The organism is Pseudomonas sp. 8(2025) (assembly GCF_052665325.1).
This window is the reverse complement of sequence record NZ_JBQOIE010000004.1, coordinates 112,715-228,057: the sequence shown is the minus strand read 5'-3', so window position 1 is coordinate 228,057 and position 115,343 is coordinate 112,715. Positions and strand designations below refer to the sequence as shown.

83 protein-coding genes and 1 pseudogene (1 of these 84 cut by a window edge) are annotated in these 115,343 nt (G+C 61.6%); 51 read left to right on the top strand and 33 right to left on the bottom strand.

Annotated elements, in window-relative coordinates:
• Positions 1–373 precede the first annotated feature (373 nt).
• The 6 genes from ACUXVH_RS10675 to ACUXVH_RS10650 all read left to right on the top strand — a co-directional run bounded on the left by ACUXVH_RS10675 (position 374) and on the right by ACUXVH_RS10650 (position 20,093).
• Positions 374–2,515, top strand: coding sequence for a type I secretion system permease/ATPase (locus ACUXVH_RS10675; protein WP_065364050.1), 2,142 nt, complete (start codon positions 374–376; stop codon positions 2,513–2,515).
• Entirely contained in the window at positions 2,512–3,900 is a 1,389-nt protein-coding gene (locus ACUXVH_RS10670) for an HlyD family type I secretion periplasmic adaptor subunit (protein ID WP_445494787.1), read from the top strand. Before ACUXVH_RS10675 ends, ACUXVH_RS10670 begins: the two co-directional genes overlap by 4 nt.
• A 2-nt stretch (positions 3,901–3,902) precedes the next feature.
• Positions 3,903–6,068, top strand: a complete 2,166-nt coding sequence (locus tag ACUXVH_RS10665) for a type I secretion system permease/ATPase (protein WP_065364051.1) — start codon at positions 3,903–3,905, stop codon at positions 6,066–6,068.
• A gap of 121 nt (positions 6,069–6,189) precedes the next feature.
• A complete protein-coding gene (locus ACUXVH_RS10660) occupies positions 6,190–15,201 on the top strand; it encodes a TcdA/TcdB pore-forming domain-containing protein (protein WP_065364052.1) in 9,012 nt (3,003 codons plus the stop codon).
• 78 nt (positions 15,202–15,279) lie between these two features.
• Positions 15,280–16,785, top strand: coding sequence for a TolC family outer membrane protein (locus ACUXVH_RS10655; protein WP_065364053.1), 1,506 nt, complete (start codon positions 15,280–15,282; stop codon positions 16,783–16,785).
• A 128-nt stretch (positions 16,786–16,913) separates the two neighbouring features.
• On the top strand, positions 16,914–20,093 hold the full coding sequence (locus tag ACUXVH_RS10650; protein WP_176707115.1) for an ATP-binding protein: 3,180 nt from the start codon (positions 16,914–16,916) through the stop codon (positions 20,091–20,093).
• On the opposite strand, the gene ACUXVH_RS10645 is transcribed toward ACUXVH_RS10650, so the two are convergent.
• The 9 genes from ACUXVH_RS10645 to ACUXVH_RS10605 all read right to left on the bottom strand — a co-directional run bounded on the left by ACUXVH_RS10645 (position 20,090) and on the right by ACUXVH_RS10605 (position 30,275).
• On the bottom strand, positions 20,090–21,007 hold the full coding sequence (locus tag ACUXVH_RS10645) for a LysR family transcriptional regulator (protein ID WP_065364055.1): 918 nt from the start codon (positions 21,005–21,007) through the stop codon (positions 20,090–20,092). The genes ACUXVH_RS10650 and ACUXVH_RS10645 overlap by 4 nt on opposite strands.
• Before the next feature lie 20 nt (positions 21,008–21,027).
• Complete coding sequence (locus ACUXVH_RS10640) at positions 21,028–22,008, bottom strand: response regulator (protein ID WP_065364056.1); 981 nt, start codon at positions 22,006–22,008, stop codon at positions 21,028–21,030.
• Positions 22,009–22,107: 99 nt separating this feature from the next.
• Positions 22,108–23,358 carry a TIGR02270 family protein gene (locus tag ACUXVH_RS10635; protein ID WP_065364057.1) on the bottom strand — a complete coding sequence of 417 codons (1,251 nt, stop codon included), beginning with the start codon at positions 23,356–23,358 and terminating at the stop codon, positions 22,108–22,110.
• Between the two features lie 24 nt (positions 23,359–23,382).
• Positions 23,383–24,264, bottom strand: coding sequence for a hypothetical protein (locus tag ACUXVH_RS10630; RefSeq protein ID WP_445494783.1), 882 nt, complete (start codon positions 24,262–24,264; stop codon positions 23,383–23,385).
• Between the two features lie 27 nt (positions 24,265–24,291).
• The gene (locus ACUXVH_RS10625; protein WP_445494781.1) at positions 24,292–25,404 is read right to left on the bottom strand and encodes a PAAR-like domain-containing protein; all 1,113 of its coding nucleotides are present in this window, start codon (positions 25,402–25,404) and stop codon (positions 24,292–24,294) included.
• Positions 25,404–26,444: a hypothetical protein gene (locus ACUXVH_RS10620; RefSeq protein ID WP_445494876.1), complete on the bottom strand. Its 1,041-nt coding sequence runs from the start codon at positions 26,442–26,444 to the stop codon at positions 25,404–25,406. The genes ACUXVH_RS10625 and ACUXVH_RS10620 overlap by 1 nt, the downstream gene beginning before the upstream one ends.
• The gene (locus ACUXVH_RS10615) at positions 26,441–27,553 is read right to left on the bottom strand and encodes a DUF2169 family type VI secretion system accessory protein (protein ID WP_011061290.1); all 1,113 of its coding nucleotides are present in this window, start codon (positions 27,551–27,553) and stop codon (positions 26,441–26,443) included. Before ACUXVH_RS10615 ends, ACUXVH_RS10620 begins: the two co-directional genes overlap by 4 nt.
• A gap of 14 nt (positions 27,554–27,567) precedes the next feature.
• Positions 27,568–28,014, bottom strand: a complete 447-nt coding sequence (locus tag ACUXVH_RS10610) for a DUF6484 domain-containing protein (protein ID WP_019095552.1) — start codon at positions 28,012–28,014, stop codon at positions 27,568–27,570.
• Positions 28,015–28,025: 11 nt separating this feature from the next.
• The gene (locus ACUXVH_RS10605) at positions 28,026–30,275 is read right to left on the bottom strand and encodes a type VI secretion system Vgr family protein (RefSeq protein WP_445494778.1); all 2,250 of its coding nucleotides are present in this window, start codon (positions 30,273–30,275) and stop codon (positions 28,026–28,028) included.
• A gap of 564 nt (positions 30,276–30,839) precedes the next feature.
• Here ACUXVH_RS10605 and ACUXVH_RS10600 point away from each other — a divergent pair.
• Positions 30,840–32,531 carry a SulP family inorganic anion transporter gene (locus ACUXVH_RS10600; protein WP_445494776.1) on the top strand — a complete coding sequence of 564 codons (1,692 nt, stop codon included), beginning with the start codon at positions 30,840–30,842 and terminating at the stop codon, positions 32,529–32,531.
• Between the two features lie 72 nt (positions 32,532–32,603).
• On the opposite strand, the gene ACUXVH_RS10595 is transcribed toward ACUXVH_RS10600, so the two are convergent.
• A complete protein-coding gene (locus tag ACUXVH_RS10595; protein WP_445494774.1) occupies positions 32,604–33,263 on the bottom strand; it encodes a hypothetical protein in 660 nt (219 codons plus the stop codon).
• 338 nt (positions 33,264–33,601) lie between these two features.
• Between ACUXVH_RS10595 and ACUXVH_RS10590 the strand changes: the two genes are divergently transcribed.
• From ACUXVH_RS10590 to ACUXVH_RS10575, 4 genes are all read left to right on the top strand, one after another.
• Positions 33,602–34,462, top strand: coding sequence for an RNA ligase family protein (locus ACUXVH_RS10590; RefSeq protein ID WP_015635611.1), 861 nt, complete (start codon positions 33,602–33,604; stop codon positions 34,460–34,462).
• A 14-nt stretch (positions 34,463–34,476) separates the two neighbouring features.
• Positions 34,477–35,622: an AAA family ATPase gene (locus tag ACUXVH_RS10585; protein WP_445494772.1), complete on the top strand. Its 1,146-nt coding sequence runs from the start codon at positions 34,477–34,479 to the stop codon at positions 35,620–35,622.
• A gap of 74 nt (positions 35,623–35,696) precedes the next feature.
• Positions 35,697–36,068 (top strand): hypothetical protein, encoded by a 372-nt coding sequence (locus tag ACUXVH_RS10580; protein WP_241774842.1) that lies wholly within the window; start codon positions 35,697–35,699, stop codon positions 36,066–36,068.
• Between the two features lie 507 nt (positions 36,069–36,575).
• Positions 36,576–37,088 carry an Imm15 family immunity protein gene (locus ACUXVH_RS10575; protein ID WP_445494770.1) on the top strand — a complete coding sequence of 171 codons (513 nt, stop codon included), beginning with the start codon at positions 36,576–36,578 and terminating at the stop codon, positions 37,086–37,088.
• Positions 37,089–37,218: 130 nt separating this feature from the next.
• On the opposite strand, the gene ACUXVH_RS10570 is transcribed toward ACUXVH_RS10575, so the two are convergent.
• The 4 genes and pseudogenes from ACUXVH_RS10570 to ACUXVH_RS10555 all read right to left on the bottom strand — a co-directional run bounded on the left by ACUXVH_RS10570 (position 37,219) and on the right by ACUXVH_RS10555 (position 42,997).
• Positions 37,219–40,335 carry an efflux RND transporter permease subunit gene (locus ACUXVH_RS10570; RefSeq protein WP_047286477.1) on the bottom strand — a complete coding sequence of 1,039 codons (3,117 nt, stop codon included), beginning with the start codon at positions 40,333–40,335 and terminating at the stop codon, positions 37,219–37,221.
• Positions 40,332–41,423 carry an efflux RND transporter periplasmic adaptor subunit gene (locus tag ACUXVH_RS10565; RefSeq protein ID WP_445494767.1) on the bottom strand — a complete coding sequence of 364 codons (1,092 nt, stop codon included), beginning with the start codon at positions 41,421–41,423 and terminating at the stop codon, positions 40,332–40,334. The genes ACUXVH_RS10570 and ACUXVH_RS10565 overlap by 4 nt, the downstream gene beginning before the upstream one ends.
• Positions 41,424–41,739: 316 nt before the next feature.
• Positions 41,740–42,375 (bottom strand): annotated as a pseudogene (locus ACUXVH_RS10560) (paraquat-inducible protein A); the annotation flags it as partial.
• Between the two features lie 25 nt (positions 42,376–42,400).
• Positions 42,401–42,997, bottom strand: coding sequence for a TetR/AcrR family transcriptional regulator (locus ACUXVH_RS10555; protein WP_047286479.1), 597 nt, complete (start codon positions 42,995–42,997; stop codon positions 42,401–42,403).
• A 123-nt stretch (positions 42,998–43,120) separates the two neighbouring features.
• On the opposite strand from ACUXVH_RS10555, the gene ACUXVH_RS10550 reads away from it, so the two are divergent.
• The 6 genes from ACUXVH_RS10550 to ACUXVH_RS10525 are packed head-to-tail and all read left to right on the top strand — an operon-like array spanning position 43,121 to position 52,402.
• Entirely contained in the window at positions 43,121–44,272 is a 1,152-nt protein-coding gene (locus tag ACUXVH_RS10550) for a MexC family multidrug efflux RND transporter periplasmic adaptor subunit (protein WP_047286480.1), read from the top strand.
• Positions 44,273–44,299: 27 nt separating this feature from the next.
• Complete coding sequence (locus tag ACUXVH_RS10545; protein WP_047286481.1) at positions 44,300–47,431, top strand: efflux RND transporter permease subunit; 3,132 nt, start codon at positions 44,300–44,302, stop codon at positions 47,429–47,431.
• Positions 47,428–48,867: an efflux transporter outer membrane subunit gene (locus tag ACUXVH_RS10540; protein WP_445494764.1), complete on the top strand. Its 1,440-nt coding sequence runs from the start codon at positions 47,428–47,430 to the stop codon at positions 48,865–48,867. The genes ACUXVH_RS10545 and ACUXVH_RS10540 overlap by 4 nt, the downstream gene beginning before the upstream one ends.
• 46 nt (positions 48,868–48,913) lie before the next feature.
• Positions 48,914–49,534, top strand: coding sequence for a paraquat-inducible protein A (locus ACUXVH_RS10535; protein WP_445494762.1), 621 nt, complete (start codon positions 48,914–48,916; stop codon positions 49,532–49,534).
• Entirely contained in the window at positions 49,527–51,839 is a 2,313-nt protein-coding gene (locus tag ACUXVH_RS10530) for a PqiB family protein (protein WP_047286484.1), read from the top strand. Before ACUXVH_RS10535 ends, ACUXVH_RS10530 begins: the two co-directional genes overlap by 8 nt.
• A 41-nt stretch (positions 51,840–51,880) precedes the next feature.
• Positions 51,881–52,402 (top strand): hypothetical protein, encoded by a 522-nt coding sequence (locus ACUXVH_RS10525; protein WP_047286485.1) that lies wholly within the window; start codon positions 51,881–51,883, stop codon positions 52,400–52,402.
• 307 nt (positions 52,403–52,709) lie between these two features.
• On the opposite strand, the gene ACUXVH_RS10520 is transcribed toward ACUXVH_RS10525, so the two are convergent.
• Together ACUXVH_RS10520 and ACUXVH_RS10515 are read right to left on the bottom strand one after the other, a co-directional pair.
• Positions 52,710–53,270 carry a TetR/AcrR family transcriptional regulator gene (locus ACUXVH_RS10520; RefSeq protein WP_047286486.1) on the bottom strand — a complete coding sequence of 187 codons (561 nt, stop codon included), beginning with the start codon at positions 53,268–53,270 and terminating at the stop codon, positions 52,710–52,712.
• 235 nt (positions 53,271–53,505) lie between these two features.
• Positions 53,506–55,458: a sigma-54-dependent Fis family transcriptional regulator gene (locus ACUXVH_RS10515; protein ID WP_047286513.1), complete on the bottom strand. Its 1,953-nt coding sequence runs from the start codon at positions 55,456–55,458 to the stop codon at positions 53,506–53,508.
• Positions 55,459–55,656: 198 nt separating this feature from the next.
• Here ACUXVH_RS10515 and ACUXVH_RS10510 point away from each other — a divergent pair, with 198 nt between their 5' ends.
• The 8 genes from ACUXVH_RS10510 (at position 55,657) to ACUXVH_RS10475 (ending at position 63,374) form a co-directional block, all read left to right on the top strand.
• Positions 55,657–56,715 (top strand): phosphotransferase family protein, encoded by a 1,059-nt coding sequence (locus ACUXVH_RS10510; protein ID WP_445494759.1) that lies wholly within the window; start codon positions 55,657–55,659, stop codon positions 56,713–56,715.
• Positions 56,712–57,068 (top strand): DUF6285 domain-containing protein, encoded by a 357-nt coding sequence (locus tag ACUXVH_RS10505; protein WP_445494757.1) that lies wholly within the window; start codon positions 56,712–56,714, stop codon positions 57,066–57,068. Before ACUXVH_RS10510 ends, ACUXVH_RS10505 begins: the two co-directional genes overlap by 4 nt.
• A gap of 54 nt (positions 57,069–57,122) precedes the next feature.
• On the top strand, positions 57,123–58,295 hold the full coding sequence (locus ACUXVH_RS10500) for an acyl-CoA dehydrogenase family protein (protein WP_445494755.1): 1,173 nt from the start codon (positions 57,123–57,125) through the stop codon (positions 58,293–58,295).
• Positions 58,295–59,062 (top strand): SDR family NAD(P)-dependent oxidoreductase, encoded by a 768-nt coding sequence (locus ACUXVH_RS10495; protein ID WP_047286490.1) that lies wholly within the window; start codon positions 58,295–58,297, stop codon positions 59,060–59,062. Before ACUXVH_RS10500 ends, ACUXVH_RS10495 begins: the two co-directional genes overlap by 1 nt.
• Before the next feature lie 50 nt (positions 59,063–59,112).
• Positions 59,113–60,798, top strand: a complete 1,686-nt coding sequence (locus ACUXVH_RS10490; RefSeq protein WP_241774845.1) for a long-chain-fatty-acid--CoA ligase — start codon at positions 59,113–59,115, stop codon at positions 60,796–60,798.
• 56 nt (positions 60,799–60,854) lie between these two features.
• Positions 60,855–61,178: a DUF485 domain-containing protein gene (locus ACUXVH_RS10485; protein WP_047286491.1), complete on the top strand. Its 324-nt coding sequence runs from the start codon at positions 60,855–60,857 to the stop codon at positions 61,176–61,178.
• Entirely contained in the window at positions 61,175–62,833 is a 1,659-nt protein-coding gene (locus tag ACUXVH_RS10480; protein ID WP_445494751.1) for a cation acetate symporter, read from the top strand. Before ACUXVH_RS10485 ends, ACUXVH_RS10480 begins: the two co-directional genes overlap by 4 nt.
• A 412-nt stretch (positions 62,834–63,245) precedes the next feature.
• Positions 63,246–63,374 carry a hypothetical protein gene (locus tag ACUXVH_RS10475; protein WP_445494749.1) on the top strand — a complete coding sequence of 43 codons (129 nt, stop codon included), beginning with the start codon at positions 63,246–63,248 and terminating at the stop codon, positions 63,372–63,374.
• A gap of 432 nt (positions 63,375–63,806) precedes the next feature.
• On the opposite strand, the gene ACUXVH_RS10470 is transcribed toward ACUXVH_RS10475, so the two are convergent.
• From ACUXVH_RS10470 to ACUXVH_RS10440, 7 genes are all read right to left on the bottom strand, one after another.
• Complete coding sequence (locus ACUXVH_RS10470) at positions 63,807–65,060, bottom strand: diaminobutyrate--2-oxoglutarate transaminase (protein ID WP_047286494.1); 1,254 nt, start codon at positions 65,058–65,060, stop codon at positions 63,807–63,809.
• Between the two features lie 72 nt (positions 65,061–65,132).
• Positions 65,133–66,557 carry a gamma-aminobutyraldehyde dehydrogenase gene (locus tag ACUXVH_RS10465; protein WP_445494747.1) on the bottom strand — a complete coding sequence of 475 codons (1,425 nt, stop codon included), beginning with the start codon at positions 66,555–66,557 and terminating at the stop codon, positions 65,133–65,135.
• 79 nt (positions 66,558–66,636) lie between these two features.
• The gene (locus ACUXVH_RS10460; protein WP_047286496.1) at positions 66,637–67,968 is read right to left on the bottom strand and encodes an APC family permease; all 1,332 of its coding nucleotides are present in this window, start codon (positions 67,966–67,968) and stop codon (positions 66,637–66,639) included.
• A gap of 12 nt (positions 67,969–67,980) precedes the next feature.
• On the bottom strand, positions 67,981–69,138 hold the full coding sequence (locus tag ACUXVH_RS10455; protein WP_047286497.1) for an iron-containing alcohol dehydrogenase: 1,158 nt from the start codon (positions 69,136–69,138) through the stop codon (positions 67,981–67,983).
• A gap of 244 nt (positions 69,139–69,382) precedes the next feature.
• On the bottom strand, positions 69,383–70,258 hold the full coding sequence (locus ACUXVH_RS10450; RefSeq protein WP_445494744.1) for an alpha/beta fold hydrolase: 876 nt from the start codon (positions 70,256–70,258) through the stop codon (positions 69,383–69,385).
• Positions 70,255–71,781 (bottom strand): flavin-containing monooxygenase, encoded by a 1,527-nt coding sequence (locus ACUXVH_RS10445; protein WP_047286501.1) that lies wholly within the window; start codon positions 71,779–71,781, stop codon positions 70,255–70,257. The genes ACUXVH_RS10450 and ACUXVH_RS10445 overlap by 4 nt, the downstream gene beginning before the upstream one ends.
• A 494-nt stretch (positions 71,782–72,275) precedes the next feature.
• Positions 72,276–72,857 carry a TetR/AcrR family transcriptional regulator gene (locus tag ACUXVH_RS10440; RefSeq protein WP_047286517.1) on the bottom strand — a complete coding sequence of 194 codons (582 nt, stop codon included), beginning with the start codon at positions 72,855–72,857 and terminating at the stop codon, positions 72,276–72,278.
• 1,043 nt (positions 72,858–73,900) lie between these two features.
• Between ACUXVH_RS10440 and ACUXVH_RS10435 the strand changes: the two genes are divergently transcribed.
• The 7 genes from ACUXVH_RS10435 to ACUXVH_RS10405 all read left to right on the top strand — a co-directional run bounded on the left by ACUXVH_RS10435 (position 73,901) and on the right by ACUXVH_RS10405 (position 83,915).
• Positions 73,901–75,268 (top strand): NAD(P)/FAD-dependent oxidoreductase, encoded by a 1,368-nt coding sequence (locus ACUXVH_RS10435; protein WP_047286503.1) that lies wholly within the window; start codon positions 73,901–73,903, stop codon positions 75,266–75,268.
• Positions 75,269–75,364: 96 nt separating this feature from the next.
• Positions 75,365–76,027, top strand: coding sequence for a hypothetical protein (locus ACUXVH_RS10430; RefSeq protein WP_445494741.1), 663 nt, complete (start codon positions 75,365–75,367; stop codon positions 76,025–76,027).
• 592 nt (positions 76,028–76,619) lie between these two features.
• On the top strand, positions 76,620–78,041 hold the full coding sequence (locus ACUXVH_RS10425) for a DUF1329 domain-containing protein (RefSeq protein WP_445494739.1): 1,422 nt from the start codon (positions 76,620–76,622) through the stop codon (positions 78,039–78,041).
• Positions 78,042–78,068: 27 nt separating this feature from the next.
• Entirely contained in the window at positions 78,069–79,715 is a 1,647-nt protein-coding gene (locus tag ACUXVH_RS10420; RefSeq protein WP_445494737.1) for a DUF1302 domain-containing protein, read from the top strand.
• Between the two features lie 50 nt (positions 79,716–79,765).
• Positions 79,766–82,138, top strand: a complete 2,373-nt coding sequence (locus ACUXVH_RS10415; protein WP_445494874.1) for an efflux RND transporter permease subunit — start codon at positions 79,766–79,768, stop codon at positions 82,136–82,138.
• Between the two features lie 10 nt (positions 82,139–82,148).
• Positions 82,149–83,111, top strand: coding sequence for a WD40/YVTN/BNR-like repeat-containing protein (locus ACUXVH_RS10410; RefSeq protein WP_445494735.1), 963 nt, complete (start codon positions 82,149–82,151; stop codon positions 83,109–83,111).
• 261 nt (positions 83,112–83,372) lie between these two features.
• On the top strand, positions 83,373–83,915 hold the full coding sequence (locus ACUXVH_RS10405; RefSeq protein ID WP_445494733.1) for a hypothetical protein: 543 nt from the start codon (positions 83,373–83,375) through the stop codon (positions 83,913–83,915).
• Positions 83,916–84,041: 126 nt separating this feature from the next.
• Here ACUXVH_RS10405 and ACUXVH_RS10400 read toward each other — a convergent pair whose 3' ends face one another.
• Positions 84,042–84,623, bottom strand: a complete 582-nt coding sequence (locus tag ACUXVH_RS10400) for a TetR/AcrR family transcriptional regulator (protein ID WP_445494731.1) — start codon at positions 84,621–84,623, stop codon at positions 84,042–84,044.
• Between the two features lie 365 nt (positions 84,624–84,988).
• On the opposite strand from ACUXVH_RS10400, the gene ACUXVH_RS10395 reads away from it, so the two are divergent.
• The 4 genes from ACUXVH_RS10395 to ACUXVH_RS10380 all read left to right on the top strand — a co-directional run bounded on the left by ACUXVH_RS10395 (position 84,989) and on the right by ACUXVH_RS10380 (position 89,496).
• Positions 84,989–85,876 (top strand): phytanoyl-CoA dioxygenase family protein, encoded by an 888-nt coding sequence (locus tag ACUXVH_RS10395; RefSeq protein ID WP_445494729.1) that lies wholly within the window; start codon positions 84,989–84,991, stop codon positions 85,874–85,876.
• 274 nt (positions 85,877–86,150) lie between these two features.
• A complete protein-coding gene (locus tag ACUXVH_RS10390; RefSeq protein ID WP_445494727.1) occupies positions 86,151–87,350 on the top strand; it encodes a PucR family transcriptional regulator in 1,200 nt (399 codons plus the stop codon).
• 601 nt (positions 87,351–87,951) lie between these two features.
• Complete coding sequence (locus tag ACUXVH_RS10385; RefSeq protein ID WP_445494725.1) at positions 87,952–88,167, top strand: hypothetical protein; 216 nt, start codon at positions 87,952–87,954, stop codon at positions 88,165–88,167.
• 474 nt (positions 88,168–88,641) lie between these two features.
• Positions 88,642–89,496, top strand: a complete 855-nt coding sequence (locus tag ACUXVH_RS10380; protein WP_445494723.1) for a class I SAM-dependent methyltransferase — start codon at positions 88,642–88,644, stop codon at positions 89,494–89,496.
• 12 nt (positions 89,497–89,508) lie between these two features.
• Here the strand turns inward: ACUXVH_RS10380 and ACUXVH_RS10375 are convergent, their stop codons facing one another.
• Positions 89,509–90,303 (bottom strand): response regulator transcription factor, encoded by a 795-nt coding sequence (locus tag ACUXVH_RS10375; protein ID WP_445494721.1) that lies wholly within the window; start codon positions 90,301–90,303, stop codon positions 89,509–89,511.
• A 128-nt stretch (positions 90,304–90,431) separates the two neighbouring features.
• On the opposite strand from ACUXVH_RS10375, the gene ACUXVH_RS10370 reads away from it, so the two are divergent.
• A complete protein-coding gene (locus ACUXVH_RS10370) occupies positions 90,432–91,247 on the top strand; it encodes a carbon-nitrogen hydrolase family protein (protein WP_445494720.1) in 816 nt (271 codons plus the stop codon).
• A 78-nt stretch (positions 91,248–91,325) separates the two neighbouring features.
• Entirely contained in the window at positions 91,326–92,426 is a 1,101-nt protein-coding gene (locus tag ACUXVH_RS10365; RefSeq protein ID WP_445494718.1) for a polyamine ABC transporter substrate-binding protein, read from the top strand.
• Between the two features lie 617 nt (positions 92,427–93,043).
• On the opposite strand, the gene ACUXVH_RS10360 is transcribed toward ACUXVH_RS10365, so the two are convergent.
• A complete protein-coding gene (locus tag ACUXVH_RS10360; protein ID WP_123397366.1) occupies positions 93,044–93,619 on the bottom strand; it encodes a hypothetical protein in 576 nt (191 codons plus the stop codon).
• Positions 93,620–93,861: 242 nt separating this feature from the next.
• Between ACUXVH_RS10360 and ACUXVH_RS10355 the strand changes: the two genes are divergently transcribed.
• Positions 93,862–94,461, top strand: a complete 600-nt coding sequence (locus tag ACUXVH_RS10355) for an MliC family protein (RefSeq protein WP_011061305.1) — start codon at positions 93,862–93,864, stop codon at positions 94,459–94,461.
• A gap of 48 nt (positions 94,462–94,509) precedes the next feature.
• On the opposite strand, the gene ACUXVH_RS10350 is transcribed toward ACUXVH_RS10355, so the two are convergent.
• Entirely contained in the window at positions 94,510–95,343 is an 834-nt protein-coding gene (locus ACUXVH_RS10350) for an enoyl-CoA hydratase/isomerase family protein (RefSeq protein WP_015635615.1), read from the bottom strand.
• 178 nt (positions 95,344–95,521) lie between these two features.
• On the opposite strand from ACUXVH_RS10350, the gene ACUXVH_RS10345 reads away from it, so the two are divergent.
• On the top strand, positions 95,522–96,604 hold the full coding sequence (locus tag ACUXVH_RS10345) for a linear amide C-N hydrolase (protein WP_445494714.1): 1,083 nt from the start codon (positions 95,522–95,524) through the stop codon (positions 96,602–96,604).
• A gap of 80 nt (positions 96,605–96,684) precedes the next feature.
• Here the strand turns inward: ACUXVH_RS10345 and praB are convergent, their stop codons facing one another.
• Complete coding sequence (praB, locus tag ACUXVH_RS10340; RefSeq protein ID WP_103290198.1) at positions 96,685–97,182, bottom strand: alkane oxidation protein activator PraB; 498 nt, start codon at positions 97,180–97,182, stop codon at positions 96,685–96,687.
• A 329-nt stretch (positions 97,183–97,511) separates the two neighbouring features.
• On the opposite strand from praB, the gene ACUXVH_RS10335 reads away from it, so the two are divergent.
• The 5 genes from ACUXVH_RS10335 (at position 97,512) to ACUXVH_RS10315 (ending at position 100,833) form a co-directional block, all read left to right on the top strand.
• Positions 97,512–98,318: an AraC family transcriptional regulator gene (locus ACUXVH_RS10335; protein WP_445494712.1), complete on the top strand. Its 807-nt coding sequence runs from the start codon at positions 97,512–97,514 to the stop codon at positions 98,316–98,318.
• Between the two features lie 84 nt (positions 98,319–98,402).
• Positions 98,403–99,038 carry a LysE family translocator gene (locus ACUXVH_RS10330; RefSeq protein WP_204840248.1) on the top strand — a complete coding sequence of 212 codons (636 nt, stop codon included), beginning with the start codon at positions 98,403–98,405 and terminating at the stop codon, positions 99,036–99,038.
• 158 nt (positions 99,039–99,196) lie between these two features.
• A complete protein-coding gene (locus ACUXVH_RS10325) occupies positions 99,197–99,613 on the top strand; it encodes an NUDIX hydrolase (RefSeq protein WP_011061311.1) in 417 nt (138 codons plus the stop codon).
• Positions 99,614–99,748: 135 nt separating this feature from the next.
• Positions 99,749–100,354, top strand: a complete 606-nt coding sequence (locus ACUXVH_RS10320) for an SCO family protein (RefSeq protein ID WP_011061312.1) — start codon at positions 99,749–99,751, stop codon at positions 100,352–100,354.
• Positions 100,354–100,833, top strand: a complete 480-nt coding sequence (locus ACUXVH_RS10315) for a copper chaperone PCu(A)C (RefSeq protein WP_011061313.1) — start codon at positions 100,354–100,356, stop codon at positions 100,831–100,833. Before ACUXVH_RS10320 ends, ACUXVH_RS10315 begins: the two co-directional genes overlap by 1 nt.
• Positions 100,834–100,874: 41 nt before the next feature.
• On the opposite strand, the gene ACUXVH_RS10310 is transcribed toward ACUXVH_RS10315, so the two are convergent.
• Together ACUXVH_RS10310 and ACUXVH_RS10305 are read right to left on the bottom strand one after the other, a co-directional pair.
• Positions 100,875–101,498: a class I SAM-dependent methyltransferase gene (locus ACUXVH_RS10310; RefSeq protein ID WP_445494709.1), complete on the bottom strand. Its 624-nt coding sequence runs from the start codon at positions 101,496–101,498 to the stop codon at positions 100,875–100,877.
• 71 nt (positions 101,499–101,569) lie between these two features.
• Complete coding sequence (locus ACUXVH_RS10305; RefSeq protein ID WP_011061315.1) at positions 101,570–102,487, bottom strand: LysR family transcriptional regulator; 918 nt, start codon at positions 102,485–102,487, stop codon at positions 101,570–101,572.
• A gap of 162 nt (positions 102,488–102,649) precedes the next feature.
• Between ACUXVH_RS10305 and ACUXVH_RS10300 the strand changes: the two genes are divergently transcribed.
• Positions 102,650–104,341 carry an AMP-binding protein gene (locus ACUXVH_RS10300; RefSeq protein WP_445494706.1) on the top strand — a complete coding sequence of 564 codons (1,692 nt, stop codon included), beginning with the start codon at positions 102,650–102,652 and terminating at the stop codon, positions 104,339–104,341.
• A 31-nt stretch (positions 104,342–104,372) separates the two neighbouring features.
• A complete protein-coding gene (locus ACUXVH_RS10295) occupies positions 104,373–107,645 on the top strand; it encodes a carboxyl transferase domain-containing protein (protein WP_445494704.1) in 3,273 nt (1,090 codons plus the stop codon).
• Between the two features lie 33 nt (positions 107,646–107,678).
• On the opposite strand, the gene ACUXVH_RS10290 is transcribed toward ACUXVH_RS10295, so the two are convergent.
• Entirely contained in the window at positions 107,679–108,995 is a 1,317-nt protein-coding gene (locus ACUXVH_RS10290) for a DUF6687 family protein (protein WP_065364071.1), read from the bottom strand.
• A gap of 48 nt (positions 108,996–109,043) precedes the next feature.
• Positions 109,044–110,459 carry an MFS transporter gene (locus tag ACUXVH_RS10285; RefSeq protein WP_011061319.1) on the bottom strand — a complete coding sequence of 472 codons (1,416 nt, stop codon included), beginning with the start codon at positions 110,457–110,459 and terminating at the stop codon, positions 109,044–109,046.
• Between the two features lie 108 nt (positions 110,460–110,567).
• Here ACUXVH_RS10285 and ACUXVH_RS10280 point away from each other — a divergent pair, with 108 nt between their 5' ends.
• The 4 genes from ACUXVH_RS10280 (at position 110,568) to ACUXVH_RS10265 (ending at position 115,056) form a co-directional block, all read left to right on the top strand.
• Positions 110,568–111,344 carry a helix-turn-helix transcriptional regulator gene (locus ACUXVH_RS10280; protein ID WP_065364072.1) on the top strand — a complete coding sequence of 259 codons (777 nt, stop codon included), beginning with the start codon at positions 110,568–110,570 and terminating at the stop codon, positions 111,342–111,344.
• Positions 111,344–112,816: an alpha/beta hydrolase gene (locus ACUXVH_RS10275; protein WP_202945056.1), complete on the top strand. Its 1,473-nt coding sequence runs from the start codon at positions 111,344–111,346 to the stop codon at positions 112,814–112,816. Before ACUXVH_RS10280 ends, ACUXVH_RS10275 begins: the two co-directional genes overlap by 1 nt.
• Positions 112,817–112,918: 102 nt before the next feature.
• Positions 112,919–113,428: a sn-glycerol-3-phosphate transporter gene (locus tag ACUXVH_RS10270; protein WP_227454061.1), complete on the top strand. Its 510-nt coding sequence runs from the start codon at positions 112,919–112,921 to the stop codon at positions 113,426–113,428.
• 137 nt (positions 113,429–113,565) lie between these two features.
• Positions 113,566–115,056: an aldehyde dehydrogenase family protein gene (locus ACUXVH_RS10265; protein ID WP_065364073.1), complete on the top strand. Its 1,491-nt coding sequence runs from the start codon at positions 113,566–113,568 to the stop codon at positions 115,054–115,056.
• Between the two features lie 44 nt (positions 115,057–115,100).
• On the opposite strand, the gene ACUXVH_RS10260 is transcribed toward ACUXVH_RS10265, so the two are convergent.
• Positions 115,101–115,343, bottom strand: partial view of a hypothetical protein gene (locus ACUXVH_RS10260; protein WP_011061324.1) — the 3' portion only. The gene runs 228 nt beyond the window's last position; only the last 243 of its 471 coding nucleotides appear in the window; its start codon lies beyond the right edge, outside the window; its stop codon occupies positions 115,101–115,103.

Sequence of the window (115,343 nt, the reverse complement as noted above, 5' to 3'; positions counted from 1 at the left end):
CTGCAAAACATGCCGCCAAGATTAGAGGGTTATGCGCAGAGACGGTTGGGTTTGACGGTTTTTTTTGACCGCTGAGATTGCTCTCGCGGTTCACGGCTGGGGCAACCGGTGGGGGCAGCGACTGGTACGCGCTGATACTCACGTTGAACAGCCTTGGGCAGCGCTCTCTGCATGCGCCGTATGAAAATGCGGGGCTTTTGCGGGACAGCCTTAAGTTTTAGTTAAAACGCTTCAATCAAACTGCTGATTATCATTCGTAATTGGCTGACTCAGACTGCGTTCGTGCCTCCATGCTCCCTGGAGCAAGCAACGAGCGGTCTATGCCAGTCAATACTGCAACAACCCGCAGCCTGTCCTCAGCGAATGTTCCGCTATGACAGCGCTGTCTGCCCCATCATCCGCGGCCGATACGGCCGTTCACTCAGCCTTGGCCTGCTGCCATCTGCTGCTGCAACTGACCCAGGAACGCGTATCGCAAGCCGCGGCCCCGCAACCCCTGGACCCTGACCCTGCGCGGGACCTGCGCCAGGCAGTCAGGGACTATGCACGCAACGCCGGTGTCGATCTGCGCCTGGAACGCCTGGCGCTGACCCGACTGACCCCGAAGATGCTGCCCCTTGCCTGGCGCAACCAGAGCGGCGAATTCATGTTGCTGGCGCGGCTCTCGGACACCCAGGCGCTGGTGCAGCGACCTTCAATGCCGACCCCGGACATGCTCGATCGCCTGCAGTTGGCCGAGCAGTGGAGCGGGGAGGTGATTCGCCTGCGCCAGAGCGGTTTGCGCTTCGATCTGTCCTGGTTCGTACCGGAGCTGCTGCGCCATCGGCGGATACTGGGCGAAGTGCTGCTGTGCTCGCTGTTGCTGCAGGTGCTGGCCCTGGCGACGCCGTTGTTCTTCCAGGCGGTGATGGACAAGGTCATGGTGCACCGGGCGCTGTCTACCCTCGACGTGCTGGTGATGACCCTGGTGGTGGTGGGCCTGTTCGAGGTGCTGCTCAAGGGCTTGCGCGAATACCTGGCGGCGCACACCGCCAATCGCATCGACATTGGCCTTGGGGTCAAGCTCTTGCGCCATCTGCTGGGCCTGCCGTTGCTGTACTTCAAGCAACGCCAGGTGGGGGCGATCATCACCCGGGTCCAGGAGCTGGACAGCATCCGCGAGTTCCTCACCGGCTCGCTGCTGACCCTGTGTGTCGACGTGGCCTTCACCCTGGTGTTTTTTGCGGTCATGGCCTGGATTTCCTGGCCGTTGACCCTGCTGGTGCTGCTGACCCTGCCCCTGTATGCGCTGCTGGCCTGGTTCAGCACCGGCCCGCTGGAGAAGCGCATCGAGCGCCAGTTCTACAGCGCGGCGCGCAACACCGCCTTTCTCAACGAAAGCGTCAGCAGCAGCGAAACCATCAAGAGCCTGGCGGTGGAGCCGCGCATGCAGCGTCGCTGGGAGTCGCAGACGGCACAGATGGTCGAGGCCGGGTTTGCCAGCCAGACCCTGGGCAGCGCCATCAGCCAGACCGTGATGCTGTTGCAGAAAGTCACCGCGGTGGCGGTGATCTGCTGGGGCGCTAGCCGGGTCATCGACCTGCAAATGAGCATCGGCCAGTTGATTGCCTTCAACATGATGCTGTCCCACGTCAGCCAGCCCGTAGCCAAGCTGATCGAGGTCTGGCAGCAGTTCGTCCGGGTGCGGGTGTCGGTGGACAAGCTGGGCGACATGCTCAACCTGCCGGTGGAGCAGGCCGAGGGGGATCTGCGCCCGGCACAGGCGTTGCGTGGCGAAGTGCGCATCGAACAGTTGGTGTTCCGCTACCGTCCGGAACTTGAGTGGGTGTTGCGCGGCCTGGACTTGCAGATCGCCGCGGGGCAGACCCTGGGCATCGTCGGGCCGTCCGGGTCCGGCAAGAGCACGCTGACCCGCTTGCTGCAGAAACTCTACACCCCCGATGGCGGGCGCATCCTGATCGACGGCTTGCCCCTGGAGCAGTTGCAGCCGGCCTGGTTGCGCAGCCAGATTGGCGTGGTGCTCCAGGAAAACTACCTGTTCAACCGCAGCGTGCGCCACAACATCGCCCTGCGCCATCCCACCGCCTCCCTGGAAAGCGTGATCGCCGCGGCGCGCCTGGCCGGTGCCCATGATTTCATCCTGCGCCTGCCCCTGGGCTACGACACGGTGCTGGCCGAAGCCGGCAGCTCGTTGTCCGGCGGCCAGCGGCAGCGCATCGCCATAGCCCGGGCACTGATGGGCGACCCGCGCATCCTGATTTTCGACGAAGCCACCAGCGCCCTGGATGACGAATCCCAGGCGCTGATCCAGGACAACATGGCGAGCATCGCCCAGGGACGCACGGTGATCATCATTGCCCATCGCCTGTCTGCGGTACGGCATTGCCAACGCATCATCGCCCTGGAACAGGGGCGCATCAGCGAATCCGGCAGCCATCAGCAACTCTTGGCCAACGGCGGTTGCTACTCGCGCCTGTGGGCGCTGCAACAGGCGCTGTGCAAGGAGGCGTCATGAGGTCCGGTGCACTGTTGTCTCGCTGGCGCCGCGCCTGGCAGCGCCTGGGTGACGCGCGGACGCTGCTCAAGCGCAGCCGCGACGAATACGAGTTCCAACCCGGCTACCTGGAAATTGTCGAGCGGCCACCCGCGCCCTGGGCACGTGGCACGGCACTGCTGCTGATCCTGGCGATCCTGCTGGCCCTGGGCTGGGCGATCCTCGGCTTTCTCGACATTTATGCCAGTGCCGCCGGGCGCCTCATGGTCTCCAGCTACACCAAGGTGATCCAGGCGCACGAGGCGGGTGAAGTTCGGGCCATCCATGTACGTGACGGGCAGCGGGTCAAGGCCGGCGAGGTGCTGGTGGCGCTGAACCCGATCGGCATCGACGCCGAGTTGAGCGAGTTGCGCACGCAACTGGACTTCAAGCGTCTGGAACTGGCCCGGGCCCGTGCACTGCTGACCCCGGACCCCTTGCACAGCTACCAGACGCCTGCTGGCCTGGATGCACAGCAGGTCGCGGCGGCCCGGGAGCAACTGCTCAGTACCTGGAAGGAAATCAGCGCCAACCTGGACAGCCTCAACGCCGAAATCGCCATCAACCAGGCCAATCAAAGGGCTCGGGGCAGCGAGATCAGCGCCCTGGGCAAGCTGGCCAGCAATGTGCGCAAACGGCTCCATGCACGCCGGGCGATGGCCGCCGAACAACTGATGCCCCTGGTGGAATTGCTTGAGCAGGAAAAGGAGCAACTGGACGTCGAGCGTTCGCTGGCCCAGCAGCAGGCCGAACTGCAGGTGCTCAAGGCCCAGGCGCAGAACCGTCGGGAGCAGCGCGACAGCTTCCTGGCCAGGACCCAGCGCGAACAGCATGAATTGCTCAACCGCAGCCAACAGGAGATCGCCGTGCTCGAGCAGCAACTGATCCGTGGCCGCGACCGGCAGCGCCTGCAAACCCTGCTGGCGCCGGTGGACGGCGTGGTCCAGCAACTGGCGGTGCATACCCTGGGCGGCGCCGTGCAAGCGGCGCAGCAGTTACTGGTGATCGTGCCCGAGGGGGCCGAGCTGGATGCCGAGGTCATGGTGCTGAACAAGGACGTCGGTTTCGTCAGGGCCGGCCAGCCCGTGGAGATCAAGGTGGATGCGTTTCCCTATACCCGCTACGGCACCTTGCGCGGCACCGTGGCCCATGTCTCCGGTGACGCCATCAAGGACGAACAGCTGGGGCTGGTGTTCCCCACGCGGATTCGCCTGGAGCGTGCGGCCATTGCCGCGGGGCAGGGCTGGATGCCCTTGCAGGCGGGGATGAGCGTGACCGGCGAGATTCGCACCGGCGAGCGGCGGGTGATCAATTACCTGCTGAGCCCGATTCGCGAGTATCAGTCCGAAGCGTTGCGGGAGCGTTGAGCATGACCCGCGCTTTCGATGCCGCTTCTGAACCCTCACCGACAATGCTCGACACCGGCCTGCACGCCCTGGCCTGGGCCGCCCGGCGCTTTGACCTGAGCATCAGCGTGGCGCAACTGACTCACCGCCTGGGGCGGGTTGAAGGTCCGGCCGACAGCCTTGACCTGCGGCGCTGCGCCGGCTGGATCGGCCTGCGCGCACGGGCAGTGCAGAGCCGAGTGCAGCGTTTGCATCACCTGCCGCTGCCGGCGCTGCTGGACACCACTCGGGGCTGGGCGGTGCTGGACGCGGTGGAGGGCGACCGGGTCCGGGTGTTCTGGCCGCTGCAGGGGCAATGCCAGACCCTGTCGCGCCAGGAGCTGGCGACGCTCTGGCAAGGCCATGATCAGGGACAGGGAGAGGGAGAGGTGTTGCTGCTGGCCGAGCGGCATGTGCAGCTGAAGACGGGTGGTTTCGGCGTCTCCTGGTTCCTGCCGTCGATCCTCAAGCATGGGCGCCAGTTTCGCAGCGTGCTGCTGGTGTCGCTGATGCTGCAAGGCGTAGCGCTGGTCACGCCGCTGCTGTTCGAGAACATCATCGACCGGGTCCTGGTCAGTCGCGGCCTGTCGAGCCTGCAAGTGCTGGGGATCGCCATGCTGGCCCTGGCGCTGTTCGAGCCCTTGTTCGGCCTGTTGCGGTCCTGGCTGTTCAGCAATGTGGCGAGCAAGATCAACGCCGAGCTGTCCGCGCGCCTGTACCAGCATCTGATCCAGTTGCCGCTGGGTTATTTCCAGCGGCGCCAGAGCGGCGAGATCATCGCCCGGGTCGGTGAGATGCAACAGATCCGCCAGTTTCTTACCGGCTCGGCCTTGACCCTGGTGCTGGACCTGGCGTTCTGCGGCTTGTTCATCGCCGTGATGTACAGCTACGCACCGCTGCTGACCTGGATGGTGGTGGGCTCCCTGGCCCTGTATTTCCTCTTCTGGCTGTGCGTGGGCCCCTTGCTGCGCAGCCGGGCCTTGCGCGAATACGAGTTGAATGCGGCCAACACGGCGTTTCTCACCGAGACCGTGACCGGCATCGAGACTATCAAGACCGGGGCCATCGAAAGCGCCTTCCAGCAGCAGTGGCAGCGCCAGCTGGCGGCTTATGTGCGTGCGGCGTTCCACACCCGCATCGTCGGGATCTGGGCCGGGCAGGGCATCGGCCTGATCCAGAAGCTGACCGCAGCGCTGTTGCTGTGGTGGGGCGTGATGCTGGTGCTGGATGGCCAGTTGAGCCCCGGCCAACTGGTGGCCTTCAACATGCTGGCCGGGCATGTGGTGGAGCCGATCCTGCGTCTGGCCCAGGTCTGGCAGGACTTCCAGCACACGCTGATTTCCCTGCGCCGCCTGGGGGACATTCTCGACAGCGACTGTGAAAGCGGCAGCGGCGGCCTGGCCTCGGTGCCAGCGTTGCAGGGCGGGGTGAGCTTCCAGGGGGTGCGTTTTCGCTACGAGGAAGACGGCCAGGAGGTGCTGCGCCAGCTGGATCTGGAGATCCAGCCGGGCGAGTTCGTCGGCATCACCGGGCCTTCCGGTTCCGGCAAATCGACCCTGACCCGCCTGCTGCAGCGCCTCTATGTGCCCCAGCACGGCCGAGTGCTGGTGGACGGCATCGACCTGGCCATCGCCGACCCGGTGGCCCTGCGTCGCAACATGAGCGTGGTGCTCCAGGAAAGCGTGTTGTTCGCCGGCAGCGTTGCCGAGAACATCCGCCTGTGCCGGCCTCAAGCCAGCGACGCCGAGGTGCGGCACGCCGCCAGTCTGGCCGGGGCGGCGTCCTTTATCGAGGCCCTGGCCCAGGGCTACGAGACCGAGGTGGGCGAGCGTGGCGGCCAGCTCTCCGGCGGCCAGCGTCAACGCATTGCCCTGGCCCGGGCCCTGTTGACCAACCCCGGCATCCTGTTGCTGGACGAAGCCACCAGTGCCCTGGACTACGAGTCGGAAGCGGCGGTGATGGCCAACCTGCAGGGCATCGTCCGCGGCCGCACGGTGATCAGCGTCGCCCATCGCCTCAATACCCTGCGCCATGCGGACCGGATTCTGGTCATCGATCAGGGCCGGGTGCTCGAACAAGGCACACACCAACAGCTGCTCGCCCTGAACGGGTTGTATGCCCGGCAGTGGGCGCTGCAGATGAAGGACTGACCCCACCGACGGCAGGAGGACTCGCCCACCCGTCATGTCTCCCCACCCCGCAGTTCCATACCCCTAGGCAGCCCTTCGCGAGACGCAGGGCTTGGCTCAAAACAGACAAAGGATCATTGCAATGGCTTTTATGTCCAAGGACTTCACGCGCCTGCTCAATACCCTGATCGACCAACAGATCAAGACGGCAGGGCGGCAAACCGAATGGTTCAACATGAGCGCCGACGAGCGTGCCGCGTACATCGGCCAGGTCGGCGAGCGCCTGCTGGAAATGCAGCAGAGCACCCTGAGCGTGCTGGCCGCCCAGCACTACCAGATGCAGGACAACCCGGTCTCGGTGGGCGACCAGTTGCAGGTGCTGCAACAACGCCGCAAAGAAATGAAGGCCATCGCCGACACGCCGGCCACCATTGCCTACAAGCAGCAACTGGACCGTGACATCCTGTTGTACAGCCGTCAGGACACGGCGATCAGCCACTATGACAGCACCTGGAACAAGGCCCTGCGGCTGCTCAGTCCCGGTGGCGCCAAGGCCGAGGTCCTGCAAGCCGATGCGCCGGCCAAGCAGAAAGAGCTCAAGGGCCGGATCAACCGCCTGGAGAAGCACCTGAGCCTGCAGGTGGCCGACTCCACCTTCAGCCAGACCTACGTGACCCTGTTCTCCGAGCTGCAGGCCTACAAGGAGGTGAGTACCCGCTACAACGCCTGGCTCAAGGCCGCCCCGCAGCAGCAGGCCGCGAGCCTGGCGGCACTGGCCAAGCCGCCCCGGGCCTCCGACGAGCTGCCGGTGAACCTTTCACTGCTGATGATGGAGGAGCGCCCGGGCTACATCCGCATGAACGTGGCGCTGGTCAATGCCAGCACCGATGGCCGCTTCAAGGACTTCTACCTGGAGCACGGCCGGCTGGTGGTGCCCACCGACGGCGTGCTGAATTTCTCCTTTGGCACCGCCGCCCGTTCCCTGGCCTGGCAGCAACAGTACCGGCTCAAGAGCGAGCCACCGTCCATGCGCTCGCCGACCTATGCACCGATTCGCTCGGTGCTGGTCAAGACCGGGTTCGTCGAGCAGTACTTCGCCAACCACCTGGTGTCGGAAAGCTCCCTGCGCGAAGGCTTCAAGGCCCAGGTGCTGAGCAATGGCCGCAAGCTGCTGTTGACCGGTGTCGATCGCAAAGTGCCCAACCAGGTCGGCATCCAGGTCTCGGGCCAGTCGCCCGGCACCAGCGTGACCCGCGAAGTGCCCCTGGCCGGCGCCTTGAGCGAACTGATCAACCAGAACGCGGACATCACCAGCTTCCAGACCCTGGGCGTCGAAGACTATCGGCAGAACAGCTACCACCCGGACCGCGACGGCCTGTTCGTCAATATTCATGAGCTGGAACGCTCGGTCGGCTTTGCCGAGCATCAGTACCTGCTGGAAATGCCCCAGGGTGACGCTTACCGTTCGGCGACACCTTTTGCCGTGATGACCGTCGAGGGCGACAAGGTCAGCAGCAGCCACCTGAGCAAGGCCCAGACCGAGACCCTGTATCAATACAACGCAGCGTTTTTCGAGCGCCTGGAACAATTGCGCGGCGAGGGCTTCAAGGCCAGCCGGCTGTTCGCAGGCAGCAGCGAGCGCGCCACCTTCGTGCAACAGCTGACGCGCCTGCTCGAACGCAACCACATCACCCCGGCCGGGGTGCTGCTGGCGCAACACAGCCGCCCGAGCCTGCGGGATATCAAGGGCAACAACCTGAACAAGGTGCTGTGGGAACAGGCCTTCGCCGCGTCGGTCTGGCAAAGCCACGACAATGATGAGCTGCTGTTCGGCCTGGGGCAGAACCTGGTGAAGAACCAGGCGCTGAGCAAAGTCCTGCAAGGCGGTTATCTGCAGAGCGACATTGCCCAGGCCAAATTGCTGCTGGCACCGCTGTATGAACAGTGGCGTGCCCAGTCGATCGAGATGGAAACACAGCGAGTGGCCAGCGCCAACGCCGGGCAGCATCCAGGCAACCCGAAGGTGCATGTTTTCGATCAGGTGGCGGTGGAGCGCGGCCTGGACAGCAAACTGCTGAACCTGTTGTTGAGCGGCCCCCAGGGCCTGGCGCCGGCCGACGTCGCGTTGCGGCCGACGGTCGAGGCGCTGCTGTCCGGCGACCAGGGCCGCAGCCTGCGCAAGCAGGCGTTGTTCCATGCCCTGCGCCCCGTGGCCGACAGTTTTTCCAAGGCCGCGGTGCCGGTCAATGCCCATGCCGCGCTGACGCCAAAAACCGGCGCCGACAAGGTCATGATCAACAACCGGCTGAACCAGCCCGACCCCTACCTGATCCTCAATACCCACCCGGAGCAGGCCCGGACCGATGCCGCGCTGCTGATCCAGGACGACAAGTACCGCAGCTACAGCCAGTTCCGCCCCGATCCGAACAATGAAGCCACACGCTACATGAGCGACCTGGACACCCCGTTCGTGGGGGGCATTTCCGGGACCACCCAGACCGTCAGCAATGCCTTGCCGGAGTTGTTCGGTAGCGCGCCGAGCATCAAGCAGTACTGGCAGTTCCAGATGGCCAACGCGGCCTTCATGATCCGCAACGGCTACCACTCGTTCTTCGAAACCCTGTATGTCGCCGCCCGTTATGAACCCCAGGGGCCGGACAGCATCGGCAAGGACCTGCTGCAGACCTTCGACCGCTACCGTGCCGAAGGGCGCCGGGAGGCTTTGCATGGGGAGCTGTACGACGCCGTGATGGCCCGGGTCCTGCCCATCGTCAATCAAGGCCTGGCGCCGAGCGAGGAGTTCCATCCACCGCGCTTCACCGACCTGGGGCCGCTGCCCGCGCTGTTGGGGCAGGCCGCCAAGGACCGGCAACTCAAGACGGGCCTGGCGTCGCTCGGAGCCGGCTTCGAACCGCGCCAGGGCAGCGCCGACATTCACCAGTTTGCCGCCGACCCGGTGCAGTTCGCCCAGACCCACACCCTCAGTGCCGAGGCCCTGGTCAAGGCGGGGCGCTTGCCGGCCCAGGGCAACGTGCAGTTGGTGGAAGTCGCGCCCAGGCTGTATGAGCTCGAATACACCGAGCACAGCGCCAACTCCGTGAGCGGGAGCCCGGACAGCGTGCCGGCGTATTTCCTCGGCTACAACGGGCCGAACCAGGCCAACGCCGCGCCGGCCTATGTGGACATTCCCAAGCAGGCGCGCGCGGGCAGCTTCCTCTTTACCGGCACCTTGTCGGGCTGCTCGCTGGTGGTGACCAGCCTGGACGCCACTACCTATCGGGTCTATCACGACGGTCGGGTCAACAGTTCGCTGCTGTACGACAACGTGGTGATGGCGGTCGACTACAAGGACTACCAGGTGGCCGGCACCGCCGAGGGCCTGGCTGCGGCGTACATGCAGGTCGTCGACGGCCAGTGGCAGTTGGTGTTCCAGCGCCAGGAGTACCAGCGCGAAGGGCAGATGGTCTGGCCGAAGTTGCGCGAGGGTGCAGAGCCGCTTGCCATCCAGACCGCCGACAGCCAGGTGCAGGAACGCAACCGGACCCAGTTCGCCGAGTACCGCGAACAGGTGCACCAGAACCTGAAGAAGGTGGCGACCCAGTTCGGCGTGTCCACTGAAGGGGTGGCCGATGGCGTCTACAGCGGCGGCGACTTTTCTCCCGAGCACCCGGCCATTGCCGCCTGGAATCGGCTGCGCGATGCGGTCCAGGCCAAGGTCAGCGCCGACATCGAACAGCTCGGCAACCAGCGTTATCAACTCCAGGAGCAGCGGCGCGGGGCCAGCGACAAGAGCCTGATCGACCAGCAGATCAAGCAGCTCAACCTCACGCAGGATTTCTACCGGGCGCAGTACGAACCAGTGTTGCGTGAGGCCGCTTCGGTGGAAAAGACCTGGCTCTGGCAGCAGATCCAGGCCAAGCAGGGCACTGCTGCGGTGGTGCGCACCGACGACACGGCGATCCAGGGTGGGGGCGATGAGCGCAGCACCAGCGTGGGCGAGCGCTACGCCATTGCCGAGGCCTATCAGCGCGGGGCCCGGGGCACGGCATTCAGTGATGGCGTGCGGGATTTTCGCGAGATCAAGATCCCCGGGCTGGACGACAAGAAGTCGGCCCTGGAGATGAAGCGCCTGTTTCTCGACGGCCAGCTCACGCCTGGGCAGCGTGGCGCCCTGAGTGCCCGCATCAGTGAGACCAGCCAGGCCGAATACATCGACAAGGTGCTGCGCCAGACCGCGACTCTCAGTGAAGACTTCCGGGGCGCCGGCAGTGTCTTCGGCCAGTTGGCGCCCCAGGACTTCTACCTGTCGCTGGTGGGTGACCGCTCCGGAGGCCGCTGCTACCCGCTGGTCAGGGCCATGGCCGTCGCCTTGGCCAGGGGCGGTGAGGCAGGGGTCAACAGCCTGGTGCAGAAGCTGTTCCTGGCCTCGGCCGATCCCCAGGCGGGCAGCTCGACCTTGCTCAAGAACAGCCTGATCCGGCTGCATTCCAATGTCGACGCGGTCCAGGCCTCCAAGGCGCTGGGGCAGTTCCAGTTGTCCGACGTGGTGGCACGGTTGGCCAACAGCAGCAGCGACTCGATGTTTGCCCTCAACACCCAGAACCACTCGATGATGGTGGGCAGTACCCAGGGCCCCGAAGGCCGTCGCTACTACTTCTATGACCCGAATGTGGGGATCTTCGCTTTCGACTCCAGCAAGGGCTTGGCCAAGGCCATGGAGCAGCACCTGGTGCGCCGAAAACTGGCGGCGCACTACGGCTCGTTCGGCAGCCAGTCGCAGCCGGCCTTCAACCTGATCGAGATCGACACCCACAAGATGGCCGAGGTGCCGGTGGGCAGCGGGCTGAACGTTGCCGATCTGTCCCGTCCCGAGGAGTTGGCCGGTGTCATCGGCCAACGCCGCCAGGTGGAGCAGGCGGTGGGTGCCCAGCAGCGCGTCAGCCAGGACCTGCGCCTGGGCGCAGCGCTGACCACGTTCGACGCCGAGCAATGGGGGGCGCGCTTCGACGCCGCCAGCACCCGGCTGGCCCGGGAGCACCAGTTGAGCAGCCAGTGGATACCGATCATCGCCAACACCGAGCCACAGCCGGAGGGCGGCTATCGGGTGCAGTTCATCAACCGTGACCAGCCCGATCAGACCCGCTGGCTGAGCACCGACGATGGCACCTTTGTCGAATTCCGTCGTTTCGTCGATGAGCACATGAGCGTGCTCAACGAGCACTTCACCCTGGAGCATGGGCAGATCCGGCCCCGCGGTGGGGTCGGCGAAGTGGCGCATGTGGACGGCCTGAACGCGGGCTTTGCGGTCCAGACGCTGATCCAGTGGTTTGCCGACAAGAATCGCAAGGATGCGGCCCAGGGCGTGATTTCACCGGACCTGGCCACCGCCCTGAAGATCCATAGCTACCTGGGCCTGGCGCAGATTGGCCATGGCACGGTGCAAGATGTGGCCAACATCACCAAACTGGTGCAAACCGCGTTGCGCGGCGAAGCCCTGGCCGCCGAGTCCTCGCTCAAGGACTTTGCCTCGACCCTGGGGCACACGGTCAACGAGGGCGCAGGCGTGCTGTTTGGCGGGGCCATGGTCGGCCTGGATGCCTATGAGCTGGCCCATGCCGAGAACGATGTGCAGAAAGCCGTATTCGGCACCCAGCTGGCGTTCGATTCGGCGAGTTTTGTCAGTGGCGCGGCGGGTATCGGTGCCGGGCTGATCGGCGCCTCGACAACGGCGGCGGTGCTGGGCGGCGCGGGGGTGATCCTCGGTGGCCTGGCGGTAGGCTTCACGGCACTGGCCCAGGCCTTTGGCGCGGTGGCCGAAGATGCCAAGGCGGTGGGACGTTACTTCGACACCCTGGACAAGGCCTACCAAGGCAACGGCTACCGTTATGACGAGAAACAGCAGGTGCTGGTGCCCCTGGCCGGGGCGGTGGTCAAGCGCCTCGACCTGCGCTCGAACGAGGTAGGTTTCGACAGCCAGTACATTTACCGCACTCACCACGGCTCCACCGGTTCCGGGGCGATCAACTACTTCTTCTGGGTCGGGGACTTTCCGCGGATGATCCACGACCGCGCCCAGGCGATCGAGGTGCGCAGCGGCATTGGCCACGGCGCCAAGCCGCCCAGACTCGACCACGGCGACAGCAGGACGGTGATCCTGCCGGGCACGCCCAAGTCCTACATCAGCTACGAGTACATGATCCTGCCGGGGGCCACCACCCGGCATGACACGGGTTTCGATGTGATTCGCAAGCTCGAGCAGGACCGGCGCTTCGACTACGACTTCTACATCTTCCCGAGCGAGGAGACGATCCGGCGGATTCACCAGGAGTACGTCGAGACGCCGGTAGAAGTGCTGTTAGATGGGCACAACCGGCAATTGGTGGTGCCGCAACTGCCCAAGGAGCTGTACGGCTACCTGCGCTACGACATCCAGGGCGCAGGCGGCGAATACCTGATTGGCCTCAACGAAGGCACCGAGGTCAGGCTCAGTAACGAGGCCGGCCGTCAGCCGTCACGCTGGATCATCGACAGCAGCCAGCTGGAGAGCGACAGCATCACCGTGGCGAAGGACCACTTGCTGGTGGGCGGGGTCAAGGTCAGGCTCGATCCGGCCCAGAACGGGCAGGTGCTGCTGGTCAACGCCAAGGGTGAAGTACGGGCAGCCGATTTTGCCGGCCAGACCACCTACGTGGTGAAGGAAGACGCCAGCCAATGGCAGGTGTCCGGGCAGCGCATCGAACAGCACCTCAAGGAGCTGGCCCAGGCCCATCAGTTGCACGGCCAATACGTGGTGGTGGAGAACTACAAGCACGGTGAGCGCAATGTCGGTCGGGCGTACTACGACGTTGCCAAGGACCGCATGCTATTCACCGACACCGATGTGCAACAGGCGCGCAACGCCCAGTTGGGGGCGGTCATCGGCGAGCATGCCTACTTCGTCGATGCCGAGAACGCCGCCGCGTGGCGGGTCGATATTGCCAGCGGCAAGGTCGATGCGCAGTTCGCCCCTGCGTTCAACCAGAGCGCCGGCCAGATCAGCCGGTTCTGGCAAGAGGGCGATGCGGTGTATCTGGCCCGTCGTTATCAGCTCAAGGAGCGGGAAGCCGAACTGAGCTTCCGTATCCTCGGTGACCGCATGGAGCTGGTGGGGGTGGTCGGCGATGAGTCGTTGCTGCAACTGTCGGCAAGCAACAGCCAGCATGGCAAGGACGCCAAGACCCTGCTCAATACCCTGCTCAAGGGCTACGAGACTCAGGCCACCCAGCGCGACACCCCGGTGTACAGCCTGGGCGCGCCCGTGCTGGAGCCGACTGCGGCAGAGCTGATCACGGTGTTTGGCCTGGACAACGCCAAAGTCGCGCACCGCTACTGGGTGCGCAGCAGCGACGGCATCGTGATCAAGCCGAACCTGGCACCACCGGCCGGGCAGGCGCCGCGCGCCGATGCCCCGGGGCAGGTGCAAAGCGCCTGGCAGATTCCGGCCGACCTGGTGTTGGCGGGCAGCCAGGCGCAGCCCGGTGGCCAGGAAGTGTTTTACTTCTACAGCAAGGCGCAGCAGGTGCTGTTCCGCCAGGAAGGGCCGGGGCAGAAGGTGCTCGATGCCGGCCAGCCAAGCGCCTTGCGGCTGAGCACGCCGCCCCTGGCCAATGTGCTCAATCTCAATGGCCATCTGCTGGCCGTGACCAACGACGGGCGCATGGCCCGGATCGAGGCGACGGGACGGCTGAGCTATGAGGCGGTCAACGAGCATTGGCTCAAGGCCCACAGTAACTGGTGGAAAAACCTCGCCGAGGTCGCCGGCAGCAATGCCACCCTGGCGGTATTCGGGGTCAAGGCCGCCGACGGCAAGAGTGCGCTGCCGGTGTGGTACCACAACGGTCAGGTGGTGGTGGCATCGTCCGCGCTGCAAGGCAAGCCGCTGCAGTTTCTCGGCTTCGACAGTGCCAGCGCCAGTGCCCGGCTGTTCGAGCCCGAGAGCGGCAAGCTCTATCTGCAGCCGCCGCTGACAGCGCAAGCACTGGCCACCGCGTTTGGCAGCGACGAGGTGCTTGAGGCCTCGGCGCAATTGCCGGCCGCCATTGACTGGATGCCCAAGCAGCCACTGCGTTCGGCAGTCCAGGTCGATGCCGGGTTGCGCCTGACCACGGTGCAAGGCGAAGTGCTGCTGCGCAGCAACAACGGCGATGTGCAACTGGTGGCCGTGGACAAGGGTTGGCAACAGGCACATCTGGGCAATCTGCCCCAGGCCCTGGCAACGGTGGCTGGCCAGTGGGGCGCCAAAGGCGTGTTGAGCTTGCAGGACGGCGACACCCGCGGCTGGTTCGATATTGCCAGTGGGCAGATGTTCGCCAGCAACGGCATCCCGGGTGGCAGCGACCTGCGCTTTATCGGCGTCGCTGCCGGGACGCCGAACTCGGCCTATGTCTACAGCCCGACGGCGCAGGCGCTGTATCAGGTCAAGGACGGCAAGGCGCTGCAGCTGGGCCATTACGCAAATGTCGAGCGCATCGGCTCCTCGCTGCTGCTTCAGGGAGCCAGCGGCAATGCTCGTCAGGATGACCTGGCGCCGCCGTTGATTGCCGGGGTCGACAGCGTGGTGCTGCACGGCGGCGCCGGGGATGACACCTATCGTTTCAGCCCGGCGATGTGGGCGCATTACCGCTCGGTGGTCATCGACAACGATGATCCGGGCCTGGCCCTGGATCGGGTGATCCTGCCGGTGGCCGATGGCAAGAATATCCTCGTCAGCCGTCGGGGCGAGGATGTGCAACTGACCGACACGGGCAATGGCACCGCCCTGGTGCTGCGCCAGGTGCTGGGCAGCCAGGCGGCCGCCCATGGGCATTTGCTGATCGAGCTCAAAGGCGACTCGTCGATGATCAGCGTCGAGCAACTGCTCAAGGGCTTTGGCCCGAGTGGATCGGCCGGGGACAGCGTGTTCGAACTGGCCTGGAGCCAGCGCGAGACGCTGCCGGCGGCGAACGCTCTGAGCTCGGCGGCGGATGTGCCGGACTCGGCGGCGGATGGTCGGGGCCCCAGCCTGGCAAAACTCAGCGGGGCCATGGCGGCCTTCGCTGACACCGGCGGCGCTCGCGAACAGCTGCCGAAAAACCATCAGGCCGCGCAGGCGGTGCTGGTGCCTTCACTGACCTGACCTCGCAGGAGAAACACGGGAGGGGCGCAAAGCCCCTCCTGTCTGCGGCGCCCTCTTTTCCCGGTGTTAGATCCAACCATGAGCAAACCCATGAATTCGCGGCAGCGAGCCCTTGCCGGCTGGCTGCTTGTCGTCCCACTGCTGGTGGCGCCCCTGGCGCAGGCGGCCCCATTGCATCGGCAAGACCTGCCACAAGACTCGGCACAGCATCCGCCAGCCCATGTGCCACAACAGCGGCCCCAGGCGCTGCCCAGTGACCTGTGGCGGGTGTACCTGGATGCCCGGCAGAACAACAGCGAGCTGGCGGCGGCCCAGGCCGATCAGGCGGCCCGCGCCGAGGCGGTGCCCCAGGCCAGGGCCGGCCTGCTGCCCACGCTGTCCGCCAGTGCCGATCTCAATGCCACCAGCACCTCCCTGCAGCAGCCGCGGCAGGACACCCGGCGCAGTGGCACCAGTTATCAGGCGGTGCTGAACCAGCCGATATTCCGCGCCGATCGCTGGTTCACCCTCAAGGCCGCGCAAGCTGAAGACCAGCAGGCCCAGCTGGAGCTGGCCGCCGCCGAGCAGAAACTCATGTTCGACAGCGCCCAGGCCTACTTCGGCCTGCTCAAGGCCCAGGACGCCCTGGCGGCGGCCAAGGCCGAAGAAGCGGCGCTCAAGCGCCAGCAGCAACTGGCCGAACGGGGCTTGCAGCTGGGCCTGTCGGACCGCACCGATGTGCTGCAGGCCCAGGCCGGCCATGACACGGCGCGGGCCAACCGCATCGTGGCGCAGAAGCAGACCGACGATGCCTTCGAAGCCCTGGACACTCTGACGCATCAGCAGTACCAGGCAGTCCAGGGGCTGCGCCACGACATGCCGGTGCTGTTGCCCGAACCCAACGACGCCCGGCGCTGGGTGGACACGGCGGTGCGCCAGAACCTGACCCTGCAGGCCAGCCAGTTCGCCCTGGAGGCGACGCAGCAGACCCTGAGCGCGCGCAAGGCCGGGCACGCGCCGACCCTGGACGCGGTGCTGCGCTACCAGACCGGGGACAACGACGCCCTGGGCTACGGCAACAGCGATATCCGTGGCAATGGCTACGGTGGCAATGTCGAGCAGCGCACCGTCGGTCTGCAGTTGAACATTCCGCTGTTCAGTGGCGGCCAGACCCGCTCCCAGGTGCGCGAAGCCCACCAGCGGATGAACCAGCGCGAGTACCTCAACGACGGCTTGCGGCGTCAAGTAGTGGAGCAGACCCGCAACCTGCATCGCGGTCTCAACAGTGGTGTCGATCAGGTGCAGGCGCGGCGCCAGTCGATCATCTCCAACCAGGGCGCCGTGCTGGCCTCGCAGATGGGCTTTCAGGTCGGAACCCGCAATATCGTCGATGTGCTGGAGGCGCAGCGTCAGCTCTATAACGTCGTGCGCCAGTACAACAACAGCCGCTATGACTACATTCTCGACACCCTGCGGCTCAAGCAGGCGGTGGGGACATTGTCGCCCCAGGACCTCAAGGCGCTTTGTGATTACCTCAAGGCCGACTACGATCCGGACCGCGATTTTCTGCCGCCGGAGTTTCCGCGCCGGCTGGCAAAACGCTGACAGGGCCAGGCAATGCCTCGGACAAGGGTTGGCGGGCACCGATTTTTTTCAGGTAAAGGGGGACAGGGTTGTACGGGTTATTGGACTTCTTCGACAGTCACAGGCGCTGCTGTTATGCCCTGGGCGTGATGATCGCGGGCGGCGCCGCAGGGGCGCTGGGCAACTACTACCGTGTGCAGGTCGAAGACGTCTACCGCGCCAGCATCCAGATGCAGACCCGGGAGCAGGCCCAGGACCTGGAACAATGGAAATCCAACGGTTTTGCCATTGGCGCACTGTCGATCCTCGGGCGTCACAACCCCTCGCTCAAGCGCATTGTCCTGGAGCCCGAACCCTCTGCGGACCTGATGGAGCGGGCCACCATTCCCCTCAAGACCCTGTCCCTGGTGGTGGAAGCCAACCATGCGTTTGTTCTCAACCGGGAAGGGGTGGTGGTAGCGGCCCATGACCAGCACGGGCAGACGCCCCTGGGGCTGAACGTGGCCTTCCGCCCCTACTTCAAGGTGGCTCTCGATGGCGGCAGCAGTGTCTACGGCGCCATCAGCGCCACCACCGGCACTCGCATGTTCTACATGGCGGTGCCGATCTTCGAGTCGCGTACGCGCCAGGACAAGGTGATCGGGGTGCTGGTGGCGCGTTTTGATGCCGATAGGCTCGATGCCAGCCTGAGCAAGCCGTACAGCGACGATCTGCAGATGATCCTGTCCCCCAGCGGCGTGGTGCTGGCCGCCAGTTCCCCGGCCTTTATCCTCAAGTCCGACCGCGCCTGGCCCTGGAACCGGTTCACGGGGGAGATCCGCCGCCAGTTCAGCGACTATCGGTTTGCCAACGGGGTGCCCGAACGCTTGCCCTTCGATGCCCATCAGTCGGTGATCCAGCTGGACGGCCGGCGCTATAGCCTGTCCCGGGTGGATTTCGACTGGAATGACCCGAGCGGTCCCTGGACCCTGATCACCCTGGGCGACCTGGATACGCTGTTGCCGGGGGAACAGGTGCTGCTGATCGAGGGGCTGAGTGCCCTGGTGTTCTTGCTGTTGCTGTGGGGCGGCCTGCGGCGCCTGGCCGATGCCCGGCGGCACAAGCGCGACGTGGCGCAGATCGAGCAGAGCGAACAGCGCCTGGACATGGCCCTGCAAAGCGGGGCCCTGGGCCTGTGGGACTGGAACCTCAGCCTGGGGACGGTCATCAACAACGATGTCTGGCTGCAGATTCTTGGCTACAGCAAACAGCAGATGGAACAGGCTTTCGGCCATGGCCTGGAGCGCTGGACCGCTCTGGTGCACCCGGACGACTACGAGCCAGTCATGGCCCGGCTCAAGGCGCACCTGAACGATGAAGTCGGCGAATACCGCGCTGAGTACCGCATGCGCAACAAAGAGGGGCAATGGCTGTGGGTGCTGGACATCGGCAAGATCATGCAGCGCGACGCCAGTGGAGCACCGACGCGGGTCACCGGGGTGCTCCAAGACATCAGCGAGCGCAAGGCGGTGGAAGCGCAAATCCAACAGTCACGACAGGATGCCGAGCGGGCGACCCAGGCCAAGTCGGAGTTTCTCGACTGCATGTCCCATGAGATCCGCACGCCGCTGAACGCGATCATCGGCATGGCCCACCTGGCACTGGATCTGCCGCTGGAGCCGGTGCAGCGCGACTACATCGAAAAGATCGACCGTGCGGCCAAACACCTGGTGGGCACCATCAACGGCGTGCTCGACCTGTCGAAGATCGAAGCCGGCAAGCTGAGCATGGAGCAAGTGGGCTTCGACCTGCGGGAACTGGTGGACGATGTGTTGCTGCTGGTCCGCCAGCGCGCGGAAGAAAAGGCGCTGCGGCTGCAACTGGATATTCCGGCTTCACTGCCGCGCCGTTATGTGGGTGATCCGCTGCGTCTGGCCCAGGTGCTGACCAACCTGGTGGACAACGCGATCAAGTTCACCGAGGCCGGCCATGTCTGTATCGGTGTGTGCCTGGTGCGCCAGTGGGATCATCAGGCGCTGCTGTGCTTCAGCGTCACCGACACCGGGGTGGGCATCAGCGACGAGCAGCAGGCCCGCTTGTTCAATGTCTTTGTCCAGGCCGACCGGTCCATCAGCCGGCGTTATGGCGGCAGCGGCCTGGGGCTGACCATCTCGAAGAAAATCGTGCAACTGATGCAAGGTGATATCCGGGTGAAAAGCCAGCCAGGGCAGGGCGCAACATTCAAGTTCAGCGTGCAGTTGAGCCTGTCGCCGTTACCGCTTGAGGAAAACTGCACCACGCCTGCCGCGCCGGCGACTGGCGCCACAGCGGGGCAGGGCGCGATCAATGACCCGGTACGCTGGCTGGCGGGGACGCGGGTGCTGGTGGTCGAGGACAACGGGCTCAACCAGGAAGTGTTGCAGGGCCTGCTGCAGCGCGTGGGGGTCCAGGTGGTGCTGGCGGCGAACGGTGCGCAGGCCCTGCGTCTGTTGCTTGAGGAGGGGCGCTTTGACGCTGTGCTGATGGATTGTCAGATGCCGGTCATGGACGGCTTCGCCACGACCCGCAAGATTCGCGGGTATCCGCACCTGCGGTGGCTGCCGATCATTGCCGTGACCGCCAGTAGCCAGGCCGATGTGCAGGGCAGGGCGGTGGCGGCTGGCATGAGCGATCTGCTGAGCAAGCCCCTGGAGGTCGCGGCGTTCTATCGGACCCTGGTGCGCTGGATCAAAGCGACGGACATGCCGGTAGCGCAAGTTCCGGCGCCTCCGGGTACAAGCGTCTTGAACTCGACTTATGCAGGCATCGACGCCGCGCGCGGGCTGGCGGTGGTGAACCAGGACCTGGCCCTGCACCGCAAACTCCTGGCCGACTTTCGTGACAGCCAGCAGCAGGTCATCGAACGCTTGTGGCAAGCCCATGCCGCAGGGGACCTGGCCGCCCTCGGCTTTCTGGCCCACAGCCTGCAGGGCAACGCCGGGAACATCGGTGCCACGGCGGTCAAAGAGGCCGCTGGACAACTGGAGGAACAGGCGGGCGGGCCGGCAGCGCTGGGGCCGTTGATCGAGCAGCTGGCGCGGTGCCTGGAACCGGTGCTGGCCGGCCTGGCGTCCCTGCCAGGGGCAGCCGACGGGGATCTGGCACCGCAGCAGCTGGGGCTGGACCCTGAGCAGGTGTTGACACTGGAGCGCTTGGCCAAGCTGCTGCTCAGCCATAATGCCCAGGCCCTGGCGCTGATCGATGAACTGTACGAGCAATACCCCTGTGGCCCTCTGCGGGCCATTCAAGAGCGGATCTACCGGTTGGAGTTCCAGCAGGCCCATGACCTGCTTGTCGACTTCCAGGGCTAGCGGGTGTCCTGGGTCAGGGCCTGATAGCGGGCCATGCGGTCGGTGCAGTGCTCGACCAGGCATTGATGCAAGGCGCGCAACGACGAAGTGATCTGCGAGCGGTGCGAGACCACCAGATTCAGCGGCGCCGCGTCGGACTGCCAACCGGGCAGCAACGGCAGCAGGCGACCGGCGAGCAGGTCCTCCACGACATTGAGCAGCGGCAGGTTGACCACGCCATGGCCAGCCACGGCCCAGCGCCGTGCGGCATCGCCATCATCACAGCAAAAATGCCCTTGTACCGGCACGTCCTCGACCTTGCCGGCCCCATGGAAACGCCAGCGGCCCTCCGGGCGGCCAATGCTGTGGCAGATGATGCATTCGTGCTCGCTCAGCTGTTCCGGTGACTCGGGCTGGCCATGCTCGGCCAGGTAATCTGGCGCGGCGCAGGCGATGAAGTAATGCTGCTTGAGCACCGGTAGCTCGACCAGATCCAGTGCCAGGTTCTTGCCGTAGCGCAACGCCGCATCGAAGCGGCCCTTGAGCAGGTCCTCTTCCTTGTCGCTCAGCGCCAGCTTGATGTACATGCGCGGCCGTTCCTGCTTGAGCCGGGCGAGCATGTCCAGCAGCAGGTTGCGGCCCAGGTCGGAAGACACCGTGAGTTCCAGCATGCCGTCATCGTGGCGCAACGAGCGCTTGCCGTTGGCCAGGATCTTCAAGGCGTGCTGGGCACTTTCCAGGTAGCGTGCGCCTTCGGGGGTGAGCTTCATGGTGCGGGTGGAGCGGGTGAACAGCCGCACGCCGAGGCGGTTTTCCAGGCGCTTGAGCCCCAGGCTGGCGGCAGCCGGGGTGATCGACATGACGCGAGCGGCGGGGGACAAGCCCTGCAGCTCGGCGATCAGAATGAACAGCTCCAGATCTGCGAAGTTAGGCATTGGCCAGGCTCACCATCCATTCACCGGCCGAAAAAGCTCTGTGACGAACTCAGCAAGGCCGCCGACAGCGGCTCCGGGTCGCCGGCGATGCACTGCTCGAACCCGGGCTGGCGGTACATCTGGCCCATGGCTTGCGCATGCCGACTGTGGAGGTCCTCGGTGCTGGCCTGGAGCAGGCTCAGGTGGTAGTTCAGTGCCAGGGCGAACAGACGGGCCGACAGGGACAACCGCTCGCAGGTGTGCAGCTCGCCAGGGCCCTTGAGCAAGGCATCGGCGTGGGTGATTTTCCAGGCAAGGTTGAGGATCGGGTCTTCCGGCTCGGCGTGGGCGAGAATCTCTTCAATCAGCAGCCTGCTGTGACCCAGGGCCTGATCGATACGGCTGCCCGGCTGATTGAGGCCCATCAGCGCCAGGCAGGCAGCGCTGCGCAAGGCCGCGGGGTCGCGCCGGCTCGGGCTGCTGCGCAGCAGAATCGACAGGGTATCGAGCAGGGCCTGGAGGCGAATCTGCGGATTGCCGGCCAGTTGCAGGGTCAATGCACTGACAAAACCGTCGCGCATGTCGCTGCCGGCGCAAGGTCCGGCCACCGCTTGCAGGTCATGCAGGGGTTTGTTGCGGTAGCCCAGTTGCGTTGCCACCCGGGCCAGTACCACAGGGGGCGAAATCGGCTTGGCGATGTAATCGGCGGCGCCCAGCAGCAGCCCCAGGCGTTCGTCTTCGACGCTGCTGCGCGAGGTCAGGAAAATCACCGGAATGGCTGCAGTCGCCGGATGACTCTTGAGCTCGCTGAGCACCTGGAAGCCATCCATCTCCGGCATCAGGATGTCGAGAATGATCAGATCGGGGCTGGCACTGCGAGCCAGGGCCAGGCCACGTTCGCTGTTCTTTGCCAGCAGCACTTCATATTCGGCGGTCAGGGTTTTCGACAGCACGATCAACGATTGCGGATCATCGTCGATGGCCAGGAGCGTATAGGGCTTGGGAACATGCTCTGCGGGCATGACGAGGGGGCCTGAACAAAATAGGCCGGCAGTCTAGCGTATTTGGTTTATGGGTACCTAGCGTCCAGCTGCCGCAGTCGAAGAGAATGAATCGCCTGCTCATCCTCCGGACAACAACCGCTTTTGCCGCCAGGCCGGTGCGCTGGTGGGAAAAAGCACTTCGGTCGGCCGGAAGCGGGCGATGCCGTAGGCGGCGGCAATACGCTGGCGTTGCTGGCCCCGGACAAGCGCTTGCTGAAAACTGCTTTCGCGCTGCGCCAGCCCCAGCACATAGCCCACGCCCGCCTGGAAATCACCTCCATGGGCCTGCCACCAGGCTGCGATCAACTGCGGGTCGGGCCAGGGTAGATTCTCATCGGGGTCCATGGCGACACTGGCATCCTCAGGGTCGTCGTTCGGGCCTGCATCGAAATCCGGCAGGTCCTGCAATTCCAGATCGAGTAACGCCAGGTCTGCCCCAGTAATCTGGCTGAAGGCCTCGCCGGCGACGCGGGCATGAGGCAGGTCGCTCATCTGCTGGATCAGCCAGGGCACGCTGACCGGGTCGCCCAGCAGCCCAACGGCCTGGATGCCGACGCGCTGTTGCTCGGGGTTCTGTATCAACTGGCGTATCCAGGCGATGCTGTGCTCACGCCTTTGCCAGGCCAGCAGTACACAGAGCGCGCGGTACTGGAACTGGCCCGGTTGCTCGGCGAACTGCCGCAGCGGCTCCAGCGCCTTCTCGTCGCCCATCTGCGCGGTGGCCCAATTGGCCCAAAAGCGCGTGGCGGTGTCCTGGTGTTGCCGATGGCTGCGAATGGTCGGCATCAGGTCTCGACGGCGCAGCTCGCCGGCAGTGCGGGCGGCACGTGCCAGGACGCTTGGGTCGGCGTGGGAAAGGCCGGTAAGCAGGGCTGGGCCGGGGTCGTGGCGGTGCATGCCACAGGCGGCCAGGCCGAGGCGCAGAAACAGGGGGTCGGGGGAGGCGAGCAGGCGATCGATCCAGGGCGAAACCCACTTCCAGTCGAGCCAACCCAAGGCCATCAGGTAGCCGCTCTCCGTTTCTACGGCACTTCGCAAATGCTCGCTGAGCCGTGACAACACCTGTGCGTTACCCGCCTCGAAGGCCAGCACCACACTGGCGAACAGCTCGCCAATGGCGTGTGGCCCAAGTTGAGCCAACAGGGTTTCCAGGCCGCAGGTGCCGGCGACGCGAAGGCCGTCAAGGTGGGCGTCGATGCGCTCGTCAAGTTGGCTGAGGTGGTCGAAGTCGTAGTGCGGTGCGCCCAGGGCATAGTCCCGCAGGACGGCGAGGAAGCTGGCTTCTTCGACATGTTGATCTAAAATCAGCGAAATCAACTTCGAGTACATTTCAAAGTCTTGAGAAATAGTGGGTTAAGCAAGTTTCCTCCAGCTCTGCCCGTCATGTACCAAGATATCCTTTTGGCCAACAGACCAAAGCGCCCCGTTTTTAGCGGAAAGACAGTAGCAAGTATTGGGCTTTGGCATATTCCAGTTGACTGGCCGCAAAGAACTTTCATCGAGAACGTATACTTCGAACAAGGTGGCTAAATAGATTTTTCCTTGGTGTTCAGCAATGCTCCAGAAATCATCGGTGAACTCTTCGAGATCGATAATTTCCCATGTGTCTGCTCTGCCACGCAACAAAGTGCCTTGGCGGCCACATAAATAACAATAACCATCAGAGGCGCATATCAATGCAGTTATTTTAAAGTTGGTTGGACTGTCGACTTGCCGCCAGTTGCCTTGCTCCCGCAGCCATATTTCTCCCTTCCAGCCGGCGGCATAGATTTCATCATTGGAGAAACCGCCCAGTGCTTCGAAGCCAAAAACACTGTCTTTACTCGTAGGCTTTGGGGCATGTACAGGCTGCCAGGCAGAAGATCCATGGCGTACATACACTTCTCGGGACACTCCGCACAAGTAGGTATATTCGCCTATCGAGCTTATCCCTCTGAGCATTAGCGGTGGCGGATCCATTTCCGACAAGCTGAGGGTCGAGCCGAGATAGCCTTCCCCAATTTCACCCTCTTCGGATATTGCCAGCATCTGTTGTGACCGGTCGGTGGTCATGGCAACGGTATCCCAAGTCGCCTCGCCAACTTCTCGCCACTTTCCAGAGTTGTACTCCAGGAAAATAGTGTGCGAAACGTCCTGGGCTTCTAGTCCTATTTCCCGAAAAGCGAAAAAAGATTTTTGTGCGTCTACGGCGGCAACATAAGCGTAGTAATAATCTTCCAGCCATTCGTCAGCCATATGAATATCCGTTTATTGGGTGGTGGCTCAAGGGGAGGGCCTTCTCGCAGTACGGTTCAATACCGCTGGCTTACTTCTTCCGCTTGGTGAATGTTTTACTTTAGGGGGCTGCGTATTTGGCGGTAACATTTTTTTATGCCCGTCGGCCAACTGTGCCGTGAGGCAGCGTTCGCTACAGTTTGACTCGGGAAACGCGCCACGAGTACTTTGGGCCGCCATGGAGGCCTCTTTACCGAATTCGCGCATATCGCCTTTCTTGACCCCAGCGATAACCCCCAGGGCTTTATGCTCGCTGTGTCGGACACCATGACTCCCATGAGTGTTCCCCCAGCCCTCAACGCACATACAAGGCGCCGTATCTTTCGAATACTCTTCCCAGCCGGGCTGGCGCTTGTTGTTACTGAACGCTCCTACAGAAAATGAGCTTTTCGGTATGACATGGTCAGGTGTTTGTGCTGGACAGCATCCGGCTATACCTGCTTCGTCCTTAGGGCGGTAGGGTACTAACTGACAGCGGCGAGCCGACAAGCATTTGTTTGCTTTGGCTCTTATCGCTGTTTTGCTGGCCCAAGCGCTTTCATTGACCATTGCACCGCTCAGCTCGGCCTCTTTACAAACATTCTTTTCACCGTACGGTTTGTATTCCTGGCAGGATTTTCTTTCTCTTTTTTTCTCCCTTTTGCATTTTCCCTGGGTGCTCGGCGACATCTTGGAAAGGTGAGGCCAGGGAGGGGTATTACCTGGCTGTGAAGCATGGTTATGCGTCGTCATGTCAAGGTGCCGTACTACGTTTTGACCTTCGAACTTCACATTCATCGACCAGGAAGTGAAGTACACCTTCCCCTTGATCTTGCTAGTGATGACCCCCTTCTTGGGCGCATTCCCAGCCTCATCCCCATAACTTGTCTTGAAGTAACTCTTGTCCTTGAGCATCACCTCTTTGCGGGTGATCTTGACCGTTCGTGTGCCCCGGGTGGTGTCCTTGGACATACCCGTATTGGGGTAGGGAATGGGTACCCCCATCGGTGTCGGCGGAGCCACGGGCGGGGTGAAGCAGACATCCGGAAAGCAGGCGACGGACTTGCCATCGGCCGCCTTGCAGGAAATCTCCATATTGTTGGCATACACCTCGTTGGCCATCAGGCAGCCCTCACGGTCTGGTAGCTGAGCAGGGCGGCGGCGCGTTGGCCGGCGTCGTTGCCGAGGTGGCAGAGGATATTCGGGCCGTCACCGTAGCCCTTGCGGCTGGCGGCCAGGGCCACGGCCAGCATCGTCGGGCCGATGGCGGCGCCGACTTCGCCAATGCAGTCGGCCGGGTGCCAGAGGTGGAAGAACTCCTTGCGCACCCGCAGGGTACGGCTCAGGGCCAGGGAGGCTTCCTTGAAGTAGTACTGCTCGCCGGAGATGTCGGTGAGCCGATAATCCATTTGCTCCAACCCACAGCCAACCTCGCTCAGGGCAGCGCGTACGGCTTGAGTCAGACCTTCGGCGCGCAGGGGAGTACCTTCGGCCTCCACGGTGGCCTTCTCCACGCCGAACCCCAGGCCGAGGCAGGCCAATTGCGGCTCTTCGCTGGCAACGGGGGCGGCCAGCACCACGGCGGCGGCGCCTTCGCCGGGGATAAATCCGTTGGAGTTCTGGCTAGTGAGCAGGCGATCGCGTGCTTCGAAAGCGGCCAGCGTCGATCCATTCAAAAAGGAGTCGACGCCGGCAATCAGCACGTGGCGATGGCCGCCCTGGTAGATCAGCGTACGCGCATCAAGCAGGGCCACGGCAGCGCTGACCCGTCCATAGGCGATGACATTGGAACTGGGATGAAAGCGCAGGCCCAGTTCGGCTTCGATGGCGTGCAGCAGCCCCTTATCGAGGCCGTCGAGGCGGCCGGGGCGCTCGACTTCCGCCACCCCCAGCAGCAGCGGGGTCTTTTCCGGGTCGACGTTAGGGGTGCTTTGCAGCGCCTCGGCGATGGCGCAGGCGGCCATCTTGATCAGTTTGCTGCGCCCACGCCAGGGCTGCTCCAGAGGCACGCTGGCAGCGATCAGCCATTCGCCGCCGCAGTCGATGAAGCGGGTTTCCTGGAAGTTATCGATAGCGCAGCGAATCGCCGCGCAGCTCGCGGGTGCGCTGAGGCCAACGGCGCTGACCATGCCGGAACCGATGATGCAAAGTGCAGTCATCAGTCTGTCTCCTCGGGGGCGTGCCTGGCTTTTACCAGGGAGGAGAGCGACGGGTAGTAATCCTTGCCCAGTTCGCGGGCGCGCCACCAGCCTGTGGACATAGTGCCGACCAGCACCTGAGCGATCTCGAACATGTTGTGTCGTAGTGCACGAGAGACACGCCAGGTCAGTTGCACCTGGAGCGCGTCTGTGTCGATCAGCAGGGTATCGATCACCGCCTGCACAGTCTCGTGACCGCCTTTTTTCAGAAAGAAGGTCACCGGCACGTCCATTTCGGGGATGCGAAAGCCCGCGCGCTCCTGGCGTGTGAGGTTGAGCAGCAACACATCCTCGCCGCCACGCAGGTAAGGAATCTGCTGATCGTCAGGGGCCGCCTGAAAATAGCGACGGTCGAAATCACCCGGTAGAAACGGAAAGCGGTCGGCCAGCCAGGCATCGTCGTAAGTGCCAGCGAAGCGAGCACGTTGCGGCCAGCTGCGGCCGATGGGGCCAAGGGCCATAGGACGGAAGTCGCCAGAGGGACTATCGATCGCCTTGCCCAATTCCTCGGTGCTCGGCATCGGCATGCCGACGATGGCAGCACTACCCATGCGGCTTGGAAACCAGCCACAACCGGTCGGATTGTCCAGGTAGCTGTAACGCAATTCGGAGTCTTCCGCCATCGGATGGCTGCCGCCAAAGGCCTGGGCATAAGAGATGTCCTGCTCGATGAAGGGCTGCGGCAAGCCGGGAGAAACGCCCAGTAGCCCCAATTGCCATTGTCGGGGGCCGAGCACGGAAAAGGCCTTGCTCATCTGACCGACGCGAATGCCCGCAGCCATCTGGCTCACGGGTCGCCCGCCTGGGGCATAGGCCTTGCCGCGCACCAGCACGTCGCAGAACGGCTTGACCGGTGCGAAGTCCATTTCCTGCAGGGGGGCGCTGAGACCGGGTTCGCCGAGGAAGGTATCGGCCATCAGCAGCGGTTGCTGGGTCTCGGCCAGGGTCGCCGCGCGGCCGTCCAGAGGCAGATTAAACGTGCCTTTGACCACCACCACCAGGGATTCGCGGCCATCGGGCTCCATGCCCTGGGTATAGGCAGCAAGCAGTTTGCTGGCGTTGAGCAGTTCCATAGGCGACTACCTGTCTAGTTGATCTGCACCGAACCACCCTTGATGCGGTTGACCCCGCTGGAGCGACTGGACAGGTAGGCGCCCTGGATGATCACTTTGCCCGCGCGGGTCAGGGTGATGCTGGCCTTGCCGCAACGCAGCACGATCTCGCGTTCGGCGCGCAGTTCCAGGCGCTGGTCGTCCAGTTGCACGCTGGCAACCGGTTCGGGTGCCATGGCCTGGCTCAGCAGGCGGCCGATCACAAGCGGGCGGGAAGGGTCGCCATCTTCGAACATCAGCGCCACTTGGCTGCCGATGTCTTCAGGGGAGAGCAGGGTGGTGCTGCGGGCGGCGATGCTCTGTTGCTCGGGGCAGCCGGGGTAGGTCACCCAGGGCGCACTGGCCTGTGGCAGGTCGAGCAGTACACCGACGACTACGCCATCGATGCGGGCCTGCGTGGGCAGTGAGTATTGAACCGTCATACGCGTTACTCCTAGTTTTGCAGGATCTTGCGTCCCTTGATCACCACGTTCTTGTTGGCCTTGATGTTGATCGCGCCAGAGCCGTCTATGGTGATGTCCTTGCCGCTGATGCTGATGGTGCCGTCCTTCTTCATGACGATGCTGGCTTTGCCGGTCATGATGGTCACCGAGTCACCGGCATCGATGACAAGGTTCTTGCCCACCGTCAGCTCATCGTCCTTGCCAATATCGGTCGTGCGTCCTGCGCCGACCTGGCGCGATTCGTTGTCTTTTACCGTCGTTGAAAGATTGGCTCCGACGTCCACCGAGCGGTTGGTACCCACATTGGTCGACTGGTAGAGGCCCACGTTGACGTTTTGGTAGGCCCCTACATTCACCGTTTGAAAGGCACCGATGACAACTTCCTGCGCGGCGCCGATGGCGATCGTCTCGTTGATACCTACCACATGGGTGCGTTGCAGGGCCACGGTCGCGGTTTCGCTGGCGCCCACGCTGATGGTGCGGTTGAGGCCTATGCTGATCGTCTCGTTACTGCTGACGCTTTCGGTACGGTTGACGCCAATGCTGATGTCCTCGTTGTTGCCCACGCTTTCGGTGCGGTTGACGCCGATGGTGATGGTCTCGTTGTGATCGACGGTTTCGGTGCGGTCGTGTTTGACATGCACAGTCTCGTCGTTATCGATGGTCTTGCTGCGGTCGTGGCCGACCCAGTGGGTCTCGTCGTTCTCGACCTCGATGTCCTGGTTCTTCTCGGCATGGATAAACAGTTGCTCCGCACCTTTCTTGTCCTCCATGCGGATTTCATTGAAGTTGGCCGGTGAGCCGTCCTTGCTCGAACGGCTTTTCACCCCGCTCTGAGTGGCATTGGCCGGTAGCGTGTAGGGCACGGTCTGTTCGGCGTTGTAGACGCGGCCAGTGATGATCGGCCGATCCGGGTTGCCTTCGATGAAACTGACGATCACTTCCTGACCGATCCGCGGGATTTGCACCGCTCCCCAGTTCTTGCCGGCCCAGGCCTGGGACACGCGCATCCAGCAGGAGCTATTGGCATTGGACTGGTCGTGGCGGTCCCAGTAGAAATGCACTTTGACCCGGCCATACTGGTCGGTCCAGATCTCCTCGCCATCGGGGCCGACCACCACGGCGGTCTGCGGCCCGCGAACAATGGGCATGGGGGTCAGGGGAAGAGGGCGGAAGGCCTGGCTGGCATCCATGCAGTCCAGCTCGCTGGTGAACTGCTCGGACAGGTCCAGCTGCGCATTTTCATAGAGTTCCTGGCGGATCTGATAGCGTGCGAACACCACCAGGTATTCGCGGTTCTGGTCCTCGCGCTCGTAGCCGGTCAGCTTGAACAAATGGCCGCAGCCCAGCCCGCGGGCGCGGCCGCGCAGCTGCACGCGCTCGAACTGGCTGTGAATGGCTTCGATGCGGGTACGCGCGTAGTGCTCGCCGTCGTTGCTCTGAACGTATTCACCGGGGTAGTCGTAGAGCGGGTGGTCGCCGTTGCTGTGACTGCGCGACACACTGGAGCGCACCTCCAGTCTGGCGCGGGGGCGCTTGAAGTCGTAGTCGTTTAGCTCCAGAGAACCGGGTTGGACTTCCCGCTCCAATTGCCAATCGTAGAAATGGTCGCGCTCGCGCATTTGCCGATCGGGCGGGTAGAAGGGCACCGAGTCATAGTCGGCCACCGTGGAGTGGGCGCCATAGGCGTCGGCAAACACCAGTACATGACGCGCCTGCTCATGGCGAAAGTAGTAATAGATGCCTTCGTGCTCCATCAACCGGCTGACGAAGTCAAAGCTGGTTTCACGGTACTGCACGCAATATTCCCACTCGCGGTAGTTGCCGCTCAGGCTGTCTTCGAAATCGGAGAAACCGAGGTCGCGGAACACCTGCTTGATGATCTCCGGCACCGTTTTGTTCTGGAAAATCCGGCAGTCCGAAGTGCGCGTGAGCAGCCATAACCAGGGCCGCAGGCTGACGCGGTAGCCGGCGAACTGACCGTGGCCGTTCACTTGCCGGCAGCTGCAGACAATGCCGTGGAAATAGCGTTTGCTGCCGTCGTGCAGCTCCAGGGTCAGGCCCATCGGCTTGCCCAGCAACTGGTCGAATGTGATCGCTCGGTTTTCGGAGGTGAGGTCCAATTCGTAGTGGAACAATCGCCCCAGCTCTTCGTTGCCTTCCATGCTCTGCAGCAACAGGACATCGCCGCCGAGGGGACTGTCGACCTGCACCAAACGGTTGTTTTGCGTTATTGCCATAAACGACTTCCTCTGGCTCGTGTTCGGGCGTCAGTCGTCCGTCTCGCGGGGTCAGGGGAAATCGTGTCCATCCATCGCGGTACATCCACCACAGAGATGATCTCCATATCGGCCTCATAGGCACTCAGTCAAAGCGAACGTACGAGTCAATCCGGCTTCTGCGGATTAACCTTCTGTCCAGAGCCACTTGGGCATCACCTCTAACAATTTCGGTTAAAGTCTTAGCGCGGTTTAATCCTAGTCAAGAAACTCTCCGACCAATGGAGCGAACACCGAGCCGTTTCAAGGTAGGTGACCGACGGTCATTTTTTGCCTGGCTACGAGCGCGACGACATGCACCGGGAGGTGGCGCGTCATCGTGGTTGTTCATCTATAGCGGCCCAAGCTCACCACCACCTGCGCCTCAGCGAGTTGCCCATGGCCAAGCACCTGGGTGAATCGAAGCAAAAGCTGCTCCAGCTCATGGCGCTAAGTTGCCCGATTCGCTTGAATAACGCCCCGCGTCGCCTTGCCAAACAAGCGCGCAGCCAAAGAATAAAACGGAATATTTCGAAAGGACCCGGCATGTCGTTATCCCGCTGTCTATCTGGCCTGTCCAACTTGCTGCACTACCGCCGCGAATGGTTGCGCGCCGACCTGCGGGCCGGCTTGTCCGTGGCGGCTATCCAGATCCCGATTGCCATCGCCTATGCGCAGATTGTCGGCCTGCCACCGCAGTACGGGCTTTACGCCTGTGTGCTGCCGATGATCGTCTATGCCTTGATCGGCAGCTCGCGGCAACTGATGGTCGGCCCCGATGCCGCTACTTGCGCCATGCTCGGCGGGGCCGTGGCGCCTTTGGCCATGGGCGACCTGCAGCGTACCGTCGAATTGTCGATGATCGTCACCGCGCTGGTGGGCCTGATGCTGATTGCCGCCGGGATCGCCCGGGCGGGTTTTATCGCCAGCTTCTTCTCGCGGCCGATCCTCATCGGCTACCTCAACGGCATCGGTCTGAGCCTGATCGCCGGGCAAATGGGCAAGGTGGTGGGCTTCAAGATCGAAGGCGACGGCTTCATCCTGGGGCTGGCGGACTTTCTCCAGCGCCTGGGGGAGATCCATGGCCTGACCCTGGCCGTCGGCCTGGCCAGCCTGGGTCTTTTGATCTGGCTGCCGCGACGCTATCCGCGCGTACCTGCGGCGCTGCTGACGGTGGCGCTGTTCACCTTGCTGGCCGGGCTATTGGGCTTCGACCGCCTCGGAGTGGCGATCCTCGGTCATGTGCCGGCCGGGATGCCGGAGTTGTCCTGGCCCAAGACCACCCTGGAGGAAAGCAAGAGCCTGCTGCGCGACGCGCTGGGCATCGCTACCGTGAGTTTCTGCAGCGCCATGCTCACTGCCCGCAGCTTCGCCGCGCGCCATGGCTACGCGATCAACGCCAACCATGAATTCATCGCCCTGGGCCTGAGCAACCTGGCCGCCGGTGCCTCCCAGGGCTTTGCCATCAGCGGTGCGGATTCGCGTACCGCGGTCAATGACATGGCCGGAGGCAAGAGCCAGCTGGTGGGCATCATCGCCGCCCTGGCGATTGCGCTGATTCTGCTGTTTTTCACCGCGCCCATGGCGTGGATTCCGCAGCCGGCCCTGGGCGCGGTGCTGTTGATGGCGGGCTGGGGCTTGCTCGACGTCAAGTCCCTGAAGCAAATCTACCGCCTGAGCCGCTTCGAGTTCTGGCTGTGCCTGCTGACCACCGTCAGTGTGCTGGGGCTGGGCGTGCTGCCGGGCATCATGTTCGCCGTGACCCTGGCCATCCTGCGCCTGCTGTACAGCATCTACCAACCCACCGACGCGGTGCTGGGCTGGATGCCGGGCATCGAAGGCCAGGTGGACATCCGCCAGTACCCGCAAGCCCGCACTGTGCCCGGCCTGGTGATGTATCGCTTCGACGACGCGATCCTGTTCTTCAACGCCGACTACTTCAAGATGCGCCTGCTGGACACCGTGCAGCGCGAGAGCCAACCCGAGGTGGTGCTGTTCGATGCCGAGGCGGTGACCGATATCGATGTCAGCGGCATCGCGGTGCTGCGGGAAATCCGCGAGACCCTGGCCGCCCAGGGCATCTACTTCGCTATCGCCCGTGCCCGCGGTACTTTCCTGGCGATGCTGGAACGTTCGGGGATGACCCGGGAAATGGACAGCCAGTTGCTGTTCGGTTCGGTGCGTTCGGGGATCAGGACCTACCGCATATGGCGCAACAGCATGCGCGGCAAGCAATGAAGCAGAGGAGGGTGACCGGCAGGGAGCAGCCCTGCCGGCGCTTGATCGAGGCTCAGCCAGGCTGGCCCGGCATCACTGGGTGATGGTCATGCTGCTGGTGGCCTGGACCGAGCCATAGCGGATGCGCGGATACGTCGGGTCGGCGTAGCTGAAATCCATCACCGTGCCGACGGAACCGAAGTACAGGGCCTGGCAATTGAAGTTCACCGCGACCTGGCCGCCGTAAGGAGTGACCCCGATGGCGACCTGGGTCGGCCCGGTCCATTCGATCTTGCAACCCAGCGTACCGCCTGCTGCGCCGGCATTGTATCCACGACAGTTCAAGGTGGCGTTGCCGTTGCTGGTATTGGGAAAGCCCGCCCATTTGGCGATGGCCAGGTTGGCCGAGCATGAAGTGTTGACGCTGCTGGCTCCCGGGGCGAGCTTGTAGACCCCCGACGGTGGCGCAAGCGTTGCCGTGACGGGCGTCAATGGCAGCGCGGCAAGGCTCGATGCCGCCTGGTTTTCCACCACGGTGGTGGGCGAGGGCGGGAGCTTGCACACCACCACGGCGCCGACGTCGTCGGACTTCTTCAACTCACCCAGCGCAGTGATATCGGCGCCGCCCTTCAACTCGCAGAAGAGTTTGCGCAACTGGGCTTTCTCTTCGCTGTCAGCCATGGACGAGGCCTGGGCCAAAGGTGCAAGTGCCAGGCCAATGACTGCAGCCATCAGCACGCTTGAACGTTTCATGATCGATTCCTTATCGGGTTATGACTGGCTGCACCCTATGAGCCCCAGGCGATTTTTTTCATGACAAAAGCTCGGGTGTTTCGCGCGAGCAGGGGCGCTGGGGTTTTGTCCTCTCGGGGCTTGACCTGATGCCGCTATCTGCTGTTGAATGCGCGCCCTAAAGCCTCTGCAACCTTTTCTCCAAGTGGTGAAGCCAGTGCCCTACGCCAGCCAACACGCCTGATACCGACGACGGTCCATCCTGCCTGATGGCTGCCCGTGCCTATGCACGGCGGCGCTTCATTGCCATGCCTGCCTGATCCTGTCGTTGGTTTTTCTCTGTTTTCGAGGACAAACCCATGCACACGGATATTCGTGCCACCGCGCACAACCTGGAACTGCTCAAATACCCCCGTACGCCCCACCTGCAAGGCTCGCGCCTGCAAGATGGCGACACTGACACTGGCCAGGTGCGCTATGGCGCCCTGGCCGGACAGTGGCTGGTGGTGGAAGAAAAACTCGATGGTGCCAACGCGGGCATCAGCTTTGGCGCAGGCGGCGAGTTGCTCCTGCAATCTCGCGGTCACTACCTCACCGGCGGTGGGCGCGAGCGCCAGTTCAATCTGTTCAAGCAGTGGGCCTCGGCCCATGAGCACTGGTTGCTGGAACGCCTGGAAGATCGCTTCGTGCTGTATGGCGAGTGGCTGCACAAGAAGCACTCGGTGTTCTACGACCACTTGCCACATTACTTCTGCGAGTTCGATGTGTGGGACCGCGCCACAGGGCTGTTCCTCTCCACCGCGGCGCGCCGGCGCCTGCTAGAAGGTGGGCCGGTGCTGTCAGTGCCTGTGCTGTACGAAGGCCCGGCACCGCGCCGGCATGCCGAGCTGCTAGCGCTGGTGGGCGATTCGCTGGCCAAGACCGCGCACTGGCGCCAGGTGTTCGAGCAGGTGGTGCACCGCGAAGGCCTCGACCTGGCCCGTGCCTGGCGCCAGTGCGACCGCTCCAGCCGCATGGAAGGCCTGTACCTGAAACTCGAGGACGAGCAGCAGACCCTCGGCCGGCTCAAGTGGGTACGCCAGGACTTCGTCCAGGCCATCCTCGATGCCGACCAGCACCATGCCAGCCAACCCTTTATCCCCAATCAACTGGCCGCCGGCGTCGACCTCTATGCCCCGCGCCTGTCCATGGACTGGCAGGGCCCACGCCACGGCTACTGAAGGAGCCTCCCGAAATGGATGTTCAACAACTGCGACAACTGGTGCCCGAGCCGGGGCGCGATATGGACACCGCCGCCTGCCTGTCGGCCATCCCGGCCCTGGCGCGCCTGGCCGACACACCGCAAGACCCGATCTACCACGCCGAGGGCGATGTATGGATTCATACCCGCCTGGTGGTCGAGGCATTACTGGCCCAACCCGCCTACCAGCAGGCCAGCGCCGAGCAGCGCTTTGTGCTGTTCTTCGCGGCCCTGTTGCACGACATCGCCAAGCCCGACACCACGGTGATCGACCCGGATACCGGGCGTATCGGCCAGCCCGGTCATTCACGCCGGGGGGCGGTGGATGCGCGGCTGCTGTTGTGGCGCGCCGGTGTGCCGTTCGAGCTGCGCGAGCAGATCTGCCGCATCATCGCCGTGCACCAAGTGCCGTTTTTCGCCCTGCAGGGTGATCGCAGCGGCCGCAGCCCCGAGTTCCTGTTGCACAAACTGTCCTGGGAACTGCCGCTGTGGATGCTCTGCGCCGTCGCCGAGGCCGATATGCAGGGCCGCAACTACGCCGGCAAGGCCGATGTGCTGGATGCCATCGAACTGTGGCGCGAACTGGCGCAGGAGGAGGGCTGCCTTTACGGGCCGCGGGCCTTTGCCGACGACTACACACGCATTCAGTACCTGCGTGGCGCCCGGGTACATCCCGACTACCCGTTGCACGCGCCGCAGGGTTCATCGGTGGTGATGCTCTCGGGCCTGCCGGCCAGCGGCAAGGACACCTGGACCGCACAGCATCACCCGGAGCTGCCGGTGGTGTCGTTCGACGACGCCCGCCAGGCCCTGGGCCTGCGCCATGGACAGAATGAAGGCGCCGCTGCGCATTACGCCATCGACCGGGCCAAGGCCTTGCTGCGAGAGCACAAACCCTTTGTGTGGAACTCGACGCACCTGTCGGCGCAGATGCGCAACCGCACCCTGGACTTGCTCTACGGCTACGGCGCGCAGGTGGAGATTCTCTACCTGGAGCGCCCCGAGGGCGAGATCATGCGGCGCAACCAGCAACGCGACACCTCGCTGCGCAACGATGATATCCGCCGCATGCTGTTCAAGTGGGAAGTGCCGCTGCCCACCGAGGCGCATCGGGTTGTTTATCAGGCGGTGACGGGCTGAACCGGGAGCTCGCCTCTGAAGGGGGGTGATCTGGTTTCGAGCAGATAACACCTGGTGCGAGCAAGGACAGCTAAGTGATAACTGAAAAAATGAAATGCATAGAGGCGCTTGAGTTTTTTTTAGATCGGCTCTATGTAGCGTCTTCAAAAAGGCAAGGTACGACACTAAGCAGAGATCGCGGGCATTACGAGTACCCAGGTGAAAAGTTCTGTGTCTACGTGACGATTTTTCCCTGTGAGGTTGAGCTTATATTTGAAGGTGAGCACTTGGCAGGTGGTTCCTTTGTGGTGACCTTGGACGCATGCACTCCTGATGGGGAAATACTCGCTGGTAATATCATCTCCATGCACGGTAGCTGTGGGGAAGTTGAAGCGCTGCTTGCCTCATCGGAAGCGCGGGTGCTTATTGAATTACTTAAGTTTCTTGAAGGTGGGGCGATAGAGTGATTGATAGCCTGGAAGTTAAAGAATTCGATCACCTTGAAGAGGCGTTAATTGATGCGGATGTGTCTTTCGGGGAAATGACACATCAATATGCTTTCTAATTGCTCAGGCTGATTGACAATGGTGTGTTTGCCGGCATCTCTGACTCCAAGTTGAAGACGCTGGTTCCATATATCGAAGAAGGTATCCAGCGCGAGCGGATAGAAAAAGAAGGAGATCTCCGAAAAAAAAGCTGGCGATCAAACTCTGGGGGATAGAGAGACAGCACCGTAAATCAGATGAAAACTTTGCCAATTTCATAAGTTGTGTGCTTTTTTGTTTTGTATCGCAAGAGCGCTGGATTGAAGAGGGAGTGGGGGATGCAACACCGATCTATCTTTATTTTCTGATTCTAAAAATCATACTCCCTGACATAAGACGAGATTTTATAAAGAATTTTCAATGTGTTATTGCGTGTCGCCGCTGCTGCGCCACATGGTTTGATAATCATGAATTGAGCACCCTGCCAAAATGAAGTTTACAGAGCTATATAGCCGGATAATAAGCAAGGAAGCGTATAACGATATGGCAGTTTTCTTTGAAAGTCATGAGAGCTTTGAAGAAATACCACTTGTATCTAGATATAGTCGCTTAAAGCTCTTGAGGGATGAGATGAACGACAGCGGTGTTTCTGGCTTCCTGATAGGGCTCGCTGTCTTTCTTTTAAACACTCTAAGGTGGTTGGAAACATCAAGAACTGAAGGTGTTTTTTTTGCCGTGACTTTTACGGATTTTTCAGGATTTGAGGAGCAGGGCGTCCTCATGCCTAATATATTTATTTATCCAAAATCAGCCTCGGTCGGCTTCTTGGAAAAGGTTCGCGAACAAGATAAAGGTTTTGCATCGCGGGAGATCACAGAAGTAAAAAGGCATTTTTCCAGCTGCGGGCTAGAAACAGCTTTTGATTTTTATGAGAGTAGGTTTTATGACACCGCTTGCGCTGGGGACATTGTAAGGATCTTTGCTATTTCCAGGACTTGCTGAGAGAAAATGCTGATGCGTGGGCCTATTCACAAGGCCTGGCTTGGCAGAAGATCCAGTGTTGCAAACACGAGTGCGGCGCCGGTTCTGGCGCCACACTTCGTGAACCTGGTTGCAGTTCTCCAGCCTCGACCTAAGTGCGCAGCACGGGATCGGGGCTGATGGAGGGATCTTGCGGTCTGCGGTGGCGATTCTCCCATTGCAACAACAGAGAAATACCGCAGGGCAGGACCGTCAGGGTCACGACTGTTGCAATGGCCAGCCCGCCAATCACTGCGTAGGCCATCGGTCCCCAGAATATCTGTGGGGCGATCGGGATCATGCCGAGAATAGCGGCGCAGGCGGTCAACAAAATCGGCCGGGCCCGGTGCATCGACGCGTGCATTATCGCTTCGGCTGGCGACTGCCCCAGTTTCATGTTGATCTCCACCTCCTCGATCAAAATGATCGCATTTCGCACGATCATCCCGACCAGCGCAATGACCCCCAACTGCGCCACAAAGCCCATGGGCGTTCCTGTCGGCAGCATGGCCAGGACAACGCCTATGAGTCCGAACGGCGCCATTGCGATGGCCAGGAACATGCGGGAAAAACTGCGCAGTTGCACCATCAAGAGCACGCACATCACCAGCGCGGTGAGCGGGAGCACGGCGAGCAGCGATTTGCTCCCCTTGGCGGCTTCCTCGACTGCGCCACCTGTTTCAACCTTGTACCCCTTTGGCAGCTCCGCAGAGAACCGTGCCACAACCGGTGCGAGCGCCTGCACTACGGTCGAGGCCTCGAGCCCATCGCGAACATCTCCCTGCACGGTGAGCAGGGGAAGACGTTGGCGTCGCCAGACGATTGGGTCTTCGACGCCAAAACTCAGCTTGGCGATTTGAGTCAATGGGATGGTATGACCTTGGGACGAGCGCAACTGAAGATTGGCGAGGGTTGCAAGGTTGGTGCGTTCGCCGATCTGGGCGCGGATCACCACATCGATCAACCGGTCGTGATCGCGCACGGTGGTCACCGCCGAGCCCGAGAAAATGGTCGCCATGGTACTGGCGATATCTTCGGACGAAAGCCCCAGGGCGCGGGCCTGAGTCTGGTCGACTTCGACGAGGATACTGCGCTGTGGCTCGCCAGATAGCAGGTGAACCTCGCTGGTGTCGTGGTTGGCGGAGATGAGGTTGGCCAGACGTCCGGCAATATCGCGCACGGTGTTCTGATCGGGTCCCGTGACCCGATACTTGAGTGGCCACCCCACTGGCGGACCGAGCTCCAGTGGCGTCGCACGAGCGATGAGGTCGGAGAATTGCGTCTTGAACGCCGCGGCAAGCTTCGCCTGTAACGCATCGCGCTCCTTGACGCCCTTGGTCACCACCACTGTCTGGGTGACGTTTTCGTTCTGCAGCAAGACTTCCATCGGGAGATAGAAACGAATGGCACCGGAGCCGATGTAAGTGGAAAAACGCTCGACATCGGGGTCGTTCTTTAGCAACGCCTCAAGTTTCGAGGCTTCCCGCGCCGTTGCATCCAGTGAGGCATTCTGCGGCAGCGTCAGGCTCACCAGAAGCTCGGGGCGGTCGGAAGGTGGAAAGAACTGCTGTTCGAGATAGCTGGCGGCACCGAGAGAGGCGACGAACGCCGCCATGGCAACGCCCAGGGTCATTGCTCGATGGCCAAGGGCCCAGGCCAGCGCCCGCTCGTAGGCTTTCATCAGGCGCCCGGCGCCATGGCCGTGATGCGGCAATGACTTGGGCAGGATCAGGGTTCCGAGCAAGGGTGAAAACAGCACCGCAACAATCCAGGAGGCCGACAGCGAGATCAGCACGACCATAAACATCGAGTAGCAGTATTCACCTGCGCTGGAGGCCGCAAAGCCAACCGGGATGAACCCGGCGATCATCACCAGTGTGCCGGTCAGCATCGGGAAGGCGGTTGACTCGTAGGCGAAGCTCGCTGCGCGCTTCAGATTCCAGCCTTCTTCCAGTTTTCCGACCATGGCCTCCACGGTGATCATCGCGTCATCGACCAGAAGACCAAGGGCGATGATCAGGGCCCCGAGCGAGATACGTTGCAGGCCGATGCCGGTCAACTCCATGCCGATGAAGGTCATCGCCAGAACAAGGGGGATCGACAGGCTGACCACCAACCCGGCGCGGACACCGAGCGAGAGAAAGGAAACCGCAAGCACGATCGCCACCGCTTCGGCGAGGACCGTCAAGAAGCCACTGACGGCTTGCTTCACGACTGTCGATTGGTCTGCGACCTGGATCATCTCTATACCGTGAGGCAAGGATGCCCTGACGTCATCCATGCGAGTCCGTACGGCCTCGCCGAAATTGAGCAGGTTACCGCCCGCGGCCATCGAGATGGCAAGGCCCAGGGCTTTCTCGCCGTTGACCCGGAACAGCGGGGCTGGCGGGTCGGCTGCTATTCGCTGGATAGCGGCCAGTTCGGTGAGCGGCACGAAACGGTCATTGGCCCGCAGCGTCACATTGCGCAAGCTCTCCTCGGAGGCGAATCCACCGCTGACGCGCAGGGCGATCTTATCCTCGGCCAGCCGCACCGTGCCTGATGGTATGACCGCGTTCTGTGCCTTCAAGGCCCGCAGCACGGCCTCTTCGTCAAGCCCGAAGGCGGCAAGCCGGCCCGGGGAGAACTCAATGACGATCTGCTCCTCTTGAACCCCCAGCAACTGAACCTTGCCAATACCTGGAATACGCAGCAATTCGGCGCGCACGCCTTCGAGGTAGTCACGCAGTTCACGGTCAGAGAAACCCTCGGCGGTAAATCCGAAGATCTGTCCATAGGTGTCGCCGAATTCGTCGTCGAAGAAGGGGCCCTGCACGCCGCTTGGCAGTGTTGCGGTGATGTCGGCCATCTTCTTGCGAACCTGATACCAGGCATCAGGGACTACTCGCGCCGGCGCATCATCGCGCAGGTTGACCATGATCACCGATTCGCCCGGGCGCGTGTAGCTGTCGAGCCGGTCCAGATAAGGGGTCTCTTCAAGCTTTTTTTCCAGGCGGTCAGTCAGAAGCTGGGTTGTATCGTCGAGGGAGGCCCCAGGCCAGTGCGCGGTGACAACCATTGTCTTGATAGTGAACGCCGGATCTTCGTTGCGACTCAGCTTGGAATAGCTGATCGCCCCTCCCACCAGGGTTACCAGCATGAGGAAGAACACCAGAGGCATCTGTTCGATTGACCAGGCCGAGAGATTGAATCCTTGCCGGTCTTTTGCCGGTGCTGTGTTCGGCTTCATTGGGTCGCCTCCGCGGTTTCATAGACAACTTTCTGTCCTGCGCGAAGTTTGCTGACCCCAGCCGTTACAACGGCATCGCCCTCGGTGAGCCCAGACTCGATCAGCGCCTGTGTGGCCGTGAAGCGTGTCACGACGACAGGTTTGCGAATAAGCACGTGATCAGAAGGTTGCACCACAAACACTGCCGGCTTGCCTTCCTCGCTGGTCAAGGACGTGGCGGGAAGAATGAACAGCGCTTTGCCAGGCAATAGCAAGCGCCCGGTTACGGTGGCCCCCAATGTCATGGCTGGCGGGGTTTGCGGCAAGGCGATGCGCACCCGATAGGTTCGGGTCGCGGCGTCGGCGGTCGGGCTCACATCGCGGATGGAACCAATGACTTTGATCTTGGGGTCCGACACGAGAGCCACTTCGACTTGCACATCCGAGATCACTGAGGTGTAGAGGCGCTCGGACACGTTGAAGACGGCGTCACGTTCGTGTGTCGAGGCAAGCTTGATTGCCAGCTGGCCGGCATCGACAACCTGGCCGGTGTTGACCATTACCCCGCTGACAATGGCGGCGTCTGGGGCGCGCAACTCGGTGTAGCTCAGCTTGTTGCGGGCGGTCAGCAGGCCGGTCTTTGCCACGTTCAGCCGAGCGTTGGCTGCCCGCCAGTTAGCCGCCGCCTCATCCACCCGGGCACGGGCGACGAATTGCTTGTCAAACAGCATGCGCTGGCGATCAAGCCCTGATCGTGCAAACTCTTCCGCGGCTTCCGCACTGCGTACTTCGGCCTCGGCGACTCGCACTTCGTTCTGGACGTCGTTAGGGTCGAGCGAGGCCAGTAGCTGTCCCTTGGCGACAGCCACTCCGACATCAACATTGCGGGTCGCGATCCGACCTGCAATACGAAAAGCCAGATCGGTCTCGATGTGAGCTCGTATCTCGCCCGTTTGGGCGACTTCTTCACCTATCACGCCCGGCTTGGCAATGATCGTTCGGACGGGGCGGGGCGCCTCTTGCGCACGTTTTTCTTCCTGACAGCCGGTAAGGAGCAGGCTAAGGCAGCACACATAGCCGCAGATCCGCAATGCCGTGGGCACTATCATTTTTTTTCCTCGATCAAGTAGGACACGCAAGTCAAGGTGTTCACCCTCAGGAAAAACACGCTCGTATTACAGAATTCATCACTGGCAAACCGCCCTCCCTTGAGCCGTACCGAGCCTGAGGGCCCGATCAGGTTTCAGAGGGCTCGCTGTACGTCCGGTAGCCGAAAGGGCCATTGTTTTTTTGCTGAGCTTGTTTCTGTATAGCCAAAGATTCAAAGCGGGCGGGACCGTCGCGTCACCGGGCGCGCATTGCATTCTCCCGAAGGCTTTCAACCGGTCGTAAAGCCAGGGCCTGGCGAGCAGCACGCTGCGGCTGCTCGCCCGATAGGGCTTCCCAGACCTGGTGCGAAGGCATGCTGAGCTCCAACCAGATCTGCGTGAGTAGCAGGGCGACGAAACAGGCGAGGCCGATGCCCAGGCTCAGCTCGGCGATGTCAATCAACTTGACGATGGAAACCAGGATTGCGAACAGGTAGACCTCGAGCATGCCCCATTCGCGCAGATGGTGATAAGTGCGGAACAGGCGCATTCCAGTGTGCCGCGCCACCTGGTACCGCGCACTCAGGAGCACGAGCAGTTGGCACACCAGCTTCAGCAGGGGAATCACCATGCTGCTCAGCAGCACCAGCACAGCCACCCCCGACATGCCGCTTTCGAACAAACCGAGCACACCGCTCCAGACCGTTTCGCTTCGAGTCTGCCCCAGCAGGGTCAGATGCATGATCGGCAGGAAATTGGCCGGGATGTAGAGAAGCAAGGTGGTCAGCACCAGGGCCAGGCAGGTGTGTTGCCACCCCTGGCGGTGCACGGCTAGTTCAAAGCCGCAGCGTGGGCAGCAACTTTTTTCCCCGGGGGCCAGCGTTTCCCTGCGCATGAGCAAATCGCATTCATGGCAGGCGACCAGGTCGTCCAGGGAAAGGTTCGTCAGGTTGCCAGCGTGGTTTGGGTGCATTGAATGGGTCCTGGAGGCGTGTGGCCTAGAGTGACTGGGCGCAAGCGCCATGCAAGAACATCTGTTGCAGGGTATGGGCGGTATTGGCACTGGCCGCGCGGCCACGCTGCTCGGCATCCACCATGCCGTAGACCAGAGTGATGAACAGCTCGGTCAGAACCGCGGCAGTGATGTCGATGCGCAGCGCGCCTTGCTGCTGGCCGCGCAGGAAAAAGCCGTCCAGGGCATCGAGATAGCAGCGCCAGGGCGCGCCATTGGATTGCTCATCGAGAAAGCCGGGGCGGTACTGGACCACCAGGAAAGCCAGCAATTCACGGTGTGCCAGATGCTCGCTGATCAAGCGCTCCAGGGTCGGAAGAAACTCCGCCTGCTGCAGGCGGGCATTGTCGACGATTTGCTCGAGCATTTCGCGCGCGTGGGCTTCCAGGCTCAACAGAAGGTTGTCCCGAGTGCCGCAGAAACGATGCAGCGTGGCCCTGCTGACTCCCACCATTTGCGCCAGTTCAAGCATCGAGGCTCGTGGCCGGTTGACTACCGCCGTGGTCAGCAGGCGCAGCAGGCGTTCTTCGTGGGGGGACGATGGGCTTGCCCCTGCTTGGGAAAATTTTCCAGATGCTTGCATAGCGCCTGACGGTCTCCAGGAAAAGAGTGCTTGGGTCTTACATTGTTCAAATGAGTCACTATTGACTCATTGGGTTCGCAAAAGTACCATTCGGCCCGTTTTCAATCAAGCAGTGGATGACTCATGGGCAAGATGCATGCAGTAGGAGTGGCGGGGGCGCTGGCAATTGCCATCGCATTGGCTGGGTGTAGCCCTGCCGGTGAACAGAGCGCCGCCGTGGAAGTGGCGCGCCCGGTCGAAGTGCTGGCGGTGACCAGCGAACCCTTGGCCCTGGTTTCAGAGCTGCCCGGTCGGGTCGAGCCGGTGCGGGTGGCGCAGGTGCGTGCCCGGGTGGCTGGCATCGTCCTGCACAAACGGTTTGTCGAAGGGGCTGACGTCAAGGCGGGCGATCTGCTGTTCCAAATCGATCCGGCGCCGTTCAAGGTTGCAGTGGCGAGGGCCGAGGGCGAGTTGGCCCGGGCGCAATCCGGGTTGCTGGAGGCGAAGGCGCGAGTCAAGCGCTATGAGCCGTTGGTCAAGATCGAAGCCGTGAGCCAGCAGGATTTCGACAGCGCCACTGCCGAACTGCGGCGGACCCAGGCCGCCACGCGCTCTGCCCAGGCCGACTTGGAGACCGCGCGCCTGAACCTGAGCTACGCCTCGGTTACCGCACCGATTTCCGGGCGCGTGGGGCGGGCACTGGTGACTGAGGGCGCGCTGGTGGGGCAGGGCGACGCCTCGCTGATGGTGCGTATCCAGCAACTGGATCCTGTTTACGTGGATTTCACCCAGCCGGCGGCCGATGCGCTGCGCCTGCGTGAAGCCCTGAAGACCGGCGCGCTCGCGGCCGATGCGCAGCAAGGCTTGTCGGTGCGCATCGAAGGTACGTCCTACGAGCGCCAGGGCTCGTTGCTGTTTACCGATGTGGCGGTGGACCCCGGCACTGGCCAGGTGGCGTTGCGCGGTCAATTCGACAATCGCGACGGCAATTTGCTGCCGGGCATGTATGTGCGGGTGCATACCCCTCAGGGCACCGATAGCCAGGCACTGCTGGTACCGCAACGAGCGGTATTGCGCAGCCCAGACGGCAGCGCTTCGGTGCTGGTGATGGACAGCGAGCACCGAGCGCAACTGCGCCCGGTGCAAACCGGCGTCATGCAGGGCGCGCGCTGGCAGATCCGTGAGGGCTTGAAAGTTGGTGATCGAGTGATTGTCAGCGGCCTGGCTGGCCTTCAGCCCGGCGCGAGGGTTGAGCCCAAAAGTGCCGTGGCCACAGCGTCCGAGTCACAAAAGTAAGGGCGCAATCGCCGCGAGGATTTTTCGATGTCGCAATTTTTTATCAAGCGCCCCAATTTTGCATGGGTGCTCGCACTGTTCATCTCTCTGGCCGGCATCCTGGTTATCTCCAAGCTACCGGTCGCCCAATATCCGAACGTGGCTCCTCCGCAGATTACAGTGACCGCCAACTACCCTGGTGCGTCGGCCAAAGTGCTGGTGGAATCGGTCACCAACGTGCTGGAGGAGTCGCTGAACGGCGCCAAGGGCTTGCTGTACTTCGAGTCCACCAACAACTCCAACGGCACTGCTGAGATCGTCGTGACCTTTGAGCCGGGCGTCGATCCGGACATGGCCCAGGTCGATGTACAGAACCGTCTGAAGAAAGCTGAGGCGCGCCTGCCCCAGGCCGTGCTGACCCAGGGATTGCAAGTAGAGCAGAGCAGCGCCGGCTTTCTGCTGATCTATGCACTGAACTACAAGGACGGTACTCACCACAGCAATACCACGGCTCTGGGCGACTACGCCGCGCGCAATATCAACAACGAACTGCGACGCTTGCCAGGGGTTGGCAAATTGCAGTTCTTTTCCTCGGAAGCAGCGATGCGGGTCTGGGTTGACCCACAGCGGCTGGTGGGTTACGGCCTGTCCATCGACGACGTGAGTACCGCCATCCGTGAGCAGAACGTGCAAGTTCCCGCCGGCGCGTTCGGTGGTACGCCGGGCAATAGCACCCAGGAGTTAACGGCGACCCTTGCGGTCAAAGGCGTCCTGGACAATCCGCAAGAGTTCGGTCAGATCCTGCTGCGAGCCAATCAGGACGGCTCCACGGTCAAGCTCGCTGACGTCGCGCGCGTGGAGCTGGGCCAGGAAAACTACAACATTTCCTCGCGCCTCAACGGCACTCCCGCGGTTGGCGGGGCGATCCAGCTGTCACCAGGAGCCAACGCTATCCAGACGGCGGGGCTGGTCAAGCAGCGCCTGGCCGAGCTTTCGGCGTTTTTCCCCGAGGACGTGCAGTATTCGGTTCCTTACGACACCTCGCGTTTTGTCGACGTCGCCATCGAGAAAGTGATTCATACCCTGATCGAAGCCATGGTCCTGGTGTTCCTGGTGATGTTCCTGTTCCTGCAGAACGTGCGTTACACCCTGATCCCTTCGATCGTGGTGCCGGTGTGCCTGCTCGGCACGCTGATGGTGATGTACCTGCTGGGCTTCTCGGTGAACATGATGACCATGTTCGGCATGGTACTGGCCATCGGTATTCTGGTGGACGATGCCATCGTCGTGGTGGAGAACGTCGAGCGAATCATGGCCGAGGAGGGCCTGTCACCGGTCGACGCCACCATCAAGGCGATGCAACAGGTGTCGGGGGCCATCGTCGGTATCACCCTGGTACTCTCGGCGGTGTTCCTGCCGCTGGCCTTCATGTCCGGTTCGGTGGGGGTTATCTACCAGCAGTTTTCGGTGTCGCTGGCGGTCTCTATCCTGTTCTCCGGCTTCCTGGCCCTGACCTTCACCCCGGCATTGTGCGCCACGCTGCTCAAGCCGATTCCCGAGGGGCATCACGAGAAGCGCGGTTTCTTCGGCGCCTTCAACCGGGGCTTTGCCCGGGTGACCGAGCGCTATTCGCTGTTCAATAGCACACTGATCAAACGCGCCGGGCGCTTCATGCTGGTCTATGGCGGTATTGTCGCGATCCTTGGCTATAGCTACCTGCGTTTGCCGGAAGCCTTCGTGCCCAGCGAAGACCTGGGCTACATGGTGGTTGACGTGCAACTGCCGCCAGGCGCCAGCCGCGTGCGCACCCATGCCACCGCCGAGCAGTTGGAGGTCTATCTCAAGTCCCGCGAGGCGGTGTCCTCGGCATTCGTGATCTCGGGCTTCAGCTTCTCCGGCCAGGGTGACAATGCGGCGCTGGCGTTCCCGACCTTCAAGGACTGGTCCGAGCGCGATTCGCAGCAGTCGGCTGCGGCGGAAGTGGCGGCGTTGAACGAGCATTTCGCCGCGCCTGACGACGGCACGGTCATGGCGGTGTCGCCCCCGCCGATCAACGGCCTGGGCAACTCCGGCGGTTTCGCCCTGCGCCTGATGGACCGTGGCGGGCTGGGTCGCGAGGCGCTGTTGCAAGCCCGCGATACCTTGCTGGCACAGACCTACGGCAACCCGGTGTTCTTCTACGCGATGATGGAAGGCCTCGCCGAAGCGCCACAGTTGCGCCTGCAGATCGACCGCGAGAAAGCCCAGGCCCTGGGCGTGAGTTTCAAGACCATCGGCAGCACCCTGTCCGCGGCCTTTGGTTCCGATGTGATCAATGACTTCACCAATGCCGGGCGCCAGCAACGGGTAGTGATCCAGGCGGAGCAAGGCGAACGCATGACCCCGGAAAGCGTGCTCAAGCTCTACGCGCCCAACGACAGGGGTGAACAGGTGCCGTTCAGTGCCTTTGTCACCACCCAGTGGGAGGAGGGCCCGGTACAACTGGTGCGCTACAACGGCTACCCGTCGATCCGCATCATCGGTGACGCCGGCCAAGGCTTCAGTACCGGCCAAGCCATGGCCGAGATGGAGCGCCTGGCGGCGCAACTACCGGCAGGCATTGGCTACGAGTGGACCGGCCTGTCCTACCAGGAAAAGGTTTCCAGTGGCCAGGCCACGGCGCTGTTCGCCCTGGCCATCCTGGTGGTGTTCATGCTGCTGGTGGCGTTGTACGAGAGCTGGTCGATCCCGCTGTCGGTCATGCTGATCGTGCCGATCGGTGCGGTGGGTGCGGTGCTCGCGGTGACCCTGGTGGGCATGCCCAACGACCTGTACTTCAAGGTTGGCCTGATCACCATCATCGGCCTGTCGGCGAAGAACGCGATCCTCATTGTCGAATTCGCCAAGGAACTCTGGGAAAAGGGCTACAGCCTGCGTGACGCCGCCATTGAGGCCGCGCGCCTGCGCTTTCGACCGATCGTCATGACCTCCATGGCCTTCATTCTCGGCGTGGTGCCGCTGGCCCTGGCCACCGGAGCCGGCGCTGCGAGCCAGCGCGCCATCGGCACCGGTGTGATCGGCGGCATGCTCAGCGCGACGCTGCTCGGAGTGATCTTCGTACCCATCTGTTTTGTCTGGGTGCTGTCGCTTCTAGGCAGTAAGCCCGCGGTGCGCGAGCCCGTTGCCGAGGGTCAGCAATGATGCGCATGCCGATAAGATGTCTTTCCCTGTCTCTGTTGCTAGCCCTGGGCGGTTGCTCCCTGGCGCCGACTTACCAGCGTCCCGAAGCACCAGTGCCCGCCGCTTGGAATCTCACGACCACAGAGCCCGGGCAGCGTGTTGGCGAGCTGGATTGGCAGGGTTTTATCCTCGACCCCAAGCTGCGGCAACTGGTGGGCATCGCCCTGGACAACAACCGTTCGCTGCGCCAGACCCTGCTGGATATCGAGGAGGCCCGTGCCCAGTACCGCATCCGGCGCGCCGACCGGGTGCCGGGGCTGAATGCGGGGGCTTCAGGTAACCGCCAGCGCCTGCCGGCCGATCTGGCCAGCAACGGCCAGGCCGGGGTCTCCAGCGCTTATCAAGTGGGCCTGGCCCTACCGGAATACGAACTGGACCTGTTCGGGCGGGTCAAGAGCTTCAGCGATGCGGCACTGCAACAGTACCTGGCCACCGAAGAGGCGGGGCGCGCGGCGCGCATCGCCCTGATCGCGGAAGTGAGCCAGGCGTATCTGCAGCTGGACAGCGCCCAGCGTCGCCTGGAACTGACGCAGCAGACCCTGCTCAGCCGCGAATACTCCTTCGCCCTGATCAGCCGTCAACGCGGGGTGGGCACCGCCGGAGCCCTGGACTACCAGGAGGCTCTGGGGTTGGTGGAGCAATCCCGGGCCGACCAGGAAAGCAACCTGCGCCAGCAGCAACAGGCGTTCAACGCTCTGGTGCTGTTGCTGGGCAGCGCGGATGCGGCGAAAGCCATCGGCCAATCGCCTCAGGATCGGCCACTGCTGGTGCAGGACATAGCGGCCGACTCGCCGTCGAGCTTGATCGAGCGGCGTCCGGACATCCTGGCCGCCGAACACCGTTTGCAGGCGCGCAATGCTGATATCGGCGCCGCACGGGCGGCGTTCTTTCCACGCATCAGCCTGACTGGCAGCCTGGGTACCTCCAGCGCGCAGATGTCCGGCCTGTTCGATGGCGGCTCGCGGTCCTGGAGCTTTGTGCCGACCCTGTCGCTGCCAATCTTCGATGCGGGGCGCAACAGCGCCAACCTGAGCCTGGCCGAGGCGCGCAAGGACTCCGCCGTCGCGGCCTACGAGGCCACGGTGCAGACCGCTTTTCGTGAAGTGGCAGACGCCCTGGCGGCCAGCGACACCCTGCGCCGCGAAGAAGCTGCACGCCGTGCCCTGGCAGATACCAGCGAGGAGTCGCTGAAATTGGCCAAGGCGCGTTACCAGGCCGGTATCGACAGCCATCTGCGCTACCTGGATGCCCAACGCACCCGTTTCAACAACGAAACGGCCTTTATCGAGGTCAGCACTCAGCGACAGATCGCCCTGGTGGACTTGTTCCGCGCCTTGGGCGGTGGTTGGCGGGGCCACCCAGAGTCGCATCCGGCAGCGCGCCAGGCGACCCCCTAAATGAACGTTGGTGCCCGCGCGCGGGCGCCGGCCAAGGAAGCTAACTATGCGTGCGATCGATGCCGGTATTCAGCTGTGCGACGAGTGCCATCAACTCAACCCCCTCGACGTCCAGCAGCCTGCGCGCTGCAGTCGTTGCCAGTCTCGGCTGCATGCTCGGCGGCCCGACAGCATCAGGCGAACCTGGGCGTTGCTGATCACGGCCATGATCCTCTACATCCCGGCCAACCTGCTACCGATCATGAGCGTCAGCGTCTTCGGCAATGGGGCGCCGGCCACCATCATGAGCGGAGTCGTCAGCCTGCTTCAGCTGGGGATGGCGCCCATCGCTCTGGTGGTGTTCGTGGCCAGCATCGTAGTGCCCACCTTCAAGCTTGGAGGGTTAGGGCTGCTGCTGTATTCCGTGCAACGACACCAGCCGATGTCCGCTCGACAGCGAATCATCATGTACCGCTTCATCGAATGGGTGGGGCGCTGGTCGATGCTCGACATCTTCGTCATCGCCATCCTGGTGGCGCTAGTGAACTTCGGCAACCTGGCACGCATCGAGGCCAACCTCGGTGCCGCCGCCTTTGCCAGCGTGGTGGTACTGACCATGCTGGCTGCAATGACTTTCGACCCCCGACTGATATGGGATAACACCCACTTGGACAATGAAAATGAGTGATCTGCCTGTCCCCAAAAAACACCCGGCCTCCAGCTGGTCGGCGATCTGGATCCTGCCCGTGCTAGCCCTGGTCATTGGTGCCTGGCTGGCGTGGCGCGCCTACGACGAGGCCGGCACCGTCATTCAGATCCGCTTCGAGAGCGGCGATGGTATCCAGGCCAAGAAAACCGAGGTGCTGTACAAGGGCATCTCGGTCGGCAAGGTGGTGGAGCTGAAGGTCAGCGACGACATCAAGGGCGTGCTCGCCTCCATCGAAATGGCCAAGGGAACCGAGAAGTACCTGAATGAAGATACCGACTTCTGGCTGGTGAAACCGCGGGTATCCCTGGCCGGCGTCACTGGCCTGGAGACCCTGGTGTCCGGGGTCTACATCGCGGTGGATCCGGCGAAGGGAGATAAAGGCGACCAAGGTGTTCGTAGCTTTACGGCCCTGAAGGAACCACCGCCGATGTCCGAGGAGGTACCCGGCCTGCACATCACGCTCAAGGCCGAGCGCCTGGGCTCTCTGGAGCAGGGTAGTCCGGTGTTCTACAAGCAGATTCTTGTGGGCCAGGTGAAGAGCTTCAAGCTGGGCGAGGACCACCGCACCATCGAGATCAGGGTGCACATCGAACCGGCCTACGCAGACTTGGTACGCAAACACACACGCTTCTGGAACGCCAGCGGGATCTCGATTTCCGGCGGTTTGTCGGGGTTCAAGGTACGCAGTGAGTCACTGCTGACCCTGGCCGCGGGGGGGATTTCCTTTTCCACGCCCGACAGCCATCGCGATAGCCCTCCCACCGACACCAGCAAGCCGTTTCGCTTGTACGAGGACTATGACGCGGCCCAGGTCGGCCTGCGGGTGAAACTGAAGATGAAGGACCTCAACGACATACAGTCGGGACAGACGCAAGTCATGTACAACGGCGTGCAGGTCGGCCTGGTCAAGAGCGTCGACATGAGCGGGGACTTCAGTGGCGCCACCGCCGAGCTGGCGATGGACCCGCGGGTCGAAGCACTGTTGTTGGAGGGGACCGAATTCTGGACCGTGAAGCCGAACATCTCGCTGGCCGGTATTACCGGGCTGGATGCGCTGGTGAAGGGCAACTACATCGCTGTACGTTTCGCCAAGAACGGAGTGCCGCGACGGGAGTTCAGCGTTCTCTCCAAGGCTCCGCCCATGGACATGAACGTACCAGGCTTGCACCTGATACTGACCGCCGATCGGCGCGGTTCGGTGGACGTGGGTTCGCCAGTGCTTTATCGGCAGATTCGCGTGGGCAGCGTGCAGAGCTACCAGCTGTCGACGGACAACCAGCGGGTCATGATCGGTGTGCATATCGAGCCCGAGTACACGCGGCTGGTGAACGGCTCGACGCGCTTCTGGAGCGCCAGCGGGGTGACGCTGAGTGGCGACCTCAACGGGCTCAAGGTCAAGAGCGAATCCTTGCAGACATTGATCAATGGGGGAGTCTCCTTCGACACCCTGGACTTGAAAGCGCCGCCCCTGGGCAAGGAGCGTCGTTTCGTCCTCCATGACAGCGAAGAGACCGCCATGGCCCGAGGCGCGCAGATTCAGCTCAGTGTCGAAGATGCCGAGGGACTGCGCGAAGGCACGCCTATTCGTTTCAAGGGGCTGCTGATCGGCAAGGTCGAGAACATCGACTTGAAAACCGATTTGTCCGGCGTGCAGCTCAAGGCGCGCCTGGAAACCTTTGCCGAACAATTCGCCCGCAGCGGCACACGCTTCTGGGTGGTGCGCCCGGCACTCGGGCTGATGCGCACGGAGCACCTTGGCACCCTGGTCAGCGGCCCCTACATCGAGGCCCTGCCCAGCAGTCGACCGGGGGAACGCCAGGTTCGCTTCCAGGCCCTGGCTGAAGCGCCCAATCTCCTGCCCGGCGGTGAAGGCCTGAGGCTGACCCTGAGCGCCCCCGACAAAGGCTCGATCAAGCTCGGCAGCCCGGTGACCTACCGCAAGATGACGGTGGGCAAAGTCATTGACATGAGCCTGGGGCCCCACGCAGACCGGGTGCTGCTGAGCATCCTCATCGAGCCGCGCTATGCCCCCCTGGTGCGTACTGGCAGCCGCTTTTGGAACGCCAGCGGAGTCGGCATCGAGGCGGGTTTATTCAAGGGCGTGTCGGTTCGCACCGAATCCCTGGAGGCCATGGTGGCGGGAGGGATCGCCTTCGCCACGCCCGACAGCGGGCAGATGGGCGAGCCGGCCAGGCCCGGGCAAACGTTCGCCCTGTTCGATGCTGTCGACGAACAGTGGCTGCAGTGGGCGCCGAAGATCCTACTCAAGGAAGCGGTGCAGTGATTGCACCCTCATCATTCAGTCAATGTAAAAGGAGTCAATTCATGTTCAAGCAACTATTTTGCGCCGCCGTCATCGCCGCCTCAGGCGTTTTTGTCGCACAAGCCCAGGATCCTCTGCCTTCGGCGCAGCAGGTGATGAGTGATCACAAGGAGAAGATCAATAACCAGATCGAGGCCATCAATTACAAACGCAAGCGGGTTGTGGAATCCAACATGGGGCTCGAAAGCCAGCAAGCCGAGGCCTTCTGGCCGATCTATGCTCGTTATCGCAATGAAATGGAGAGCCTGAACAAGGATTCGTTCGAACTGTTGCTGGAATATGCGCGAGCGTATGGCTCTGGAGCGGTCACGAATGAGGACGCGTCCAAGATAATCAAGGTGTACAAAACCTTGCAGGTAAAACGACAGATCCTGTTGAACCGCTACATCGATGAGGTCACTGAAAAATTGTCTGCAGTGACCGCCATGCGTTTTCTACAGATAGAAGAACAACTGGATGCTGTAGAAATGCTGGAAACCGGGCAGCGTATCCCTCTGGTTGGAACCTCGCCGAATCGTCTGTAAGCCTATCAGGCCGCGGATCCGTCCAGCTGGGTGCGCGGCCTGTCTATCTTTCGAAATACGCCTCTGCCACCGCCCTGGATGCTAAAGAGAAGCTCGTTAGCATTCTCCGGAGAGGCGCGGTGCGTCTGTGAAGGCGATCGAGTGGTCGCGCGAAAGCGGCTGCCGGATTAAACCCAATGTGCATCGCCAGGAGTGGCCGCGGCGCTGGGGGCGCGTTCGACATTTGCGACCTGCCGCATTTATCGATGCACTTCTCCAGCTTGCCGCGGTGGTAGCCCAGGCGTACTTTTTGACCGGGTTTGCGCCCTTAGCGAGCAGTCGCTGAGGCGCCGTCTAGAAAGAGCAGTTCCAGTGTCTGTACAGACGTCGCGCTGGCTGCACGTCCACGGCGTTCGGCGTCGACAATGCCGTAGACCATGCTCAAGAACATTTCGGTAAACACCGCAGCGCTGATGTCGATGCGGAAGGCGCCTGCCTGTTGACCGCGCAGGAAGAAGGAATCCAAGGCATCGGCATACGCCCGCCAAGGTCGATGTGCCTCGCTGTCGTCGAAGGAGTCCGGACGATACTGGAAGAGCAAGAAGATCATCATCTCTCGATGCTTCAGGTGCTCGATGATCAGACGATGCAGGGCCATCACCGCGTCGCTGCTGTCCAGCTCGGCGTTGTCTATCACTTGAATGAGGACCTGTTCCCCATAGCTCTCCAGCATCGTCACCAGATTGTCACGGGTTCCACAGAACCGGTGCAGGGTCGCCTTGCTGACGCCTGCGGCCTGGGCCAATTCCTTCAAGGTAGCCCGAGGGTGGACAACTATTGCATCGGCCAACGCTTTGAGTAGACGCTCGTCGGTTATCGGAAGGTGCATCCCTATATTCCACACAGCCAATTGTGCCGTCATTGTGAAGGAAACGTGTACAGATGGCACCCATCTGATCACCTACTGATTCAATTAAGGCTTTAGGGTCGCTTTGGCGTCACCCGAGTTGCTCATGCATCCGTGAACATTCGCAGGTCGTTCCCGATTGCAGGATCACCACTCAGCAGCCAGCACGCCGCTGCACCCTGTGAGCCCGATACCGGGTTCGACCTGTGGGGTTCGCTTAGCGCAGGGACCTCAATCGCCGCCACAAGGTGGTCCGGCTGATGCCTAGGCGACGGGCCGCTTCGTCGAGATTGCCTTGGCAACTGTCCAGCGTCTGTTGTACGTGGCGTAGCTGGGCAGCCTTGCCGATCGTATGCAGGTCTGCTTCGCGTGGAGCAGGCTTGCGGGCAGGGGACACAGGCCTGTCTTCGCACAGTTCAGGTAGCACGCGAGCTAGATAGTGCTCGTTCAATCCACGCTCGCCCACTAGCTCGCGGGCCGAGAGCATCGCGCGTTCGATCACGTTTTCCAGTTCCCGAACGTTGCCCGGCCATGAATAGCGCTCCAGGTACGGCAACAGGGCAGCCGGTATGTCCGCAGCGGCCGCAGGCTGCCCCTGAACCAGTAGACGTTGGCTGATGCCCTGGCAAATCAGCGCGATATCTTCCGGCCGGTCACGCAACGCAGTGGTCTGCAAGCGCAGAATGTTGAGCCGGTAATACAGGTCTGTCCGAAATTCGCCCTGCTCCATGGCTGCACGCAGGTCCCGGTGAGTGGCGGCGATGATGCGCAAGTCAATGGCAATGGGTTCGGTGCCACCCAGCCGGAGTACCTCCCGCTCCTGCAGCACACGAAGCAAGCGTGTCTGCAGCGATACCGGCATGTCGCCAATTTCGTCCAGAAACAGTGTGCCGCGGTGTGCGGCCTCAAGCAGCCCGGGCTTGCCACCTTTGCGCGAACCGCTGAAGGCACCTTCCTCGTAGCCGAACAGTTCGCTTTCCAGTAGCGACTCTGGAAGAGCCGCGCAGTTGATGGCCACGAAGGGCCCTTGCCGGCGAGGGCTCTCGTTATGAATGCCCTGGGCCAGCAGTTCCTTGCCGGTGCCGCTTTCACCGGTGATCAGGATGGTCGAATGGCTGGCGGCGAAACGCTTGGCCATTTGCAGCATTTCGCGGTTGGCGGCGCTGTTGCCGTGCAGCTGTTCGAGCCGGTAGCGGGCGGTGAATGCGCCTGGACGGCGAGTGGAGCGAATGCGCTGATCCGCCCGTTGCACGGCGGTGGTGTCCTGGCAGGTGAGCACAAGACCGGTACGCTGACCGTTTTCAAGGATGGGCAGCAGGTTGCTGACCACCGCATGCGAGCCCAGTCGAATGACCCGGTTCTCCTCGCCGCCGCCATCCCGCAACGCCTGCTGTAAATCCAGTTCCGGGCACAGTTGCTGCAGTGGTCGGCCCAGCGCTTCGCTGAGCGGTAACTCCAGCAGGTGGGCTAGGGCAGGGTTGAGCGACTGCACCAGCCCTTGGTTGTCGACCGCTGCCACGCCGGTGGGAATGTGTTGCAACACAGCGTTCAGGTGCTGTCGCTTGGCAATTTCGATGCGCTGACTGTCCAGGATGCCCAGGGCTTCCTCAAGTGCTCTGCGTACGGTGCCCTCGCTCAGCGACAGCACGCCGTGCAGTCCTGCCTGTTCCGCCAGTTCCACCACCGACGATGAGCCAATGATGCTGCGGCACCCCAGTTGGGCTGCCCGCTCGACCGCATGGCGGGCTTGCTCCAGTGTGGAGTAGGCGGCCTGGTGAACAGGCACGGTGAACAGCGCTGCCATGGCCGCAAGGTTGCGATCAATGCGGTTGTAGCTGAGCAAAGCGACCTGTGAGGTGTGCTCGCGTGCTTGGCCCAGCGCCCGCAGCAGATCGTCGCCTCCCACATGCATTGTCAATACCGGGCGCGTCAGGTGCTTGCGCAGGTAGGCGGCAGTGGCCCCGGCGCAGACAAATACGTCGACTTCATCGCGCTGTTCCAGTTCGCGAGCGGTCGGCAACGCTTCAGCCACTGAGGTGTCAAGCACCTCGATGCGGGTATCGAGATAGTCCGCAGCCAGTCCGGTCACGACATTGGCGAGGCGGCTGCGTTGCCGGGGACGCTGCAAATGGCTGATCAGCACGACGACCCGCGAAGTGGGAGATTCCATGACGAAGCCTTTCATTGGTGAAATGTTTCGATATTGAATGAAATTGTTTCTTTTATGCAATCCGCCAGAAGCCCACTGTCCCTTTCAACAAGCTGAAGGCCAGGTATGGCGAGGCTTTCAGTAGGTTCTTGAAGGGTTGGCCCGGTCATTGCTCTACCGTCTTGCCCACTCAAAAACGAAGGCAGGATTCATAGATTCATGACCCGTTCCCCTACGACTTTTCCGGCCAGCGATGCGTTCGTGGCCGCGACCCAAGACCAACGCTTGGTCGACTTCATCCGTGAGCGCGCCTTGGCGACCCGCGTCGTCATAAAGGCTCGCAAACGCCTGAGCGGTGGCGCCATCCAGGAAAACTGGCTGTTCGAGCTGCTGATCGAGGGAGGCCCCTGGGAGGGCGCGCGGAACTGGGTGTTGCGCAGCGATGCGCTCTCGGCACTGCCGGCCAGCCTCAATCGAGCGCAAGAGTTCGCCGTGCTTCAGGTGGTCCACGAGGCCGGTGTGAAAGTGCCGCGGCCGCTCTGGCTATGCCGCGATACCCACGTTTATGGTCGGGTTTTTTTCCTGATGGAATACAGGCCCGGCGTAGCAGCCGGGCGCCTGCTCAGTGCCGGTGCCGGGGCTCATGGACAGGCGCGGCTGGCAACGCAGCTCGGCGCCAACTTGGCGCGTGTGCATCAAGTGCGTCCGCCCTGCGCGGCGCTGGACTTTTTGCCAATACCGCAGGATGCACCCGCCCTGGCCACTGTTAACGCCTATCGCGATTACCTCGATACGCTCGCCGAGGCTTATCCGGTACTGGAGTGGGGGTTGCGCTGGTGCGAGCTGCATGCACCGCGCACCCGCGCCCTGTGCCTGCTTCATCGCGACTACCGTACTGGCAACTATCTGGCCAGTGAGCGAGGGCTGGAAGCCGTGTTGGACTGGGAGTTCAGTGGTTGGGGCGACCCTTGCGAGGACCTCGGCTGGTTTACCGCTCGCTGCTGGCGTTTTACGCGCCCCGACCTTGAAGCCGGCGGCATCGGGCTGCTACAGGACTTTCTAGGTGGCTATAACGATGTGTCCTCTGTACGTATCGAGCCGCGCCAACTGCACTTTTGGCAGGTCATGGCGACCTTGCGTTGGGCAGTGATCGCCTTGCAGCAGGGCCAGCGCCACCTGTCCGGTGAAGAGCCTTCCCTCGAATTGGCGCTGACCGCACGCCTGCTGCCGGAGCTGGAACTCGACATCCTGAACATGACGGGAGCAGAGGCACCATGACCCAGCCATATGCCCATGAACTCCTCGAGATCGCCCGCCAGACCTTGCTTGAGCAGGTGCTGCCGGCACTGGCCAGTGAGCTGCGCTACCCGACGCTGATGATCGCCAATGCCATGGCCATCGCCGCTCGCGAAAGTCGCCTGCAAGCGCATACCGGCAGCCAGGAGGAGGCGTACCTGGCCGCCCTGGTCGACGGGGCGGGTGCGCCCTTGCACGAAATCCGCCGTCAATTGGCCCGCGACATTCGCCAGGGACGCCATGACGATCCGCAACGCCGGCGCACACTGGTAGACGCCTTGCGGCAAGTGACCCTCGCTCGGTTAGCGATCAGCAATCCCAAGGCCATGCCCTGAGCGCGGCGACACCTACCTTTTCCCCCGGACCGACCAGAGTCAAGAAGGACAGACATGAATTTCACCCTGCCGGAAGAACTGCTTGCATTGCAGGCCAAGACCCGCGATTTCATCGCCGAACAGGTCATCCCGTTCGAAAACGACCCCCGCCAGGATGCCCATGGCCCCAGCGACGCCCTGCGTCGAGAGCTGCAGGCCCGCGCACAGTCGGCGGGCCTGCTGACGCCTCACGCCAGTCTTGAAATGGGTGGCCTGGGCTTGAGCCATGCCGCCAAGGCCATCGTCTTCGAAGAGGCCGGTTATTCGCCTCTGGGACCCGTTGCACTGAACATCCACGCCCCGGACGAAGGCAATATCCACTTGATGGATGTGGTGGCCACCGAAGCACAAAAAGACCGCTGGCTGCGACCGTTGGTGCAGGGGCGGGTGCGCTCATGTTTCGCCATGACCGAACCGGCGCCGGGCTCGGGCTCCGATCCGTCGATGCTGCTCACTACCGCCACTCGCGATGGTGACGATTACCTGATCAATGGTCGCAAGTGGCTGATCACTGGAGCTGATGGGGCGGGGTTCGCCATCATCATGGCGCGCATGGAGGACGGTACGGCGACCATGTTCCTGTCCGACATGCAGCGTGACGAGATCATTCACGAGCGCCAGCTCAATACGCTGGACAGCTGCTTCACCGGTGGCCACGGGCAATTGCGCTTCGACAACCTGCGGGTGCCGGCAAGCGATGTGCTGGGCGAGATCGGCAAGGGGTTCCGTTATGCCCAGGTGCGCCTGGCGCCAGCGCGACTGACTCATTGCATGCGCTGGCTTGGGGCCGCGCGACGTGCCCACGACATCGCCTGCGACCATGCGCGCACCCGCGATGCATTCGGCAAGCCGTTGGGCGAGCACCAGGGGGTCGGCTTCATGCTCGCCGACAACATGATGGACCTGCATGTAGTGCGCCTGGCGGTCTGGCACTGTGCCTGGGTGCTCGACCAGGGCCAGCGTGGCAATGTCGATTCGAGCATGGCCAAGGTCATCAGCTCGGAAGCGCTGTGGCGGGTGGTCGATCGTTGCGTGCAGGTCCTGGGGGGACGCGGGGTGACCGGGGATACCGTGGTCGAGCGGATCTTTCGCGACATCCGTCCATTTCGCATCTACGACGGTCCGAGCGAAGTGCACCGCATGAGCCTGGCGAAGAAACTCCTCGACCAGCGCCTGGGAGCCCACTGATGCAGCCGAACCTTGCCGGACTGTTTGCCTTGGATGGGCGCCGCGCCCTGGTGACCGGCGCTTCCAGCGGCCTTGGACGACATTTCGCCATGACCCTGGCCGCGGCGGGTGCCGAGGTAGTGGTGACCGCCCGGCGCCAGGCGCCGTTGCAGAGCCTGGTCGAATCCATCGAGCTGGCCGGTGGTCGCGCCCGGGCCTTTGCCCTCGATGTGACCTGTCGTGAGGATGTGTGCCGGGTGCTCGACGCCACGGGCCCGCTGGATGTGCTGGTCAACAACGCAGGGGTGAGCGACAGCCAGCCCCTGCTCGATTGCGACGATGAAAGCTGGGACCGCGTGCTGGACACTAACCTCAAGGGCGCCTGGGCGGTGGCCCAGGAAAGCGCCCGGCGCATGGTCGCCGCGGGGCAGGGCGGCAGCCTGATCAATGTCACCTCGATCCTCGCCAACCGCGTGGCCGGCGCCGTCGGTCCCTATCTCGCGGCCAAGGCGGGCCTGGCGCACCTGACCCGCGCCATGGCCCTGGAACTGGCGCGCCATGGCATCCGTGTGAACGCCCTGGCGCCAGGGTACGTGATGACCGATCTGAACGAGGCATTCCTGGCCAGCGAGGCCGGGGAGAAGCTGCGCTCGCGTATCCCCAGCCGGCGCTTCAGCCAGCCGTCGGACCTCGATGGCGCCTTGCTGCTCCTGGCCAGCGATGCCGGGCGGGCCATGAGCGGCGCCGAGATCGTCGTCGATGGCGGCCATCTGTGCAGTAGCCTGTAAAGCGCCCGGCGCAAGAACAACAAGAAACAGGAGAGGTGTATGTACATTCAATGCCTGGGCAACATAGCGATGGGGTGCCGGTCATGATGACCCCGACCTTTGAGCATGAGCTTGCCCCCAACGAAGCCAACCATGTGCCGCTGTCGCCGCTGTCGTTCCTCAAGCGTGCTGCCCAGGTGTACCCGGAGCGCGACGCGGTGGTGTATGGCGGCCGGCGCTACAGCTACCGCCAACTGCACCAGCGCAGCCGTGCCCTGGCCAGCGCCCTGGAACGGGTCGGCGTGCAGCCGGGCGAGCGGGTGGCGATCTTGGCGCCGAACATCCCCGAGATGCTCGAGGCGCACTATGGCGTGCCCGGTGCCGGTGCGGTGCTGGTATGCATCAATATCCGCCTGGATGCGCGCAGCATTGCCTTCATCCTGCGCCATTGCGCGGCCAAGGTGCTGATCTGCGACCGCGAGTTCGGCGCGGTGGCCCGCCAGGCGCTGGCGATACTCGATGCGCCGCCGCTGCTGGTGGGTATCGACGATGCCCAGGCCGAGGATTTCGACCTGGCCCACGACCTCGACTACGAGAGTTTCCTGGCCCAGGGCGATCCCAACCGAGCGTTGAGTGCGCCGCAGAACGAATGGCAATCGATCGCCATCAACTACACCTCCGGCACCACAGGCGATCCCAAGGGCGTGGTCCTGCATCACCGCGGTGCCTACCTCAATGCCTGCGCCGGGGCGCTGGTCTTCCAGTTCGGGCCGCGCAGCGTCTACCTGTGGACCCTGCCGATGTTCCATTGCAATGGCTGGAGCCATACCTGGGCGGTGACCCTTTCAGGCGGCACCCATGTGTGCCTGCGCAAGGTCCAGCCCGAGGCGATCCATGCCGCCATCGCCGAGCATGCGGTGACCCACCTGAGCGCAGCCCCGGTGGTGATGTCGATGCTGATTCACGCCGGGCATGCCGAGGAGCCTGCCAGGCCGGTGTCGGTCATCACCGGTGGCGCGGCGCCGCCCAGCGCGGTGATCGCTGCCATGGAAGCGCGCGGCTTCAGCATCACCCACGCTTACGGCATGACCGAAAGCTACGGCCCCAGCACCCTGTGCCTGTGGCAACCGGGCGTCGATGAACTGCCTCTGGAGTCCCGCGCCCGGTTCATGAGCCGCCAGGGTGTCGCCCACCCGATGCTCGAGGAAGCCACGGTGCTGGATACCGACACCGGTCACCCGGTCCCGGCCGACGGATCCACCCTGGGCGAGCTGGTGGTGCGCGGCAACACAGTGATGAAAGGCTACCTGGACAACCCGGACGCGACCCGCAGCGCGCTGGCCAACGGCTGGCTGCACACCGGCGATCTGGCCGTGCTGCATCCGGACGGTTATGTGGAAATCAAGGACCGGGCCAAGGACATCATCATTTCCGGCGGCGAGAACATCAGCTCGCTGGAGATCGAGGAGGTGCTCTACCAGCATCCCGAGGTGGTCGAGGCCGCCGTGGTGGCGCGCCCCGATGCACACTGGGGCGAAACCCCGCATGCTTTCGTCACCCTGCGCGCCGACGCCCAGGCCAGCGTCACGGCTGGCGACCTGATCCGCTGGTGCCGAGAGCGGCTGGCGCACTTCAAGGCGCCGCGCCATGTCTCGCTGGTGGAGCTGCCCAAGACCGCCACCGGTAAGATCCAGAAGTTTGTCCTGCGTGAGTGGGCCCGGCAACAGGAGGCCCAGGCCACCGGCGCCGAACACTGATCGAGCCGCAGCACCTGCACATCCCATAACAACAAGTACATTGCCCGAGGTGCCCCATGTCCAGCCTGTTATACGAGCGTGTTCGCGCCAGTGCCCGGTTCCAGCAACTGGTGGCGCGCAGAAACCGTTTTACCCTGAGCCTGTTCCTGCTGATCCTGGCCACGTTCTATGGCTACATCGCGTTGGTGTCGTTCTGGCCCGAGCTGATTGCCAGGCGCCTGGCCCAAGGGTCGAACATGACCGTCGGCGTCGCTGCCGGCGCCTTCCTGTTCGTGTTCTTCTGTGCGTTGTCGGTGCTGTATGTGTATCGGGCCAATGGTGAGTTCGATCGCCTGACCCAGGCGTTGGTCGCCGGGCTGGATGAGGAGGCGGGCGCATGAAGAAGCTATTGCCTCTGGCGTTGTTGCTGCACTCTGGCCTGCTGCTGGCGTCGCCCGCGTTGGACGTGGGCCAGCGTCAGCCCCTCAACCTGCATGCCATCGGCATGTTCATGGTGTTCGTGCTCTTGACCTTGTGCATTACATGGTGGGCGGCGCGGCGCACCCGCTCGACGGCAGATTTCTACAGCGCCGGCGGCGGTATCCTGGGCTGGCAGAATGGCCTGGCGCTGGCCGGTGACTATATGTCCGCCTCGACACTGTTGGGGATCACCGCACTCATCTATACCTCCGGCATGGATGGCTACATCTACCTCATTGCTTTCTTCGCGGGCTGGCCGGTGTTGTTGCTGTTGATGACCGAGCGGCTGCGCAACCTGGGCCGCTTCACCTTCGCCGACATCACCTCGTACCGCCTCGACCAAGGCAAGGTGCGCACCATGGCCGCCATCGGTTCGCTGACCGTGGTGTGTTTCTACCTGGTGGCGCAGATGGTCGGGGCCGGGCAACTGATCAGGCTGCTGTTTGGCCTGGACTACCACATCGCCTTGGTGATCGTCGGCGCGCTGATGATGCTGTATGTCACCTTTGGCGGCATGGTGGCGACCACCTGGGTACAGATCATCAAGGCGTTCCTGCTGCTGGTCGGCGGTTCACTGGTACTGTTTCTGGCGATGCGCGAGTTCGACTTCAGCTATGACACGCTGGTCACCCAGGCCATGGATACCCATGCCCTGGGTGAACGCCTGCTGGCGCCTGGCAGCTTGCTGGCCGACCCATTGACAGCACTGTCGCTGAGCCTGGGGCTGGTATTCGGAACGGCCGGACTGCCCCATATCCTGATGCGGTTCTTCACCGTCAGCGATGCCCGGGAGGCACGAAAATCCGTGCTCTATGCCACCGGGTTCATCGGTTACTTCTTCAATGTCATTTTCCTGCTGGGCTTGGCGTCGATCGTGATCGTCAGCCAGCAGCCACAGTTCTTCGAGGGTGGACAGGTGGGTGGCAAGCTGCTGGGCGGGGGCAACATGGTGGTCATGCACCTGGCCCAGGCGGTCGGCGGCAACCTGTTGCTGGGCTTTTTGTCGGCAGTGACCTTCGCCACCATCCTGGCCGTGGTTTCAGGCCTGGCCCTGGCCGGGGCATCCGCGATAGCCCACGACCTGTATGCGCGGGTAATAATGAAGGGATCGGCCAGCGAGGCCCAGGAGTTGCGGGTGACCAAGCTGGCCACCCTGGGCCTTGGGTTGGTGGCGATAGTCCTGGGCATTGTGTTCGAAAATATCAACGTTGCCTTCATGGTCGCGCTGGCCTTTGGCATCGCCGCCTCGGCCAACTTCCCGGTGCTGTTCCTCTCGATGTTCTGGTCGGGGCTGACCACGCGTGGCGCGTTGGCCGGTGGCTACGTAGGGTTGCTCAGTGCCATGGGGTTTGTGGTGTTTTCCAAGCTGGTATGGGTGGATGTCTTGCACTTCGCCGAGCCGCTGTTCCCCTATGCCCAGCCTGCGCTGTTTTCCATGCCGCTGGCGTTTTTGATGGCATATGCCGTTTCCCGGCTGGACCGCACTGCGCGGGCCAAGGCGGAAAGGGCGGCCTTCGCCGATCAGTTCGTACGGGGCCAGACAGGCCTTGGTGCCAGCGGTGCAATGGATCATTGAGTCACAAGCGGTCGCTGGCGGATGAGTGCCAGCGGCCGCGTGACACCTCGCTAGTAACCTCTGAAGATATCCCCAATGCTGATAGTCGGATGCCCCTTGTGTTGCGCCGTCCCTTGGTGGACGAGGGTCGGCCTTGGGGCAAGAAGGACACCCAGGAAACTGGCCAGCGTCAAGACGGCCAGTAGAAAACCAAATCGGCGCATATGATCCTCCAGCAATTTTTATGATTGTTGTCGTCGGGTTCGATCCAAGAGGCCTGTAACCGCGCGGTCATGCCTCTTTTGCGGCGCCGTGCTCGCGAGCGAACACCTGGGTGGTGGCCGCGATTTTCTGGATCGCCATAGCCCAATGATTCCGCGCGTTGCACGACCTGACACACGGCGTCGAACACTGGCGTCCAGGCACGTTGTGCATGCATGGATTCAGCAATGTGCGCAAACACGCCCGCATGCACATCAAGCCTCGCCTGATCGCCCGCGAAATCCTGCACTTCGAGCCGGCGTACCGCTTCCTCGAGTGTATCAGTGATGAAGAAGGGTGACGTGTCGAGCAGGAGTCGGGCTGTTCTCGAAACAGGCGTGCCAAACCGATCGCTTGCGCCCACGGCCTAGAAAAATACAACCATCGCGGCAAATGCATGGGCGTGGAGCACGGTTGCAAAGGCGAATGCTTGTTCCCAGGGAAGGAACACCGTATGGCCGGCGAGTACTTCAAGTAGCGCCCGATGCTGCTCGAAGGCCTCAGATAAGCTTGCGTCATGATTGTCCCCATCGCCCCGAGTCCGACTACGGACACATCAAAGTCGGAGCAGGTTTCATTTTGTTCGTCCACAGTCAAACCCTCATGATGAGTGCCTCACGTGATCCATGACGTTATCCGCATCGCCAACGGGTGCAGTCTGTGCGTCGCCCACAGGTGAGAAGCTGGCGTGCGCCATGTGTACCGGCACATGGCGCCCGACAGAACCCTGCAGCTACTGGCTCAGCGCTGCCGCGACCGACTCGCCGAACGCTTTCAAGCCTTCCTCGAGCTGCTCGGTCGGCGTGTTCACGGGTGGCATCAGCTTGATGATCTCGCCGTTCGGCCCGCAGCGGTCCACCAGCACTCCCGCCTGCAGCACGCGCTGTTGGGCATCCTTGGCCAATGCCACGTTGCCGCGGCCGAAATCGATACCGGCGATCATGCCGCGGCAGCGCGCGGAAGCGACCCCTGGAATCTCGGCGTAGCCTGCGACCGCGCGCTCCATGGCCGCGCAGTTGGCGGCCAGCAACGTCAGGAACTGCTCGTCGCGCCAATAGCCAAGGGCGATCTGGGCGGTAAGGAATGCCAACTGGTTGCCGCGGAACGTGCCGATGTGATCGCCTGGTTCCCAGACGTCCAGCCCGGCACCGATCAATACGATCGCCATGGGCAAGCCATAGCCACCGATCGATTTGGCGCAGGTGATCAGGTCAGGGACCACCCCGGAGCGCTCGAAACCGAAGAAATCACCGGTACGGCCGCAGCCGGCCTGGATCTCGTCGCAGATGAGCAGCACCCCGTGGGCACGGGTCCATTGGCGCAAGGCCTGCAGCCACTGGTTGGAGGCGGGGTAGACGCCGGCCTGGATCTGCACCGACTCGACGATCACCGCCGCCGGCAGCTGCGAACCACTGCCTTGGTCGTTGGCCATGCGCTGGAGGAAACCAATGCTGTCGAATTCGCCGTAAGGGCTGTTTTCGTACGGCACGAACACCACATCGCTGGACAGCCCGGGACCTCGACGATTGCGGTTTCCGGTGACCGCCAGGGCCCCGGCGGTCATACCGTGGTAAGCACCGTAGAACGATACGACTTTGGTGCGGCCCGTCGCCTTGCGCGCCAGCTTCAACGCGGCCTCGACGGCATCGGCACCGGTCGGGCCGGTGAATTGAACCTTGTAGTCCCAGCCGCGCGGCGCGAACAGGTCACGCTCGATCGACTCCAGGAACCGCCGCTTGGTACTGGTGTGCAGGTCCAGAGCGTGGGTCACGCCATTGGCCGAAAGGTATTCAATCAACGCATCGCGCATGCGCGGATCGTTGTGCCCATAGTTCAAGGCGCCGGCGCCGGCGAAGAAGTCCAGGTAGTCGCGACCGTCTTCGGCGTGGATCTTGCTGCCTTGGGCGGTATCGAAAACCAGGGGCAGGTCACGACAGTACATCCGCACGTTGGATTCGAGTCTTTCAAACGTCTCGATAGTATTCATACATAGCCTCTTGGCTGTATCTGGGCGAGGGGCAGGGCTGTGAGCCCTGGTCTTTAAGGCGCGTGACTTCTCTTAGTGCTTGAACATCACATGTCGCACCACGGTGTAGTCTTCCAGGCCGTACATGGAGAGGTCCTTGCCGTACCCGGACAGCTTCACGCCGCCGTGGGGCATTTCGCTCACCAGCATGAAATGGGTGTTGATCCAGGTGCAGCCATACTGGAGGCGAGCGGCCAGTCGATGGGCTCGACCGACATCCGAGGTCCACACCGATGAGGCCAGGCCGTAGTCAGACTCGTTGGCCCATGCCAGGGCCTGCGCTTCATCTTCAAACTCCGAAACGGTCACCACCGGGCCAAAGATTTCGCGGCGCACCACCTCGTCATCCTGCCTGGCGCCGGCCAAGACCGTTGGCTCGTAGAAGAAGCCCGCACCCGGTACCGGTTTGCCGCCTGTGACAACCTCGATGTGCGCGAGCGCCTTGGCGCGCTTTACAAAACCTTCGACACGTTCAAAATGCTCCTGGGTGATCAGGGGCCCCATCTGCGTCGCCGGATCATCCTGAAGCCCGCATTTGATGCGGGACACCGACTCCCCGAGTTTGCGAACGAACTGCGCATAGACCGTCTTCTGTACATAGATGCGACACGCAGCGGTACAGTCCTGCCCGGCGTTGTAGAAGCCGAAGGCGCTGATACCTTCGACAGCGGCATCGATGTCGGCATCCTCGAAGATCAGTACAGGCGCTTTGCCGCCCAGTTCCATGTGCATGCGTTTCACGCTGTCGGCCGTGCTTTCGATGATGCGGCTGCCGGTACGAATGGAACCGGTGAGCGATACCATCCGCACCTGAGGATGGCTGGTCAGCGGTTCCCCCACCGAAGCGCCTCGCCCATGGACGATATTGACCACGCCAGCAGGCAAGATATCGGCGATCAGCTCTCCCAGTTTCAACGTGGTCAACGGGGTGTGTTCCGAGGGCTTTAGTACCACCGTGTTCCCGGCGGCCAACGCGGGCGCGAGTTTCCAGGCCGCCATCATCAACGGATAGTTCCATGGCGCAATGGACGCAACCACGCCCACCGGATCGCGACGGATCATCGATGTATGACCCGGCAGGTATTCGCCCGCCGCCGAACCTTGCAGGCAACGAACGGCGCCGGCAAAGAAGCGGAACACGTCCGAGACGGCCGGAAGCTCATCCTGCAGCACGGCCGCGAAGGGCTTGCCGCAGTTGTCCGCCTCAAGGCGAGCGAACACTTGCGCCTGCGTGTCGATTCGATCGGCAAGCTTGAGCAACAGCGCCGCACGATCTTTGGGGGGCGTTTGTGACCACGTCTCGTAAGCCGCGCTTGCGCTCTGGACCGCGGCGTGAACTTGAGAGCTGCTAGCCTCGGTGGTTTGCACCAGGACGCTGCCCAGGGAGGGGTTGTATACGGCCAGGCTTTCGCCTTCGCCAGCCACGAGGACACCATTGATCAGAAGGTTGGTTTGCATATCGATTCTCGCCATTGCACGGCAAGCCCAGGGGCTTGCCTTGTGGTTATTGTCAGAGCGTTCGATTGAAGGGCGATCGCTACACCAGGGCATCCGCTATAGGGCTGCGGAAGAAGCCGGTACGGCAGGTGAGATAAACGGCGCCTATGCCAAGCCAGCCACAGCCCATGATCAGTGCGTCCTTATCCAGGCTGGCGAGCATCCAGCCGGCCGTGATCAGGCCAATGAGCGGGAAGATCACGCCTCGAAAAAATCCGGCGCCATCTCTGACGCGCGCATCGAAGGTGAGCCGCAAAGCGCAAAGATTGACCGCAGTAAAGGCGAGAAAGGCGCCGAAGTTCACCAGGGACGTCGCGGTGGCGATCGTCAGTCCAAAACCTACAGTGCCGAAGGCACCGCAGAGCAGGATGTTGAAGGCGGGCGTCTTGTAGCGCGGGTGCAACGCGCCGAACAACGTGCGGGGCAGTTGGTTATCCCGACCGAGGGCGTACAGCAGTCGACCCACGCTCGCCTGGAAGGACATGCCCGCGGCGAAGTGGGCGATGATGATGCCGGCCAATACGATCGCGAAGAACAGATCCCCGCCGATCATCCGGGCGATCTCGAATGCCGCGCCATCCACATTCACAAACTCGGGGGAGGGATGCACCAGGTACATGAAGTACGAGGAGCCGACGTACACCGTTCCACCGATCACGGCGACCAGCAGAATGGCGCGTGGAATCGTCCGGCTCGGATCCCTGGTTTCCTCACTGAGCGTGGACAATGCGTCGAAGCCCAGAAAGGAATAGGCAGCAATGGCAGCACCGGCCATGGTCGTGGCGAACGGCACTTCCTGGTTGAAGAACGGCTTGGCCGATAGCAACCCGCCAGGGCCGTTGGCAAGAGTGATGTAATGCCAGCAGAGACCGATGAATACGGCGATGATGGCAAGTTGCACCAGCATCAACAGGACGTTGAAGCGGTTCGCCACCTGGATGCCCAGGATATTGAGCAGCGTCGTGCTGATAATGAAGCCCAGGATCCATACCCACTGCGGCACATCGGGAAAAGCCATGTTGAGATAGCTGGCGCCGAGTAGCCAGATCAACATCGGAATGAAGAAGTAGTCGAGCAGGGCGGCCCAGCCCACCATGAACCCGACATTCGCATTCAACATCTTGCGGGTATAGGTGTAGGCCGAACCGGCTGCCGGGAACACCCTGACCAGGCGACCGTAGCTCAAGGCGGTGAAAATGACGCCGATCGCCGCGATCCCATAGGACATTGCCGTGGTGTTCTGGCTTGCTTGCGAAATGACGCCATAGGTGCCGAAGACGATCAACGGGGCAAGGAAGGCCAACCCGAAAAGCACAACGGAAAACGGGCCGAGGGTGCGCTTCAAAGAAGCGCTCGGGATTGATTCGCTCATGACTGACCCCCCTCACTCTACGAAGCTGTAAGCAGCGGCGATGATTTCGCGGTAGGTCTGCACTGTCATTTCCTTGGCATTGCTGGGGTCGGAAAAGTTCTTCTTCGACTTTTCCGCAATCGCCTGGAAGTCTTCTTCGCGCACCCCCTTGACCTCGGCGAAGCGTGGAATACCCAGGTCTTTGCTCATCTGGAACAAGTGGTCGACCGCAGCCGTGGCGGCATCGACAGGCGAAAGGCGGGGGTCGATTCCCAGCGCGTAGGCAACCTGAGCATGCCGTGCAATATCGGCATCTCGATTGTGACCGAAGACAAAGGGCAGGAAGATCGCGTTGCCCACGCCATGGGGGGTGTCGTACATGCCCCCGATGGCTTCGGAAATGCAATGCACACTGCCTACATCGGCGTTACCGAATGCCATGCCGGCAATCAAGCTGGCGATCAGCATCTGCTCGCGAGCTTCCAGGTTGCCCGGCTCTTTTACCGCAGGCTTGAGGTGCTGGCTGATAAGGCGAATGGCATGCAGCGCCAGGGCGTCGCTGATCGGGTTCGAGACGCGACAGGTAAAGGCTTCGATGGCATGGGTCAGAGCATCCATGCCAGTTGCGGCGGCAACTGCCGACGGTAGTGTGGCGGTAATGTGCGAGTCGAGCAGGGCGAGCACCGGGCCGATTCGATAATCCAGCACGTTCATTTTGAAATGCCGTGCGGTGTCGGTAATTACCGAGAAACACGTCACCTCGCTACCAGTGCCCGAAGTGGTCGGGATCGCCACGATTGGCGGTATCGCCTGCTTGAGTGTGAATGAGCCCTCGTAATCCTCGATCCTGCCTTCATGGGTGAGAAGCAGACTGATGGCTTTGGCTGCATCCATGGCGCTGCCGCCGCCCACGGCCAGGAGACCGTCGATTCCCTTGCCCCGGTACCTCTGCGCCGCTTGGTTGATATCTTCGCTGCGAGGGTTTGCCTTGATGTCCGAGAGTTCATCGAATGAAATTCCGGATTTTTCCAGGCTGGCATAGATGCTGGACAACAGACCTGCGGCCTTAACTCCGGCGTCCGTCACAATCAGAATGCGTTTCAAACCGAGCTCATGCAGATGTTCGCCAGTGCGCTCACACAGGCCTGGCTCCATCACAACTTTGGTGGGGAGTAAGAACTTGAATTCCATACATACCTCTTGCCTTTGCGGCTTAGTTGTCATTGTTAAAAGGGCAGTGAAGGAGCATCCGCGCCAGGCTCTGGTTGCAGCCCAAGCGTGCGATGTGTGGCTCGACGGTTCCGAGCAAGCCGTTTTTGTTGTTAGTTCTGTTCAAACTTGAACACGGCACTACGCTGCAACTAGGCAGGTTCAAGTTTCATTGTGTAAAAAGAGGGGCGATAAACAGCACGCCCCTAAAAGTGAGCATTGGTTTCTAGCCTAAATGTCCTGCCAAGAGAGACAGCAGCGTGCCCGACAGGCAGGACGGAAAGTCATGTCCCATCCCCGGTAGCAGCACTAAGTGAGCCCCGGGGATCGCTGCGGCCGTGGCGAAGCCTCCGCTCGTGGCAACCATGAGGTCTTTATCGCCATGGATGACAAGCGTGGGACAGCGAATTTTCCGCAGATCTTGAGTGCGGTCGCCCGAGTTGATGATGGCGCCAATCTGCCTGACAACTCCAAGGTTGCCTGCTTCTCCCCCCCCGCGGTCCCAAGCCTCCCTGGCATAATTACGCAGGGCTTGTTCATTCCACTCAAGCCTCGACCCTATGAGACGCATGATGTCTACATAGTCGCGAACACTTTCCTGTTGATTTCTCGGGGGGCGGCGCAGCGTCTGCAAGATCGCCCTGAGCGAGGGTTGGCCTACTCGTAGTGAGCCCGTCGTCGAGAAAATAGAGGTGAGGGTCTCTATGCGTTCAGGGAAGCGGGCGGCCAGGATCTGGGCGATCATGCCTCCCATCGACATCCCGATTACACCCACCTTCTGTAGCTGCAAGCCGTCCATGAGACCGATCACATCATTGGCCATGTCACCCAGGTCGTAACCCGGCGTCGGCTTGCGGAAGAACTGCTGCATGACCGTTGGCGGCGTGACCTGGGTATAGAAAGACCGCCCCGAATCCCGATTGTCCAGCGTGATGACACGCAAGCCCATTTCCACCAAACCACTGATGATCGGCTGCGGCCAGTAGGTCAATTGCAATCCGAGGCCCACGACGAGAATGACTGCCGGGGCTGTTTCAGATCCGTAGCTTCGATAGCAGAGGAGGCGCTTGTCGGGCAACTCAAAGAACCGATCGGCACTCATTGCCCACTACCCTGTGCCTGCAGTTCGGCGCCGTGGTGCAGTGGGGCAGCGGTGACTGAGGTGAACGTGAGACAGTTCTCTGCAACCTTTCCACGGCGCAACAACTTCACATCGCGAAAGTAGTCCATCGACATGACCCACGGTTCGCTGGGGCCTTGGCGGGGCATGCCATCCAGAGCGCGTTGTACGTATCCAGCGCCAAAGTCCAGCAGGGGGCGAGTTTCAACGCCATCTGGCGCTTTGGGCTCGCACACGTTGTAGCCCTGTTCGTCCATGAAGCCCAGCAAGCGACAAAAATGATCGCACAGCAGGCACACTTTCAGCGTCCAGGAGGAGTTGGTGTAACCCACGGCAAAAGCAAAATTGGGAACACCGGACAACATCGTGCCTTTGTAGGCCAGGGTCTCGTTCAGTACTACTGGTACGCCGTCTTTGTGCAGGGTAATGCCACCGAAGAGCTGAACATTCAGCCCGGTAGCGGTGATGATGATATCGGCCTTCAACTCCTTGCCAGATTTGAGCAAAACCCCCGACTTGGTAAACCGCTCGATATGGTCGGTGACGACAGAGGCTTTACCCGCACTGATCGCCTTGAACAAATCCCCCTCAGGAACGGAGCACAATCGCTGGTCCCAGGGGTTGTAGGGCGGGTTGAAATGCACATCGACAGGGTAGTCCTTGGGCAACTCTTTCTTGGTCAGCCATAGGAGCAGCTTGCGCGCAAGTTTGGGGAAGCGTTGACAGAATCCCCAGAAAGCCAGAGTGATCTTGGCGTTCTTGTAGCGGACCAGCGAGTAGGCTGTTTGTGCCGGCAAGACCTTGCGCAGAAATGCCGCAATGGAGTCAGTTGCAGGCTGATTGATGATGTAGGACGGGGTGCGTTGCAGCATGGTGATACTGGCAACTTTGTCAGCCATGGCCGGAATCAAGGTGACTGCCGTTGCTCCGCTGCCAATCACGATGACATGCTTATCCCTGTAATCCAGATACTCCGGCCAGTGTTGCGGATGAATGATCTCCCCCTTGAACTGCTCTGTGCCTTCAAAGCGCGGGGTGAATCCTTCGTCATAACGATAGTAGCCGCCCGCGCTGAACAACCAGCGGCATTCAATGGTGCGGGGCTCTCTCGTATTACGGTCCATGATCGTGACCGTCCAGAGTCCTTTCTGGCTATCCCAGTTCGCGGATACAACCTTCTGCCGGTACTGGATGGTTTTCTCCAGCCGATATTCCTCGATGGTTTCGTTCAGGTACTCAAGGATGTCAGCCGCGTCGGCCAACGATTTGTCTTTGGTCCAGGGCTTGAAGTCGAAACCGAAAGTAAACAGGTCGGAATCAGAGCGAATGCCGGGATAACGGAACAAGTCCCATGTACCGCCCGCTCGCTCACGTGACTCCAGGATCGCAAAAGTTTTGTGAGGCTGATCGCGCCGCAAATAAACCGCTGCGCCGATACCCGATACACCTGCTCCGATGATCAAAACATCCAGAGGCTCAACCGGAAGTACAGTGTGGGAAGACATGTCGCCCCCTAGTATTGTGTTATAGAGTCTTGTTCTTTTGACTTGATCGCCCGACCAAGATAGAGCCAGCCGTTTTTCCGGGCAAGGTGCAAAACGCCCTTCATTCAGGGAGATTTTGAGCGTTTTGCACACCCGTATAGGGGCGTTGCGCAAATGTGGCGTTTCCGCCGCTGATTAAAAGGGCGGTTCATAGGTAGCGCCGCGCCTACCCCTTATTTGGAGGTAGAACAAACGCCCGTACTCCATAAGGGAGGGCTTTGGGCCTTTCTTTCTCTTTGGCGGCCAGACCTGGCACGCCCAGGTCTGGGGGCGCGGCACCTAAGCGCAGAACGGCTTAAAAGGAGCGATGCGCGCGCCAAGTTTGCTGCGCGGCGATAAGACTCGTGGGCTTGAAGAAAGAAACCGCAGGTTGATGGGTTCGGATGGCAGCCCGGCAAGGCAGCGTTGGAAATGCACTGCCTTGAGGCGTTGAAGGGGGGATGTTCAACTTCGATTCAATAACTGGCGACCAGTAGTCTTACAGCGCGGCAGGCGGCTTCTGTCTCGGCCTCCAAGCGCTCCAAATCTCCGTGGGCTGACCATGCGAGCAGCAATCCGTCAAACAAGCTGATGAGTAAGCGGCTGACGGTGGTCAGCGCGGTCTTGTTCAGTGCAGGAAACGCAACGGCTGAAATGTTCTGCTCAACAGCTTCGATAGACACGGCATAGATCTTGGCCGCCATTGCTGGATTGTTACGCAGATTCCAGAAAAACAGCTCGAACTGGGTGGCGGCCAAGTCCGGGTGGGCAGTGAACCAGTTGACCAGCTGACGCAAGATTTCCGCGGCGCATTCTGCTGCACCTGCTCCTGTCGGCATGGGGGCCAACGACCGTTGCGGCATGTTTATCAGGGACTCGTAAACGGCGTAGAACAGATCGTCCTTTGTATGAAATACATAGTGCAGCGAGGCAAGCGGCGACTTCGCTTGAGCCGCTATACGCCGGGTGGTTGCATTGGCTACGCCGTGCTCGGCAATCACCTTGACGGTGGCTTCAATGAAGTCTTGTTTGCGCTGTTCAGCGCCCATCCGAGCCATGTAGACCATCTCCTTTCACGGTGTTGACGCCAGTCACCTGGCTAGGCGTCGAAAAGCGTGGATGCTAACGCATGGTCGCTTTGCAATCCATGAGTCGGCATCAATGGCCATCAGACCGTCGCGTCGCCCACCGGAGTGGTGCCTGAATTGCGCACTCAACGCCAATAGATACTGCCCAATCGCCGCCCACTGCAATGTGGTGATTCGAAACAAACTTACATTGCAAGTGGGTCGTTAGGTATCACGCCTGCTCAAGTTTCACTGAACGCAAGCGTTGATTTTCATTGCTTGAGGCGGCTTAGCCAAAAGCGGCACACAAACTGCTTATGATCATTAGACTTGGTCATTTGATCTAATCAATTGACCCAATCTGACTGAAGGCGTGGACACTCCCGCCACCCAGGACTCAGAGGCGAGCTGATGAGCATCCAGCCCCATTAACCTATCGCCCGTGTTCATGGGCGCTTTGCCTGGCAATGATGGGACCGGTTGAAGCTCGAGCGCAGATTGTTCAGTAGCTCGGTAGATCACGAAGCAGGAGATGTACATGCAGGCACAAAAACTATCGACAGTAAGCTGCGACACGCCGATCGAGCGGGTGGCGGGGGATGGCGCAATCGTTATTTCCAACTATGTCTCGCGAGAAACGCGGGGGGGCCTCGCTGAAGAGCTTGAGCCCTATTTGAGTGCAACGCTTTGTGGTGTGGATCCTTACTTTGCAGGCACTCAGACTCCACGTGTGGCACGCATTATCTCGCGAAACGAGCCCCGCAAGGGCTGCTTGCCATGCCGTCATTCAGCGCTGCAGGTAAGGGTTTTAAGCCTTTCAAATCGATGATGTCGGAATGCCTCACGGCCTGAAGGGTGATCGGCGTTACGTCGAGGCTTGCGGACTCTGTGCCGAATTTCATCCCAGGGATAACCAGCGACGCCAATCACTTCACACGTTCGCGACCGTTCACTTTCTTGGCGGGGGTTGTCGTGTTCGATGGAGTGTGCGGACACGCTACACAATTGACTGAGTGCAAGTAGGAGTGAAGCAAATGAAAGCTTCGAGTACAGGAGCCTGCAACGGTTCTGAAACGCTGAGATTTCGTAGTCTTGGTGGATGGGTGGAGCGACCAGTCGACCTGCAGCCGGAACTCAACGGCCATGAGCATGCCGATGTGGTTGTGGTCGGAGGGGGTTTTGCTGGTATCTCAACGGCACTTGAGCTGACGGCTCTGGGGGCGAAAGTCATTGTCCTGGAGCAAGAGTTCGCCGGCTTCGGCGCCAGCGGGCGCAATGCGGGCTATCTGCTTGGCAGCATGGGCATCGAATGCGACATGTTCGTCAAGCGCGTCGGCTTGGAGCAGGCCAAAAAATTTGTCAGCTTCTACGACGAGGCTGTCACTTACGTCGAAGCACGCTTGGCTGAGTTGGCTATTGATTGTGATTACACCCCCTCCGGGGTCATCAGGGCTGCTGTCCATGCTAGCCAGGAAAAACGGCTGCGCGCCAATATGGAGCTCGGTCATGAATTAGGCTCTGTAACCCGCTTTGTGGATAGCGCCGAAATGCGGGCGCGAGGAATTCCTGCTGCATTTTTGTTTGGCAGCGAGCAGCGCGGTGGCACCTTGAATCCAGGGAAGTACATCAGTGGCCTACGACGTGCAGCCATCCAGGCAGGCGTAAAACTATACGAACGCACGCCATTGCTTTCTTTCAGTGAAGGACAGGTCATTACCTGCAAGACCGCGCAGGGAAGTGCAACCGCACCGGTGATGGTGCTGGCAACCAATGCCTATACGCCTCAATTGGGTGTGTTGCGTAACAAGGTTGCGCCCATTCGGGTTTCAGCAATAGAAACCCAGCCTCTGTCAAAGGAGCAACTGGCGTCCTTGGGTTGGGAAGGGCGGGAAGGAATCATCACGCCGCACTACACGATGGAAAGCCACCGCCTGACGGCTCACGGCACTATGGTGCTGACGGTCAAAGAGTTGGGCTATGCCTATGGTTCAAAGACGCCCAATGTGCCTGACAACAAGGCCTATGCGGCCCTGGTCCGGGTGCTGCGGGAACGCCATCCCTCCTTATCTGGCCTGGGTATCCAGCATTGTTGGAGCGGTTACGTCAGCGGGGCTTATGACTTTCTACCGGTCATCGGCACTATGGGGGCGAAAAACAATATTTTCTATTCGGCCGGCTGTTCGGGCCACGGTCTTGCCACTCAATCGCTCATGGGCACGCTTTTGGCCAGCCAAATCAACGGTGAAGAGGCTCCTCTGCTGACCAGCCTGCACCACAAAACGCCCTCGATGCTGCCCGAACCATTTCAATGGTGCGCAATAAAATCCGCATTTGCAGCAGCCCGACTGCTGGATTCATGGACAGATAAAAAAGTGCGCAAAGATAACGCCTGGAAGCGATGAGTCCAATAAGAAGGATGTTACTAGTGCGACGCCCTTGCACTCAAGAGCGCAAGGAAACTTCATAGACAAGACATTATTTATAAAGGGGCGCATATCGTGGAGTTCAGAGATTTATTTGCACTGGTTTCATGTGTTGTTCTTGTGCTTTGCGGGCTCTGTTATGGTGTGGCGTTTATCAGGCGAAATAACTATTTGCTTGGGTTGGAGTATTTGATTGTTGGTATTTCAGCTACAAACTTTACAACATTCATAGCTACGGGCTGGCAAGCCAACTACAACGTTGCAATTTTCCTGGATGCTTTTTCAAGAGGGGTCGGGGTTCCTGTTATTGGAACACTCGGGCTGATGGCGGTGACGCATAACTACAAATTATCCCTGTCGAAAGATGTGGTCATATTTGTGGCTGGATTTGCAGCGACCGCTGGCTATTTTCTGTCTGGAAACATGAAGGAGTTGCTCCCTTACTTCTATGTAATCATGTGGTCACTCTACACGTTATACCTATGCTATTTTACTTGGCGTTTAGCACGTGCTGGAGAGTCTTTCCATGCGCTGGCTACGATGCTTGGCGGAGCAGCGGGGCTTGCCGTGGCACTTCGATACGATTTTTTTCCGATTCCAGGCGATGAGACAAAATTGATCTTCATGACATTTGCCTTTCTGACATGGTCATACTCAATTGTGCAGTTGTATTACGCCTATCACGCGTTGAAATACTCGAAAAAGGGGCATTCTTGTTCGCCCCTTGAATGTCGCTGAAATAAGATAAGGGCCAGGATTTATTGTTTAAGCGCTTGCCTACTGTTTCAAACACTATCGTTTTTCTTGATGAGCAATTGACTACTCCATAGCGGGCCACGGCCTGCCTTTTTACCGCCCTCTAGGGCGGTTTTTTTTGAGAGTTTATATTCAGCCCCTACACCCGCGCGAAATTCATTGACAGAAAACTTCAATGTTTTTTGGGTGGCCGCATGTTGTCACGACTTGATCGGTCTGTGCGCTGAGTGGCGGAGAGTTGCGGCATAAAATATTGGTCTTGGCAGGTTTTAGTGCATAGGCCTAACTAGTGCAATGCCTCTGATGCTCCAAGAACAAGCACTTATTGGTAACACCTGTTTCCTTATTTCCCATTATAGGGCAGGGGTGTTGCTCGCCCTATTCTTAGCTAATTCATAACCCTATGTTTTTTATAGATAAATAATTTTTACCAGATTCTGGCCTGTGGTTTGCTTGATGGTCACTCGACATGGTCAATTGATCATGTCATTTGACCATATCTGTGGCAGAGCCCCGCGCTTTCGCAAGGAAGGGGGCCGTCACCGATCAAAGCCCTTTGCTTGAGGATCCTCCAATGAAAGATGTAACTGAACGGCTGGAATGTGAAGTATCCGCCCGCCGTGTGATCAGGCAGTTGCTCGTGTCTATTGCGGCATCGACCGTGATTTTTTCGGTTCAGGCTGCAAGCCTGGAACCTGAAGCGCTGGGTTCGAAACTGACACCTCTGGGAGGGGAGATTGCGGCCAGCACAGACGGGGAGATTCCGGCCTGGACGCCGCCTGGTCAGCAGGGGGCGGGATGGAGTTACGGCCAGGTACGCGGGGAATATTGGAAGTTCAAGGGCGACAAGCCTCTTTACAGTATCGATTCGAACAATGTCGCGCAGTATGCAAGCAAGCTATCGCCAGGACAGCTTGAACTGTTCAAGAAGATCCCTGGCTATCGCATGGATGTCTATCCGACTCGTCGCACCTGTGGTGTTCCAGACTTCGTAGCAGACAATACCAAGCAGAATGTTGGCTTCGCCAAGCTCGATGCTTCTGGTGTCGCCTTGGAAGAAGCCCATGTTCCAGGCATCCCGTTCCCCATACCCAGCACGGGCGCTGAGGTCATGTGGAACATGAAGATGCGCTATCGCGGCGTCGGAGTTGAACTTCCCCGAAGTATTTCCGGTATTTCGCCACGCAAGGGGGGAGAGTGGTTGCGCCAGTCGACGGATACGGCCTTCTTCACACCCTGGGGTAAAAAGGGCAGTGCGCTGTTCTCATCCGTCGGACGCCTGGAAAATGCCACCTATTTCAGTTTCCAGGAGCCGGCAGCGTTAGCCGGGCAGGCCGGCGTGCAGACAGCAGTGGCTGGCGAGCAGGCGACGAGTTTCTATTACTTCCCAGGACAGCGTCGCGTGCGACGCATGCCGTCCTACTCCTATGACGCTCCGCAGATTGGCCTGGACAATCAGTACACCGTCGACGAGGCAAACGTCTTCTTCGGGGCCATGGACCGCTTCGACTGGAAACTGGTTGGCAAGCAGGAATTGCTGGTGCCTTACAACGTCTTTGGCGCCTACAACACTTCCGCCAAAGCAGAGGAATTTGCGGGCAACGACTCGCTGGCGCCGCAGGCGCGTCGCTATGAGCTGCATCGCGTTTGGGTGGTGGAGGCCAATGTGCGCCAAGGCATGCGCCATCAGGCGCCCAAGCGCCTTTTCTATATCGACGAGGATAGCTGGAACGCTTTGGTGGCCGTTGACTTTGACAAGCAAGGGCATATCTGGAAGGTGCGTGAAGGACTCTCGATTCCTGTCTATGAGACGGGCGCTTGCGACGTGGAAGCCCAGGTTCAGTACAACCTTGCCGACAGCCGTTATCTCTTCGACATGACCACGATCGGGGCGGGCAAGAACGATATTCGCTGGATCACCGAAGACAATGGCAACCCCCGCCTGAAGCGTGACTTCTTCACCTCCGACAACCTGCGAGCCATCAGCGAACGCTAAAAGAACGACGTCAGATCGAGAGCCCACATGAAAAAAATAATTACCAAAGCGTCAGGCCTTGTCATCGCGTGCGCAACCCCACTGGCAATGGGATTCACTTTTGAAAACGACACTCTTCATGGTTCCTTCGACTCCACGATCACCGCTGGCATGGGCGTGCGTACGGAGTCGCGCAGCTGCAGCCTGATCAACCAAGGCGCCAGCGGACACAACGCGCCATCGGGCTGCTTGGCGCAGAGCTCGGGCGTGGCCGATCAGGGCGATTTGAACTACGACCGTGGCGACCTGTTTACCAACTACCTCAAGGGGACGCATGAGCTGTTGTTGAAGATGCCCGAAGACGTAACCTTCATGGCGCGCGGCAGTTGGATCCGGGATTTTGCCGCAACCGATACCACCGGTACCCGTTCATTCAACACCCCTGAGGGCGTCGGTAGCGACGGCCTTAGCGACGCTGCACGTGACGACCTCAAATTCAAGGCCCGATTGCTTGATCTATGGGTGAGCAAAGGCTTCGACGTGGGAGACCAGCGCGTCCGGGCTCGCTTGGGCAATCAAGTGATCAACTGGGGGGAAAGCCTTTTCGTGGCGGGAGGCATCAACAACACCAATGCCTACGACTATCAAGCCTTGGCGCGTCCCGGTGTCCAGCTCAAAGAGGCCGTGCTGCCGGCGCCAATGCTCAGTGTCGCCTCGGGCCTGGGCCATGGTCTGAATATCGAGGCTTACTATCAGTTCGGTTGGAACAAGAGTGAGTTACCACCGGTGGGCAGCTACTGGTCTATGAACAGTGCCCTGGGCAAGGGTATGGGGGTCTACGGTTTCTCCGACAAGAACGCCCGCGATAGTGGCCAATGGGGTCTTTCGTTGCGTTGGCAGCCGGAGGACAGTGACGTCAACTACGGACTGTACGTGATGCGTTATCACGACAAGACACCTTCCTTGAGCGTGGCACTCCTCGACCCGAATACCTTCGCAGCGTCACCGACCTGGAGGTACCAGGAAGACCGGATGCTGTATGGCATCAGCGCCAACATGCCGATCGGCGACTGGGCTGTCGGAACGGAGCTGTCGTACCGCCCCAAAGACTCCGTGCCGCTCAATCCTGTCCTCGACCTGTGCCAGAACAACGGTGGCAAATGCTGGAAGGACGAAAAAAAATTCCAATGGCATCTGACAGGTCTGTACAGCTTCACGCCGTCCAATTCACCGGAACTGCTTGAGTTCGCCGGCGCCAGCACCGGCACCTTGTTGACCGAGTTGGTGGTGATCAAATATCCGGGGCTGCACGACAAGGTGAACGGCGAGCCGATCGCCGCGGGCCTGAATACCTGGCAACTGGACCCGGCGACACCGCCAAAGGCCCATGGCGACAAGACCTCGTCAGGCATCAACATGGACCTGAGCCTGACCTATGACGGCACGTTGCTCCCGGGCTGGCAGGTCACCCCAGGGATCTTCTACTCGCGGTCGCTGGGAGGGCGCACACCGAATCTCACCGCCACCTTCACGCAAGACGCCAGCAGCATGAACCTTTACCTGAACTTCGTGCGCAATCCGGCCAGTTGGCAGATTTCCCTCAATTACGCGAAGTTCATGGGCGGCGAGACACCCTACGATCAGCTGTACCGTGACCGAGATTATGTCGGCCTTGCCATCTCCCGTACCTTGTGAGGCCTGCCGTGAACGGTTCCGTAAAACTACCTGAAGTACGAACGCGCGGCATGCTGTCATGTGTCGAAGGCATCTTGTTCGGACACCGCCGGCTAGTGCTGGCGGGTCTGGCCGTTTTCACCTTGGTCATGGCGTGGTTCGCCCTGCAACTGCGCATGGATGCCGGCTTCGAAAAGCAATTGCCGATAGGTCACGAGTACATCAAGACATTCGAGGCGTACCGCAATGATCTGCTGGGAGCCAATCGGCTGACTATCGTGGTCAGGGCCCGCAAGGGTGATATCTGGAGCGCTCCGGGGCTCAAGCGGCTTTATGACGTAACCCAGGCGGTGACTTTTCTCCCCGGTGTGTCTCGCAGCAGTGTGCGTTCGCTGTGGACGCCCAATGCCTTCGTCAACGAAATTACCGAGGAGGGCTTCCGGGCGGATCCATTGGTACCGGGAACGGTTACACCCGAGCACCTGGACGATGACATCATTGCAAGGATCGCCAGTTCCAGTGCTCAAGGTGGCTTTATCGGCACCCTGGTTTCTCGCGACCAAACGGGCGCGATGATCACCGCGGAGCTCAATGAGTTCGACGCCGGCGGCGCGCACCTAGATTATGTTGCCTTTAACCATGTCCTGGAGAAAGAGATCCGTCAGCAGTTCGAGGATGGTGATTTCGAAATCCAGATCATTGGCTTCGCCAAGCAGATCGGCGACATCGCCGACGGCGCATCGGCGGTGCTGGAGTTCTGCCTGTTGGCTCTCTTGCTGACGGCAGGGGCGGTCTATTGGTACTGTCACTCGCTGCGTTTTACAGCGCTTGCGCTGGTCTGTTCGCTGGCTTCGCTGGTGTGGCAATTCGGCAGCCTGCGCCTGCTGGGCTACGGCCTGGATCCGCTCGCTGTTCTGGTGCCTTTCCTGGTGTTCGCCATCGGCGTTTCCCACGGAGTGCAGCAAATCAACTTCATCGTTCGTGAAATTGCGCTCGGCAAGAGTGCCGAAGAGGCGGCGCGCTCTAGTTTTACCGGCTTGCTGATTCCCGGCACCCTGGCACTGGTCACGGCGCTGGTGTCCTTTGTGACCCTGCTCCTGATCCCCATTCCCATGGTGCGAGAACTGGCCATCACGGCATCGCTCGGCGTGGCTTTCAAAATCATCACCAATCTACTGATGTTGCCTTTGGTCGCGTCTGCGCTGCGGGTCGACGACAAATATGCCAGCGCGCAGGAGATCTCCCGGCAGCGCCGGACCCGCTGGCTGCGCGGTCTGAGTCGGCTCGCCGAGTGGCGCAATGCACAGTGGGTACTGGGGATTGCTTTGAGCGTTTTCCTGGTGGCGATGTGGCAAAGCCATGACCGGGTCGTGGGCACACTGCAGGCCGGTGCGCCAGAGTTGCGCGAAGACTCGCGCTTCAATCGTGATGCCGTCTCCATTGCCAGTAACTACGACATCGGCCTGGACTGGCTCAGCGTGGTATTCGAAGCCAATCGAGACTCCTCCAGCGAAGCAAGCCAGGTTAGCTGCGAGGATGTCGCCCTGGGCCAATACCAGGATCGTTTCGTCTGGGCCATGCAGGGGGTGCCCGGGGTACTGTCGGTCGCTTCCTTTTCCTCCTACATGCGCCAGTACAACGAGGGGTACAACGAAGGTAATCCGAAGATGGACGCGGTTCCCATTGACCCGGTGAACTACGCTGCGCTGGCCACCGAAGTTGCGCGGACGCCCGGACTCATGCGTTCAGACTGCAGCATGTCAGCGGTTCACTTGTATCTGGCAGATCACAAGGCCAGCACGATCAACCGGGTGGTGGACGCTGCCAAGGCGTTCAGAAGCGCGTTTCCGATGCACGGCGTGGTGATTCGCCTCGCTTCAGGCAACGCTGGGGTCCTGGCCGCCATCAACGAAGAGGTGGAGAAAAGCGAAACCCCCATGCTGCTGTATGTCTACGCCGCCATCGCCTTGCTGGTGTTCGTTGTCTATCGCGACTGGCGAGCGGTATTGGTGTGCTGCCTACCCCTGACCCTCGGCACCTTCATCGGTTACTGGTTCATGAAGGAGTTGCAGATCGGCCTGACCATCGCCACCTTGCCGGTGATGGTGCTTGCAGTGGGGATCGGCGTCGATTATGCCTTCTACATCTACAACCGCCTGCAACTTCACCAAGTCAATGGCCAGCCCATCACCAAGGCAGTCGAGCACGCACTGCTAGAAGTGGGCATTGCGACCATCTTTACCGCGATAACCCTGGCCATCGGTGTCGCCACCTGGGCATTTTCCGAGCTCAAGTTTCAGGCCGACATGGGCAAGCTGCTCGCCTTCATGTTCATCGTCAATATGGTGATGGCCATGACCGTGTTGCCGGCCTTTGCGGTCTGGCTGGAGCGGGTATTTCCCCGTAGGCGCCCCGCGCGCATGATCGGCGCGCTGGTGCACTGAGGAGAGAATCATGCGTCATGACTGTTTATTTATCGGTTTTTTGCTCGCCACCGCTCTGCTGCCTGTTTCGCTGCAAGCTTCGCCGCTAGAAGCCGTGCCGGCGGTCCAGTCAAGCATCGCCACGCAGGCGACCATGCTCGATGCCGTATGGGCTGGAGAGCGGGTGGTTGCCGTCGGCGACCACGGCATCGTGCTGTTGTCCGACGACCAAGGTAAAAATTTCCGCCAGGCAGGCTCGGTACCGGTGTCCACGCCGCTCACGGGCGTGTCTTTCGTTGACTCCAAGCGCGGCTGGGCCGTGGGTCATTGGGGGGCTATTCTGGTCACGGCGGACGGCGGTGAGTCCTGGAACATCCAGCGCCTGTCCAGTGAAGAAGATCGGCCTCTGTTCGCCGTGCATTTCTTCAATGCGCAGCAGGGTGTCGCCGTGGGGCTCTGGGCCCAGGTGCTGATGACCGAGGATGGCGGACTGACCTGGAGGGACCAGCCTCTACAGGCGCCGCCGGGATCGAAAAAAGCCGACCTGAACTTGCTGGGGCTGTTTGCCGATCGCCAGGGCAGGCTCTATGCCTCCGGCGAACAGGGAAAGGTCCTGCGCTCCGACGATCACGGAAAAAGCTGGAAATACTTGAGTACCGGCTACGAGGGGACGCTTTGGTGCGGAGCGGTACTTGCCGATGGAAGCCTGCTATTAGGTGGTCAGCGCGGGACGCTATTGCAGGGTTCTGCAGAGGGCCGGGATTTCCACAGAGTGCCAACGCAAAGCAAAGGCTCGGTCACTTCGGTGGCGGTGTCTGGCTCTAACGTACTGGTGGGCGGGCTGGATGGGTTGATACTAACGAGTCGCGATGGGGGACGCAGTTTCAAAGAAAGTCAGTCAACTGAAGGGGGCTCGTTGACCGCAGTGCTGCTCAGCCCTGAGGGTTCGCCTGTACTGTTTTCGCGACGTGGAGTTGTGGCCGAACACAAATAGTGGATTGCCCCCGCCCATGGAGGCCGGACGTCGCACATCGCCGTCCGGCCTTGTTCATTTTCCGTACTTTGTCAGCGCAGCTTCATTGCAGGTTGCTCGCGGGCAAGGAAGTAGATACTGAATTGTTTAGCCGGCGACTGGGCTACATTTGTAGCAATACCCCGGCTGAAAGAGATTCGTCGATTAGTTGAAGGCAGCGCTCCCTGCGCTGGATGTGTAGATTATGTGTTTTTGGGGGCTATTAATTGTGAGGTATCTTGAATGCAACCCTTAACTCCTGCAGAAGAGCGTCGATTTGCATTCGAGGCACGTCGCTTGACAATAGAAACGCTTGTGAAGATTTATCTTGAGCAAGTTTCGGTTTCAAGAGGGTTGGTTACAGTCTACCTACGCTTGATGTTTACATTGTCACTTGGTGCTTTGGCGGGGGTAGTAACCCTATACGGTGCCATACTCCGTTTTAGTGTTGCCGCCAGTCTTGACATGATCTCTATTGCAGAGGCTATAACCGCCGTCATGGCACTTGGCGCACTTGTCACGTCCGCTTTACTCTCGGCTCGAGCGCTGCAGCAAAGTGCTTTTGACGTAGCACCGTTCCTGCATGATCCTTTCCCGAATGCCAGTTCCGTCATTGACTCTATCTTTCAATCAAAAGAACTCGACGAGCAGCAAATAGTCGATCGGTTGTATTTTGCCATCGGCAAAATTGTCGAGCATCAACCTGTGCTTAGAGTCAGTACACGACTGACAACCGTTCTGCTGATTTTGGGTTTACTGCTGACTGGGGTGTCATTTTTGATATGACGCGCTGGGTTCAATGACTTTTATGCAACGAAGATAACGGTTAGGGCCAGGGGAGGGCAGCGCCTCGTGCCAAGCGTCCATGCACGGATAGCCGTGCCATAAGGGCACGGCGCATCCAAGAGCGTCTTAATAGCTGTCCACCAGCAGCTGCACGGCTTGGCAGGCGGTATCGGTCTCGCTCTCCAAGCGCTCGAGATCACCATGGGTAGACCAGGCAAGCAGCAAGCCGTCGAAGAGATTGATGAGCAAGCGACTGACGGTGATTAACGCGGTCTGATCCAGCGCCTCGCCGGTAATCTTTCTGATGGCCTGTTGGGCCGCTTCAATGGAAACGGCATAAATCTTAGTCGCCATTTCCGGGTTGTTGCGCAGGTTCCAGAAGAAGAGTTCGAACTGTGTGGTAGCCCGGTCGGGGTGCAAAGTGAACCACTTGACCAGCTGCCGCAGCATTTCCCCAATCGATTCTGCTGTAGTCGCGCCTGTCGGAGCGTACTGCAGTGATTGCTGTGGCATGTTGATCAAGGACTCGTAGACGGCACTGAACAACTCGTCCTTGGTGTGGAAAACATAATGCAGTGAGGCCAGCGGAGAATCCGCCGCCGCCGCGATACGTCGTGTTGTGGCGTCGGCTATGCCGTACTCGGCGATCACCTTGATGGTGGCTTCAATAAAATCTTGCCTGCGCTCTTCCGCGCCTATCCGAGCCATTGAGCGTTCTCCCTTTTTTGGTGTTGCCGCCAACCTTTGATCCAGCGTTGACGGTGACGAATCCTATCGCAAGGTCATTCCCCAATCCATGAGGTGAGTCGATGCCATCCCTTTCTTGAGGGGATGGCTTCGTCAGTGAGCGCCAGCTGGTATAGAGGATTTGACGGGTTCTAACGGTGGTATTGGAGCGACACAAAAAAACATAGTCATACGACTTGATCAAGTGATCACGTTCGGTAATTATAAAGTGCTCGCGCTGATAGTGGAGGCAAGAGGCGTTGCAGTCATCAGGCAACGGGTGGGGTGAGTCAGGTTGACCGGCTCACTGAATAGAACAATGACAGAACCAGACAGGTAGAAAGCAGATGGATGCACTAAAACTCTCGACGGTCAGCAGTGATGCATCGGTCGAACAGGTGGTGGAGATCATCCTGCGTGACGGCGGGGTCATCATTTCCGATTTTGTCTCGTCCGTAACGCTGAAGTCCCTCACCGAAGAGCTGGACGCCTACTTAGAGGCCACCCCTTGCGGAATGGATCCCTATTTCGCAGGTGCGCAAACCCGACGTGTCGGCCGTATCATCGGGCGAAGCGACACGGCGGTGGATGTGGCGCTGAGCCCACTTTTCATCGGGGCGGCGAAGAAGATCCTGCAGACACCTACCCATGTCTGGGTGGGTAGCGACCGCATCGAGATCGAGCCTGGCATCCAGCTCAGCATTACCCAAGCCATCCAGATTGGACCAGGCCAAGGCCTGCAGCCCCTGCACCGTGATGACGCCACTTCGCTATGGAGGCATCCCCAGTACGGACGTGAAGCCCGCCTGCAACTCATGCTGGCGATCTCGGATTTCACCGAAGAGAACGGGGCGACACGCGTCATTCCCGGCAGTCATAAATGGGACGACGAGCGGATGCCAACCCAGGAGGAGACCATTGCCGCTGAAATGAAGGCAGGCTCCGCGCTGCTATGGATGGGGTCGGTCTATCACGGTGGTGGCGCCAATACCTCTTCTACTCCTCGTACCGGCCTGACAATGGCCTACGACCTGGCCTGCCTGCGCCTCGAAGAGAATCACTTCCTTTCCCTGCCCGTTGAACGTGTTCGCCAGCTTCCCGCAGAAATGCAACGCCTGCTGGGCTGGAGTGTCAGCTCCACGCTGCTGGGCTGGGTGGAAATCGATGGCCAGATGCGAGACCCGCACGAACTATTGGGCATGCCTGCGTTCACCGAGCCGGGAAAAGGGTTCTGACAATCCTGGACCGCCATATTCTGCAAGGCATGTGGATGAATGCCTTGCGAAAGGCAATTGCCGATCATTTGCATGCCTTGATCTGAAGTTACCGCGTGTCGGGCCGAAGGCCTGCTTCTTTACCGCCTCTCGGGGCGGTTTTTTTAGTTTTCCCTTTACCCTTCACCACGGTACAAACTGCGCAACTTCCCCTGATATCTCTGAGTGATTTGCACTTTTTATGACCAGTACGCCGCCCCATTGGCCACGTCCCTCCGAAGCCGTTCGCGAGCTCATGCGCAAAGGCGCCGAGCTCGCGCAGACGTTGCCACCGGAGTGGATTGAGCGTCTGAACCAGTCGCTTTTCTCTTCACCAGAAGATGCAAAACTACTGGAGGACCCGGTCATCCTCGCGGCGTGTCGGCGCGCCAATAGAGCAGAGTTACTGCACTGGGCGAGCGCCAATCTGCAGCGCCCTGGAGAGCCGGTTGAGCCCTACGTATCTGCCGATATGGTGGACACGGCCAAGGAGCTGGCCCGCAGGGGGCTGTCTGAACTATTGATAAATGTCGCGAGGTCGACCCAGAACGCCGCTTGGGAACTGTGGATGAAAATGGCATTCAGCCTGACGCAGGATCCGGTGGTGCTCAAGGAGTTCCTAGAGGTCTCGTCGCGTTCTATCTCGGAATTCATCGACAACAACATGCGTGTCGTGACCCAGATAATCCTGGAAGAAAAGAGCGCCCTGACCCCTGAGGATCATATCGACAAACGTTCTCTGGTCAGTCGTTTGCTCGATGGCAGAGATGTGGACACCGAACAGTTGGGGCGGCGACTGGGTTACAGCCTTTTCCAGAAGCACCACGCCTGTCTCGTCTGGAGTGAAAGCCCGGATGTAGAAATCCAATCCCTGGAGGATATGGCACGCACTCTAGCGCACCTTACTGGCACGGTAGCGCCACTGATCGTGTTCGCAGCCTCTGCAACTCTATGGCTCTGGATGAGTGCGGCAAAGCCGTTGGACCTGAACGCGCTGCAGGGCGTCGCTCATCAGTTTCCAAAAAATCGTGCAGCAATCGGCTCCCCGGGAATGGGAGTCAATGGTTTCCGTCGCTCACACCTTGAGGCCTTGAGCACCCAACGAGTGTTGGGGCGCCTGGCTGGTGCTCCCGCCGTCGCCACGATTGATCAAGTCAGAATGGTTTCACTTATGACTCAGGACCTGCGCGCCGCCAGACAATTTGTCTTGAGCATGCTGGGGCGGCTGGCCACGGAGCCCATGGTTTTTCAGCATTCGTTGCACGCCTTCCTGGCCAATGGCTGCAACGTCACCCAGACCGCTGAAGAGCTTGGCATGCATCGCAACACATTGCTGCGTCGGCTGGAGCGAGCTCAGGACCTGTTACCCGTGCCGCTTGCCGACCATCGCATTCAAATCGCAGCGGCTCTTGAGTTGGTGATTTGGAGCACACCGCTGAACGGCGATGAAAGGTGAGTCCAGCGAACCGGGCACTCTGATGCCTTGCGCACCTGTATTGCTCTCGCGGTGGAAGGTGAGAGGCGGAATCGGGCCGTAGCGCTGTACAGATGTCTGAGAAGCTGGCGAGGCAGTCTCCGGGGCTGAACTGTCTCGCGCCACGGCGTCAACTTTGAACATTTCGTAACGAGCGTTTCGTAAGTTCACAGAGTGATGTTGCCTACCGACACACTCTGGTGCACTGCCTGGCCGGAGTATATCGGCAGGTAATTTGCGACCTACGTAATCATTTGAAAAATAATGAAATTATTTTTTGCCCCGTTTAGGCACAGTGCTTGCTTAATCCGTATTGGATCAATTGACCCAGTCGAATGATCAAAAAAGGCATCATGACCGATGGGAGGAAGAGCCTCCAGAGGCAGTCGATTGAATTCTCAGGAGGTGAGGCTCTGTCACAAGCAATGTATTAGAACTCAACCCTGTATTGACCAATTACCGACTGCCGATTCAGCGGCAAGGCATACCAAGTGCTGAATACGCTGAGTTCTATTTTCAGAACTTGGGAAAACTTCTGCGTTTTAAATTTCTGCCTTATAGGGCGCAACCAAGGAAATAATACATGCCGTACTCAATTGAAACGAAAGTTGGCGAATTGCTGGATAACAGCAAAACAAATCAAATTATTGAAAAGCACATACCTGGGCTCAATAAGCATCCGCAAATCGCCATGGCCCGTGGTTTTGCCTTGGTGACGGCGGCAAAATACTCTGGCGGGTTAATTTCCAAAAAGGCACTAGAGGACATTGATAGCGAGCTTAGAGCGCTTGTCGACTAGTTGCAGGCGCTGTTCTGACTTACTCGTATATGTCAGTTACCTGGTTCAGCCCGAATATCCAGATGGGTGCCTCTCAGGTGATAGCGGGTGGGCAGCAGTTACCACCGTGGTAAAAATTACTAAATGACCCAATGCAGATACTGTGGACGACCGTTTTCGTCTAGAAGCGGTCTTTCCAGCCGGGTGATAGCAGGGTTACACCACTTTTAGGCTGACGTCTGCTTGATGGCGTGAAACAGATTTACTTCTGTAGGGCCTTCGTCAGCGTCAGCCTTAATTCTTTTGGGGTGAGACTTTGATTGCCCTGTGCTCAAGAGGAGATAGTTGAAGAATGTATAGCTAAGAAAGACAAAAAACAATTAATGCGGGTATACCCAAGGAGGGTTGTATGGACGGCGAAAGGGAATTTGCTAGGTACAACGATCAGGACATGAATGCTTGTCGGAATGAGCTGTCGGTCAAGAGGAAATCGCCATGCAGAACGCAACGGCCAGCTGGACCGCGATCTACACCTCCATCGCTCGGGCCGCCCATCAAGTACTGGACCAGCCTCCCAAGGTGATCGAAGACCCGGTAGTGGTCGGTCTGGTCGAGGGCTCCAGTGCGACGCAGATCCAGGCCCGGGCCGAGGAATTCCAAGGGCCGATCCAGTGTCTGGCCCGGGCCATGTTCGTCATGCGCAATCGCTTGGCTGAAGATGAACTGCGTCGAGCAGTGGCAGCTGGAGCGGAGCAGTACCTGATGCTCGGAGCGGGGCTGGACACCTTCGCTTATCGCCAGCCCGACTGGGCCCAAGGCATACGCCTGATCGAGGTCGACCATCCAGACTCCCAGGCATGCAAGCGCGATTATTTGCACGCGGCGCGCATCGGAATTCCGCACAACCTCAGTTTCTGTGCTATGGATTTCGAGCGCATGTCCCTGCGCAAGGGCCTGGCAGCCGTCGGTTTCGATCCCCAAGTACCGACCTTCCTGTCCTGGCTCGGCGTCACCCAGTACCTGGAGCGCGCGGCGATCCAGCGCACTCTGGAAGACGTGCTGTCGCTCCCGGCTGGTAGTGGCCTGGTGATGAGTTTCATCATTTCGAATCCTGGGCTCGATGGCCTCGACCAGGAGGCGATGCAGGTCTTTTCCAGCCTGGTAGCCGCACGCGGCGAACCCTGGATCAGCTGTTTCGAACCCGGGCAACTGCAGCAGTGGTTGCTGGAGCTGGGATTTGCCGAAGCATTGCTGGTCGCTCCGGCCGAGTTGGAGCAGCGCTACTTGGCCGGGCGCACGGACGGCCTTCGGGCACCGCTCTTCGAACAACTGATGATCGCACGGGTATAGGTGCCGGCGAGGTCACCCGGATCTCTGGGCCTTGAGAAAGAGAGAGAACAACTCCTGTGGCGATTTGACGTCTAGTTTGGCGTAAATGTGCCGGCGGTGGACTTTCACCGTTTCCGCTGAGATGTTCAGTTTTCCCGCCACCTCCTTGTTGGAGCAGCCACTGAGGATCAGTCGGATGACGTCCAGCTCGCGGGCAGTCAAGGGTGTGCCGAGGCGCTCCATGGCCTGCTCCAAATCATCCTGCCAGCGCGGTGTCTCGCGTGACATGTTATCAGCCGGCAGCATGCCTTCGAAGAACATGCGCTGACGCATCAGCCCGCTTACCCAGGGGCGGATCATCTCCAACAGGGAAATCTGTGAAGGGCTGAAACACTGTCGGCTGCCCAGCGAAAGACACAGACTGCGCGACTCGTCCAATTGCACGTTGTACTGCACTTCGTCCTGCTCCACATAGCGAGTGAAGTACCGCTCGTAATACTCCGTCTCCTTGAAGCGCTCCGGTGCCACCTCGGCCAGCCGCACCAAGCCGCTGCTGCGATATTCACGATCAGCGATGAAAAAGGGGTCCAGAAGGTAAAGACCCTGGATGTAATCATTGAAGAGCGGGTCCGGCCCTTCCCCTTGATAGGGGCTTTCGGCGAAGGCGAACGGACGTCCATCGCTGAACAGTAACACGGCCCACGTGTCGAGTTGTACATAGTCGCCGATCAGCCGTGCCAAACCCCGCCAAAAGCTCGGCTTATCCAGCTGTTCGATCAACTGGCCGGCGCTACGGTGCCAGGCCATGTCCTGGAGCGTTGGTGTCATGCAAGTACTCCCTGGGGGTAATCACTCGGTGGGATAGGAACTTCACCGTGGAAGTAGATACTTGCATCGATCTTTGGCGAAAGCCAACTGATCCAGTCCAACACTCAGCTCGACAACAAGGTCTGATCATGCAACTTGAACTTCTTCAACTAGCAGGGCGCGACGGCGACACCACATACAACCTCAGGCGCATCCTGGACGCCATTACCCAGTGCGCGCTTGGCACCGACATACTGGTTTTCCCTGAGGCATATCTAACCGGCTTCTTGGGGCCGGAGAACATTGACAAGTTTGCCGAATCGCTGGATGGCGCCAGCGTGCGTGCCATCCAGCAAGCCGTACGGGACCGTGATGTAGCGGTGGTTGTAGGCTTGATAGAGGAAGAGGGCGGTTGTTTCTACAACACCACGGTGTTCGTTGCGCCCGAAGGCATCTTGTTCAAATACCGCAAGACGCACTTATGGGTGTCCGAACCCGGGTTGGTCCTGCCGGGGGATCGTTACACTACTCTTCGATGGCGCGGCATATGTATCGGCCTGCTGATTTGCTATGACACAGAGTTCCCGGAAACTGCGCGTGCTTTGGCGGCGCTGGGGGCCGAACTCGTTTTGGTCACCGACGGCAATATGGAACCCTACGGCTATGTCCACCGGACCAGCATTACTGCCAGGGCTCAGGAGAACCAGGCATTTTTCGCCGTCGTAAACCGAGTGGGGGAGGCGGCTGATGGCACCGTTTTCGCTGGCGGTAGCGCTGTGGTAGCGCCCTCTGGGCACATGCTTCTTGAAGCCGGTCGCCACGAGTGTCGCCATGTGATCGACCTGGACATGGCCCAACTTTCGGAAGCTCGCACCATTTACGACTACAGCAAAGACCAGCGCTTCCAATTGCCGGGCCAGCGTATCGAACACCCGGATGGGCGTCGGGAACTGCTGATCCCCTGATAGCAGCCCGCAAATTCATAACAAAAAAACACGACGACTGCGTTCCCCGCCAAGGGAGTCGATCAGTCAGGAGATCCCATGCCATTCTCGCGTCTACTCAACTTCGGTCTGGCTTCTATGCTAGGTATGAGCATCCATTCTGCCATGGCCGAAACGCCTGTCCTGAACCTGTATAACTGGTCCGATTTCATTGCGCCGCAAACCCCCAAGGCCTTTCAGGAGGCTACGGGAACCCAAATGACCCTAGATGTCTTCGACAACGCAGAGGTCATGCAAAGCAAGCTGATGGCCGGCCGCAGTGGATATGACGTGGTAATTGTGCCAGACGACTTATTGCCCAACTTCGTCAAGGCGGGTGTTATCCAGGAGCTGGATCGTGCGCAGCTTGATAACTGGTCACACCTGGACGCGCAGGTGCTGGCCAAGTTACAGGTCAACGATCCAGGCAACCGCTACGCCGTGCCCTACATGTGGGGAACCACAGGTATCGGCTACAACGTCGCCAAGGTTGGCGAACTGCTGGGGCCCAATGCTCCCGTGAATTCCTGGGACCTGATTTTCAAACAAGAGAACATCGCCAAACTCAGTGAGTGCGGCGTAGCAATGCTCGACGCCCCTGTGGAGATCATCCCCATTGCGCTGCATTACCTGGGGTTGCCTCCCAACAGCGAGAACGCGGCTGACTATCGCAAGGCCGAGGCACTGATACTGAGCATTCGCCCCTACATACGCTATTTCGATTCATCGAAATTTACCTCCGACCTGGCTAACGGCGACATCTGCGCGGTGATAGGTTGGGGAGGCTCGGTCTACAGCGCCAAGCTTTCGGCCGACAGCGCCAACAATGGCGTAAAGCTGGCCTATAGCATCCCGCGCGAGGGTGCGCCGATATGGATGGAAAACATCGTGCTGCTCAAGGACGCGCCCCACACGAAACAGGGTTATAGCTTCATCAATTACATGATGCGCCCCGAAGTGATCGCAAAGAGTTCTAACTACGTCGGCTATCCCAACGGCAACAAAGACGCCACAGCTCATGTCGACGCGCAGTTGCGTGATACGCCATCCCTTTACCCGCCCAAAGAGGTGATGGATACGCTGTTCCCGCTGAAAACTCTGCCGCTGAACCTCGAACGCGTGCGTACGCGGATGTGGAGCAAAGTGAAAAGCGGAACCTGAGCGCTTAATAGCGGCGACTCACGAGAGGTCCGGTAAACGGAGACACCTTCGGGTTAGCTTGGCGCCCGGGGGTGTGAATGGGTAGATTCCAGATTCACTTGCGTCCGCTTGAGGTTGCAAAACTCGAGCAATGCCTACTGAACATTCAGGCTCGTGTGGTGGAGGTGTCGATGTTTGTGCAGGACACATAATTTAACATAATATACATTATGCGTATAGACGATGTGCTCATGTGGGTCACGTTACCCAAGAATTACCCAGGCTCAACTGCAACGCTTCCTACCTTCAGGAACAGCTTCTGAAGCCAGGCTTCGATCACTTTGCTGTTGCTCGCGTCTGGGCCTTCGCAATGACATCCTGGACAAACGAATCCTGATTCCTTTGCTCCTTGTAGCCAACCCAGGACTTCACCGGCCTGGGCCGAAAAATTTCCAGCTGCGTGACTCCCGCGGATTCCGACTGCGGATGAACACGTGGTGTGTGTCTTTCGAAATTCGTAACGCCTGTCAAAGTTCGAGCGGGAGAATTTTAAACTCAGGTGGTTGCTGACTGTGGCCCACCTATATATCGAACTATTGAAGGTGGGCTTTGGGTAATTGCCGGGACGGCCAAGAAATCTACCGACAGAGCTCTCTGTATCGATTCACGTTGGAAACTGCAGAGTCTAGCGTTGTTGTTTTGTATTTGTAGTAGTGGATTATATTCGCCTGGGCCGGTCCGACATTGCCGAAGTATTCTTCCCAGGCATTACTCTTGGTGAGCAAGTCAGAGAGCATGGTTCTCAAATCGTTTTCCGTCCAGGCTGTCTTGTAGCCTTTAATCTCACCAGGGGCCGGGCTGTTATGTTTTACATAATTAACCAGCAGGTACTTTCCTTCGTAGGCCATAAACACCGTATACACGGTTCCTTGAGGGGCTGACTGCCTGTACCAAGGGATCACGACAAAATGATGAACCACTGGTCCCGTACTAAAGTGCCAAACAGCTGTCTCCGAGTGCAGGCCGCGAAATAAAAGAGCCTGATCGATTTGGTATTTCATGCTTCCGTTATTTGTAATGACATCGTTTCCAACATCATTTTGCACCTTCCCGTAGACAGCGCAGCTCATTTGAATGGGCACGGAAGGACAATCCTTCAGCCCCATGAGCGTTGCATTGTTTTCTATTGCCCTGACCAGATCTTCCCCTGTCATGTTTCTTGGCTCCTGCCTAGTTGTTCAATATGCAGTTTAAATAATCGATATTGCTGCCCCTGGTGAGGATAGCTTCGATCTGCCCTTTATCAAATACACGTCGCCGCGGGTCTTGCTGAGTGCTGCCGGGTGTCGAGATATGGCTCGCGGGATGAGCTACCCTGCCCTTACAATATGACGCTTATAAATAACTAAACTAAATGAATATTTAGTTTAGTTATATTGGATATCAGGAGTTACCCATGACCTTTCCCCTTCGAACAATGGTGAGCAGTGTCGCTTTATCGGCCCTGCTGGCCACTTCTCTGGCAACGGCCGAACAAGGTCCTTCATTCAACTGCAGTGAGAAGATGACCGGGTCGATAACCGCACTGATCTGCCAGAACCCTGGTCTCGCGGCACTGGACCGCAAGTTGGCCACTATTTATCGCGACGCCCTGAAGAATGCCGGCAAGCGCGGCAATGTGCTCAAGGCCGAACAGCGTGGCTGGATCAAGGGCCGCGACGAGTGCTGGAAGATCGATGATCAGCAAGCCTGCGTGGCTGATAGCTATCGTCGGCGCATCGTCGAACTGCAGACGGATTATGGGCTGGTCACCTCCTCCGCTCCGGTCATGTTCGATTGCGCGAGCAATGGCCGTATCAGTGTCACCTTCTTCCAGACCGAACCGCCCTCCCTCACCGCCTTATATAAAGGTCGGCAATCGCTGATGCTGGAGGCCAGCTCTGCCAGCGGCTCACGTTACCTAGGGCAGAACGAGAGCTTCTGGGAGCATCAGGGCGAGGCTGCTGTCACTTGGGGCCATGGGGCTGAAGAGATGATCTGCAAGAAAGCAGGCTGAGCCCTGCCGTCTGCACCGCATCGGGTGCAGGCCGCCACGCCCTGGAGGTTAGTTCCTGACAATACCCGGCGTACCGGGCGACTGCTGGCTGGCCCGATCCGGATGATCGCGCTCGATGAACCGCCGCAACCCTTCCTGGGTTTCCGGTTGATGGATCGAGCGGTTGAAGCACTGCGCTTCGATCTTCAAGCCCTCCGCCAATGGCAAGCCATAGCCGCGCACGGCCGCTTCCTTGTCCGAACGCATCGCCGGTTGCGGCAGGCCGGCCAGGACATGGGCCAGCTCCAGTGCCCGTTTCAGGGAGCGCCCACTGGGCACTATTTCGTTGACCAGGCCGATGCGGTACGCCTCCTGGGCGTCGATCACCTTGCCCGTGAGAATCAGTTCCATGGCCCGGCCCATGCCGATGATCCGTGGCAGGCGCTGGGTGCCGCCATCCGCCAGGCCGATATTCCAGCGCCGGCAGGTAACGCCGAACGAGGCGTGTTCTTCAGCGATGCGGATGTCGGCAAAACAGGCCCACTCCAGGCCACCGGCATAGGCCACGCCGTTGACCGCGGCAATGATCGGCTTGTAGATCTCGGTCCAGCGGCTGGGGCCGATGATGCCCGGGCGTTCGCCACGGTCGTGGGCTGCCATTTCCTCGGCGCTGCTGGGCACCAGTTGCGCGGCCGCCTTGAGATCGCCGCCGGCGCAGAAGGCTCGGTCGCCGGTGCCGGTAATGATTGCCACCAGGGCGTTGTCATCCTCGCGAAAGCGCGTCCAGGCCTCGATCAGCTCGCGGTGGGTGACCGGGCCGATGCAGTTGCGCTGCTCGGGACGATTGAAGCGGATGATCACCACAGGCCCGGACTGCTCATAGGCTATTTCGCTGAAAGTCATAAACGCTCCTGTTTATGTGTGTCCTGCGGTGAAACGGCTGCGCAATCCAGTATAGGCAGTGCTAAAAGTGAGGCTATGGCGATTTTCAGGTCACTCCGGGCTTTCTTGACAAGGAAAAAGACTGGTATGAGTTCAGAGACCCGCGCCGTCTCGGCCGAATAAAACAGGAATCAGCACCATGAAGGTAATGACGGTATTGCCACTGCCCAGGAAAGCCGTGCCTAGGGCCTTAGTCCTGGCCCTCAGCAGTATCATCCTGTCCCTGCCCCTCGCCCAGGCCTGCACCCGGCTGACCTACCTGGGAAGCAACCAGAGCGTGATCACCGCCCGTTCCATGGACTGGAAAACCGACGTGGCGACCCATCTGTGGATCTTCCCGCAGGGCATGCAGCGCAATGGTGAGGTGGGAGCCAACTCGATCAAGTGGACCTCGCGCTACGGCAGTGTGATTGCCTCGGGCTATGACATCGCGACTACCGACGGCGTCAACCAGGCAGGCCTGGTGACCAACCTGCTGTGGTTGGTGGAGTCCCAGTACCCGGTGCCCGACAACGGCAAGCCGGGCCTCAGCATCGCCGCCTGGGCCCAGTATGTGCTGGACAACTACGCCACCGTGGCGGAAGCCGTGGACGCGCTGAAGAAAGAGCCCTTTACCCTGGTGACGGCCAATGTCCCCGGGGACACGCGCCTGGCGACCCTGCACCTGTCGATTTCCGACGCCACGGGGGACAGCGCGATCATCGAGTACATCAAGGGCAAGCCGGTGATTCACCATGGCCGGGAATTCCAGGTCATGACCAATTCCCCGACCTTTGATGAACAGCTGGCCCTCAATGCCTACTGGAAATCCATTGGCGGTACCGTCATGTTGCCGGGCACCAACCGCGCCGCGGATCGCTTCGCCCGAGCCTCCTTCTATGTCAACGCTATTCCCAAGGACGAGAGCCCGCAGGTCTCCCTGGCCAGCGTATTCAGCGTGATCAGAAACGTCTCTGTGCCTTACGGCATCTCCACCCCTGGTGAACCGAATATTTCCTCCACTCGCTGGCGCACTGTAGTGGACCATCAACGCAAGCTGTACTTTTTCGAGTCGGCACTGACCCCCAATACCTTTTGGGTCGACCTGAAGAAGATCGACTTCGCAAGCACTACGGGCCAGGTGAAGAAGCTCGACTTGGGCAAGGACCAGTCCACCACCTATTCCGGCGAAGTCTCCGGCGACTTCAAGGTCACCCCCGCCTTCAAGTTTCAAGGTGCCTGAGGGGGTTCTACGCTGCCGAGGCAATGTGCCCCGAGCGCCCGAGGCCACAAGGCCCGGGAGCTTGGGGTATCGCGAGGGGGCTACGGGACCAGGGTCAGTGGCGGCTGGAGGGTGATATCCAGTGCGGCCAGTGTGCAATTGCCAGTGAGGGCCTGGTTGAAGGCACTCAACTTTTGAAAGGGACCGTTCCAGGTCACGAATATGTCATTGGCCCCGCAATTGCTGGCAGGTACGAAATTGGAGACGACAAAGCTGACGCCCTCCAGCTTCAAGGAAAACACGTTTTCCGGTTTCAAGATCCAGGGCAGATTCTTTGCCTGCAAGGACTTGCAGATTCCGCCACCGCTGATGAACACACTGTGGATCTTGGCTTCATCCTGAGTGTTGATCGAACCGCTCAGGCTGATGCCACAGGTGACCTGTGCCTGAAACGACGACGGCAGTTTTATCGAGAGGGTGCCATTGTTGCCGTAGAACGGGCCCTGGGGTGAAAAGTGTGGTGCAGCGGCCACCAGGGTCGTGGAGCACAACCCTATGACAAGCGCACTTGCGATCATCAGGCTATTCAAGCTTTTCATTGTTGTTCCTCACGCATAGGGCGAAGTGTTTCGCCGGGGTAATGGCCATGATCGAGAGGTCATGAAAACGGCAGGACGTCCCTTTCCAGCCAAGCTTCAGGTCGGTTGCATTTCACGGGAGCGGCCAAGGCGCCAAGGAAAGTCCTCCACCCTGGGCGAAATTCAAAAACAGCATTGAAATATTTTTTTGAATCAAATAGCTGGCAATCTCCGATCGGTCAAGGCTCCCCATCGGCCTTCAACCCTGTGGCAAGCCTGCCGGGGGGCCTGTTAGGCTAACCCGCCCACCGCGTCGCCGCGGTCTCTACAGCTCTTCGCGGAACCGCACCATGTCCTCCACCGCCCAATTCTGGCGCGACCCGAACCTGCCCTACGTCGAAAGCCGCCGGGCCTGTGACAGCCGCACCAACTACAAGGCCCACAGCCATCCGACGGTGTCCATCGGTGCCGTGGACCGGGGTGTCAGTGTGTTCAGCGGCGGCGCCCAGGGCCCGACCCGGATCCAGGCTGGCAGCGTGGTATTTGTCCCGGCCGATTGCGCCCATGCCTGCAATCCCCTGCCCGACAGCGCCTGGAGTTACCAGATGCTGCACCTGGACCCGCGCTGGGTGGACGCTGTGCGCGAAGAAGCGCAGCAGCATGGGGCGGCGCTTTCCCAGGTCGTGCCGAGCCACGACAGTGGCCTCTACCAGGCTTTTTGCCGGCTCAACCAGTTGTTGTTTTCCAGCGCCAGCTGGCAGCACAAGGAGGCCGCGCTGATCGAGTTCATCGGTGGCTTGGCCACCCGGGAGCAACCGGTGATTGCCCTGGCGGCCGATCCGGCCCGGGCCAGCGCAGGTGTGCGCCGGGTCGTGGATTTCCTCCAGTGTGATCCGCAGCAGGCCGGGCCTCTGGAGCACTTGGCGGAACTGGCGGGAATCAGCCGCTACCAGTTGATCCGCGCCTTTCGCGCGGCCACCGGGATGACGCCCCATGCCTACCAGTTGAACCAGCGGATCATCCAGGCCCGCGCTTCGCTGCAGGCCGGGGAAGCATCGGCAGCCCTGGCCCAGCGCCTGGGCTTTGCCGATCAGGCGCATTTTCAGCGAGTGTTCAAGGCTCATGTCGGCGTAACCCCGGGCCTGTACAAGGCCTGAGGCCGCGCAATTTTCTTCAATACCCCGGCTCTCTCGGCGCCGCAGACTTCCAGGCTTTCACGTCACTGGAAGGCTCTACCCATGATTCAACAGTTCCTGCTGGTCGCCGCCGCGCACTTTCTCGCCCTGCTCTCCCCCGGCCCGGATTTCTTCCTGGTAGCACGCATGTCCATGGCCGCGGGGTGGCGATCGGCCACCGGCGCCTGCCTGGGCATCGCCCTGGCCAATGGTGCCTTTATCGTCCTGGCGTTTGCCGGGGTCTCGGTGTTTCGGGCAGGCAGCCCGCTGTTCCTGGCGATCCAGTTGGCCGGGTGCGGCTACCTGCTTTATATGGGCTGGCTGTTTATCCGCCATGCCGGCGCCAGTTCACTGGCCGCGGTAGACGGCAACGGCGAAGCCCGGCCGCTGGGCCGGGCCACCTGGTGGCGTGGCCTGGGCATGGGCTTTCTCTCTGGCATCCTCAACCCCAAGAACGCTCTGTTCTATGTCAGCCTGGCGTCCCTGGTGGGGGCCCAGACCAGTGCCGGCTGGAAGCTGGTCTATGGCTTGTGGATGTTCAGCGCCGTGCTGTTGTGGGACGTGCTGGTGGCCCTGGCCATTGGCAACCGCCGGGTGCGCGAGCGCTTTGCCCGGGCCCTGCCCTGGCTGGAACGGGGCACCGGGGTGGTGCTGATCCTGCTGGCGCTGCTGGTGATCGGCGCCACTGTGTGGCGTCACTGATCCACGCCCCGGGCAGTGACTTCCAACTGTCATTACAAATAAACAACAAAGCAATAATCTGCCGAAAGCGCCGCTGCCGATATTGTCGCAACGGTGAACGGGCCTGCCGGGCATTGCCCGGTATCTGCCCCGCCGAAACAGTGCAAGGAGGACCTGCCATGCAACAACAACCACGCCTGGGGTGCGGTGTCGCGATTGTCCGGGACGGCCAGCTGCTGCTGGTCAAGCGCCTGCGCGACCCGGAAGCCGGTTGCTGGGGCCTGCCCGGAGGCAAGGTCGACTGGCTGGAACCGGTGGAACAGGCCATGCGCCGGGAAATCCACGAAGAACTGGGGCTGACCCTGCAAGGCGTGAGCCTGTTGTGCGTGGTCGACCAGATCGACCCGCAGCGCCAGGAGCACTGGGTATCACCGGTGTACCTGGCCTCGGCCCCGGCCATGCCGGCGCGCAATTGCGAGCCGCACAAGCACAGCGATGTGGCCTGGTTCGAGCTCGACCGCCTGCCCCAACCCCTGACCCAGGCCACCCGCAGCGCCGTGCGCGCCCTGGTGCAGATGGCCGCCCTGGAAAGCTGAGCAGCCACGCCCCGGCCCTTCCCGACCTGCGACCGATGGCCGCAGGCATTGGTCTAATTAGCCCGCCGCCGCTTTCGTCTGTTTGTTACCATGCGCGGGTTTTTGCCTGTCTGGCTGTTCAAAGGGCGTTATTTCATGAGTGTTCTGCTGACTCGCCGCACCCTGCTCACCAGCGCCGGAGTGCTCGGCCTGGGCCTGCTCGCCGGTTGCGACAACAGTCCCCGACTGTCCTTCAAATACGGCAAGGACCTGAGCAATCAGATTCTTGGCCGCACCTTCAAACTCACCGATTCCCAGGGCGAAACCAAGTCGCTGTCCAGCTACCGCGGCCTGATGCCGATGATTTTCTTCGGCTTCACCCAGTGCCCGGCCGTGTGCCCCACCACCCTGGCCCGCGCGGCCCAGGCCAAGAAGCTGATGGGCCGTGATGGCGACCGCCTGCAAGTGGTGTTCATCACCCTGGACCCGGAGCGCGACACCCCCGAAGTGCTGGACGCCTACGTCAAGTCCTTCGATCCCAGCTTCGAGGCGCTGTACGGCACCCTGGAGCAGACCGCTGCCACCGCCAAGGAATTCGGCGTGTTCTACGAAAAGATCCCCAGCGGCTCGACCTACACCCTGTCCCACACCGCCACCAGTTTCGTCTTCGACTCCCGGGGCACCTTGCGCCTGGGGCTTTCCCAGTCCCTTACCGCCCAAGAGTGCGCGGAAGACCTGCTCACCGTCATGGAGGTTTGTTAATGCATTCCCTACAGCGCCCATCCCGTCTCAAAGCTGCCCTGCTGCTGGTTTCCCTGCTGGGCCTGGGCGGCACCGCCAGCGCCGCGACCCAAGTGGACAACGCCTGGGTCCGCGCCACCGTAGCCGGCCAGCACGCCAGCGGCGCCTTCATGGACCTCACCGCCAGCAGCGACAGCAAGCTGGTTGAGGTGCAATCGCCAGTGGCCAAGAACGTGCAGATCCACCAGTCGAGCATGCACAACGACGTGATGAGCATGCAGCAAGTGGACGCCGTGGCCCTGCCGGCCGGACAGAAAGTCAGCCTGGACACCCACGGCTACCACGTGATGCTCATGGAGCTTACCGGCCAGATCAAGGCCGGCGACAAGGTGCCCCTGACCCTGACCGTGGAAAACGCCAAGGGCGAGAAGGAGACCATCAAGGTCGAAGCCCAAGCCCGAGCGCTGAATGCGCCGGACCACAGCATGATGAAGCACTGACAGCACCGTGAAGAAAAACCGGCCCTTGGGCCGGTTTTTTTTCATCCCCAGTCAATCGCCCGCGCCAGCCAAACGGTGAACCCGCAGCAGTCCGGGTCTTCGCTGATGTGCTGCACCACCTCGAAACCATGGGTGTCGAGCAAGGTGCAGTATTCCCCCGGGGAGAGGCTGGCGTGGTACAGGGCTTCGCCCTCGAATTCGCCGATGGCCTCCCCTGCCTCGTGGCCGCTGGTGAACATCAGGGCGCAGCCCGGGCCGGCGTGGCGTTCGAAAACGGCGAACATGGCGCGCTGATCGTCCGGGCTCAGGTGGAACAGGCTGTTCCAGGCAAGGATGCCGGCAAAATCCTGGTCCAGGGCGAGGCTGCGCATGTCAGCGTGGATCCATTGCTGCCCGGCAAAGCGCTGGCGGCACTGGTCCAGCAAGGTGGCAGAGCTGTCGACGCCGGTGACTGCACATTGGTGTTCGACCAGGTTGCGCGCAATCGGCTCGCCACCTCCGCAACCCAGGTCCAGCACCTGGCCGCCCTGCCCCATGACCCGGCGAAAGCGCTCCAGCCATGCCTGCTCTCCCTCGAAGGCCTCGGGGTTGGCCCTGCGACGCTGGTCCCAGGCCCGAGCATGACGCTGGTACAGATCGACGATATGACGGGCGGACTCGTGCATCCACAGGTTTCCGTGTGCGTGTGTGGCCGCAAATTACAGCACAACGGCGCTTGGGCCGGGCATCAAGCCGTTCAACTGCGCCCTGCCAGCTCCAGCAACTGCCCGCGCAGCCAGCGGTTGGCCGACTCGTTCTGCACTTGCTTGCTCCAGTACAGGTTGAGGCAGACCTCGGGCAGGGTCAGGGGCATGTCGAGAATCCGGTTGCCCAGCCCGGCGTTGATCAACTGCGCATTGTTGCGGGTCAGGGTCAGCAGGCCATCGCCCTGGGCCACCAGTTGCGCGGCGGTGAGAAAGTGCTGGCAGTGCTGGCGGATGCGCCGTACCACCCCCAGGTGCCCCAGGGCCAGGTCTTCGACGCAGATGCCTCGGCGCCTGGAGGTCACCGCCACATGCTCGGCCGCCAGGTAGCGTTCCACCGTCAGTTCGCCGCTGAAGCCGGGGCCGGCCATCACGCAGAAGGAATCCTGCAGCAGCAGTTGCTGTTGCAGTTGCGGGTCGGTGAGCCGCGACAGTTCGATGGCCAGGTCAATACGCCCGGCAATCATCTCCAGCTTCAGGTCGGCCCAGTGCACGCTGGTGCTGCGCACTTCCAGGTGCGGGGCAACACGGTTCAGGTGCGCCAGGATCAAGGGCAGGATCACCGGCTCCAGTTGCTCCGGCATGTTCAGGGTGAAACGCCGGCGGTCCCGCAACGGGTCGAAGGCCTGGGCCGGGTTGAGGCTGCGGCGCAGACCGCTGAGGGCGTCCTGGATCCCCGGGGCCAGTTGCTTGGCCAGCGGCGTGGGGGCCACGCCATAGCCTTCGCGGACGAACAGCGGATCGTCCAGCTGGGCGCGCAGGCGCGCCAGGGCGTGGCTGATGGCCGACTGGCTGAGGTGCAGCACCGAGGCGGCGCGGGTCAGGTTGCGCTCCTGGTACACCACCTCGAAGACCCGGAACAGGTTCAGGTCCAGGCGGCTCAGCCCTGACCATTCATGCGGTGAGTTCATGGTTGTGCCCTCGCAGTCTCGACCCGCAGCAGGCTAGCAGCGGGCCGGCGCCGGCAGAACCATGTAGCGCATTCATGAATCTCGATGAATAACCGTCGGTTCTGTGGTGCCCCGGGCGCTGCCTAAGATGGCCGTGCCGATAACAACAATTCAGGAGGCACCATGGACCTTGCGGCCTATCAGCAGCACCTTCACGCCCTGCAGCAGGCCGCCTGGCCCGAAGGCGCGCCGCGTACCCCGCAGTACCCCCTGGGCCAGCAGCCCCTTACCGAATACCTGCGGGCCTGGGCGCAGTCGCAAGCCAGTGCCGTGGCCCTGGACTTCTATGGCTATCAGTTGAGCTTTGCCGAGCTGGACCGGCTGTCCGACCGGTGCGCCGCCTTGCTCGGCGAGCTGGGAATCGGCCCCGGGGACCGGGTGGCGGTGTACCTGCCCAACTGCCCGCAATTGCATATCGGCTTCTGGGGCATTCTCAAGTGCGGCGCCGTGTACGCGCCGGTCAGCCCCCTGGCGCGCACCCTGGAGCTGGAGTATCAGCTCAAGGACAGCGGCGCCCGGGTGATCCTGTGCTTCGACCAACTGCTGGATGTGGTGCAGGCGGTCAGCGACGCCTGCGAGTTGAGCGCGATCCTGGCCACCAGCCTCAGCGAGTTGTGCCCGGCCACCCCGAGCATTCCCCTGCCGGACCTGCTGCGGGCGCCCAAGCGCCCGGCCCCGGGGGTGATCGACTTTTTCCCCGCCCTGGAGGCCTGTCGCGCCGCCACCCCGGCCCACCGTCCTGCCCTGGGCGATATGGCCGCACTGAACTACACCGGTGGCACCACCGGCATGCCCAAGGGCTGCATTCATAGCCACGGCGACATGCTCTACACCTGCGCCAGCTTCGTGCCGGTGGCCTTGGGCCTGAGGCAGGACAGCGTGCTGCTCAATTTCCTTCCCGAGTTCTGGATCGCCGGGGAAAACGCCGGCCTGCTGTTTCCCATCTACGCCGGCTGCCGCCTGGTGCTGCTGGCGCGCTGGGACGCCCTGGGTTTCATGGCGGCGGTGGCGCACTACCGGGTCAGCCATTGCGGGCTGCTGGTGGACAGCGCCGCCGAAGTGCTGGAGCACCCAAGCGTCGCCGACTACGACCTGAGCTCCCTGAAGGCCACCGGCTGCATCTCCTTCGTCAAGAAGCTCACCCCGGACTATCGCCAGCGCTGGCGCGCGCAAACCGGCTGCACCCTGTTCGAGTTCAGCTTCGGCATGACCGAAACCCACACCTGCGACACCTTTACCGCCGGCCTGCAGACCGACGACTTCGACCTCAAAAGCGCGCCAACCTTCGTCGGCCTGCCGGTGCCGGGCACCGAGTTCAAGGTCTGCGACTTCGACAGCGGCGCCCTGCTGCCCCTGGGCTCCGAGGGCGAGTTGTGCGTGCGCAGCCCTTCCCTGCTGCAGGGTTACTGGCAGCGCCCGGAGGCGTCCGCGGCGGCCCTGCGCGACGGCTGGCTGCACACCGGTGACCTGGGGCAGATCACCGGACAAGGGTTTATCCGCTACCTGGGCCGGCGCAAGGAAATGCTCAAGGTCAATGGCATGAGCGTGTTTCCCAGCGAGCTGGAGGCGCTGTTCGGCCAGCACCCGCAGGTGCTGGCCAGCGCAGTGATCGGCCGCGCCGATGAACGTCGGGGCCAGCAGCCGGTGGCCTTCGTTGTGCTCAAGCCCGATGCGCCCCAAGACCCGCATGCCCTGGCAGCCTGGTGCCAGGAGGTGATGGCCGCCTACAAGGTGCCGCAGATCCGCCTGGTGGCCAGCCTGCCCATGACCGCCACCGGCAAGGTCAAGAAGAACGAGCTGGAACAACAGCTCTGAGCCCTTCCTTTTCAGCATTGCGAGAATTGCCATGTTCCAGAGTCTGTTGATCGCCAATCGCGGCGAGATCGCCATCCGTATCGCCCGGGCCTGCGCCGACCTGGGCGTTCGCAGCGTCGCGGTATTTGCCGAGGACGACGCCGCCAGCCTGCACACGCGCAAGGCCGATCTGGCCCTGCCCCTCAAGGGCCGCGGGGTGGCGGCCTACCTCGACCGCCAGCAACTGATCGCCCTGGCCCTGCAACAGGGCTGCCAGGCGATTCACCCGGGCTACGGCTTTCTCGCGGAAAACCCCGACTTTGCCCGGGGCTGCCTGGAAGCCGGGCTGACCCTGATCGGCCCCGGCCCCGAGGTGCTGCAACTGTTTGGCGACAAGGCCGCGGCTCGTGCCCTGGCCGAAGATTGTGGGGTGCCCTTGCTGGAGGGCATCAACCGAGCAGTCAGCCTGGAACAGGCCGCAGCCTTTCTCGAACGCCATGGCGCGGTGATGCTCAAGGCCCTGGCCGGTGGCGGTGGCCGGGGCATGCGCGCGGTCACCGAGGCTGGGCAACTGCAGCAGGCGTTCATCCGTTGCCAATCCGAAGCCCAGGCGGCCTTCGGCAATGGCGCGCTGTATGTCGAACAACTGCTGCAGCGGGCGCGGCACATCGAGATCCAGGTGTTGGGAGACGGCAGCGGCGCGGTCAGCCACTTGTGGGAGCGCGATTGCAGCCTGCAGCGCCGGCACCAGAAGCTGGTGGAAATCGCCCCCAGCCCGGACCTTGCCCCGCCGTTGCGCCAGCAGTTGATCGACGCCGCCCTGGCCCTGGCCGCGCGAGTGCGTTACCAGGGCATTGGTACCTTCGAATTCCTTCTCGACCAGGAACACCCGGGGCGCTTCTATTTCATGGAGGCCAACCCAAGGATCCAGGTGGAGCACACGGTGACCGAGGCCATCACCGGCGTCGACCTGCTGCACACCCAACTGCGCCTTGGCGCGGGCGCCTCCCTGGCCAGCCTGGGCCTGAGCCGGCCACCAGAGCCCCAAGGCTTTGCCGTGCAGGCGCGGATCAACCTGGAACAGCCCCTGGCCGATGGCGGCATGGGGCCGGTGGCCGGCACCCTCAGTGCCTATGAAGCCCCCAGCGGGCCCGGGCTGCGGGTCGACGGCTACGGCTATGCCGGTTACCCGGTGAACCCCGGCTATGACTCGTTGCTGGCCAAGCTGATCGCCCAGGGTACGGATTTTCCCGCGGCCCTGGGCCGGGCCTATCGTGGGCTTTGCGAGTTTCGCCTGGAGGGCGTGCCGAGCAACCTGGGGCTGTTGTTGAACCTGTTGCGCCAGCCGGCGGTGCTGGACTATCAGGTGGACACCAGGTTCGTCGAAGCCCATTGGGCCCAGTTGCTGCAAGATTGCGCCGGGCAACACCGGCCGATGTTCTTTGCCCGGCAGGCCGCCACTGCGCAGAGCACTCGCAGCGAAGTCCAGGCGCCCCCGGGCACGGCGGCGCTGAACGCCCCGAGCACCGGGGTGCTGGTGAGCCTGGAAGTGGCCGTGGGTGATGAGTTACGGATTGGCCAGCGGGTTGCGGTGCTGGAAGCGATGAAGATGGAGTTCGAGGTCAAGGCGCAGAGCAGCGGTATCGTCCGGGCCTTGGCCGTCCAGGTTGGCGAGGCACTGGGCGAAGGCCAGCCCCTGCTGTTTCTGGAGCCGGCGGAGTTTGCCGACCAGGGCCAGCGCAGCGAAGAGCAACTGGACCTGGCACTGATTCGCGCCGACCTGGCCGAAGTCCGCGAACGCCATGCCTTGCTGGAGGATGCCCAGCGTCCGGAGGCGGTGGCCAAGCGTCGCCGCAACGGCCAGCGCACCGCCCGGGAGAACCTCGAGCACCTGCTGGACCCGGGCAGTTTCATGGAGTACGGCGCCATGGCCCTGGCCGCCCAAAGGCGTCGGCGCAGCGTCGAGGAGTTGCAGGCCCTGAGCCCGGCGGATGGGCTGGTGGGAGGCATAGGTACGGTGAATGCCGGGCTGTTCGACGGCCAGGACGCCCGTTGCCTGGCCCTGGCCTACGACTACACGGTGTTCGCCGGCACCCAGGGGGTGATGAACCACAAGAAGACCGACCGCCTGCTGAGCCTGGCCCAGGAGTGGCGGCTGCCGGTGGTGCTGTTTGCCGAAGGCGGCGGTGGCCGGCCCGGCGACAGCGACTTTGTCGGGGTCGCCGGCCTGGATTGCCATACCTTCGCCGCCATGGCCCGGCTGTCCGGCTGGGTGCCCACGGTGGGCATCGCCTCGGGGCGCTGCTTCGCCGGCAATGCCGCCCTGCTCGGCTGCTGCAACCTGATCATCGCCACCCGGAACGCCAGCATCGGCATGGCCGGCCCGGCGATGATCGAAGGCGGCGGCCTGGGCAGCTTCACCCCGGAACAGGTGGGCCCGGTGTCGGTACAAGGCCCCAACGGAGTGATCGACGTGCTGGTGGCCGACGAAGCCGAGGCCGTGCAGGTGGCCAAGCAGTACCTGAGCTATTTCCAGGGGCCGCTCAAGGACTGGCACTGCGCCGACCAGCGTGAGCTGCGGCATTTGATTCCGGAAAACCGCCTGCGGGTCTACGACATCCGCCGGGTCATCGAGACCCTGGCCGACCGCGACAGCGTGCTGGAGTTGCGCCGGCAATTCGCCCCGGGGCTGATTACCGCGCTGATCCGCGTCGAAGGCCGGGCCTTTGGCCTGCTGGCCAACAATCCGGCGGTGCTGGGCGGCGCCATCGACGCCGCGGCCGGGGACAAGGCCGCACGTTTCATGCGCCTGTGCGAAGCCTTCGGCCTGCCGCTGGTGTCCCTGTGCGACACCCCGGGGTTCATGGTAGGGCCGGAATCGGAGCAGCAGGCCACGGTGCGCCATGTGTCACGGATGTTTGTCAGTGCCGCCAGCCTCACGGTGCCGTTCTTCACCCTGGTGCTGCGCAAGGGCTATGGCCTGGGCGCGCAGGCCATGGCGGCGGGCAGTTTTCACAGCCCGTTGTTCACCGTAGCCTGGCCCAGCGCCGAGTTCGGCGCCATGGGCCTGGAAGGTGCGGTGCGCCTGGGCTTCTCCAAGGAACTGGCGGCCCAGCCCGACCCGCAGTCGCAACAGGCGCTGTTCGACAAACTGGTGGCCAAGGCCTACGCCCGGGGCAAGGCGCTGAACATGGCCAGCTACCTGGAGATCGACGCGGTGATCGACCCCCTGGAAAGCCGAGCGTGGCTGCTGCGTGGCCTGCAGGCCGCACCGCGCCCGGTGCCCTGGGCCGAGCGCGCCCAGGGTTTTGTCGATACCTGGTAGCCCTGCCCCTCCATCGTAGGAGCGGGCCGCAGCTCAGGCGTTGGCATCCCAGGCGACAGGGGCTTGTTCGAGGAACTGGCGCAGTTCGGCCAGCAGGGTGCTGCTGGCGTGGCTGCTGGGCCGGCTGGCGACAAACCTCAGGGCCGGCATGATTTCCTGCACGCCGTCGTAGTGCCATTGCCCCGGGGTGCGTTCGGCTTCCTGCAGGGCCCGGGCGAAGATCGCCAGGTCGCGCCGGGGCCGGGCAATGCCGCTGATGCGCTCGACCCAGCTCTCGTAGCGCTGGCGAATCTCCACCCGCCCCTGACGGACCATGGCCAGCACCCCGCAACGGCTGCGGTTGTGCACCGCCACCGGCGACAGGCCGCAATACTCGCCCAAACCGTCCCAGCCCTGCTCGGGCAGGACAAACACCGCCAGATCAATGTCCGGGTACTCCTCGATCACCGTGCCCGGATCGGCCAGCAGCGCCTCGCTGCGTTGCAGCGCGAGCATGGCCGGAGCATACAGGGGCGCATAGCGCCGGGTGTTGTCGAGTACATCGGCCATCTGCGGCAGCAGCGCGGCGAAGCGTGTCAGCAATTGCCGGTCGTTGCTGGCCTGTGGGTCGACGCGCACCCGGGCCGCCAGGGCATGCAGGGCAAAGGCGCAGTGCAGGGCCTGGGCCGAAGTGCCCCGGGAGAAATCACCGAGGCGGGCAATATCGATCAGCAACTGGCGGTGCCCCAGGGCATGCTCCGGCGCCAGGAAGGCATACACCGAGGCCAGCCCGTCGAGATCGAAATGATCGCTGGTGATCACCTGCGCCCGGTCCACCGTCAACCCCTGCTGGAGAAAGCCCAGGGCACTGGTGGTGGAGAGATTGGCCTTGTGCTCGACAGGCGTCTTGTTCGCCGGCCAATGGGACAGGGTCAGCAGGGTCGCCGGGGTATCGATGGAATCCAGGGAAATGTTCTCGCGGTGTGTGCTCTGGCCCAGGGGCAGGAAGCCATAGCGGCTTTGCCGGCCCAGGCGCAGGGCTGGCAAATCCAGCTCCAGGGGCGGGGCCGGCGTTGCCACCGGCCCTGGGGGCGCCGCCGGTGCAGACGCGGTTGCACGGGTCAATTCGCCCTGCCCGCCCAGGCGATAGCCGAGCTGGCAGATATTCTCCCGGCGCAGGTCCCAGGGGTTGCCGTTGCGCACCGCGCAGCCGGGCCCGCCGACAACGCTGAGCAAGTCAGTGAAGCGGTTGTCGGCAATGCCGATCACCCTTCCTCCCAACTGCCTGAGCTGCAGGTGGTGCAAGTGCGGGGCCAGCCCCGGATCGAGGATCAAGGCCGGTTGCGGCACATCAGTGGCAAGGCTGTTCATCGTGGTTTCCTTACAGGTCAATGACGCCAGGCGCACGCCCGACAGGGTTCAGGCTTGGGCCAGGTGCGGTGAACCGTTGCGCCGTACCTGGCGCACCGAGACAAACAGCAGCGCCGACAGCCCGGCGTACAGGCCGAACAGCCAGGCCGCAGCCTGGGCCGCGCCAGCAGTCCCGCCCGTGGAGGTCAGGCCTGCCAGGTTGACGATCATTCCCGCCAGCGCCGCCCCCAGGGCAGTGGCCACCAGTTGCACCGTGGTAATCGAGGCGCCGGCCAGTTCCTTCTGATCCTGCGGGGCCTGTTCCAGAACCCGGGACAGCAGGTGCGGCCAGGCCAGGCCGATACCGACGCCCACCAGCAGCATGGCCAGGCACACCGCCCCCAGGCTCAGGGCCGGGGTGGCGGTGGCAGGCATGAACAGGCAGGCCAGGAGCAGCCCGGCCACCACCAGGAACGGTCCGATGGCAATCGCCCGGGCCGCGCCCCGCGGGCCAAGGCCTGAGCTGAAGATCGCCCCCAGGGTCCAGCCGGCGGCCATCAGCGCGGCGATATAACCTGCCAGCAACGGCGTCTGCTGATGCAGCACCTGCAGAAACAACGGTACGAAGACCTCGCTGGTCATGCCCACCACCAGCAGGGCCATGGAAATGTACAGCGCCAGCAAGGCACTCCCGGCCTTCAGGCTATTGCGCGGCAACAAGCGCGCGCCGTCGCGGTTCTCCAGAGCGAATACCGGCACCAGCAGAACCAGCCCGGCTCCCAGCCCCAGGGCGTTGTACAGCGGCGATGGGGTGATGCTGCCGATGGAAATGGCCAGTACCACGGCGGTCAGCAACAGCAGTTGCAGGGCGGGAATCGGGCTACGGGGCGCGCTTTCCCGACTCTTGCCCGGCAACAGTGCAACGGCCAGCAGCATGAACAGCAAGGTGCAGGGCAGCAGCACCCAGAACGCCGCGCGCCAGGCCCCATGTTCGGCGAAAATTCCGCCGACCGCCGGGCCGATCAGGGTCGCTGCGCCCCACATGGCGGAAATCAACGCCATCGCCCGGGGCCACAGCGGCTCGTCGAACACCAGGCGGATCATGGCGTAGGGCAACGCGAACAGCAGGCCGCCCCCCAGCCCCTGGACGCTGCGCCCGAGGATCAGCCCGCCCATGTCCGCCGCCAGGGCGCACAGGCTGCAACCGAGCATGAACACCAGGCCCGCCAGGCCGTACGCGGCTTTGGGCCCCAGGAGCGCCAGGGCCCGGGTGGAGAGCACCGAGCCGATGATCGAGGCCACCACGAACAAGGTGGTGTTCCAGGCGTAGTAGTCCAGGCCGCCAATGTCCTTGACCACCGAAGGCAACAGGGTGGTTACCAGGTAGACGTTGATTGCATGCAGGGCCACGCCACCGGCCAGGGCCGCAGAACGCAGCCCGTTCTTGCCCAGTAACAGTGCCGACCATCCGCTTGTCGATGCCATGCCGTTCTCCATGTGTGTTGTTCGCTGTTGGGCGAATGTAATACACAAGCAAATACTTTGATAATTGTTTTTTCCAGCCGTTCCCGCAGTTCCCCCCAGCAGCAGGCAATGGATCGACAAGCTGCGAGCCCCTGCGCCCGAGCCTGTTATGCTTGCGTGGTTGCCGGCGTCATGGACGCTCCTGATACCCCACCTGTGCATTGGTTAATGGCCCAGATGTCTTCGATTTCCCCCTCCACCGAGAAGAAAAGCCCCGGGGCTACCGCCGAGCGGATCCTGTTTCTGCTGAAAACCCGCGGCCCGTTGAAAACCGCCGACCTGGCGCCGCTGCTCAAGGTGTCCCAGGAAGCCGCGCGCCAGCAATTGCAGAAGCTGGTGGACAGCGAACTGATCGTCGGCCAACTGATGCCGGCCCAGGGCGCCGGGCGGCCCTCACAGAAATGGGTGCTCACCGAGCTGGCCCAGGCGCGCTTTCCCGATACCCACGCCAACCTGACCCTGCAGTTGATCGATTCGATCCGCGCGGTGTATGGCGCCGACGGCGTGGAGCGCATCGTCAGCGATATGGAGCGGGCCAACAGCGCCGAGTACCTCAGCGTCTGCGCGCCGTTGCCGACCCTGGAGCAGCGGGTTCGGGCCCTGGCGCAGATCCGTGAAGTGGCCGGCTACATGGCCAGTGTCGAGGCCGACGGAGATGCCTGGCTGCTGATCGAGAGCCATTGCCCGATCTGCGTCGCGGCCCAGCAGTGCCAGGGCTTCTGCCGTTCCGAGTTGCAAGTGTTCCAGGCCGCCATCGGCGAGTTGGGCCAGGTGCAGCGCGTGGAACACCTGATTACCGGCGATCGACGCTGCGTCTATCGCATCCGTGCCACCCCAGTGAGTTGATGCCCGTGCCCCTGCCAGTCCTGTCCCGCCTGCTCAAACAGGGCGCGCTGATCCTCGGCGTCGCCACCCTGACCCTGCTGGCCTGGCGGGCTTACGACAGCGAGCGCGGCCCGGCGCTGCAGCCCTGGCACCTGAAGGTGCCCCATGAACTGAGCGTGGAGCAGTTGGACCACGCCGACTGGGGCGCCTGGCTGCAGGCCGAGGACCGGGTATTCACCGAGGTCCGGCAGCAGGTCAGCGAGCGCCTGGACCCCGGGCAGGTACCGCCCTTCAACCGCTACCGCCAGGACAGCCGGGCCTACCCGCCACGCTTTGCCACGAACTGGAACCGTTCCTACCTGTTGCGCCCGGCGGGTACGCCCCGGGGCGTGGTGGTGCTGCTGCACGGCCTGACCGATTCGCCCTACAGCCTGCGGCATGTCGCCCAGCGCTACGTCGAGCACGGTTACCTGGCCATCGGCTTGCGCCTGCCCGGCCATGGCACGGTGCCGGCGGGGCTGACCGATGCCCAGTGGCAGGACTGGCTGGCCGCCACCCGCCTGGCCCTGCGTACCGCCCGGGCCGAAGTGCCGGCGCCGGCTCCGCTGCACCTGGTGGGCTACTCCAACGGCGCCGCACTGGCGGTCAAGTACACCCTGGATGCCTTGAGCGACCCGCAGTTGCCCCAGGCCCAGCGCCTGGTACTGATTTCCCCGATGATCGGCGTCGCCTCGTCCGCCCGTTTTGCCGGGCTGGCCGCCTTGCCTGCGGTGTTCCCGGCCTTCAGCAAGGCGGCGTGGCTCAACCTGCGGCCCGAATACAACCCGTTCAAGTACAACTCGTTTCCAGCCAATGCCGCGCGCCAGTCCTGGCTGCTGACCGACACCCTGCAAAAGCAGCTCCTGGCTCTGGTGGGTGATCCACGGCTGGCCCGGTTGCCACCTATCCTCAGCTTCCAGTCGTTGACCGACGCCACCGTCAGCACCCCGGCCCTGGTCAGTGGGCTGTACCGGCAACTGCCGGCCAACGGCAGTGAACTGGTGATCTTCGACCTCAACCGCGAGCGTGATTTCGAAGGGCTGCTGGACCCGGCCAGCGTCACCTCCCTGGCCAGCCTGCTACCGCCCGCGCCACGCAACTACACCACCCGCATCCTCAGCAACGAAGGCACGGGCAGCGCGGCACTGGAAGAAGTGAGCACCCCCGCCCTGAGCCCGGACAGCAGCCGGCGGCCCCTTGGCCTGGCCTACCCGCCGGGGGTGTTTTCCCTGTCCCATGTGGCATTGCCCTTCCCCGTCGATGACGGCCTGTACGGCACCCAGCCCAGCCCCGATGAGGATTTTGGCGTGCACCTGGGCACCATTGCCGCCCGTGGCGAACGGGGTGTGCTGGTGGTGCCCATGGATGAGCTGATGCGCCTGAGCGCGAACCCGTTCTACCCCTACCTGATCCAGCGCATCGAGGCGCAGATAGATAAAGCAACAGTTCATTGATTGATCCCGTGAATACCCGAGTGGTAGTTTCGCCGCCCCCTACCCTCCTTGATTTCCGAGGGGGCGCAACTGCCGCCATGGCAGGGAAAGACCATGATCTCCATGCTTCAATCTCCGGCCCTGCGCCTGCCAACGCCCAAGCACCGCACCCTGAAAGCCGCCGCTGCGGCCCTGCTGTTGCTGGGCGCGGCCGCCAGCGCCCAGGCCGACCAGCAACAGGACTTCTGGTACGTACAGACCAGCGTGTACACCAACCACTGGAGCAACGACCCCGACCACAACAACCACCAGGACCTGATCGGCCTGGAGCGCAACTACGCCGACGGTGAACTGTGGGGCGTGAGCACCTTTCGCAACTCCTTCTCCCAGCGTTCCTACTACGCCTACGTCGGCAAGGCCTGGGAAAATGCCGACTGGCCGGTTTACGCCAAGCTCAGTGGCGGCCTGATCCAGGGCTACAAGGGCGACTACAAGGACAAAATCCCGCTGAACCACTTTGGCGTGGCGCCGGTGCTGATCCCGGCCATCGGCACCCATTACGGCCCGGTGGGCGCAGAGCTGGTGGTGCTGGGGGCCGCGGCGGTGATGGTCAACGTCGGCTACCGCCTCTGAGCACCCGGCCCTCGCACAATCGTACAAGACGCCTCTGCACTCCCCTTCCTAGACTCCCCGCTGAATGACCACCGCGCCGCGGTGGCCCGGCGTTGCCATCGTTGCCAGTCCCGGCACACTTGGAAAGGGATCTTCCAATGCACGGTTTTCAACCCTGGAACCCGCAGTTCTATATCAACCCGCTGTACCTGCCGGCTTCCGGCGATGCCCCGCACCAGGTGTTCAACCCGGACACCCGCGAGCCCATCGGGCTCAACCCCAGCTGTACCAAGGACGATGTGCACACCGCGGTGGCGGCGGCCAACGTTGCCCACACCCTGTGGCGCCTGCTGGATACGGATCAGCGTCAGGCGCTGTTGCTGCAACTGGCGGACAGCATGGCCGCCGACAGTGAACTGAACCGGCAGATCATCCGGCAGATGACTCGGGAACTGGCGCTTTGCGTGGCCGAAGCCCGGGCCGAGCTGGATCACTGCGCAGCCGTGTTCCGCTATTACGGGGCACTGGCCGACAGCGATGTCCCGGCCCCGAGCCCGAACGGTGCAGCGCAGTGCCGGCTACGGTATGAGCCCTATGGCGTCAGCGTGCATATCCTGCCGTTCGCCCTGGGCATTGCCCTGCTGGGGCGCACGTTGGCCGCGGCCCTGGCGGCCGGTAACAGTTGCCTGGTCAAGCCGGCGCAGAACGCCAGCCTGTCCACCCTGGCCTTCATGCAGCACTTCGCTGGCCTGCCGGCGGGGCTGGTCTCGTGCATTCCCGGGGACGCCGCCACCGGGCAATGGCTGCTGCAGTCCAGCGGCACCCATGCCGTGGCCTTCACCGGCAGTGTCGGCGCTGCCAGCGCGGTGGCGGTGACCTGCGCCGAACTGCTCAAGCCCTGTGCGATCGAGAGCACCGGCCGCGGCGCGATGATCGTTGCCCAGGACGCCGACGTCGCGCTCGCCGCCGCCTACGGAGCTCGCGCCGCCTTCAGCCGCGGTGGCCAGAGTTGCCTGTCGATCCAGCATTTTTTCGTCGAGGCGCAGGTCCATGACCTGTTCGTCCGGCACTTCATCGAGCACACCCGCCACCCGGGCCACGACTCCAGCAGCGCGGTGCGGCCGCTGATCAGCCAGGCCGCACGGCACAAAGTCCGGCGGCTGGTGCGTGACGCCCTGGCCAAGGGCGCCGCACTGCTGGCCGGAGAACAGGCACTCGAAAACCCGCTGCCCGGCAGCCTGCAACCGCCGGTGATCCTCACCGAGATCGACGACGACATGGTCATCACCCAGGAAGAGTGCCTGGGCCCGGTGGCGGTCATCCGACGGGTGAGTGACCTCGGCGCAGCCGCGCAACTGGCCAACGATTGCCCGGCAAGCTTTGAGGTGACCCTGTTCAGCAAAGATCCGGCGCACGCGGTGCAGTTGGCCCAACGCTTACTGAGCGCCCGGGTGCGGATCAACCCGCCGCCCGTGCCGAACCACCCCGACAGCGAGCACCACTGGACCCTGTCGCAATTGGCCGGCGACCTGTCTCCCAGGGCCCTGGATGCTTTCCGGCGGCCCAAGCGCCTATTGCTCGGTGCTGCAGCGGCCCCGGCCACGCAGCAGGCGCCGGTGCAAGCCTTCGCCGCAGGGCTGCCCGAGTGATGAGCCAGAGGTTGGAAGAGCACGCGGCGACGGTGCTCCTAGGCTTATTGTTGGTCTTCGCAGCCCAGGCCCTCGCGCTGGCTTTTTTCATCCGCCAGGCTCTTGCCGGTGCGGGCCATGACCCGCCGCTGCAAGGCTCGCAGCTCGGCGCCATCAAGGCGCTTGCAGCTGTTGATTTCCCAGGTATCGCCCGTGTTCAGGCTGACCGAGAACAGGCCCCAGTACTCGGTGGCCCCGGCCTTGGGGTCGTTGTAGCCGAGGCTGAAGTCGTAGTACCCGGGATGGGG

What these genes read in the sequence shown, in the direction of transcription:
- ACUXVH_RS10675 (WP_065364050.1), top strand. Translation starts at nt 374, where the DNA reads ATGACAGCGCTGTCTGCCCCATCATCCGCGGCCGATACGGCCGTTCAC.
- ACUXVH_RS10670 (WP_445494787.1), top strand. Translation starts at nt 2,512, where the DNA reads ATGAGGTCCGGTGCACTGTTGTCTCGCTGGCGCCGCGCCTGGCAGCGC.
- ACUXVH_RS10665 (WP_065364051.1), top strand. Translation starts at nt 3,903, where the DNA reads ATGACCCGCGCTTTCGATGCCGCTTCTGAACCCTCACCGACAATGCTC.
- ACUXVH_RS10660 (WP_065364052.1), top strand. Translation starts at nt 6,190, where the DNA reads ATGGCTTTTATGTCCAAGGACTTCACGCGCCTGCTCAATACCCTGATC.
- ACUXVH_RS10655 (WP_065364053.1), top strand. Translation starts at nt 15,280, where the DNA reads ATGAGCAAACCCATGAATTCGCGGCAGCGAGCCCTTGCCGGCTGGCTG.
- ACUXVH_RS10650 (WP_176707115.1), top strand. Translation starts at nt 16,914, where the DNA reads ATGATCGCGGGCGGCGCCGCAGGGGCGCTGGGCAACTACTACCGTGTG.
- ACUXVH_RS10645 (WP_065364055.1), bottom strand. Translation starts at nt 21,007, where the DNA reads ATGCCTAACTTCGCAGATCTGGAGCTGTTCATTCTGATCGCCGAGCTG.
- ACUXVH_RS10640 (WP_065364056.1), bottom strand. Translation starts at nt 22,008, where the DNA reads ATGCCCGCAGAGCATGTTCCCAAGCCCTATACGCTCCTGGCCATCGAC.
- ACUXVH_RS10635 (WP_065364057.1), bottom strand. Translation starts at nt 23,358, where the DNA reads ATGTACTCGAAGTTGATTTCGCTGATTTTAGATCAACATGTCGAAGAA.
- ACUXVH_RS10630 (WP_445494783.1), bottom strand. Translation starts at nt 24,264, where the DNA reads ATGGCTGACGAATGGCTGGAAGATTATTACTACGCTTATGTTGCCGCC.
- ACUXVH_RS10625 (WP_445494781.1), bottom strand. Translation starts at nt 25,404, where the DNA reads ATGGCCAACGAGGTGTATGCCAACAATATGGAGATTTCCTGCAAGGCG.
- ACUXVH_RS10615 (WP_011061290.1), bottom strand. Translation starts at nt 27,553, where the DNA reads ATGGAACTGCTCAACGCCAGCAAACTGCTTGCTGCCTATACCCAGGGC.
- ACUXVH_RS10610 (WP_019095552.1), bottom strand. Translation starts at nt 28,014, where the DNA reads ATGACGGTTCAATACTCACTGCCCACGCAGGCCCGCATCGATGGCGTA.
- ACUXVH_RS10605 (WP_445494778.1), bottom strand. Translation starts at nt 30,275, where the DNA reads ATGGCAATAACGCAAAACAACCGTTTGGTGCAGGTCGACAGTCCCCTC.
- ACUXVH_RS10600 (WP_445494776.1), top strand. Translation starts at nt 30,840, where the DNA reads ATGTCGTTATCCCGCTGTCTATCTGGCCTGTCCAACTTGCTGCACTAC.
- ACUXVH_RS10595 (WP_445494774.1), bottom strand. Translation starts at nt 33,263, where the DNA reads ATGAAACGTTCAAGCGTGCTGATGGCTGCAGTCATTGGCCTGGCACTT.
- ACUXVH_RS10590 (WP_015635611.1), top strand. Translation starts at nt 33,602, where the DNA reads ATGCACACGGATATTCGTGCCACCGCGCACAACCTGGAACTGCTCAAA.
- ACUXVH_RS10585 (WP_445494772.1), top strand. Translation starts at nt 34,477, where the DNA reads ATGGATGTTCAACAACTGCGACAACTGGTGCCCGAGCCGGGGCGCGAT.
- ACUXVH_RS10575 (WP_445494770.1), top strand. Translation starts at nt 36,576, where the DNA reads ATGAAGTTTACAGAGCTATATAGCCGGATAATAAGCAAGGAAGCGTAT.
- ACUXVH_RS10570 (WP_047286477.1), bottom strand. Translation starts at nt 40,335, where the DNA reads ATGAAGCCGAACACAGCACCGGCAAAAGACCGGCAAGGATTCAATCTC.
- ACUXVH_RS10565 (WP_445494767.1), bottom strand. Translation starts at nt 41,423, where the DNA reads ATGATAGTGCCCACGGCATTGCGGATCTGCGGCTATGTGTGCTGCCTT.
- ACUXVH_RS10555 (WP_047286479.1), bottom strand. Translation starts at nt 42,997, where the DNA reads ATGCAAGCATCTGGAAAATTTTCCCAAGCAGGGGCAAGCCCATCGTCC.
- ACUXVH_RS10550 (WP_047286480.1), top strand. Translation starts at nt 43,121, where the DNA reads ATGGGCAAGATGCATGCAGTAGGAGTGGCGGGGGCGCTGGCAATTGCC.
- ACUXVH_RS10545 (WP_047286481.1), top strand. Translation starts at nt 44,300, where the DNA reads ATGTCGCAATTTTTTATCAAGCGCCCCAATTTTGCATGGGTGCTCGCA.
- ACUXVH_RS10540 (WP_445494764.1), top strand. Translation starts at nt 47,428, where the DNA reads ATGATGCGCATGCCGATAAGATGTCTTTCCCTGTCTCTGTTGCTAGCC.
- ACUXVH_RS10535 (WP_445494762.1), top strand. Translation starts at nt 48,914, where the DNA reads ATGCGTGCGATCGATGCCGGTATTCAGCTGTGCGACGAGTGCCATCAA.
- ACUXVH_RS10530 (WP_047286484.1), top strand. Translation starts at nt 49,527, where the DNA reads ATGAGTGATCTGCCTGTCCCCAAAAAACACCCGGCCTCCAGCTGGTCG.
- ACUXVH_RS10525 (WP_047286485.1), top strand. Translation starts at nt 51,881, where the DNA reads ATGTTCAAGCAACTATTTTGCGCCGCCGTCATCGCCGCCTCAGGCGTT.
- ACUXVH_RS10520 (WP_047286486.1), bottom strand. Translation starts at nt 53,270, where the DNA reads ATGCACCTTCCGATAACCGACGAGCGTCTACTCAAAGCGTTGGCCGAT.
- ACUXVH_RS10515 (WP_047286513.1), bottom strand. Translation starts at nt 55,458, where the DNA reads ATGGAATCTCCCACTTCGCGGGTCGTCGTGCTGATCAGCCATTTGCAG.
- ACUXVH_RS10510 (WP_445494759.1), top strand. Translation starts at nt 55,657, where the DNA reads ATGACCCGTTCCCCTACGACTTTTCCGGCCAGCGATGCGTTCGTGGCC.
- ACUXVH_RS10505 (WP_445494757.1), top strand. Translation starts at nt 56,712, where the DNA reads ATGACCCAGCCATATGCCCATGAACTCCTCGAGATCGCCCGCCAGACC.
- ACUXVH_RS10500 (WP_445494755.1), top strand. Translation starts at nt 57,123, where the DNA reads ATGAATTTCACCCTGCCGGAAGAACTGCTTGCATTGCAGGCCAAGACC.
- ACUXVH_RS10495 (WP_047286490.1), top strand. Translation starts at nt 58,295, where the DNA reads ATGCAGCCGAACCTTGCCGGACTGTTTGCCTTGGATGGGCGCCGCGCC.
- ACUXVH_RS10490 (WP_241774845.1), top strand. Translation starts at nt 59,113, where the DNA reads ATGCCTGGGCAACATAGCGATGGGGTGCCGGTCATGATGACCCCGACC.
- ACUXVH_RS10485 (WP_047286491.1), top strand. Translation starts at nt 60,855, where the DNA reads ATGTCCAGCCTGTTATACGAGCGTGTTCGCGCCAGTGCCCGGTTCCAG.
- ACUXVH_RS10480 (WP_445494751.1), top strand. Translation starts at nt 61,175, where the DNA reads ATGAAGAAGCTATTGCCTCTGGCGTTGTTGCTGCACTCTGGCCTGCTG.
- ACUXVH_RS10475 (WP_445494749.1), top strand. Translation starts at nt 63,246, where the DNA reads ATGCATGGATTCAGCAATGTGCGCAAACACGCCCGCATGCACATCAAG.
- ACUXVH_RS10470 (WP_047286494.1), bottom strand. Translation starts at nt 65,060, where the DNA reads ATGAATACTATCGAGACGTTTGAAAGACTCGAATCCAACGTGCGGATG.
- ACUXVH_RS10465 (WP_445494747.1), bottom strand. Translation starts at nt 66,557, where the DNA reads ATGCAAACCAACCTTCTGATCAATGGTGTCCTCGTGGCTGGCGAAGGC.
- ACUXVH_RS10460 (WP_047286496.1), bottom strand. Translation starts at nt 67,968, where the DNA reads ATGAGCGAATCAATCCCGAGCGCTTCTTTGAAGCGCACCCTCGGCCCG.
- ACUXVH_RS10455 (WP_047286497.1), bottom strand. Translation starts at nt 69,138, where the DNA reads ATGGAATTCAAGTTCTTACTCCCCACCAAAGTTGTGATGGAGCCAGGC.
- ACUXVH_RS10450 (WP_445494744.1), bottom strand. Translation starts at nt 70,258, where the DNA reads ATGAGTGCCGATCGGTTCTTTGAGTTGCCCGACAAGCGCCTCCTCTGC.
- ACUXVH_RS10445 (WP_047286501.1), bottom strand. Translation starts at nt 71,781, where the DNA reads ATGTCTTCCCACACTGTACTTCCGGTTGAGCCTCTGGATGTTTTGATC.
- ACUXVH_RS10440 (WP_047286517.1), bottom strand. Translation starts at nt 72,857, where the DNA reads ATGGCTCGGATGGGCGCTGAACAGCGCAAACAAGACTTCATTGAAGCC.
- ACUXVH_RS10435 (WP_047286503.1), top strand. Translation starts at nt 73,901, where the DNA reads ATGAAAGCTTCGAGTACAGGAGCCTGCAACGGTTCTGAAACGCTGAGA.
- ACUXVH_RS10425 (WP_445494739.1), top strand. Translation starts at nt 76,620, where the DNA reads ATGAAAGATGTAACTGAACGGCTGGAATGTGAAGTATCCGCCCGCCGT.
- ACUXVH_RS10420 (WP_445494737.1), top strand. Translation starts at nt 78,069, where the DNA reads ATGAAAAAAATAATTACCAAAGCGTCAGGCCTTGTCATCGCGTGCGCA.
- ACUXVH_RS10415 (WP_445494874.1), top strand. Translation starts at nt 79,766, where the DNA reads ATGCTGTCATGTGTCGAAGGCATCTTGTTCGGACACCGCCGGCTAGTG.
- ACUXVH_RS10410 (WP_445494735.1), top strand. Translation starts at nt 82,149, where the DNA reads ATGCGTCATGACTGTTTATTTATCGGTTTTTTGCTCGCCACCGCTCTG.
- ACUXVH_RS10405 (WP_445494733.1), top strand. Translation starts at nt 83,373, where the DNA reads ATGCAACCCTTAACTCCTGCAGAAGAGCGTCGATTTGCATTCGAGGCA.
- ACUXVH_RS10400 (WP_445494731.1), bottom strand. Translation starts at nt 84,623, where the DNA reads ATGGCTCGGATAGGCGCGGAAGAGCGCAGGCAAGATTTTATTGAAGCC.
- ACUXVH_RS10395 (WP_445494729.1), top strand. Translation starts at nt 84,989, where the DNA reads ATGGATGCACTAAAACTCTCGACGGTCAGCAGTGATGCATCGGTCGAA.
- ACUXVH_RS10390 (WP_445494727.1), top strand. Translation starts at nt 86,151, where the DNA reads ATGCGCAAAGGCGCCGAGCTCGCGCAGACGTTGCCACCGGAGTGGATT.
- ACUXVH_RS10385 (WP_445494725.1), top strand. Translation starts at nt 87,952, where the DNA reads ATGCCGTACTCAATTGAAACGAAAGTTGGCGAATTGCTGGATAACAGC.
- ACUXVH_RS10380 (WP_445494723.1), top strand. Translation starts at nt 88,642, where the DNA reads ATGCAGAACGCAACGGCCAGCTGGACCGCGATCTACACCTCCATCGCT.
- ACUXVH_RS10375 (WP_445494721.1), bottom strand. Translation starts at nt 90,303, where the DNA reads ATGACACCAACGCTCCAGGACATGGCCTGGCACCGTAGCGCCGGCCAG.
- ACUXVH_RS10370 (WP_445494720.1), top strand. Translation starts at nt 90,432, where the DNA reads ATGCAACTTGAACTTCTTCAACTAGCAGGGCGCGACGGCGACACCACA.
- ACUXVH_RS10365 (WP_445494718.1), top strand. Translation starts at nt 91,326, where the DNA reads ATGCCATTCTCGCGTCTACTCAACTTCGGTCTGGCTTCTATGCTAGGT.
- ACUXVH_RS10360 (WP_123397366.1), bottom strand. Translation starts at nt 93,619, where the DNA reads ATGACAGGGGAAGATCTGGTCAGGGCAATAGAAAACAATGCAACGCTC.
- ACUXVH_RS10355 (WP_011061305.1), top strand. Translation starts at nt 93,862, where the DNA reads ATGACCTTTCCCCTTCGAACAATGGTGAGCAGTGTCGCTTTATCGGCC.
- ACUXVH_RS10350 (WP_015635615.1), bottom strand. Translation starts at nt 95,343, where the DNA reads ATGACTTTCAGCGAAATAGCCTATGAGCAGTCCGGGCCTGTGGTGATC.
- ACUXVH_RS10345 (WP_445494714.1), top strand. Translation starts at nt 95,522, where the DNA reads ATGAAGGTAATGACGGTATTGCCACTGCCCAGGAAAGCCGTGCCTAGG.
- praB (WP_103290198.1), bottom strand. Translation starts at nt 97,182, where the DNA reads ATGAAAAGCTTGAATAGCCTGATGATCGCAAGTGCGCTTGTCATAGGG.
- ACUXVH_RS10335 (WP_445494712.1), top strand. Translation starts at nt 97,512, where the DNA reads ATGTCCTCCACCGCCCAATTCTGGCGCGACCCGAACCTGCCCTACGTC.
- ACUXVH_RS10325 (WP_011061311.1), top strand. Translation starts at nt 99,197, where the DNA reads ATGCAACAACAACCACGCCTGGGGTGCGGTGTCGCGATTGTCCGGGAC.
- ACUXVH_RS10320 (WP_011061312.1), top strand. Translation starts at nt 99,749, where the DNA reads ATGAGTGTTCTGCTGACTCGCCGCACCCTGCTCACCAGCGCCGGAGTG.
- ACUXVH_RS10315 (WP_011061313.1), top strand. Translation starts at nt 100,354, where the DNA reads ATGCATTCCCTACAGCGCCCATCCCGTCTCAAAGCTGCCCTGCTGCTG.
- ACUXVH_RS10310 (WP_445494709.1), bottom strand. Translation starts at nt 101,498, where the DNA reads ATGCACGAGTCCGCCCGTCATATCGTCGATCTGTACCAGCGTCATGCT.
- ACUXVH_RS10305 (WP_011061315.1), bottom strand. Translation starts at nt 102,487, where the DNA reads ATGAACTCACCGCATGAATGGTCAGGGCTGAGCCGCCTGGACCTGAAC.
- ACUXVH_RS10300 (WP_445494706.1), top strand. Translation starts at nt 102,650, where the DNA reads ATGGACCTTGCGGCCTATCAGCAGCACCTTCACGCCCTGCAGCAGGCC.
- ACUXVH_RS10295 (WP_445494704.1), top strand. Translation starts at nt 104,373, where the DNA reads ATGTTCCAGAGTCTGTTGATCGCCAATCGCGGCGAGATCGCCATCCGT.
- ACUXVH_RS10290 (WP_065364071.1), bottom strand. Translation starts at nt 108,995, where the DNA reads ATGAACAGCCTTGCCACTGATGTGCCGCAACCGGCCTTGATCCTCGAT.
- ACUXVH_RS10285 (WP_011061319.1), bottom strand. Translation starts at nt 110,459, where the DNA reads ATGGCATCGACAAGCGGATGGTCGGCACTGTTACTGGGCAAGAACGGG.
- ACUXVH_RS10280 (WP_065364072.1), top strand. Translation starts at nt 110,568, where the DNA reads ATGGATCGACAAGCTGCGAGCCCCTGCGCCCGAGCCTGTTATGCTTGC.
- ACUXVH_RS10275 (WP_202945056.1), top strand. Translation starts at nt 111,344, where the DNA reads ATGCCCGTGCCCCTGCCAGTCCTGTCCCGCCTGCTCAAACAGGGCGCG.
- ACUXVH_RS10270 (WP_227454061.1), top strand. Translation starts at nt 112,919, where the DNA reads ATGCTTCAATCTCCGGCCCTGCGCCTGCCAACGCCCAAGCACCGCACC.
- ACUXVH_RS10265 (WP_065364073.1), top strand. Translation starts at nt 113,566, where the DNA reads ATGCACGGTTTTCAACCCTGGAACCCGCAGTTCTATATCAACCCGCTG.